Source organism: Nocardia sp. NPDC004711 (genome assembly GCF_053601595.1).
Genome location: NZ_JBSGCB010000010.1, coordinates 1 through 112,912, shown reverse-complemented (window position 1 = coordinate 112,912; position 112,912 = coordinate 1). Strand labels below are relative to the sequence as shown.

The 112,912-nt window shown below is 69.4% G+C and carries 106 protein-coding genes and 2 pseudogenes (1 of these 108 cut by a window edge); 66 read left to right on the top strand and 42 right to left on the bottom strand.

Features of this window, described 5'->3' with window-relative positions:
- The 8 genes from ACWEKS_RS12110 to ACWEKS_RS12075 all read left to right on the top strand — a co-directional run.
- A protein-coding gene (locus ACWEKS_RS12110; protein WP_452340078.1) for a hypothetical protein crosses the window boundary here: on the top strand, positions 1–130 show its 3' portion. Its footprint begins 695 nt before the window's first position; only the last 130 of its 825 coding nucleotides appear in the window; its start codon lies beyond the left edge, outside the window; the stop codon is at positions 128–130.
- Positions 131–173: 43 nt separating this feature from the next.
- Positions 174–1,649, top strand: a complete 1,476-nt coding sequence (locus tag ACWEKS_RS12105; RefSeq protein WP_452340077.1) for a hypothetical protein — start codon at positions 174–176, stop codon at positions 1,647–1,649.
- Entirely contained in the window at positions 1,646–3,136 is a 1,491-nt protein-coding gene (locus ACWEKS_RS12100; protein WP_354837270.1) for an SCO6880 family protein, read from the top strand. Before ACWEKS_RS12105 ends, ACWEKS_RS12100 begins: the two co-directional genes overlap by 4 nt.
- Before the next feature lie 3 nt (positions 3,137–3,139).
- On the top strand, positions 3,140–6,208 hold the full coding sequence (locus ACWEKS_RS12095; RefSeq protein WP_452340076.1) for a hypothetical protein: 3,069 nt from the start codon (positions 3,140–3,142) through the stop codon (positions 6,206–6,208).
- Between the two features lie 23 nt (positions 6,209–6,231).
- Positions 6,232–6,513, top strand: a complete 282-nt coding sequence (locus ACWEKS_RS12090) for a transposase (protein ID WP_354837274.1) — start codon at positions 6,232–6,234, stop codon at positions 6,511–6,513.
- A gap of 155 nt (positions 6,514–6,668) precedes the next feature.
- Positions 6,669–7,229, top strand: coding sequence for a hypothetical protein (locus ACWEKS_RS12085; RefSeq protein WP_452340075.1), 561 nt, complete (start codon positions 6,669–6,671; stop codon positions 7,227–7,229).
- 37 nt (positions 7,230–7,266) lie between these two features.
- Positions 7,267–9,168 carry a type IV secretory system conjugative DNA transfer family protein gene (locus ACWEKS_RS12080; protein WP_452340074.1) on the top strand — a complete coding sequence of 634 codons (1,902 nt, stop codon included), beginning with the start codon at positions 7,267–7,269 and terminating at the stop codon, positions 9,166–9,168.
- The gene (locus ACWEKS_RS12075) at positions 9,165–9,548 is read left to right on the top strand and encodes a DUF4913 domain-containing protein (RefSeq protein WP_354837280.1); all 384 of its coding nucleotides are present in this window, start codon (positions 9,165–9,167) and stop codon (positions 9,546–9,548) included. Before ACWEKS_RS12080 ends, ACWEKS_RS12075 begins: the two co-directional genes overlap by 4 nt.
- Before the next feature lie 90 nt (positions 9,549–9,638).
- Here the strand turns inward: ACWEKS_RS12075 and ACWEKS_RS12070 are convergent, their stop codons facing one another.
- Together ACWEKS_RS12070 and ACWEKS_RS12065 are read right to left on the bottom strand one after the other, a co-directional pair.
- Positions 9,639–10,199 carry a hypothetical protein gene (locus ACWEKS_RS12070; protein WP_452340073.1) on the bottom strand — a complete coding sequence of 187 codons (561 nt, stop codon included), beginning with the start codon at positions 10,197–10,199 and terminating at the stop codon, positions 9,639–9,641.
- A gap of 403 nt (positions 10,200–10,602) precedes the next feature.
- A complete protein-coding gene (locus ACWEKS_RS12065; RefSeq protein WP_364612318.1) occupies positions 10,603–11,460 on the bottom strand; it encodes a peptidylprolyl isomerase in 858 nt (285 codons plus the stop codon).
- A 180-nt stretch (positions 11,461–11,640) separates the two neighbouring features.
- On the opposite strand from ACWEKS_RS12065, the gene hisS reads away from it, so the two are divergent.
- From hisS to ACWEKS_RS12050, 3 genes are all read left to right on the top strand, one after another.
- Positions 11,641–12,921, top strand: a complete 1,281-nt coding sequence (gene hisS, locus ACWEKS_RS12060; RefSeq protein ID WP_452340072.1) for a histidine--tRNA ligase — start codon at positions 11,641–11,643, stop codon at positions 12,919–12,921.
- A 186-nt stretch (positions 12,922–13,107) separates the two neighbouring features.
- Positions 13,108–13,755, top strand: a complete 648-nt coding sequence (locus ACWEKS_RS12055) for a hypothetical protein (RefSeq protein WP_452340071.1) — start codon at positions 13,108–13,110, stop codon at positions 13,753–13,755.
- Between the two features lie 144 nt (positions 13,756–13,899).
- The gene (locus tag ACWEKS_RS12050) at positions 13,900–14,901 is read left to right on the top strand and encodes a malate dehydrogenase (protein ID WP_452340070.1); all 1,002 of its coding nucleotides are present in this window, start codon (positions 13,900–13,902) and stop codon (positions 14,899–14,901) included.
- 23 nt (positions 14,902–14,924) lie between these two features.
- Here the strand turns inward: ACWEKS_RS12050 and ACWEKS_RS12045 are convergent, their stop codons facing one another.
- A complete protein-coding gene (locus tag ACWEKS_RS12045) occupies positions 14,925–15,797 on the bottom strand; it encodes a TIGR03619 family F420-dependent LLM class oxidoreductase (protein WP_452340069.1) in 873 nt (290 codons plus the stop codon).
- A 248-nt stretch (positions 15,798–16,045) separates the two neighbouring features.
- On the opposite strand from ACWEKS_RS12045, the gene ACWEKS_RS12040 reads away from it, so the two are divergent.
- On the top strand, positions 16,046–16,795 hold the full coding sequence (locus tag ACWEKS_RS12040; protein WP_452340068.1) for an SDR family oxidoreductase: 750 nt from the start codon (positions 16,046–16,048) through the stop codon (positions 16,793–16,795).
- A 175-nt stretch (positions 16,796–16,970) separates the two neighbouring features.
- Here ACWEKS_RS12040 and ACWEKS_RS12035 read toward each other — a convergent pair whose 3' ends face one another.
- Positions 16,971–18,500 (bottom strand): hypothetical protein, encoded by a 1,530-nt coding sequence (locus tag ACWEKS_RS12035; protein ID WP_452340067.1) that lies wholly within the window; start codon positions 18,498–18,500, stop codon positions 16,971–16,973.
- Complete coding sequence (locus ACWEKS_RS12030) at positions 18,497–18,826, bottom strand: type VII secretion target (protein ID WP_452340066.1); 330 nt, start codon at positions 18,824–18,826, stop codon at positions 18,497–18,499. Before ACWEKS_RS12030 ends, ACWEKS_RS12035 begins: the two co-directional genes overlap by 4 nt.
- 137 nt (positions 18,827–18,963) lie before the next feature.
- Between ACWEKS_RS12030 and ACWEKS_RS12025 the strand changes: the two genes are divergently transcribed.
- The 4 genes from ACWEKS_RS12025 to ACWEKS_RS12010 all read left to right on the top strand — a co-directional run bounded on the left by ACWEKS_RS12025 (position 18,964) and on the right by ACWEKS_RS12010 (position 24,220).
- Positions 18,964–19,950, top strand: a complete 987-nt coding sequence (locus ACWEKS_RS12025; RefSeq protein ID WP_379395013.1) for an NAD-dependent epimerase/dehydratase family protein — start codon at positions 18,964–18,966, stop codon at positions 19,948–19,950.
- Between the two features lie 31 nt (positions 19,951–19,981).
- A complete protein-coding gene (locus ACWEKS_RS12020; protein WP_357008184.1) occupies positions 19,982–20,995 on the top strand; it encodes an Rv2578c family radical SAM protein in 1,014 nt (337 codons plus the stop codon).
- A gap of 106 nt (positions 20,996–21,101) precedes the next feature.
- Positions 21,102–23,141 carry a 2-oxoacid:acceptor oxidoreductase subunit alpha gene (locus ACWEKS_RS12015; protein WP_452340065.1) on the top strand — a complete coding sequence of 680 codons (2,040 nt, stop codon included), beginning with the start codon at positions 21,102–21,104 and terminating at the stop codon, positions 23,139–23,141.
- Complete coding sequence (locus tag ACWEKS_RS12010; RefSeq protein ID WP_452340064.1) at positions 23,141–24,220, top strand: 2-oxoacid:ferredoxin oxidoreductase subunit beta; 1,080 nt, start codon at positions 23,141–23,143, stop codon at positions 24,218–24,220. Before ACWEKS_RS12015 ends, ACWEKS_RS12010 begins: the two co-directional genes overlap by 1 nt.
- A 10-nt stretch (positions 24,221–24,230) precedes the next feature.
- On the opposite strand, the gene ACWEKS_RS12005 is transcribed toward ACWEKS_RS12010, so the two are convergent.
- Together ACWEKS_RS12005 and ypfJ are read right to left on the bottom strand one after the other, a co-directional pair.
- Positions 24,231–24,776: a hypothetical protein gene (locus ACWEKS_RS12005; protein ID WP_452340063.1), complete on the bottom strand. Its 546-nt coding sequence runs from the start codon at positions 24,774–24,776 to the stop codon at positions 24,231–24,233.
- 208 nt (positions 24,777–24,984) lie between these two features.
- Positions 24,985–25,908 (bottom strand): KPN_02809 family neutral zinc metallopeptidase, encoded by a 924-nt coding sequence (gene ypfJ / locus ACWEKS_RS12000; protein WP_452340062.1) that lies wholly within the window; start codon positions 25,906–25,908, stop codon positions 24,985–24,987.
- A 120-nt stretch (positions 25,909–26,028) separates the two neighbouring features.
- Here ypfJ and aspS point away from each other — a divergent pair, with 120 nt between their 5' ends.
- Complete coding sequence (aspS, locus tag ACWEKS_RS11995) at positions 26,029–27,822, top strand: aspartate--tRNA ligase (protein ID WP_452340061.1); 1,794 nt, start codon at positions 26,029–26,031, stop codon at positions 27,820–27,822.
- 92 nt (positions 27,823–27,914) lie between these two features.
- Here aspS and ACWEKS_RS11990 read toward each other — a convergent pair whose 3' ends face one another.
- Complete coding sequence (locus ACWEKS_RS11990; RefSeq protein ID WP_452340060.1) at positions 27,915–28,970, bottom strand: hypothetical protein; 1,056 nt, start codon at positions 28,968–28,970, stop codon at positions 27,915–27,917.
- 195 nt (positions 28,971–29,165) lie between these two features.
- Between ACWEKS_RS11990 and ACWEKS_RS11985 the strand changes: the two genes are divergently transcribed.
- Together ACWEKS_RS11985 and ACWEKS_RS11980 are read left to right on the top strand one after the other, a co-directional pair.
- Complete coding sequence (locus ACWEKS_RS11985) at positions 29,166–30,335, top strand: phosphotransferase family protein (RefSeq protein WP_379395000.1); 1,170 nt, start codon at positions 29,166–29,168, stop codon at positions 30,333–30,335.
- A 71-nt stretch (positions 30,336–30,406) separates the two neighbouring features.
- Complete coding sequence (locus ACWEKS_RS11980; RefSeq protein ID WP_452340059.1) at positions 30,407–31,765, top strand: replication-associated recombination protein A; 1,359 nt, start codon at positions 30,407–30,409, stop codon at positions 31,763–31,765.
- Between the two features lie 89 nt (positions 31,766–31,854).
- Here ACWEKS_RS11980 and ACWEKS_RS11975 read toward each other — a convergent pair whose 3' ends face one another.
- Entirely contained in the window at positions 31,855–32,508 is a 654-nt protein-coding gene (locus ACWEKS_RS11975) for a CatB-related O-acetyltransferase (RefSeq protein WP_452340177.1), read from the bottom strand.
- A gap of 77 nt (positions 32,509–32,585) precedes the next feature.
- Between ACWEKS_RS11975 and alaS the strand changes: the two genes are divergently transcribed.
- The 4 genes from alaS to ACWEKS_RS11955 all read left to right on the top strand — a co-directional run bounded on the left by alaS (position 32,586) and on the right by ACWEKS_RS11955 (position 38,216).
- A complete protein-coding gene (gene alaS, locus ACWEKS_RS11970) occupies positions 32,586–35,252 on the top strand; it encodes an alanine--tRNA ligase (RefSeq protein ID WP_452340176.1) in 2,667 nt (888 codons plus the stop codon).
- Between the two features lie 204 nt (positions 35,253–35,456).
- The gene (gene ruvX / locus ACWEKS_RS11965; protein WP_357008253.1) at positions 35,457–35,909 is read left to right on the top strand and encodes a Holliday junction resolvase RuvX; all 453 of its coding nucleotides are present in this window, start codon (positions 35,457–35,459) and stop codon (positions 35,907–35,909) included.
- Positions 35,906–37,417: an endolytic transglycosylase MltG gene (gene mltG, locus ACWEKS_RS11960; protein WP_452340058.1), complete on the top strand. Its 1,512-nt coding sequence runs from the start codon at positions 35,906–35,908 to the stop codon at positions 37,415–37,417. Before ruvX ends, mltG begins: the two co-directional genes overlap by 4 nt.
- The gene (locus ACWEKS_RS11955) at positions 37,407–38,216 is read left to right on the top strand and encodes a shikimate dehydrogenase (protein WP_452340057.1); all 810 of its coding nucleotides are present in this window, start codon (positions 37,407–37,409) and stop codon (positions 38,214–38,216) included. Before mltG ends, ACWEKS_RS11955 begins: the two co-directional genes overlap by 11 nt.
- A gap of 16 nt (positions 38,217–38,232) precedes the next feature.
- Here ACWEKS_RS11955 and ACWEKS_RS11950 read toward each other — a convergent pair whose 3' ends face one another.
- Both ACWEKS_RS11950 and ACWEKS_RS11945 read right to left on the bottom strand, forming a co-directional pair.
- Positions 38,233–38,709, bottom strand: coding sequence for a DUF3291 domain-containing protein (locus tag ACWEKS_RS11950; protein WP_452340056.1), 477 nt, complete (start codon positions 38,707–38,709; stop codon positions 38,233–38,235).
- Positions 38,710–38,722: 13 nt separating this feature from the next.
- Positions 38,723–39,340 carry a helix-turn-helix transcriptional regulator gene (locus ACWEKS_RS11945; RefSeq protein WP_452340055.1) on the bottom strand — a complete coding sequence of 206 codons (618 nt, stop codon included), beginning with the start codon at positions 39,338–39,340 and terminating at the stop codon, positions 38,723–38,725.
- 123 nt (positions 39,341–39,463) lie between these two features.
- Here ACWEKS_RS11945 and ACWEKS_RS11940 point away from each other — a divergent pair, with 123 nt between their 5' ends.
- Positions 39,464–39,946 carry a B-4DMT family transporter gene (locus tag ACWEKS_RS11940; RefSeq protein WP_452340054.1) on the top strand — a complete coding sequence of 161 codons (483 nt, stop codon included), beginning with the start codon at positions 39,464–39,466 and terminating at the stop codon, positions 39,944–39,946.
- Positions 39,947–40,075: 129 nt separating this feature from the next.
- Here the strand turns inward: ACWEKS_RS11940 and aroB are convergent, their stop codons facing one another.
- The 4 genes and pseudogenes from aroB to ACWEKS_RS11920 form a co-directional block, all read right to left on the bottom strand.
- On the bottom strand, positions 40,076–41,194 hold the full coding sequence (gene aroB / locus ACWEKS_RS11935; RefSeq protein ID WP_452340053.1) for a 3-dehydroquinate synthase: 1,119 nt from the start codon (positions 41,192–41,194) through the stop codon (positions 40,076–40,078).
- Positions 41,195–42,059: 865 nt separating this feature from the next.
- Positions 42,060–42,551: pseudogene (locus tag ACWEKS_RS11930) on the bottom strand (shikimate kinase); the annotation flags it as partial.
- A 71-nt stretch (positions 42,552–42,622) separates the two neighbouring features.
- Positions 42,623–43,828, bottom strand: a complete 1,206-nt coding sequence (aroC, locus tag ACWEKS_RS11925; protein ID WP_452340175.1) for a chorismate synthase — start codon at positions 43,826–43,828, stop codon at positions 42,623–42,625.
- A gap of 61 nt (positions 43,829–43,889) precedes the next feature.
- Positions 43,890–44,351: a prepilin peptidase gene (locus ACWEKS_RS11920; protein ID WP_452340052.1), complete on the bottom strand. Its 462-nt coding sequence runs from the start codon at positions 44,349–44,351 to the stop codon at positions 43,890–43,892.
- Between the two features lie 150 nt (positions 44,352–44,501).
- Between ACWEKS_RS11920 and ACWEKS_RS11915 the strand changes: the two genes are divergently transcribed.
- Genes ACWEKS_RS11915 through ACWEKS_RS11900 form a run of 4 tightly spaced genes read left to right on the top strand, consistent with a single transcriptional unit; the run spans position 44,502 to position 47,031 of the window.
- Positions 44,502–45,626 carry a M24 family metallopeptidase gene (locus ACWEKS_RS11915; RefSeq protein WP_354837341.1) on the top strand — a complete coding sequence of 375 codons (1,125 nt, stop codon included), beginning with the start codon at positions 44,502–44,504 and terminating at the stop codon, positions 45,624–45,626.
- Positions 45,627–45,663: 37 nt separating this feature from the next.
- Entirely contained in the window at positions 45,664–46,227 is a 564-nt protein-coding gene (efp, locus tag ACWEKS_RS11910) for an elongation factor P (RefSeq protein WP_354837343.1), read from the top strand.
- A gap of 20 nt (positions 46,228–46,247) precedes the next feature.
- On the top strand, positions 46,248–46,754 hold the full coding sequence (gene nusB / locus ACWEKS_RS11905) for a transcription antitermination factor NusB (RefSeq protein WP_452340051.1): 507 nt from the start codon (positions 46,248–46,250) through the stop codon (positions 46,752–46,754).
- A gap of 19 nt (positions 46,755–46,773) precedes the next feature.
- Positions 46,774–47,031: a YciI family protein gene (locus ACWEKS_RS11900; RefSeq protein ID WP_452340050.1), complete on the top strand. Its 258-nt coding sequence runs from the start codon at positions 46,774–46,776 to the stop codon at positions 47,029–47,031.
- A 12-nt stretch (positions 47,032–47,043) separates the two neighbouring features.
- Here ACWEKS_RS11900 and ACWEKS_RS11895 read toward each other — a convergent pair whose 3' ends face one another.
- Complete coding sequence (locus ACWEKS_RS11895; RefSeq protein WP_452340049.1) at positions 47,044–48,021, bottom strand: quinone oxidoreductase family protein; 978 nt, start codon at positions 48,019–48,021, stop codon at positions 47,044–47,046.
- Between the two features lie 86 nt (positions 48,022–48,107).
- Here ACWEKS_RS11895 and ACWEKS_RS11890 point away from each other — a divergent pair, with 86 nt between their 5' ends.
- Entirely contained in the window at positions 48,108–48,680 is a 573-nt protein-coding gene (locus ACWEKS_RS11890; protein ID WP_452340048.1) for a helix-turn-helix domain-containing protein, read from the top strand.
- Positions 48,681–48,882: 202 nt separating this feature from the next.
- Here the strand turns inward: ACWEKS_RS11890 and ACWEKS_RS11885 are convergent, their stop codons facing one another.
- The gene (locus ACWEKS_RS11885) at positions 48,883–49,284 is read right to left on the bottom strand and encodes a winged helix-turn-helix transcriptional regulator (RefSeq protein ID WP_452340047.1); all 402 of its coding nucleotides are present in this window, start codon (positions 49,282–49,284) and stop codon (positions 48,883–48,885) included.
- Positions 49,285–49,395: 111 nt separating this feature from the next.
- Here ACWEKS_RS11885 and ACWEKS_RS11880 point away from each other — a divergent pair, with 111 nt between their 5' ends.
- Entirely contained in the window at positions 49,396–50,331 is a 936-nt protein-coding gene (locus ACWEKS_RS11880; protein ID WP_452340046.1) for an NADP-dependent oxidoreductase, read from the top strand.
- Positions 50,332–50,446: 115 nt separating this feature from the next.
- Here ACWEKS_RS11880 and ACWEKS_RS11875 read toward each other — a convergent pair whose 3' ends face one another.
- The 5 genes from ACWEKS_RS11875 to ACWEKS_RS11855 all read right to left on the bottom strand — a co-directional run bounded on the left by ACWEKS_RS11875 (position 50,447) and on the right by ACWEKS_RS11855 (position 55,613).
- Positions 50,447–51,052, bottom strand: coding sequence for an NUDIX domain-containing protein (locus ACWEKS_RS11875; protein WP_452340045.1), 606 nt, complete (start codon positions 51,050–51,052; stop codon positions 50,447–50,449).
- Positions 51,053–51,080: 28 nt separating this feature from the next.
- Positions 51,081–52,334: an adenylosuccinate synthetase gene (locus tag ACWEKS_RS11870; protein ID WP_452340044.1), complete on the bottom strand. Its 1,254-nt coding sequence runs from the start codon at positions 52,332–52,334 to the stop codon at positions 51,081–51,083.
- 28 nt (positions 52,335–52,362) lie between these two features.
- Complete coding sequence (locus tag ACWEKS_RS11865) at positions 52,363–53,343, bottom strand: hypothetical protein (RefSeq protein WP_452340043.1); 981 nt, start codon at positions 53,341–53,343, stop codon at positions 52,363–52,365.
- Between the two features lie 5 nt (positions 53,344–53,348).
- Positions 53,349–54,368 carry a hypothetical protein gene (locus tag ACWEKS_RS11860; RefSeq protein WP_452340042.1) on the bottom strand — a complete coding sequence of 340 codons (1,020 nt, stop codon included), beginning with the start codon at positions 54,366–54,368 and terminating at the stop codon, positions 53,349–53,351.
- A gap of 93 nt (positions 54,369–54,461) precedes the next feature.
- The gene (locus ACWEKS_RS11855; RefSeq protein ID WP_452340041.1) at positions 54,462–55,613 is read right to left on the bottom strand and encodes a serpin family protein; all 1,152 of its coding nucleotides are present in this window, start codon (positions 55,611–55,613) and stop codon (positions 54,462–54,464) included.
- A 136-nt stretch (positions 55,614–55,749) separates the two neighbouring features.
- On the opposite strand from ACWEKS_RS11855, the gene ACWEKS_RS11850 reads away from it, so the two are divergent.
- The gene (locus tag ACWEKS_RS11850; RefSeq protein WP_452340174.1) at positions 55,750–56,262 is read left to right on the top strand and encodes a DUF4334 domain-containing protein; all 513 of its coding nucleotides are present in this window, start codon (positions 55,750–55,752) and stop codon (positions 56,260–56,262) included.
- An 83-nt stretch (positions 56,263–56,345) separates the two neighbouring features.
- A complete protein-coding gene (locus ACWEKS_RS11845) occupies positions 56,346–57,578 on the top strand; it encodes an FAD-dependent oxidoreductase (protein WP_452340040.1) in 1,233 nt (410 codons plus the stop codon).
- Positions 57,579–57,690: 112 nt separating this feature from the next.
- On the opposite strand, the gene ACWEKS_RS11840 is transcribed toward ACWEKS_RS11845, so the two are convergent.
- From ACWEKS_RS11840 to ACWEKS_RS11830, 3 genes are read right to left on the bottom strand one after another with little or no spacing between them, the layout of a single operon-like run.
- Positions 57,691–58,317: an alpha-ketoglutarate-dependent dioxygenase AlkB gene (locus tag ACWEKS_RS11840; RefSeq protein ID WP_452340039.1), complete on the bottom strand. Its 627-nt coding sequence runs from the start codon at positions 58,315–58,317 to the stop codon at positions 57,691–57,693.
- A 46-nt stretch (positions 58,318–58,363) separates the two neighbouring features.
- Positions 58,364–58,735 (bottom strand): hypothetical protein, encoded by a 372-nt coding sequence (locus tag ACWEKS_RS11835; RefSeq protein ID WP_354837374.1) that lies wholly within the window; start codon positions 58,733–58,735, stop codon positions 58,364–58,366.
- A gap of 49 nt (positions 58,736–58,784) precedes the next feature.
- Complete coding sequence (locus ACWEKS_RS11830; protein WP_452340038.1) at positions 58,785–59,240, bottom strand: roadblock/LC7 domain-containing protein; 456 nt, start codon at positions 59,238–59,240, stop codon at positions 58,785–58,787.
- Positions 59,241–59,697: 457 nt separating this feature from the next.
- Between ACWEKS_RS11830 and ACWEKS_RS11825 the strand changes: the two genes are divergently transcribed.
- Positions 59,698–60,366 carry an SGNH/GDSL hydrolase family protein gene (locus ACWEKS_RS11825; protein WP_452340037.1) on the top strand — a complete coding sequence of 223 codons (669 nt, stop codon included), beginning with the start codon at positions 59,698–59,700 and terminating at the stop codon, positions 60,364–60,366.
- 72 nt (positions 60,367–60,438) lie between these two features.
- Here the strand turns inward: ACWEKS_RS11825 and ACWEKS_RS11820 are convergent, their stop codons facing one another.
- Positions 60,439–61,323: an alpha/beta fold hydrolase gene (locus ACWEKS_RS11820; protein WP_452340036.1), complete on the bottom strand. Its 885-nt coding sequence runs from the start codon at positions 61,321–61,323 to the stop codon at positions 60,439–60,441.
- A 45-nt stretch (positions 61,324–61,368) separates the two neighbouring features.
- On the bottom strand, positions 61,369–61,725 hold the full coding sequence (locus ACWEKS_RS11815; RefSeq protein WP_452340035.1) for a hypothetical protein: 357 nt from the start codon (positions 61,723–61,725) through the stop codon (positions 61,369–61,371).
- 106 nt (positions 61,726–61,831) lie between these two features.
- Between ACWEKS_RS11815 and ACWEKS_RS11810 the strand changes: the two genes are divergently transcribed.
- A complete protein-coding gene (locus tag ACWEKS_RS11810; RefSeq protein ID WP_452340034.1) occupies positions 61,832–62,431 on the top strand; it encodes a TetR/AcrR family transcriptional regulator in 600 nt (199 codons plus the stop codon).
- A gap of 3 nt (positions 62,432–62,434) precedes the next feature.
- On the opposite strand, the gene ACWEKS_RS11805 is transcribed toward ACWEKS_RS11810, so the two are convergent.
- The 4 genes from ACWEKS_RS11805 to ACWEKS_RS11790 all read right to left on the bottom strand — a co-directional run bounded on the left by ACWEKS_RS11805 (position 62,435) and on the right by ACWEKS_RS11790 (position 66,765).
- Positions 62,435–63,325 (bottom strand): alpha/beta fold hydrolase, encoded by an 891-nt coding sequence (locus ACWEKS_RS11805; RefSeq protein WP_452340033.1) that lies wholly within the window; start codon positions 63,323–63,325, stop codon positions 62,435–62,437.
- 99 nt (positions 63,326–63,424) lie between these two features.
- A complete protein-coding gene (locus ACWEKS_RS11800; protein ID WP_452340032.1) occupies positions 63,425–64,792 on the bottom strand; it encodes an MFS transporter in 1,368 nt (455 codons plus the stop codon).
- The gene (locus ACWEKS_RS11795; RefSeq protein WP_452340031.1) at positions 64,789–65,235 is read right to left on the bottom strand and encodes a MarR family winged helix-turn-helix transcriptional regulator; all 447 of its coding nucleotides are present in this window, start codon (positions 65,233–65,235) and stop codon (positions 64,789–64,791) included. The genes ACWEKS_RS11800 and ACWEKS_RS11795 overlap by 4 nt, the downstream gene beginning before the upstream one ends.
- 81 nt (positions 65,236–65,316) lie before the next feature.
- Positions 65,317–66,765: an APC family permease gene (locus ACWEKS_RS11790; protein ID WP_452340030.1), complete on the bottom strand. Its 1,449-nt coding sequence runs from the start codon at positions 66,763–66,765 to the stop codon at positions 65,317–65,319.
- 100 nt (positions 66,766–66,865) lie between these two features.
- Between ACWEKS_RS11790 and ACWEKS_RS11785 the strand changes: the two genes are divergently transcribed.
- The 17 genes from ACWEKS_RS11785 (at position 66,866) to ACWEKS_RS11705 (ending at position 86,470) form a co-directional block, all read left to right on the top strand.
- The gene (locus ACWEKS_RS11785; RefSeq protein WP_452340029.1) at positions 66,866–68,074 is read left to right on the top strand and encodes an ROK family protein; all 1,209 of its coding nucleotides are present in this window, start codon (positions 66,866–66,868) and stop codon (positions 68,072–68,074) included.
- Between the two features lie 246 nt (positions 68,075–68,320).
- Positions 68,321–68,959, top strand: a complete 639-nt coding sequence (gene pyrR, locus ACWEKS_RS11780; RefSeq protein WP_452340028.1) for a bifunctional pyr operon transcriptional regulator/uracil phosphoribosyltransferase PyrR — start codon at positions 68,321–68,323, stop codon at positions 68,957–68,959.
- The gene (locus ACWEKS_RS11775; protein WP_452340027.1) at positions 68,956–69,921 is read left to right on the top strand and encodes an aspartate carbamoyltransferase catalytic subunit; all 966 of its coding nucleotides are present in this window, start codon (positions 68,956–68,958) and stop codon (positions 69,919–69,921) included. The genes pyrR and ACWEKS_RS11775 overlap by 4 nt, the downstream gene beginning before the upstream one ends.
- An 88-nt stretch (positions 69,922–70,009) precedes the next feature.
- Positions 70,010–71,302, top strand: coding sequence for a dihydroorotase (locus ACWEKS_RS11770; RefSeq protein WP_452340026.1), 1,293 nt, complete (start codon positions 70,010–70,012; stop codon positions 71,300–71,302).
- A 104-nt stretch (positions 71,303–71,406) separates the two neighbouring features.
- The gene (locus tag ACWEKS_RS11765; protein ID WP_379468809.1) at positions 71,407–71,907 is read left to right on the top strand and encodes a PH-like domain-containing protein; all 501 of its coding nucleotides are present in this window, start codon (positions 71,407–71,409) and stop codon (positions 71,905–71,907) included.
- Positions 71,904–73,022, top strand: coding sequence for a glutamine-hydrolyzing carbamoyl-phosphate synthase small subunit (carA, locus tag ACWEKS_RS11760; protein ID WP_452340025.1), 1,119 nt, complete (start codon positions 71,904–71,906; stop codon positions 73,020–73,022). The genes ACWEKS_RS11765 and carA overlap by 4 nt, the downstream gene beginning before the upstream one ends.
- The gene (carB, locus tag ACWEKS_RS11755) at positions 73,022–76,327 is read left to right on the top strand and encodes a carbamoyl-phosphate synthase large subunit (protein ID WP_452340024.1); all 3,306 of its coding nucleotides are present in this window, start codon (positions 73,022–73,024) and stop codon (positions 76,325–76,327) included. The genes carA and carB overlap by 1 nt, the downstream gene beginning before the upstream one ends.
- On the top strand, positions 76,324–77,148 hold the full coding sequence (pyrF, locus tag ACWEKS_RS11750; protein WP_452340023.1) for an orotidine-5'-phosphate decarboxylase: 825 nt from the start codon (positions 76,324–76,326) through the stop codon (positions 77,146–77,148). Before carB ends, pyrF begins: the two co-directional genes overlap by 4 nt.
- A 139-nt stretch (positions 77,149–77,287) precedes the next feature.
- The gene (locus tag ACWEKS_RS11745; RefSeq protein WP_452340022.1) at positions 77,288–78,136 is read left to right on the top strand and encodes a patatin-like phospholipase family protein; all 849 of its coding nucleotides are present in this window, start codon (positions 77,288–77,290) and stop codon (positions 78,134–78,136) included.
- A 44-nt stretch (positions 78,137–78,180) separates the two neighbouring features.
- Positions 78,181–78,810: a LysE family translocator gene (locus ACWEKS_RS11740; RefSeq protein ID WP_452340021.1), complete on the top strand. Its 630-nt coding sequence runs from the start codon at positions 78,181–78,183 to the stop codon at positions 78,808–78,810.
- Between the two features lie 85 nt (positions 78,811–78,895).
- Positions 78,896–79,324, top strand: a complete 429-nt coding sequence (locus ACWEKS_RS11735) for a VOC family protein (RefSeq protein WP_452340020.1) — start codon at positions 78,896–78,898, stop codon at positions 79,322–79,324.
- 601 nt (positions 79,325–79,925) lie between these two features.
- Positions 79,926–80,249, top strand: a complete 324-nt coding sequence (gene mihF, locus ACWEKS_RS11730; RefSeq protein WP_033086940.1) for an integration host factor, actinobacterial type — start codon at positions 79,926–79,928, stop codon at positions 80,247–80,249.
- A 7-nt stretch (positions 80,250–80,256) separates the two neighbouring features.
- The gene (gmk, locus tag ACWEKS_RS11725) at positions 80,257–80,841 is read left to right on the top strand and encodes a guanylate kinase (RefSeq protein ID WP_364612498.1); all 585 of its coding nucleotides are present in this window, start codon (positions 80,257–80,259) and stop codon (positions 80,839–80,841) included.
- Between the two features lie 75 nt (positions 80,842–80,916).
- The gene (gene rpoZ / locus ACWEKS_RS11720; protein WP_067713345.1) at positions 80,917–81,195 is read left to right on the top strand and encodes a DNA-directed RNA polymerase subunit omega; all 279 of its coding nucleotides are present in this window, start codon (positions 80,917–80,919) and stop codon (positions 81,193–81,195) included.
- Positions 81,196–81,202: 7 nt separating this feature from the next.
- On the top strand, positions 81,203–82,423 hold the full coding sequence (gene coaBC / locus ACWEKS_RS11715) for a bifunctional phosphopantothenoylcysteine decarboxylase/phosphopantothenate--cysteine ligase CoaBC (protein WP_354837421.1): 1,221 nt from the start codon (positions 81,203–81,205) through the stop codon (positions 82,421–82,423).
- A 216-nt stretch (positions 82,424–82,639) separates the two neighbouring features.
- Positions 82,640–83,854: a methionine adenosyltransferase gene (metK, locus tag ACWEKS_RS11710; protein ID WP_364612503.1), complete on the top strand. Its 1,215-nt coding sequence runs from the start codon at positions 82,640–82,642 to the stop codon at positions 83,852–83,854.
- Positions 83,855–83,938: 84 nt separating this feature from the next.
- Positions 83,939–86,470, top strand: coding sequence for a primosomal protein N' (locus tag ACWEKS_RS11705; protein ID WP_452340019.1), 2,532 nt, complete (start codon positions 83,939–83,941; stop codon positions 86,468–86,470).
- A 6-nt stretch (positions 86,471–86,476) separates the two neighbouring features.
- Here ACWEKS_RS11705 and ACWEKS_RS11700 read toward each other — a convergent pair whose 3' ends face one another.
- The 3 genes from ACWEKS_RS11700 to ACWEKS_RS11690 are packed head-to-tail and all read right to left on the bottom strand — an operon-like array spanning position 86,477 to position 88,241.
- A complete protein-coding gene (locus tag ACWEKS_RS11700) occupies positions 86,477–86,914 on the bottom strand; it encodes a MarR family winged helix-turn-helix transcriptional regulator (protein WP_452340018.1) in 438 nt (145 codons plus the stop codon).
- A gap of 10 nt (positions 86,915–86,924) precedes the next feature.
- Positions 86,925–87,350 (bottom strand): hypothetical protein, encoded by a 426-nt coding sequence (locus tag ACWEKS_RS11695; protein ID WP_452340017.1) that lies wholly within the window; start codon positions 87,348–87,350, stop codon positions 86,925–86,927.
- A gap of 45 nt (positions 87,351–87,395) precedes the next feature.
- The gene (locus ACWEKS_RS11690) at positions 87,396–88,241 is read right to left on the bottom strand and encodes an SDR family oxidoreductase (protein ID WP_452340016.1); all 846 of its coding nucleotides are present in this window, start codon (positions 88,239–88,241) and stop codon (positions 87,396–87,398) included.
- A gap of 77 nt (positions 88,242–88,318) precedes the next feature.
- On the opposite strand from ACWEKS_RS11690, the gene ACWEKS_RS11685 reads away from it, so the two are divergent.
- Positions 88,319–88,912, top strand: a complete 594-nt coding sequence (locus ACWEKS_RS11685) for a TetR/AcrR family transcriptional regulator (RefSeq protein WP_452340015.1) — start codon at positions 88,319–88,321, stop codon at positions 88,910–88,912.
- Between the two features lie 167 nt (positions 88,913–89,079).
- On the opposite strand, the gene ACWEKS_RS11680 is transcribed toward ACWEKS_RS11685, so the two are convergent.
- Complete coding sequence (locus ACWEKS_RS11680; RefSeq protein ID WP_452340014.1) at positions 89,080–89,877, bottom strand: ABC transporter ATP-binding protein; 798 nt, start codon at positions 89,875–89,877, stop codon at positions 89,080–89,082.
- A 238-nt stretch (positions 89,878–90,115) separates the two neighbouring features.
- On the opposite strand from ACWEKS_RS11680, the gene ACWEKS_RS11675 reads away from it, so the two are divergent.
- The 6 genes from ACWEKS_RS11675 to ACWEKS_RS11650 all read left to right on the top strand — a co-directional run bounded on the left by ACWEKS_RS11675 (position 90,116) and on the right by ACWEKS_RS11650 (position 96,304).
- Entirely contained in the window at positions 90,116–90,805 is a 690-nt protein-coding gene (locus tag ACWEKS_RS11675) for an HAD family hydrolase (protein ID WP_452340013.1), read from the top strand.
- A 194-nt stretch (positions 90,806–90,999) separates the two neighbouring features.
- The gene (locus tag ACWEKS_RS11670) at positions 91,000–91,596 is read left to right on the top strand and encodes a PadR family transcriptional regulator (RefSeq protein ID WP_364613099.1); all 597 of its coding nucleotides are present in this window, start codon (positions 91,000–91,002) and stop codon (positions 91,594–91,596) included.
- 93 nt (positions 91,597–91,689) lie between these two features.
- Positions 91,690–92,709: an esterase/lipase family protein gene (locus ACWEKS_RS11665; protein WP_379468822.1), complete on the top strand. Its 1,020-nt coding sequence runs from the start codon at positions 91,690–91,692 to the stop codon at positions 92,707–92,709.
- A gap of 64 nt (positions 92,710–92,773) precedes the next feature.
- On the top strand, positions 92,774–93,346 hold the full coding sequence (gene def / locus ACWEKS_RS11660; RefSeq protein WP_379440082.1) for a peptide deformylase: 573 nt from the start codon (positions 92,774–92,776) through the stop codon (positions 93,344–93,346).
- A 1-nt stretch (position 93,347) separates the two neighbouring features.
- Complete coding sequence (gene fmt, locus ACWEKS_RS11655) at positions 93,348–94,271, top strand: methionyl-tRNA formyltransferase (RefSeq protein ID WP_452340012.1); 924 nt, start codon at positions 93,348–93,350, stop codon at positions 94,269–94,271.
- Positions 94,272–94,984: 713 nt separating this feature from the next.
- Positions 94,985–96,304: an RsmB/NOP family class I SAM-dependent RNA methyltransferase gene (locus ACWEKS_RS11650; RefSeq protein ID WP_452340173.1), complete on the top strand. Its 1,320-nt coding sequence runs from the start codon at positions 94,985–94,987 to the stop codon at positions 96,302–96,304.
- Positions 96,305–96,776: 472 nt separating this feature from the next.
- Here ACWEKS_RS11650 and ACWEKS_RS11645 read toward each other — a convergent pair whose 3' ends face one another.
- From ACWEKS_RS11645 to ACWEKS_RS11635, 3 genes are all read right to left on the bottom strand, one after another.
- Positions 96,777–98,831 (bottom strand): NAD(+) synthase, encoded by a 2,055-nt coding sequence (locus ACWEKS_RS11645; protein WP_452340011.1) that lies wholly within the window; start codon positions 98,829–98,831, stop codon positions 96,777–96,779.
- Between the two features lie 91 nt (positions 98,832–98,922).
- Entirely contained in the window at positions 98,923–99,819 is an 897-nt protein-coding gene (locus ACWEKS_RS11640) for an RNA polymerase sigma factor SigF (protein ID WP_452340010.1), read from the bottom strand.
- Positions 99,820–99,836: 17 nt separating this feature from the next.
- Complete coding sequence (locus tag ACWEKS_RS11635; protein WP_354837446.1) at positions 99,837–100,259, bottom strand: anti-sigma factor; 423 nt, start codon at positions 100,257–100,259, stop codon at positions 99,837–99,839.
- 127 nt (positions 100,260–100,386) lie between these two features.
- On the opposite strand from ACWEKS_RS11635, the gene rpe reads away from it, so the two are divergent.
- A complete protein-coding gene (gene rpe, locus ACWEKS_RS11630) occupies positions 100,387–101,052 on the top strand; it encodes a ribulose-phosphate 3-epimerase (RefSeq protein ID WP_452340172.1) in 666 nt (221 codons plus the stop codon).
- Positions 101,053–101,059: 7 nt separating this feature from the next.
- On the opposite strand, the gene ACWEKS_RS11625 is transcribed toward rpe, so the two are convergent.
- The gene (locus ACWEKS_RS11625; protein ID WP_452340009.1) at positions 101,060–101,404 is read right to left on the bottom strand and encodes a hypothetical protein; all 345 of its coding nucleotides are present in this window, start codon (positions 101,402–101,404) and stop codon (positions 101,060–101,062) included.
- A gap of 626 nt (positions 101,405–102,030) precedes the next feature.
- Here ACWEKS_RS11625 and ACWEKS_RS11620 point away from each other — a divergent pair.
- The 4 genes from ACWEKS_RS11620 to ACWEKS_RS11605 all read left to right on the top strand — a co-directional run bounded on the left by ACWEKS_RS11620 (position 102,031) and on the right by ACWEKS_RS11605 (position 105,145).
- The gene (locus tag ACWEKS_RS11620; RefSeq protein WP_379400446.1) at positions 102,031–102,657 is read left to right on the top strand and encodes a riboflavin synthase; all 627 of its coding nucleotides are present in this window, start codon (positions 102,031–102,033) and stop codon (positions 102,655–102,657) included.
- Between the two features lie 89 nt (positions 102,658–102,746).
- A complete protein-coding gene (locus ACWEKS_RS11615) occupies positions 102,747–103,991 on the top strand; it encodes a bifunctional 3,4-dihydroxy-2-butanone-4-phosphate synthase/GTP cyclohydrolase II (protein ID WP_364612549.1) in 1,245 nt (414 codons plus the stop codon).
- A gap of 36 nt (positions 103,992–104,027) precedes the next feature.
- A complete protein-coding gene (gene ribH, locus ACWEKS_RS11610) occupies positions 104,028–104,507 on the top strand; it encodes a 6,7-dimethyl-8-ribityllumazine synthase (protein WP_452340008.1) in 480 nt (159 codons plus the stop codon).
- Positions 104,508–104,509: 2 nt separating this feature from the next.
- Positions 104,510–105,145 (top strand): PH domain-containing protein, encoded by a 636-nt coding sequence (locus tag ACWEKS_RS11605; RefSeq protein WP_452340007.1) that lies wholly within the window; start codon positions 104,510–104,512, stop codon positions 105,143–105,145.
- Here ACWEKS_RS11605 and ACWEKS_RS11600 read toward each other — a convergent pair.
- Positions 105,142–107,097 (bottom strand): gamma-glutamyltransferase family protein, encoded by a 1,956-nt coding sequence (locus ACWEKS_RS11600; RefSeq protein ID WP_452340006.1) that lies wholly within the window; start codon positions 107,095–107,097, stop codon positions 105,142–105,144. The two genes, ACWEKS_RS11605 and ACWEKS_RS11600, sit on opposite strands and share 4 nt — an antisense overlap.
- Positions 107,098–107,359: 262 nt before the next feature.
- Here ACWEKS_RS11600 and ACWEKS_RS11595 point away from each other — a divergent pair, with 262 nt between their 5' ends.
- Both ACWEKS_RS11595 and ACWEKS_RS11590 read left to right on the top strand, forming a co-directional pair.
- Positions 107,360–108,829, top strand: a complete 1,470-nt coding sequence (locus tag ACWEKS_RS11595; RefSeq protein ID WP_452340005.1) for an amino acid permease — start codon at positions 107,360–107,362, stop codon at positions 108,827–108,829.
- 241 nt (positions 108,830–109,070) lie between these two features.
- Positions 109,071–109,580, top strand: coding sequence for a hypothetical protein (locus ACWEKS_RS11590; protein ID WP_452340004.1), 510 nt, complete (start codon positions 109,071–109,073; stop codon positions 109,578–109,580).
- Between the two features lie 150 nt (positions 109,581–109,730).
- Here ACWEKS_RS11590 and ACWEKS_RS11585 read toward each other — a convergent pair whose 3' ends face one another.
- Positions 109,731–111,392 carry an FAD-binding dehydrogenase gene (locus ACWEKS_RS11585; RefSeq protein ID WP_452340003.1) on the bottom strand — a complete coding sequence of 554 codons (1,662 nt, stop codon included), beginning with the start codon at positions 111,390–111,392 and terminating at the stop codon, positions 109,731–109,733.
- Between the two features lie 125 nt (positions 111,393–111,517).
- Here ACWEKS_RS11585 and ACWEKS_RS11580 point away from each other — a divergent pair, with 125 nt between their 5' ends.
- Positions 111,518–112,753 (top strand): winged helix-turn-helix domain-containing protein, encoded by a 1,236-nt coding sequence (locus ACWEKS_RS11580; RefSeq protein ID WP_452340002.1) that lies wholly within the window; start codon positions 111,518–111,520, stop codon positions 112,751–112,753.
- 41 nt (positions 112,754–112,794) lie between these two features.
- Here the strand turns inward: ACWEKS_RS11580 and ACWEKS_RS11575 are convergent.
- Positions 112,795–112,912 (bottom strand): annotated as a pseudogene (locus ACWEKS_RS11575) (IS5 family transposase); the annotation flags it as partial.

Below are 112,912 nucleotides of genomic sequence, written 5' to 3'. Positions count from 1 at the left end.
CCGGCAGCTGTGGGCGGCGGTGCGCCTGATCATGGTCTGGGACGCCGGCGACTGGCGGCTCAAACCTTCGACTTCCAAGACCGCGCAAACCGAATACGTCGATTCGCTTGCGGGGTGGACCCGATGGTGACAACAACAGAAATGGCATCGCGACCCATCGAGAGGTGGACCACATGCTGAGGCGGCTAGTCACGATCCTTGCGGTCGTCTTCACCGTCATGATCGCAACTCCGACGGTGGCCTACGGCCAGACGTACGGTTTCGATCAGGCCTGCAACGAATTACACGACTCCCTCGACGGGCTGGGCGTACCCGGCATCTCGCTCGGCGACGCGGCCTCGGCCGCGTGCAAGGCGGGCAATGTCGCGACCCACCCGACCGACGCCGCCGCCACCGTGCGCGACAAGGCGTGGGACTCCACCTTCGGCAAGGTGGTGGACTCGCTGATGAACGGTCTGGGCGAGGCGCTGATCCTGGCGTTGACCTTCTGGATGAAGATCCCGAACGAACGCGTCAGTGACGCGGGTGCGCTCTTCACGAAGATCAACGACTACACCTATCAGGTCCAGATCCTGTTACTGATGGCGTCGGTGATCCTCTCCGGCCTGAAACTGGCGCAGGCCAGACGCGGAGCCGCGGTCAGCGAGGCCACGGAATCGTTCTGGATGTTCGCCCGCGTGGTGTTCAGTTCCTGGATGCTGGGCGCGGTGATCGTGGCGGCCACCCAGGCCTCGGACAAGTTCTCCGAGTGGATCATCAACGACTCCACCGGCGGCAATGCCAAGGACCTCGCCGAGCTGATGGTGAAAACCTCGAAGCTGCAGGCGTTCTCGCCGGGTCTGGTGCTGATCATCGCGATCGTCGGCCTGCTCGGGGCGCTGGCCCAGATCGTGCTCGCCATCGTCCGCCAGGGCCTGCTGGTGGTGGCCGCGGGCGTGCTGCCGCTGGCCGCGGCCGCGTCGGGCACCCAGATCGGGCGCACCTCGTACTCGAAGCTGCTGGGCTGGATCATCGCGTTCATGCTCTACAAGCCGGTGGCGGCGATCGTGTACATGATCGCGTTCACCACCGCGGGCAATACCGACGACCTGACCGGCACCGCGAACCTGCCCGACGCCGACGAGGCCCAGCGCATGCTGGTCGCCATCGTGCTGCTGTGCACCGTCGCTTTCGTGCTGCCGGCGCTCATGCGCCTGGTGACCCCGGCGGTCGCCATCGTCGGTTCCGGCGGTTCGGGTCTGGCCGCCACCACCGGCACCCTGGTCGGCATCGCCGCGCTCGGTGCGGTCGGTTCGCGCGCGGTGGCCCCGCGCGGCGCCGCCGGACCCGGCGCCGCCGGATTCGTCGGACCCGGTCGCGGCGGGCGTCCCCGTCCCGGTCCCGGGGGCGGCGGTCCCGGCGGTGCGCCACGCCCGACACCCACGCCACGCCCGGCGGGTGGAGGCGGCGGTGCGCCCGCCGCGAGTCCTGCCGCCCAAGGCGGTGGCGGCGCAGTACCGTCAGGCGCGTCCCGCGTGGCCAACCGGGTCGCGCAGGCGCGCGCGGCGACCGCCTCGCTGAGCAAGGCCGAGTCCACCGCGGGCGACCTGGCCGGTGACCGCTGGGCCAACCGTTCACCCGACCTCGGCAGGAGCACCATCCCGCGATGACGATGACCGAGACCTACGAGCGCCGCTCGTACGGACTGTGGCAGAAGCCCCGCAGCGCGGGCCTTTTCGGCCTGCGCTGGGGTGAGACCGTGGTCGGTTTCGCTGTCGTGATCACCGCGCTGCTGACGGCGCTGGCGGCCGGGCCGAAACCGGCCGCCGTGGTGGCGGGCATCGGCACGGTCGTGATGGTTCCACTGGTGTGGCGGACGGGGGGCCGCTCCGGCTACGAGAACGGATTGATGATGTTCCATTGGTTGCGCGGCCGTTCCAAGGGCGAGCACGTGTACCGGGGCGGGCGGTTCTCCCGGATCCCGGGCGGCGTCACCCGCCTGCCCGGACTGATGGCCCCGTCACGGCTCTACGAGGGCATCGACGCCGGCGGCTACAGCTTCGGCATGATCCACCTACCGCAATTCGCCCAGTACACAGTGGTTCTGCGCGCGTGGCCGCAGGGCCACGAGGCCGTCGACCAGCCGGTCATCGACCGCTGGGTGGGCGCCTGGGGCACGTTCCTGGCCTCGCTGGGGCAGACCTCCGACATCGTGGCCGTGGTCCCGGTCATCGACACCGTGCCCGAGACCGGAAACCGTTTGCTCACCGAGGTTTCCACCATCACCCGGCCCGAGGCCCCCGATCTCGCGCAGCAGGTCATGTACGAGCTGGCCACCGAACTGCCGCAGGAGCGGGTGCAGCTGCTACCCCGGGTCGCCATCACCTTCAAGGCGACCACCGCGGAGCGCCGCAAGAATCCGGCGGAGGAGGCGGTCGAGATCGGCCGCCGCCTGCCCGGCATCTGTGCGGCCCTGGCGGAGGCCGGAGTTCGCGCCCAGCCCATGGCCGCCGACGAGATCATCTCGTTCATCCGCCGCAGCTACGACCCGGCCGCCCAGGCCGATCTCGAGGTGGCCGCGGGCGAACCCGGTGGGCACGGCCTGGATTGGGCCGACGCGGGCCCGGTCTCGCACGAGGAGCGCTGGGACCACTTCATCCACGACGGCGGCCGCTCGGTCACCTGGGAGATGGACACCGCCCCCGAGGGCGCGGTCGACGAGCGGGTGCTGCAGCGGCTGCTCGCGCCGAATCCGGAGGTGCCGCGCAAGCGCATCACCATCGTCTACCGTCCGCACTCGGCCGGCGACGCCGCCCAGATCGTGGACGACGACTACAAGAACGCCCTGGTGGCACAGCAATCCGAGCGCGGCGTCGTGTCCGCCGCCGCCACCCTGCGCGTCGGCGCCACCCAGCAGGCCCGCGAGGAGCAGGCCCGCGGGCACGGCGTCACCCGCTTCGGCGCCCTGGTCACCATTACCGAACCCCTGCGCGGCGACCTGCCGCGCATCGAGGCCATCACCCGCGACCTGTCGACCCAGGCCCGCCTCAAGATCCGCCGCTGCTACCGCTACCAGGCGGCGGCGTTCGCGGCTTCGCTCGGCTGCGGGGTGATCCTCCCCGAACACGCCACCATTCCGAAAGCGCTTGCGGGGTAACCCATGCCACGTGACTTCGACCCCTCGGTCCGCGAACGCGACGCCGCGCCGCCCACCCGGCGCGGCTCCCGCCGCGACCCGGCTCCCGTCGACCCCTACGCCGAGCCGGATCCGTACCCGCCCCCGTCCTCCCGCGTCATGCGCGACGAGCACCGGCCCCGGCGCGGCACCCTCCCGGACCGCCGCATGCTCCGCCGCGACCCCATCGAGCCGCCCGACCAGGATCGGCCGGCCGAGGTTGTGAGCGAGCACGAGGGTGGAGCGGTGCGCGCCGAGCCGGAGATAATCACGGATCCCGCTGCGCCCCAGCATGATCCGGAGGCGATAGCGCTGCCGGAACCGCCGGTCGGTGCGCGGCCGGTGGAGGAGTGCGGCGCCTCGGTTCCGATGCCCGAGGCCGCGCCCGAGCGGGCCGAGACGCACGCGGAGATCACGAGCCGGGAGCCGGTCGAGGTCGGCCCGGCACCGCAGCTCAGCGAGACGGTGGTCGAGCCGATCGGAGTTCCCGAAGCGGACAGCAGCGTGGAGCCGGTCAAGAAGGCGGCCCGGCGACGGCTTCCGGCGGTGCCCGCCCTCGAACCCACCGGTGGCACCGGCGAATCGGGCTCGGCTCAGGGTGTCGCCGCCGAGGTCCTGGCGACCGGGCGAGAGCCGGCGGTACGCGCGGAAGCCGGTTCGGGGGATGCAGTGGGGGCCGCGGCCGATGTGCTGGGGGAGCCCACGGCGGGATCGGCCGGGCGTCCCGGTGGGACCGAGCGGTCGGAACACGTGCTGGACAAGAGATCCGGCCGGAGTGGCGCGGGGGCGCGGTCCGGCGGTGTGCGCGAGGGCGAGGCTCGGTCACGGGCACGCGGGCCGGAACGGACCGAGGGGGATCGCATGGAGCGCAGGCGGAGTCGCGAGACCACACCCGAGGGGGATGCGGTGCGCCGCGGGGAGCCCGGTGAACGGCGCCGCGAACGACCGCGTGCCGAGGGCGAACCCGGACGTGAGCGGCGCAGTGACGGTGAATCCGGGCGCGAACGGCGTGCGGCGGACGGCGGGCGTGAGCGCCGTGCCGACCCGGAGCGGGATGCCCGGCGCGGCAATGGCTCCGAGGGCCGCGGCCGGTCCACGGACCCGGATCGGGTGCATCTGGGCGGACGGGCCGGCGCACCCGGCCGGACCCGTGCGGCGCGTCCGGAGGGTGAGGCGGGGGAGCGGCCGGTGCGCAACCGGCCCGCGCGCGACGGACGGCCCGAGCGATCCGGCACCGAGGAACGTGGCCGCGGCGCCCGTAAGGACAAGCGGGACAAGGTCGCCGACCAGGCCGAGCGCGACGCGGCCGCCAAGCGCGCCGCCGCGCGCAAGGCCGCGGCCAAGAAGAAGCAGTCCGGTCCCAAGCTGCTCGACGACACCATGCGGGCCAAGCTCGAGGTCACCGCGCGCGAGGGCACTGGCATCAGGGCGGCCTGGGCCACCTTCCGCCTGCACACCGACGATCTGCGCCGGCGCAACTTCGCGGCGCGCGCCGAGCGCATGGAGTACGGCAGCTTCGACGAATTCGACCGCACCACAGCACAACTCACCGATCGCGGCTACATCGGCGCGGGCGGCGGGCGGATGAACGTGATCGGCCGCCCGGTCGAGTACCGCGCCACCACCGCGCAGGTCGCGGGCCTGTGGCCGTGGTCGGTCGGCGCGGGTGCGCCGCTCATCGGCACCCCGCTGGGCTCGCACCTGCACACCGGCGCTCCGGTCTGCTTCGACCCGATGAACTGGTTCATGCGCGGCAGCTTCATCACCGCGCCCAGCCTGTTCGTGCTGGGCCTCAATGGTTTCGGCAAGTCCTCGCTGGTGCGCCGCATCGTGCTGGGCGGTGTCGCGCAGGGCATCACCCCGCTGGTGCTGGCCGACGTCAAGCCCGACTACCGCAAGCTGGTGGAGCTGGTCGGCGGCCAGGTCATCGACCTGGGTTACGGCCACGGCAAACTCAACCCGCTGGCCGCCGGTGTGCTGGGCTCGATCGTTCCGATGCTCGGTGAGTTCCCCGAACTGCAGACCCAGGTCATGCAGGAGATGCGCGCCCGCCAGGTCACTTTGGTGGCCGGTCTGGTGGAACTGGTGCGCGGCGCGCGCGTGCGCGACTTCGAGGAGACCCTCATCTCCACCGCGCTGCGCATCCTCTATCGCGAGGGCAGCAGCTTCACCCCGGACCACCCGCCGATCATCGAGGACCTGCTCGATGTGGTCGTGGCGGGCGGCGACGAACTGCAACTCGATGCGGGCGCGGACAATCCGGACGAATACCAGGAGGCCATCAAGGGTCTGCGCCGCTCCCTGCGCGCCCTCACCCAGGGCCCGTTCGGCGCGATCTTCAACGGCCACACCACGACTCCCATCGACACCAACTCCACCGCCGTCTGCATCGACGTCTCCCACATCCCCAACGGCGACAAGAAACTCAAGGCCGCCGTCATGCTGGCCTGCTGGGCCGACGGTTTCGCCTCCGTCGAGGCCGCGCACGTGCTGGCCGACGCGGATCTGGGCCCGCAGCGCTACTTCCAGGTGGTGATGGACGAGCTGTGGCAGGTGCTGGGCCTGGGCGACTTCATGGTCGACCGCGTCGACGAGCTCACCCGTCTGCAGCGCGGCATCGCCACCTCGCTCATCATGATCAGCCACACCATCAAGGACCTACAGGCCCTGGGCTCCGACGCGGCCATCGCCAAGGCCCTCGGCTTCCTGGAACGCGCCCGCGCCAAGATCTTCGGCGCGCTCCCGGCCGAGGAGATCGCGCGCCTGGATTCCACCGTGCCGTTCACCGCCGCCGAGGAGGAGATGGTGACCAGCTGGTCCGCGCCGCAGGCGCTCACCGGTGAGGCCCTCAAACCGGGCCAGCAGCGGCCGCCCGCGCCCGGCACCGGTAAGTTCCTGCTCAAGATCGGCGAGGACCGCCGGCCCGGCATCCCGTTCCACATGGAGTTCACGCTCTCGGAACGAGAGAGCGGAATCCACGACACCAACCAGCGTTTCAGCGAATTCACCGAGACCACCGCGAGCCGCGGCTCGGACGAGGGGAGCGCCGCATGATGCCGCACCGGTCGTATCGAAGAGTGTCGCCGGAGGTCCGGCAGGCCGCCGTCGAACAGGTCATCGCCCTCACCGGCAAACTCCGCTCGGAATCCGAGGCCTGCCGGGTGGTCGCCGAACAGATCGGCGTGCACACCAATTCGGTGCGCAACTGGGTGCGTGCCGCCGAGAGCCCCGGCCTGGAACGCATGGATGCGATCGCGTTGCGCCGCAAGGTGGCTCTGCTGCAGCAGCAGCTCGCGGCCGCCGCCGAGATGAATCGCACGCTGGTGGAAACCCTCCACGACGCCAAGCGCGGCACATGATCCGCTGCCGCGAGAACGAACACGCCGACTCGGGAAACCCGCTGGTATGGCCCGGATATACCGCGCAGCGACTAGCCTGGAAGGGTGGTCCGGTGCTGCGCCGCCGGCGCGGGCCGGTGAGCGCGAGCACGGGTGTGCACGGTGCGAGCGCAGGCATGCGTCCCGCGATTGGGGTGGTGATGCTGGTAGTGAGCGTCGCAGTGCTGGCCACCGCATGCGGCGGCGGCAGCTCGACCGGCGGCGGCTCGAATCCGTCTGCCGGGCAAGCGCCCACGTCCACCACCCGGTTGCTGGAGGATGCCCCGGCCCCCGACCCGACCACGCCCGACGGTGTCGCGGTGACCGCGCTGGAGCAGATCTACACCTGGTACCCGGCGACCGAGTCCGAGGGTGACGCGCTGCGCCGGGCGCGGAAATGGCTGGGACCCAGCCTGATCCGTACACTGGACAACCCGTCCACCGGCGTGGAAACCCCGAGACCGTCACTGCGCTGGGCCGATTGGGCCAAGGCGGGCGCTCACGTCGAGGCATTCGCGTTCGCCTCCGGTGAGAAGGCCCCCGCCGGCGCCGACCCGAACCGGCAGCAGTACAAGATCGGCATCGAGCAGACGGTCGTCTATCCGGACGGCAGGCGGGAATCGCTACCCCCGGCCACGGTCGTCGCCACCGTCGTGCGCGGCCCTGCCGGTGGCTGGTTGCTGGACGAATTCCGTTGAGCGGTAACGACTCACAGGTCATCCCAGGAGGTTAGAGATGGCGAAGAAACCGATTGCGGACCCGGCCGACCCGGGTCCCGATCGTGTCCTGCACCTCGTCTACGCGGGTTTCTACATCTTCGGAACCGTGTGGCTGGCGGTGCAATTGGGCAACCTGCTGAGCTCGCCGCGCCAGCACGTGCCGATCAACCCGATCGCCATCGTGGTCGACCTGCTCGAGGGTAAGCTGCGCTGGCCGGCCGCCGCCACCGCCATCATCGTGCTCGTCTTCGGGGGGACGCTGGGCTGGGTGCTGTACCGGCGCCGCCGCGAGCTGAACGCCAAGAAGGGCCGACTGGCGATCGACGACAAGGCCGATCACATGGGCAGCGGCGGGGCCATCAAGGCGCTCACGCTGGCCGGCGTCCGCGAGAAGGCCGGCCAGATCGGCGTGCCGCTGCACCGGCACCTCACCGGGGACATGCTCATTCCCGGTTCGCTGATGCGGCCCGGGGACATGCTGGTTCCGGGCATCCCGATCGGCATGTCGGTCGCCGACGGCGAAATGATGTACGGCTCCTACGAGGATCTGCAGGTCGACATCTGGGGCCCGCGCCAGGGCAAGACCACCTCCCGGGTGATCCCGGCCGTGCTCGCCGCCATCGGCCCGGTGGTCGTCACCTCCAACAAGCGTGACGTCGTCGACGCCACCCGGGATGTGCGCGCGGGCAAGGGCAGTCGGATCTTCGTCTTCGATCCGCAAGGCGTGGCCCCGGATTCGCACGACCTGCAGGCGCAGCAGGAACCCGGCTGGTACTGGGATCCGCTGGCATGGGTCGACGTGCACCGGCCCGGCTGCGAGGTGCGAGCGGTCAGCCTGGCGGGTCATTTCTCGGACGCGGAGGGCAGTCCCTCGGCCGGCCAGGGCGCGGACTCGTACTTCGACCCCGAGGCCGAGGATCTGCTCGCGGCACTGTTCCTGGCCGCGGGTTTCGAGGGCAGCAACATCCTGCGCGCCTGGGAATGGGTGAACAACCCGATGGACACCACCCCCATCGAGATCCTGCGCGCGCATTCCAAGCACTACATGGCCGAGGGTCTCGCCGGCCAGTACAACCTCGACATCCGCACGCGCGACGGCATCTTCGGTGGCGCGAAGGCGATGATCAGGTGCCTGAAGTTCCCGCACATCCAGCCGTGGGTCATCCCCAACGGCGGCCGGACGCCCTTCGACGAACTGGAATTCCTCGAGCGCAACGGCACCCTCTACTGCCTGTCGCTGGAGGGCCGGGGTTCGGCGGCGCCGCTGGTGAGCGCCCTGACCGCGGCGGTCATCGACGTGGCCTCCCGCGAGGCGTCACGGTCGCCGGGCGGGCGACTGCCGGTGCCGCTGCTGGCCGCCCTCGACGAGGCCGCCAATGTCGTGCGCTGGAAGGATCTGCCGAAGCAGTACAGCCACTTCGGTTCTCGCGGCATCGTGGTGATGACGGTGCTGCAGTCCTGGGCGCAGGGCGCGCGCTGCTGGGGACCCGATGGCATGGAGGCGCTCTGGGGCGCCGCGAACATCAAGGTCATCGGCAGCGGCATCGACGACATGACCTTCCTGCAACAGCGCTCCGAGGCCATCGGCGACTACGACAGCATCTCGCAATCGGTGTCGGAATCGAAGGGCGGCAAGAGTTATTCGCGCTCCCTGAGCTCATCGCGGACCTTCAACGCCCATGCCCTGGCGACCCTGCCGCGCGGCCGCGCCATCCTGTTCGCCTCGGGCACACCGGCCGTGCTGCTGCGCACGGTGCCGTGGTGGGAGGGCCCCGACGCCGCCGCGGTCGAGCGGTCGATCGAAGCCCACGACCCGTCACCGACGCGCAAGACCGAGATTTCCGATCTGATCAGCCCCGCGCTGATCAAAGAGACACTGCCGGATGTTTCGGCGCCCAAGGAGGTTCGACCGCTGTGAGCGAAGAGTCAACACCCATGGTCTACGCGAGCGTGGTTGAGTTCGTGGAGAACTACCTCAGCCTCGTGTACCGCCGGCAGGTGACCGATATCAGCGACACCGTGTGGTGCCCCGAATGGTGGAAGCACGCCGAGGCGGTGGCGCGACTGGATGCCATGTGGCGGGCGTGGGAACACTTCCGCCACGACGGCAAGACCGGGCTGAGCATCTGGTTCCTCGACCACGCCGACCCGCACATGGCGAAACTGTTCGATCCCAAGGGCCCGTTCAAGTACTGCAGTGTGCGCAACGGCCACAAGGACATGCTCACGCCGCTGCCGTTGAAGTCCCCCCAGCAGGGCTTGTTCAGCAATCCCACGATGGGGGAGTTCCCGCTCTGAGATGAACCGTGGGCGCCGGTACGGTGCCGGCGCCGAAACGGAAAGTGGCGGATCGGGTTGCGATCCGCCACGGTTCGAAGTTATTGCTGCTCAGACTCGTTCACGCGAGCGAGCGCGTTCGCGATCCCGCTCGTGCGCTTCCTGCTCCCGCACCCGCCGCTGCGCCGCCTCCTGCTCCCGCAGCCGCACGGCGTCCTGTGCCGACTGGGCCTGTCCGACCTCCATCAGCAGCCGTACCGATTGCAGCTCGGGCGAGATGCCCATACGCGAAAGATGTTGTGCCAGAGCGGTTCGCCGTTCCACCGAGTCGTATCGCACGGAGCCGCGGCTGGCTTGCTGCGCGGCCATCCGAGATGCCTCCGCCTGCGCGGAGAATCGATCCTTTTCGAGAGATACGCCCCGTTCACGCGTCGGGCGCTCCAAGATTCGCGAGAGTTCGCGGTTACGCGGATCACGTGCCTTGGCATCCGCTGCCTCACGCAGCCGACGCTCGCGGCCCTCCTTCTGGCGGGCCTCGGTGACCCTGACGCGTGCTTCCGCTTCCTTCTGGCCACGTTCCCGGGTGCGCAGCGCGACAAGTGTCGCGAGCTGCAACATTTGCCTCATCATCGCCGCTGTTTCGCGGCCGATGTCGTCGAGTTCCTCGGCCATTGCCTGCTCCCCGATGCTGCAGTTAGATCACTATGGATGATTGTGGTGCTTCGTCACGGACATCGCCACCCGAACGGTGGTTGCGCGTAGCCATATCCCGCCTGCAAACGTGGACACCCGGAGTCCATCAGGCGTCGCAGCGGCCCGGTGGGGATTGCCCGGTGGGCTTTACTACGCCTTGGTACTCCGTTCTACGAGGTTACCAGCGAAAACTCCGAAACCACCGTACGCGCGCGTCGCGATCCAGCATATATCGCACAATTCCGGCAGGTCGTGGAAAAGTCAGGATTTTCTTTGGTTAGGGAAGCCTTACGCAAGAGGTTCAACGGGACCTTCCCGAGACCTTCGCCGGAAAAGAATCGGGCCCGGCGCGGGAAGCGCCGGGCCCGAAAAACCATGCTGGTCAGTTGATTTGGACCGATTGGATGTTCACGTCCGCGGCCGGCTTGCCGTCCTGGCCACCGCCCTGGACACCCGCCTTGGCGATCTTGTCGAGGGTGGCGAGACCGGCGTCGTCGACCGTGCCGAAGATGGTGTACTGCGGCGGCAGCTGGGAATCGCCGTAGACCAGGAAGAACTGGCTGCCATTGGTGCCCGGCCCGGCGTTGGCCATGGCGAGCACGCCGCGCTTGTAGGCGACCGGGTACTGGGCGGCTTGATCATTCGGGTCGTACTGGTCGGTCGGGTACTCGTTGTCGAACTCGTAACCGGGACCGCCCATTCCGCTGCCGGTCGGGTCGCCGCACTGCAGCACCTCCAGGCCCTTGCCCGTGGTGATGCGATGGCAGCTGGTGTTGTCGAAGAACTTCTGCTTGGCCAGGCTCTCGAAACTGTTGACCGTGCAGGGGGATTCACTCGGGGTCAGGGTCATGGAGATCGGACCCTGGCTGGTGTCCATGGTGGCCTTGACATCACCGGCGGTGGAGATGTTGGCCGTGCTCGGCGGATTCACCGGCTTGTCGGCCGGCTTCTGCGACGGACGGTAGGTACAGCTGACCGAGGCCGGCTTGGCCTTGGCGGCCGGCGGGGGAGCGGCGGTCAGCGAGGCGTCCGGAGTCTCCGAGGCCTTGGCGCTGGTGCTGTTGTCATCGCCCTTGGTGAGGAAGTAGATGCCGACACCGGCCGCGACCGCGACCACAACACCCAGGGCCGAGGCCGCGATGGTGAGTTGCTTGCGCTTACGCGCCCGCTGGGCCCGATTCTCCAGTTGACGCTCCAGCTTCCGCTTCGCCGCAGCGCGTCGCTGTTCATTGCTCGGCACTAACTGTCCCTCCGTGAACGGTCGGTATCTGATGTCTGTACAGACTGCGGCCGTCAGCCCAGCGGCCGCGGCAGACATTACCTGCATTCGCTGAGAAAAACCTACATATGGCAGGCCCTCGTCACCGTCGGCCGGTAACCGGTTGGACTTGGCGGACGGGCGTGGTGAAAACTGGGCATCGTGACCAAGACCAGCAGCTTCCGTGCCCCGAGGGGGGTCCCCGACTATCTGCCACCCACGTCCGCCGAGTTCGTCGCCGTCCGCGACGCCCTCGTGGGGACGGCGCGATTGGCCGGATACGGGCATGTCGAGCTGCCGATCTTCGAAGAGACCGCCCTGTTCGCGCGGGGTGTGGGCGAATCCACCGACGTCGTCACCAAGGAGATGTGGACCTTCGCCGACCGCAATGGCGAGAGCTTCACCCTGCGCCCCGAAGGCACCGCCGGCGTCATGCGGGCGGTCATCGAGAACGGCCTCGACCGCGGGGCGCTGCCCGTCAAACTCTGCTACGCCGGGCCGTTCTTCCGGTACGAGCGCCCGCAGAAGGGCCGCTACCGGCAGCTGCAGCAGGTCGGCGTGGAGGCCATCGGCGTCGACGATCCGGCGCTGGACGCCGAGGTGATCGCCATCGCCGACGCCGGATTCCGGGGGCTCGGACTGGAGGGTTTCCGGCTCGAGATCACCTCGCTCGGCGACGAGACCTGCCGGCCGCAATATCGAGAACTGTTGCAGGACTTCCTGTTCAAGCTGCCGCTGGACGAGGAGACCAAGCGCCGGGCGCTGATCAACCCGCTGCGGGTGCTCGACGACAAGCGTCCCGAGGTCAAGGAGATGACCGTCGACGCGCCGCTCATGATCGACCACCTGTCGGAGTCGGCCAAGGCGCACTTCGAGCAGGTGCTCGGCCTCCTCGACGCGCTGGGCGTGCCGTACGTGGTCAACCCGCGCATGGTGCGCGGGCTCGACTACTACACGAAGACCACCTTCGAATTCGTGCACGACGGGCTGGGCGCGCAGTCCGGCATCGGCGGCGGCGGCCGTTACGACGGGCTGATGGCCGAGCTCGGCGGGCAGCCGCTGTCGGGCATCGGCTTCGGCATCGGCGTCGACCGGACGGTGCTGGCGCTCGAGGCCGAGGGCAAGTCCGCCGTCGACGGTCCCCGCGTCCAGGTGTTCGGCGTCCCGCTCGGTGAAATGGCCAAGCAGCGCCTGGTGGTGCTCGCGGCCGAGTTGCGCCGGGCTGGTATCCGCGTCGACCTCGCCTACGGCGGCCGCGGGATGAAGGGCGCGATGAAGGCGGCCGACAAGTCCGGCGCGCAGCTGGCCCTGGTGCTCGGTGACCGCGAGGTCGCCGAGGGGCAGATCGGGCTCAAGGATCTGAGCACCGGCGAACAGCGCGAGATCCCCCTGGACGAGGCCGTCGCCCAGGTCGCGGCCGCACTCGCGGGCGAGCGGAACTGATCCGTCGGCCGAGCCGGACAGCGCCGCTGTCCGGCCCGGCCGGCAGCCGCCGCGCCGATGGGGGCTTGGGGTCGGGCAAATCGGGGTATGGGGTTAGGACCTGCTGGTACCGTGCGGTGCGTCCCGCGGGGGCGGTGCGTGCCGCCGGCCGGCCCGACCCATCGAGACTTGGACGAATACGCTGCTGTGACTGATGAATCGAAACCGGGGTCCGACGGCGAAATCGGCCTCGACCTGGTCGCCCCCGAACTGCTGGCCCCGGCCCTGCGCAGGCTCACCCTGGCCGCGCTCGGCATCGGCATCGGGGTCGGACTGCTGATGGCGCTGTTCGTGCACTGGCCGATCGCCCTCGCCACCGGCCTCGTGCTCGGCGCGCCCACCGCCCTCTACGCCGTGGCCGTGCAGCGGCGGCGAATCACGGTGTCCGGCACCGTCATCCGTGCCCGCACCTGGCGCGGCGAGCGCCGCCTCGACCTGGCCGGGGCCACCGCCGCCGAACTCCTGGTCTACCCGGGCAAGATCAGCCGCATCGTGCTGCGCGTCACCGCGGGCGCCGACACCCAGGTCGTGCCGCTGGCCATCTACAGCGACTCCGGCAGCGGCCGCGAACTCCACATTCTGGGCCTGCGCAAACTCGCCGACGCCCTGGCCGGTTGCCCCCTCGCGGCCGCCCTCGCCATCTCCGGACTGCTCGTCCAGCAACTGCGCGCCGAGGCCCGCGACGCTGTTGCCGAGCAACGGCCCCTCTACCGGGCCGTCCGCATGGTCCGCGACCGCGACCAGGTCGCCCCGGTCGTCCTCAGCGACTCCGACATCGCCGACCTCGCCCACTGAGCGGTCAATTCGCCGATCCCCGAGCCGGATTCACCGGCCGGTGCCGGTGTCTGTTTGCTCACGTGCTGCTCACGGGGCGGGACGCGGAGGAGTGAGCCTGGCTAGGGTGAAGACGGACCTACCCGCCATCGCGAGGAGATCGTCGTGAGCACCACCGCGCCAGTGACCATCACCGTGACCGGAGCCGCCGGGCAGATCGCCTACGGATTGCTCTTCCGCATCGCGTCGGGGGCGCTACTGGGGTCCGAGACGCCGGTGCGGTTGCGGCTGCTGGAGATCCCGGCCGCCGTCGGATCGCTCGAGGGCGTGGCGATGGAACTCGAGGACGGGGCGTTCCCGCTGCTGGCGGGCATCGATATCGCCGATGACCCGTGGATAGGGTTCGACGGGGCCAATATCGCGATTCTGGTGGGGGCGCGGCCGCGGACCGCGGGCATGGAACGGTCGGATCTGCTGGCGGCCAACGGGCCGATCTTCACCGATCAGGGCGCGGCCATCAATGCCAATGCGGCCGAGGACATCCGGGTGCTGGTGGTCGGGAATCCGGCCAATACCAATGCCTTCATCGCCATGAGCAATGCGCCCGACGTGCCCGCCGGACGGTTCACCGCGCTCACCCGGCTCGACCACAATCGCGCGATCGCGCAGGTGGCGAAGAAGACCGGGGCGGCGGCCGCCGACATCGCGCGGATCACGGTGTGGGGCAACCACTCCGCGACGCAGTACCCGGACCTCGCCCACGCCACGGTCGGCGGGCGCGGCGCGCTCGAGCTGATCGCCGACGATGCCTGGGTCACCGGCGACTTCATCCCGACCGTGCAGCAGCGCGGCACCGCCATCATCAAGGCGCGCGGCGCGTCCTCGGCGGCGAGCGCGGCCAGCGCCGCCATCGACCACATCCACGACTGGGTGCTGGGCACCGCGCCGGGCGACTGGACCTCGATGGCGGTGCCCTCGGACGGCTCCTACGGCGTGCCCGAGGGACTGATCAGCTCGTTCCCGGTGACCTGCGCCGATGGCGAGTACACCATCGTGCCGGACCTGGAGATCGGCGAGTTCGCCCGCACCCGGATCGACCACAGCGTCGCGGAGCTGGTGAGCGAACGCGACGCCGTGATCGACCTGGGGTACGCCAAGCGGCCCTGATCAGCCCCGGCGGGCGGAGGTGATCAGCTGAGCTTGCTGATCACGTTCTCGCCGTACCACTTGATCTTGACGATCTTCTCCTCCAGCGACTCCGTGTCGGGCTCCATCGCGTACGAGTTGCGGAAGCCGACGATCAGATCGGTGATGCCCTTCTCCTCGAGGCGCTTCACCCCGTCGGTGGTGTAGCCGTCGCGGGAGACCGCGTGGATTTCGAACTCGCCCGGATTGTCGCGCTCACTGCGCAATTCGTTGATCCGCGCCAGGTACTTGTCCAGGTCGTCGCCCTTGCCGCCGGCGTGCATCCAGCCGTCGCACAGCCGCACCGCGCGGCGCAGCGCGGCATCGCTGTGCCCGCCGACCAGGATCGGCAGCGGCTGGGTCGGGGCGGGGGTGAGCTTGATCTTCGGAATGTCGTAGAACTCGCCGTGGTACTCGAAGTACTCCCCGGTGGACAGGCCGCGCACGATCTCGATGCACTCGTCCAGGCGCTTACCGCGCTTCTCGAAGGGGACGCCCATCATCTGGAAGTCCTCCGGCCACGGGCTGATGCCCACGCCCAGGGCGAAGCGGTTGTTGCTCAGGCGGGCCAGCGAACTGGCCTGCTTGGCCACCAGCACCGGCGGGCGGATGGGCAGCTTGAGCACGAACGGGGTCATGCGCAGCGTGGTGGTGGCCGCGGCGAGGGCGGCCGACAGCACGAAGGTCTCGATGAACGGCTTGCCGTCCAGGAACTCGCGATTGCCGTCGGCGGTGTACGGGTACGTGGAATCCGACTCGGCCGGGTAGGCGATGCTGTCGGCCACGGTGATGCTGTGGAACCCGGCGGCCTCGGCGGCCTGCGCGAGGGGGATGTAGTAGTCCGGGTTGGTCATCGCCTCCGCGTAGGTGAAGCGCATCGATCGTCCTCTCGACAGTGAGCCAGTACAAAAAACTAGAACCGATTCTAGTTCTGTGAGTGATGCTAGCGGGAGGCTCGCGGGAAAGGCAGTCGAACGAGCGATCCGCACCCTCGGCACCCGATGCTGCTGGAGGTGCTCACCTGTCGTATCGCAGCGGCAGACCGCCCGGTCGTAGCCGTCCCGGTGGCTGAGATGCCCGTCCCGGTGGGCTTGTCCGGATTCCTGGATCTTGTTCTAATCGCGTCATGACGATCGCCATCACCGGCTCCGGCTCGGGCATCGGCGCGGCCACCGCCGCCGCCCTGCGCGCAGCCGGGCACGACATCATCGGGATCGACCTGCGCAACGCCGACATCACCGTCGACCTCACCGACGCCGCGGCGCGCGCGGCCGCGGTCGAGGAGATCGTGGAGCGATCCGGGGGAGTGCTGGACGGCGTGGTGCTGTGTGCCGGTGTCGGCCCGCAGGTGCCCGACCCGAACCTGGTGGTGGAGATCAACTACCGGGCCACCGTGGCCCTGCTCGACGCTCTGCTGCCCGCGCTGCGCAAGGGCGAAAACCCTGCGGCTGTGGTGGTTTCGTCGGTGGCCTCCACCCAGATCAAGTGGGAGGACAATCCGATCCGCACCGGCACCGAGGCCGAGGCCTTCGCCCGGGCCGGGGATCTCGCGGGCCACTACGCCTACGCGTCCTCCAAGAACGCCGTCACCGTGGCCGTGCGCGAACGCGCCGTCGAGTGGGGCGCCGCCGGCGTGCGACTGAACACCGTCGCCCCCGGCAGTGTCGAAACCCCGCTGCTGCAGGCCGGTCTGGACGATCCGCGCTACGGCGACGCCATTCGCAACTTCGTGGCCCCCATCGGCCGCAACGGCAAGCCCGAGGAGATCGCCTCCCTCATCGCCTACCTGGTCGGCCCGCAGGCCGGCTTCATCCACGGCGCCCAGTTCGTCATCGACGGCGGAATCGACGCGCAGACGCGGCCGACCGCGGTGTAATCCACCGCGGCGCGCCGACCGCGCGCCCTGAACGGTGGCCGAGCCCGCGGGGTGTACAGCCGCATTTCGGCCTCCACCGATGCCGCGGTGACCGGGGTACCCGACCCGATCGCCGCGGCATTCTGCTGTCCGGAGACAACCGTGCCGCCACGAAAGCGGCTGTGCCGCACTCGGATCAGGCGGGATCGGTCTCGGCTGCGTCCGTGCTTGCTGCCGGCTCGCCGATGACACCGGGGGCGAAGGTGCCGAGATTGCCGGTGAGTTCGCTTTCGGCGGTGTGGCTCTGGTGCGGCCGCACGGTGCGGCCGTGCTTGGCATCGGCCACACCGCCCTGGCCCGTGCCCGCCGCGGCAGGGGAGCCCATGAAGCCTGGACCGGCCGGGCCACCGAGGCCGGGAATGTCGGCCGCGCCCGCGCCGAACGGATTGGCGGGGTTGGTGACCTTGCCACCGGGGATCGAGGACCCGGGGGCGCCGGGGGTCGACGGCGGGCCGCCTCCGAGACCGCCAACACGGGCTCCGATCCCGCCGGTCCCTGCGGCAGTGGTGTTCGGGAGACCACTGACCGGATCGGACTTCCGCGGTGCGCCGGGCATGCGAGTGGCGTCCTGCAGGCCGCTTTCGAACAGGCTCTCGGCCTGCTCCAGGATCGGCCGGCCGACATTCTGTGCCAGCGACTGCGCGAACTCGACCGGGTTCGGGCCGCCGCCCTGGCCGAGCAGCTGACCGATGATGCCGTGCACCTGCGCGGTGTAGACCGAGAGTTCGCCGTGCGTGGCGTTCACGACCGCGACGGCCTCGCCGAGATGCCGGGTGGCCGAGGCGATCAGCGTGGTCTGGCCGATCGGGGTCAGGATCAGCGGGGCCAGCGCCGTGGCCTCGGCGGCGAACGCCTCTGCGATGGCGGTGAGCCGGATATTGCCCCGCTGCACCACGGCCGCGGCCTGCGTGGTGATAGACGACAGATCGAACCCGCGCTGGGCAGTCTCCCGGCCGTGGTTCCCGGCCTGCCGGCCCGACTCCTGCGCACGCTGGGCAGCCTGGCCCTGCCACAGGGATTCGACGGTTTCGAGTGCGCCCCCGCCTATCTGGACCGCGGCCTCGATGACCTGCGACCCGGTGTTGAGCAGGGTCGCCGGATTCAGCCGGCCGAGGATGCCGGTGCCGAAGCTCTGCAACAGGTCCAGGAACGGCTCGAAAAGCGTGTCCAGTCCGGGAATCGCGGGGAGCGCGAGGCCCTTCATGAGATCGCCGACCGGATCGGCGGGCAGCGGCGGCAACGCGGCCGCGGGACCGGCGTCGGCCCGGGCCGGCGCGATCTGGGCGGCATTGAGCGCGGCGGGCACCGCGTTCGGGGCGGCGTCCGCGGAACCGGGCACAGCCTCGGCGCTGCAGAGTGCGTCCTGCGCGCCCGAGAGCGCATCGTGGGCACCGTGTAGCGCGGGTGCGACCGTGGCGCCGAACGTGCCGGTCCGTGACTCCGCAGCAGCACCACCCGGTCCGGCGAGTGGCGAGCTGACCTGCTCGAATTCCTTGCGCGCGAGCATGAATTCCGGCGGTTGGAACGGCGGCATGTCGGCGGGCAGGGTGCCCAGCGGCAGATTTGGGATCGCGCCGATGACGCTTACGTTGTCGGCTCCCCTCGCACTGGTGTCCGGATCCGCCGGGCGGAGGGCATCGATGACGCCGGAGTCGATCGGCCTCATGCCCGTTCGCCGATCTGCCCGGCGGCCGTGCCGAGGTCACCGGCGAATTCGGCGTCGGTGGTGTCGTAGGTGGCGGCCGAGCCGAAGGCGGCCCGGCCGAGGGCGCCGAAGCGGGCCGAGAGGGCGGCGATGTCGCGTTCGTGCAGAAGTTCGGCGACCGCGAAGCCGGCCAGGAAGTCCGCGCCGATGAGTCCGAAGACCGGTGTCATGGCCGCGACGTGGGACACCGTGTCGAGGCCGCCCTGGGCGGCGATGTCGGCGGCGACGCCGTCCTGTGCGGCGGCGAATGTGCGCACCGCACCGGTGTCGACCCAGAGATCGGCCATGGCAGTACCCCCTGATCGTCATGGACATGCGGATGGCGAATATATCCCGTCGATCGTCCAGACCGGCGTGGCGTGCGCGGCCACACCGCAACCACACCGTTGTTGCAAATTAGAACAAGTTCTATATTCTCGTCACCATGAAGGTCGCAGTCACCGGCGCCGCCGGGTTCCTTGGCACCAATTTGCTTCGCCTGCTTACCGATCGCGGTCACGAAGTGACTGCCATCGACCGGGTCGCGGGCGCGAGCCAGCCCGGTGTCACCTGGGTCAACGGTGACGTGCTGGACCCGGCGTCCATGCGCGCGGCACTGGACGGGGCCGAGGTGGTCTACCACCTGGTCGCGCTCATCACCCTGGCCCACAAGAACGACGTGGCCTGGCGGGTCAACACCGAGGGCGTGCGCATCGTCGCGGACGCCGCGCGCGAGGTCGGCGTGCGGCGGATGGTGCACACCAGCTCCATTCACGCGTTCAACCAGTACAGCTGTGGCGGCCGGATCAACGAGCGCTCGCCGCGGTCCATCGATCCCGAGCTGCCGGTGTACGACCGCTCCAAGTGGCAGGGCGAGATCGAGCTGCGCAAGATCATCGACAAGGGCCTGGACGCGGTGGTGTGCAACCCGACCGGTGTGTACGGCCCGATCGACAACACCGCCTCGCGCATCAACACCACGCTGTGGGACGCCGCGCGCGGGCGGGTGCCGGTCATGATCAGCGGCGGCTTCGACCTGGTCGACGTGCGCGATGTGGCCCAGGGCCTGGTGCTCGCGAGCGAGCGCGGCCGCACCGGTGAGAACTACCTGCTCGGCGGGCACTTCACCGACATGTTCCAGGCCACCCGCACCGCCGCCGAGGTGAACGGGAAGATGAAGCCCGCCTTCGCGATTCCGGCCAAGGTCATCAACGCGTGCATGCCGGTCATGGAGCCCGTCGCCCGGGCGCTGGGCAGTGACCGCATCTCCAAGGCGGCCATGGGCGCGCTGCTGTCGGCGCCGATCGTCGAGCACACCAAGGCCACCGAGGAACTCGGCTACCGGCCGCGGCCCGCCGAGCAGACCATTCGGGATCTGGTCGCCTTCTACAACGGGCAGCCGATCGAGTCCGACACGCAGAAGATTGCTTGACAGTCGTTAGAACGCATGTTCGACTGGGGTGGTGCGTTGGCAAAGGCAAACCCTCGGCGCCGATGACGGCGCGCTACCCGGGCTCGAACGTGCGGGTTTCGTACGCAGCGTACAGACGCCCGAGTTCGAGGGCATCACGTTTCACGAGGTGCTCTGCAAGAGTGCCCTGAACCGGGTGCCCGACAGCAATCTGCCCTTCAGCTGGACCATCAATCCCATGCGGGGCTGCTCGCATGCGTGCCGCTACTGCTTCGCCCGCGGCACGCACGAGTACCTCGACCTGGATGCGGGGGCCGATTTCGACTCCCAGATCGTGGTCAAGACCAATGTGGTCCCGGTGCTGCGGCGCGAACTGCACAAGCGGTCGTGGCGGCGGGAATCGGTTGCGCTGGGCACGAATACCGACCCCTATCAGCGCGCCGAGGGCCGGTATCGGCTCATGCCCGGCATCATCTCCGCGCTCGCCGACTCCGGCACCGGGTTCTCCATTCTCACCAAGGGCACGCTGCTGCGGCGAGATCTGCCGCTGCTGGTCCAGGCCGCCGGGCAGGTGCCGGTGCACCTCGCCGTCTCCATCGCCATCCTGGATCCGGAGCTGCACCGCGGCCTCGAGCCCGGCACGCCCTCGCCGCGGGCGCGGCTGGAACTTGTGCGCGCCCTGGCCGACGCCGGATTCGCGGTGAATGTCATGGTGGCGCCGGTCATTCCGTACCTCACCGACTCCCAGGCGCATCTCGACGCGCTCTTCGCCGCCATTGCCGAGGCCGGGGCCGCCGGTGTCACAGCCTTCCCCATGCATCTGCGCGGCTCCACGCGCGGCTGGTTCCTCAATTGGCTGGCCGAAGCCCACCCGGCGCTGCTGCGGCGCTACCGGCAACTGTATGGTCGGGGTGCTTCGGTGACACCGGAGTATTCTGCGTGGCTACGCGGCCGAATCGAGCCGTTGCTGGAGAAACACCGTTTGAACCGCGATCGGCCGGCCGAACCCGAGGTCCGCGTCGCCGAATCGCACACGCCCGATCCGCAGCTGGCGTTGTTCGCCTGACGGCGGTTCTTTGATCGAAACCATTGCGCTTCACGGGTGTGTCGCGAATATTGCGGAGTAGTTTGGCGTTGGTACCTCACACCTGACGAGGAAGTGATGCACGCGCATGGTTTCGCAGCATGACGACCCTGCGGCGCTGCCGCACAAAGATACTGTGGCCCCGCTGCCCGACAGCACTGTGAAAGCTCCGTCCGACGGCGGGGTTGTGGCGGCCGGAAACGGCCGCGCCACAGCGAAATTGGCGGTCGAGAAATTGGAAAGAGTCGTCATCCGCTTCGCGGGTGACTCCGGTGACGGTATGCAGCTCACCGGTGACCGTTTCACCCACGAGGCCGCCGCCTTCGGCAATGACCTTGCCACCCAACCGAACTTCCCCGCCGAGATCCGCGCGCCCCAGGGCACGCTGCCGGGCGTGTCGTCGTTCCAGATCCAGATCGCGGACTACGACATCCTCACCGCCGGGGACCAGCCCGACGTATTGGTTGCCATGAATCCTGCTGCGCTGAAGGCGAATCTGGAGGATTTGGCCCGCGGGGCGACGGTGATCGTGAATACTGACGAATTCACCAAACGGAATCTGACCAAGGTCGGCTATACCGGTGATCCGCTCACCGATGACACGCTGACCGATTTCGTGGTGCACCGGGTGCCCATGACATCCCTGACGCTCGGGGCAACCGAACCGACCGGTGTGGGCAAGAAAGATGGGCAGCGCGCGAAGAATATGTTCGCGCTCGGCTTGCTGTCGTGGATGTACGGCCGGCCCATCGGCGGCACCGAACAGTTCATGCGGGAGAAATTCGCGGCCACACCGGATGTCGCCGAAGCGAATATCCTCGCATTCCGGACAGGCTGGAATTACGGCGAAACCACCGAGGCCTTCGCCACCACCTACGAGATAGCCCCCGCGACGCTGCCGCCCGGCACCTACCGGCAGATCACCGGCAACACCGCGCTCGCCTACGGCATCGTCACCGCCGGGCAGCTGTCCGGGCTGCCGGTCTTCCTGGGCACCTACCCGATCACCCCGGCCTCGGACATCCTGCACGAACTGAGCAAGCACAAGAACTTCGGCGTCACCACCTTCCAGGCCGAGGACGAGATCGCCGGCATCGGCGCGGCGCTGGGCGCCGCCCTCGGCGGCGCGCTCGGGGTGACCAGTACGTCCGGGCCGGGGCTGGCGCTCAAGAGCGAGACCATCGGCCTGGCCGTCATGACCGAGCTGCCGCTGGTGATCATCGACGTGCAACGCGGCGGGCCCTCCACCGGCCTGCCCACCAAGACCGAACAGGCCGACCTGCTGCAGGCGCTCTACGGGCGCAACGGCGAGTCGCCGGTGGCCATCGTCGCGCCGCGCTCACCGGCGGATTGCTTCGACGCCGCGGTCGACGCGGCCCGCATCGCGCTGACCTACCGCACGCCGGTGCTGCTACTGTCCGACGGCGCCATCGCCAATGGTTCCGAGCCGTGGGCGATTCCGCAGGTCACCGAGCTGGCCCCGATCGATCCGGGCTTCGAACCCGATGGCGCGGAGGGCGATTCGTTCCAGCCCTACGCGCGCGATCCGGAGACCCTGGCCCGGCCGCTGGCGGTGCCCGGCACCGTGGGCCGCGCCCACCGCATCGGCGGGCTCGAAAAGGCCGACGGCAGCGGCAATATCTCCTACGACCCGGCCAATCACGAGCTGATGGTGCGGATCCGGCAGGCCAAGATCGACGGCATCGCGGTGCCCGACCTCGAGGTGGACGATCCGGGGGACCGCGCCGAACTGCTGCTCATCGGCTGGGGCAGCTCCTACGGGCCGATCGGCGAGGCGTGCCGGCGGGCGCGGCGGCGCGGGGTACCGGTGGCGCAGGCGCATCTGCGGAACCTGAACCCCTTCCCGCCCAACCTCGGTGAGGTGCTGCGCCGCTACCGCACCGTGGTCTGCCCGGAGATGAACGGCGGCCAGCTGGCCATGCTGCTGCGCGCCCGCTACCTGGTCGACGTGCAGCCGTGGACCAAGATCGCCGGCACCGCCTTCCAAGCACAGGAACTGGTCGGCGTCATCGACGCGGCCCTGGACGGTTCCATCGCGGAGATGGAACAGGCCAAGGCCTTCGCCGCACGCGCGCGGGCGACCTACCGCACCCCAGGGGGCAACTGATGACCATTCTCGAAAACCCGCTCGTGGGCACCGATCTCGGCCTCACCGGACTGTCCGGCGTGCCGCGGGCCGACCGGCCGCAGAAGGCGAAGGACTTCACCTCCGATCAGGAGGTGCGCTGGTGCCCCGGGTGCGGCGACTACGTCATTCTGGCCACCGTGCGCGGCTTCCTGGCCGATCTGGGTCTCGAGCGCGAGAACCTCATGTTCGTGTCCGGTATCGGCTGCTCGAGCCGGTTCCCGTACTACCTGGAGGCGTACGGGATCCACTCCATCCACGGTCGCGCGCCGGCCATTGCCACCGGCATGGCGGTGACCCGGCCCGACCTGTCGGTCTGGGTGGTGACCGGGGACGGCGATGCGCTGTCCATCGGCGGCAATCACCTCATCCACGCGCTGCGCCGCAATGTGAACATGACGATCCTGTTGTTCAACAACCGGATCTACGGCCTCACCAAGGGCCAGTACTCACCGACGTCGGAGACCGGCAAGGTCACCAAGTCCACCCCGATGGGCTCGGTCGACCATCCGTTCAACACCCTGTCGGTGGCGCTGGGCGCCGAGGCCACCTTCGCCGCCCGCGCGCTGGACTCGGATCGGGCCGGGCTCACCGAGGTGCTGCGCGCCGCCGCCGAACACCGCGGCACCTCGTTCGTGGAGATCCTGCAGGACTGCCCGATCTTCAATGACGGCTCCTTCGACGCGTTGCGCCGGGATAACGCCGAATCCCATCTGGTCCGGTTGCGGCACGGTGAGCCCATCCGGTTCGGCGCGGACGGTGAATTCGCCGTGTTCCGTGCGGGTTTCGGCCTGCGGGTGGCGCGCGCCGACAGTGTCGCCGAAGCCGAGATCGTGGTCCACGACGCCTATACCGACCACCCCGAATACGCCTACGCTCTGTCCCGCCTGTCCGACCAGGACCTCACCCATGTGGTGACCGGCATCTTCCGCAGCGTCTCCCGCCCCACCTACGACGACGGCGTCCGCGCCCAGCTGAACACCGCCGTCGAACGCAAACCGGTGAGCGAGAACTCGCTGCAGGAGCTGCTCACCGGCCGCGAAACCTGGACGGTCGGCTGATCTTTCGCCGCTAGGCCGGAACGAAGGCGTTCAGCAAGCGCTGGAACAGATCGTCGAAGCGCTTGCGGGACGCCTTCTGATCATCGTTGAGCCCGTCGCCGAGCTCGGGCGCGTACACGATCAGGTGCACGTCCTGATCCGGCGACTGCGGCATGTAGTCGATGATGGAGGTGCCCTTGTCGGCCTGTTCCGGTGTCCCCATGTCCACGGCCGCCAGCGCCTTCACCTCGGTCGCCGCGGCCCCGATGACATCGGCGGGCACGGTCCCGGTCACCGGCTGCGCGCCGCTGTCGGCGCGCCTCACCGCCCGCCCGTCGGGCTGAATCTCCAGCGACGGATGCAGATCCGTCCGCGTCTGCCATCCCGCGGGCATGGCGGTCAGCGTGAACAGTGCCACGCTGGATGCCGGTGCCGGGTCCGCCATCGCGAATACCCCTGTGCCCGTGAGCATCACCACGGCCAGCGTGGCCACCGCCCCCGCCCGCCACCCACGCCGCCGCGCCACCCGGCCGAGTCGCGCCTCGCCGAAAAGTCCTGCCGCCCTGGCTGTCCGCATCGCATTCCTCCGAATTCCCTTGCGGGCACCCACCCGCCGCCGCCGATTCTGCCGCCAACCGCACGCCGCACCCGCGCTGCCACGCCGACCCCACTCGGATACCGCCGTTGCCCTGAGCGAAAACGGGTGGAGGGGCGAAAACGGGTGGAGGGCCGGAAATGGCAAGGTCCCCAGCCTGTTCGAGGCTGGGGACCGTCGGGAGGCCGGGTCAGCGGAGAGCGGGCGGGTTGTTCAGGTCCTGGGCCGAGTAGGTGTCGCAGGCCTTGACCTGGCCGGTCTTGTAGCCGGTCAGGAACCACTTCTGGCGTTCCTCCGACGAGCCGTGGGTCCAGGCTTCCGGGTTGACGCGGCCGGTGGCGGCCTTCTGGATGCGGTCGTCGCCGACGGCGGACGCGGCGGAGAGCGCGTCGCGGATGTCGTTGTCGGTCAACGGCTTCAGGAATGGGGTGTTGGAGCCGGGCGCGGGGAGCTTGTCGGCGTAGTTGGCCCAGACCCCGGCGTAGCAGTCGGCCTGGAGTTCGGTGCGGACCGCGCCGGAGGTGGCGCCCTGGGGGTCGCGCTGGGCGCGGTTGATGTCGCCGAGCAGGTTCTGGATGTGGTGGCCGAACTCGTGGGCGACCACGTACTCCTGGGCGAGCGGGCCGCCGCTGGAGCCGAAGCGGTCGACCAGTTCCTGGAAGAAGCTGGTGTCGAAGTAGGCGGTCTGATCGGCGGGGCAGTAGAACGGGCCGACCGCCGAGGAGGCGCGCCCGCAGCCGGTGCTGACCGCGCCGGAGAAGAGGTTGAGCTTCGGGACCACGTACTTGCGGTTGGTCTGCTTGGGCAGTTCGGTGCCCCAGATCGCGTCGAGGCTCTGGGCGGTGAGGATGACGCGGCAGTCGACGTACTTGTTGGCGTCGGCGCCGGTCTTGCAGTGCGTGGGCAGGGTCGCGGTGCCCGACTTGGCATTGCTGTCCGCGCCCGTGAACTGGCCGAGAATGCTGCCCGGGTCGCCGCCGAAGATCAGTGCCGCGATCACCGCGATGATGCCCAGCGCACCGCCGCCGAGAGCCAATCCGCCGCCCATACCCGGTCCGCCACCGCCACCACTCGCCCGGTTCGGGTCGATTTGCAGGCCCTCGTTGAAGGTCATGGCTATCACTGTGACACGGGCGAGTCGATATCGGTTTCCACTCGCTGAACGTGTCTCTCTACGATGGGTCTGCACCTGGTCACACCTCACCGGTGCTTCGAGCCCGTCGAAAGGAATCCCGTGCTGCGCACCCACTTGGCTGGTTCGCTGCGAAGCGAGCACGCCGGTCAGACCGTCACCCTCACCGGCTGGGTGGCCCGGCGGCGAGACCACGGTGGCGTGATCTTCATCGATCTGCGCGATGCGTCGGGTGTTGCCCAGGCCGTCTTCCGTGAAGGCGAACCCGCGGCGGCCGCCCACAAGCTGCGCAACGAGTTCGTGGTGAAGGTCGTCGGCGTGGTCGAGAACCGCCCGGCCGGTAGCGAGAACCCGAACCTGCCGACCGGCGCCATCGAGGTCAATGTGACCGAGCTCGAGGTGCTGAACGAGGCCGCGCCGCTGCCGTTCCAGCTCGACGACGAGCCGGGCGAAGAAGCCCGCCTCAAGTACCGCTATCTGGACCTGCGCCGCGAAGGCCCGGCGCACACGATCCGCCTGCGGTCCAAGGTGAACGCCGCCGCCCGCGCCGTGCTGGCCAAGCACGCGTTCGTCGAGGTCGAGACCCCGACCATGACCCGCTCCACTCCCGAGGGCGCGCGCGACTTCCTGGTTCCGGCCCGCCTGCAGCCCGGCAAGTTCTACGCCCTGCCGCAGTCGCCGCAGCTGTTCAAGCAGCTGCTCATGGTCGGCGGCATCGAGCGCTACTACCAGATCGCGCGCTGCTACCGCGACGAGGACTTCCGCGCCGACCGCCAGCCCGAGTTCACCCAGCTCGACATCGAGATGAGCTTCGTCGAGCAGGAGGATGTCATCCTGCTGGCCGAGGACGTCCTGGCCGCGCTGTGGCAGCTGGTCGGCTACGAGATCCCGACCCCGATCCCGCACATGACCTACGCCGAGGCCATGCGCCGCTACGGCTCGGACAAGCCGGACCTGCGCTTCGAGGTCGAGATCACCGAGATGATGGAGTACTTCGAGGAGACGCAGTTCCGCGTGTTCCAGGCTCCCTACGTCGGCGCGGTCGTCATGCCGGGCGGCGCGTCGCAGCCCCGCCGCCAGTTCGACGCCTGGCAGGAGTGGGCCAAGCAGCGCGGCGCCAAGGGCCTGGCCTACATCACCTTCAACGAGGACGGCACCCTCGGCGGCCCGGTCGCCAAGAACCTCACCGACGCCGAGCGCGAGGGTCTGGCCAAGCAGGTCGGCGCCGAGCCCGGCGACTGTGTGTTCTTCGCGGCCGGCGACATGAAGTCCAGCCGCGCGCTGCTGGGCGCGGCCCGCGGCGAGATCGCCCGCAAGTGCGGCCTCATCGACGAGAACGCCTGGGCCTTCGTGTGGATCGTGGACGCCCCGATGTTCGAGCCCACCGCCGACGCCACCGCGAGTGGCGATGTGGCCCTGGGCTATTCGGCCTGGACGGCCGTGCACCACGCCTTCACCTCGCCCAAGCCCGAGCACCTGGACACCTTCGACACCGATCCGGGCTCGGCGCTGGCCTACGCCTACGACATTGTCTGCAACGGCAACGAGATCGGCGGCGGCTCCATCCGTATCCACCGCCGGGACGTGCAGGAGCGGGTGTTCCAGGTGATGGGCATCGGCGAGGAGGAGGCCCAGGAGAAGTTCGGCTTCCTGCTCGACGCCTTCTCCTACGGCGCGCCGCCCATGGGCGGCATCGCCTTCGGCTGGGACCGCATCACCGCGCTGCTGGCCGGCGTGGACTCGATCCGCGAGGTCATCGCCTTCCCGAAGTCGGGTGGCGGCGTCGACCCGCTCACCGACGCGCCCACCCCGATCACCCTGCAGCAGCGGCAGGAGGCCGGCCTCAACGCCAAGCTCGACGCGAACGGCAACCCGGTCAAGGACGACGCCAAGTAAGGGCGCGCCCGGATCGTCGAGAGCCCGCCGGTATCAGCGATACCGGCGGGCTCCGTCGTCGACAGCGGCTCGCGCGTGCGGGCGGATCGAGCTCAGACCACCAGCCCGTTGGTGAGCGAGCGGTAGGCGTAGGTGGTGGCGATGGCGGTGACCGGTCCGGCCACCAGCAGGCCCAATCCGCACAGCAGCGTGCCGATCACGGTCATGATCAGCACGCCCAGCGCCAGCAGGGTCACCTGCAGGGCATTGGCGATCACCAGCCGCACGCTGGATTGGATTGCGGCGATCGGGTTCTGGTCCTGGTCGATCACGAAGTGCAGCGCGAACATGCACAGCACGCCCACGATGATCGCCGGGAACACGCACGCGATCGAGGCCACGAGGCACAGCGCGAACACGATGAGCGCGGTGATCAGCACATTCCCGGCATTCACGAAGCCGAAGAAGGCCGGGAAATCCGGTGGCGTCCCGTCGGTTTCGTACAGTGCGCCGCGGATCATGGCGGCCTGCAGCAACCACACCACCAGCGACGCCACCGCGAACAGCAGGACGACGGCCGACAGCGACTGCACGTCAACCATATTCACCAGCAAGGTGACCACCAGCCAGGCGATCATGCCGATCAGCACCATGCCCACCCAGGGAATGGGATTGAGCCGGAACCGATCCCACCCGTAGGTGAGGGCCGCGCCGACGTCGAGGGTCTCGCGCGGGGGTGTATAGCCCTGTTTCGGCGCCGGCTCGGCGGGCGGGGCACCGGCGGGCGGCGGCATCGCACCCGGCGGGAATCCGCCCGGTGGAGGCGGATTCGCGCCGGGCGGCATGCCGGCCGGTGGCAACTGCTGTGGCGTGCCCGGGCCGTAGCCGGCCGGCGGCTGCGGCGCGCCCGGCTGCGGGGTGAAGGCCGGCGGGGGTTCCACGGGCTCGCTGCCGTACTGTGCGGCGCCGGGGCCGTCGAATTGCGGGTACCCGGCGAGGCCGGGCAGCTGGTGGCGGCCGGGCACGTGGCCCGGCTCGGGCGCGCCGGAAACCGGTGCGGGCTCGGGGTTTTGGTGCTGCCCGGCGTGGGACGGATACTGCTCGCCGCCCCCTGCGACGGGACGGTCGCCGGAGGGCTCGTACGGTGCTGAGGGCGGCGTGCCAGTCATGGTCGCAAGCCTTTCACATTTCCCGGTTTACGGTGTGGCGCACAGCAAGTGACCATGAGACAACTAGACGGTCCTGGTTGTGTCAAGCAACCAGCGCCGCGTGGGCAAACCCAGCACAGAGACACGCCGTCCGACGCGCGAAAGGTTGCGCAACCGCTCGCTGAAAGTGACCTGACGGGAGTAACTTGGGTTCCGATGACCGCACTATTGGCCGAACGCGCCGCCGAAGTCGTGTCCGCGGCACAACAGTTGCTCACGAAGCGAATGGGTGCTCCGGTAAAGCTGAGCGATCCGCTGGAACTCAGCGGCAGTGGTAGGACGACGGTACTCCGTGTCCGCGTTGCAGAGAACGCCTTTTCGCTACCTCGCACACTGATTGTGAAGCAGGTAGCGGGCACGGCGACGCAGCGGCGCACCGGCGGCATGGCTCCCGGTGTCGCCAGCATCGACTCCGCATTCCTGCGTGAGGCGGTCTCCTACCAATTCACCACCGCCCTCGGCCGTGACCACCGGCCCGGTGCCTACCTGCTCGGCTACAGCCTGCCGGACCGCCTGCTCATACTCAGCGATCTCGGCGAGAACACCTCCCTGACCGCGGTCCTGCAGTCCGGCGTGGAACCGAGCGGGCGCAATGCGCTCATGGCATTCGCTCAGGCACTGGGCCGCATGCACGCCGCGACCGTGGGCCGCGAGGCGGACTTCGTGGCGCTGCTGCGGCGCGTCGATGTGGTGCACCGCGTGGACGGCATTGCGCAGCAAGCCGAATCCGCGGTCGCCGAGGTGCCGATCATGTTGCAGCGCGAGCTGGGCATCGAGGTGCCGGGCGAGATCGCCGAGCGCATCGTGCGCGGCAACCGGCTCTTCTCCGCCGGGCGCTACCGCGCCTTCAGCCCCTCGGACCTGTGCCCCGACAATGTCATCCTCAATGACGAGGGCGCGCGGTTCCTGGACTACGAGTGGGGCGGCTTCCGTGACGCCACCCTCGACATCGCCTATGCTCTGGTCTCCTTCCCGGGCTGCCTGTGCGATTTCGAGCTGTCGCGCGAACGCGCCCGCCAGATGGTGGAGGCGTGGCGCTCCGAGGTGGTGGCGGTGTGGCCGGCCCTCGCCGACGACGAGGTGCTCGCCGAACGCATCCTCGAGGCGCGGCTCATCTGGGTGTGGCTGTCCACCTACTGGTTCCTGCCCGCCGACCACGCCCGCATTGCCGCCGCCCGCGAGCACGGCCTGTCCATCCCGCGTTCGGCGGCCCTCATCAACCGCTGGGCCGCCCTCGCCGAGGACGCCCGCTGCACCGGCGACGACACCCTCGGCGACTTCGCCGAACACGTCTCGGCCACGCTGGAAGAGCACTGGGAGGAGTGATCCTCCGCGCGCTGTCCGGGGATGGCGTCGCGGTCGGCGAGTGTGTCGGAGCCGGTCGGTAGGGTCGGGGCGTGAGTGATGGGCTGTTCGATGCGCCGGGCACGCAGGCCGTAGTCGACGACTTCGAGGCGGGAGCCGCGCGCATTCCCAGCGGCGACGACCGATTCGCGCCGCTGGCCGTGCGGATGCGACCGCGCACCCTCGGCGAGGTGGTCGGGCAGCAGCATCTGCTCGGGCCCGGGTCGCCGCTGCGGCGGTTGATCGAAGGGTCCGGAGCGGCTTCGGTGCTGCTGTACGGACCGCCCGGGACCGGCAAGACCACCCTCGCCTCGCTGCTGTCGCAGGCCACCGGACGGCGGTTCGAAGCGCTGTCGGCGCTGTCGGCGGGCGTCAAGGAGGTGCGGGCGGTCATCGATCTGGCCCGCCGCCGCCTCACCGTGGGTGAACAGACCGTGCTGTTCATCGATGAGGTGCACCGGTTTTCGAAGACCCAGCAGGACGCGCTGCTGGCGGCGGTGGAGAACCGGATCGTGCTGCTGGTCGCGGCGACCACGGAGAATCCGTCGTTCTCGGTGGTGTCGCCGCTGCTGTCCCGCTCGCTGGTGCTGCAGCTGCAGTCCCTGTCGGAGGCCGACATTCGCACGGTGCTCACCCGGGCCATCGCCGACCCGCGCGGGCTGGCGGGAGAGTACACGGTCACGGACACGGCGCTCGACCACATCGTGCGGATCGCGGGCGGTGACGCGCGGCGTTCGCTGACCGCATTGGAGGCGTCGGCCGAATCCTCCCTGGACGGCACCGTCGATGTGGAGTTGGTCGAGGCCAGCGTCGACAAGGCGGCGGTGCGCTACGACCGCGCCGGTGACCAGCACTACGACGTCATCAGCGCCTTCATCAAATCCCTGCGCGGCTCCGATGTCGATGCCGCGCTGCACTACCTGGCCCGCATGATCAGCGCGGGCGAGGATCCGCGATTCATCGCCCGCCGCTTGATGATCCAGGCCAGCGAGGAGGTCGGCATGGCCGACCCGACCGCCCTGCAGACCGCGGTCGCGGCCGCCCAGGTCGTCCAGCTGGTCGGGATGCCGGAGGCCCAATTGGCGTTGACCCAGGCCACGATTCACATCGCCACGGCCCCGAAATCGGGCGGGGTGGTCAAGAGCCTCGCGGCCGCCATGGCCGATGTGCGCGCGGGCAAGGCGGGCGCGGTGCCCGCCCACCTGCGCGACGGTCACTACGCCGGCGCCGCCGCCCTCGGCAATGCCCAGGGCTACAAATACCCGCACGACCACCCGGACGGCGTTCTCTCCCAGCAATATCCACCGGACGAGCTGGTCGGCGTCGACTACTACCAGCCGACCGATCACGGCTACGAACGTGAAGTCGGTCCTCGCGTCACCAAGCTGCGCCGCATCGTCCGGGGCAGATAGCGCCGAGTGCGCGGATGCGTCACGCGCCGAATTGCAGCGACTGCCGGAAACAGTCGCTCGGCGCGCCGCGAATGCGCTTGCGGCGCTGGTCAGTCCGCCAGCAGTCCCTCGTGGATGGCGATGCGTTCGATGTCGGCGGGGGTGCCGGCCATGATCACGCGCACGTGCTCGGTGACCAGTTCGAGCGGCCAGTTCCACCAGGCGGCGCGCAGCAGGCGCGCCACGTCCTGGTCCGGGAAACGCTGCTTGACCACCTGCGCCGGGTTGCCGCCGACGATCGTGTACGGCGGCACGTCGGAGGTCACGACGGCGCCGGTGGCGATGATCGCGCCGTCGCCGATGTGCACGCCCGGCATGATCAGCGAGTTGTAGCCGATCCACACGTCGTTGCCGACCACGGTGTCGCCCCTGGACGGAATCGCGGTGATGATGTCCATCGTCTCCTCGGCCCAGGTGCCGCCGAAGATGGTGAACGGGAAGGTCGACACGCCCGAGGTGGCATGGTTGGCGCCGGCCATGATGAAGCGGGTGTTGCTCGCGATGGCGCAGTATTTGCCGATGATCAGTTTCTCGGGGCCGAAGGCGTAGAGCACATTGTTGGTCTCGAAGGTGGTCGCCGCGTCCGGATCGTCGAAGTAGCTGAAGTCGCCGACCTCGATGTTCGGCGAGGTGACGTGCGGTTTCAGGAAGACGGTGCGGCGCGCGTGGGGGAGGGGGAAGCGCTGGGATGGGTCCGGGATCACAGTCACCCCGGCGATGGTAGCTATCGCCCGGTGGTGGGTGGAAACTCCCTGGACCCGGACCGGTAGGCTGGATGGTTGTGCAGACCCACGAGATTCGACGGCGCTTCCTGGAGCATTTCGTAAAGGCCGGACATACCGAGGTACCGAGTGCCTCGCTGATCCTGGCCGACCCCAACCTGCTGTTCGTCAACGCAGGCATGGTCCAGTTCGTGCCGTATTTCCTCGGTCAGCAGACCCCGCCCTTCGATACCGCGACCAGCGTGCAGAAGTGTGTCCGTACCGGCGATATCGAGAACGTCGGCGTCACCACCCGCCACAACACCTTCTTCCAGATGGCGGGCAACTTCTCCTTCGGCGACTACTTCAAGCGCGGGGCCATGGAGCTGGCCTGGTCGCTGCTCACCAACCCGGTCGAGGACGGCGGCTACGGCTTCGATCCGGAAAAGCTCTGGGTCACCGTGTATCTCGACGACGACGAGGCCGAGCAGATCTGGCGTGAGCTCGGCGTGCCGGACGAGCGCATCCAGCGACGCGGCATGGCCGACAACTACTGGTCCATGGGCATCCCCGGACCGTGCGGCCCGTGCTCGGAGATCTACTTCGACCGCGGCCCCGCATATGGCATCGAGGGCGGCCCCGAGGCCGACGAGGACCGCTACCTCGAAATCTGGAACCTCGTGTTCATGCAGAACGAGCGCGGCGCCGGGCGCGGCAAGGACGACTTCGAGATCCTGGGCCCGCTGCCCAAGAAGAACATCGACACCGGCATGGGCATCGAGCGTGTCGCGTTCCTGCTGCAGGGTGTCGACAATGTCTACGAGACCGATCTGCTGCGCCCGATCATCAACAAGGCCGAGGAGCTGACCGGCCGCTCCTACGGTGTCGAGCACGCCGACGACGTGCGCTTCCGGGTCATCGCCGACCACGCCCGCACCGCGGCCATGCTGATCGGCGACGGTGTGAACCCCGGCAACGACGGCCGTGGCTACGTGCTGCGCCGCCTGCTGCGCCGCATCGTGCGCTCGGCCCGCCTGCTGGGCGCGGAGCAGCCGGTGATGGGTGCGTTCATCAAGGTCGTCGCCGACCTGATGTCGCCGTCCTATCCGGAACTCACCACCGACTTCAAGCGCATCGAAACGGTCGCCGTCGGTGAGGAGGCCGCGTTCCTGAAGACGCTGAGCACCGGCACCAAGCTGTTCGACGAGACTGTCGACGAGGTGAAGGCCCAGGGCAGCAAGAAGATCAGCGGCACCGACGCGTTCACGCTGCACGACACCTACGGTTTCCCGATCGACCTGACCCTCGAGATGGCTTCCGAGGCCGGCCTGCAGGTCGACGAGGAGGGCTTCCGCGCGCTCATGGCCGAGCAGCGCAAGCGGGCCAAGGAGGACGCGCTCTCGCGCAAGCACGCGCACGCCGACCTCACCGTCTACAAGGAGTTCGTGGACCGCGGCGCGACCGAGTTCACCGGCTTCGACGAACTGTCCACCGAGGCGACGGTGCTGGCCCTGATCAAGGACGGCGTCCGGGTGCCGGTCGCCGAGGCCGGGCAGGACGTCGAGGTGATCCTGGACCGCAGCCCGCTCTATGCCGAGTCCGGTGGCCAGATCGCCGACCGCGGGTCGCTGGTCTCGTCGCACGGCCTCAAGGTGAAGGTCAACGACGTGCAGAAGATCGCCAAGAAGGTGTGGGTGCACAAGTCCACCGTCGAGGCCGGCCAGCTCACCGAGGGCGACACCGTGCTGGCCCAGGTCGATCCGGCCTGGCGGCGGGGCGCCACCCAGGGCCACTCGGGCACCCACATGGTGCATGCCGCGCTGCGACAGGTGTTGGGCCCCAACGCGGTTCAGGCCGGCTCGCTCAACAAGCCGGGCTACCTGCGCTTCGACTTCAACTGGCAGGGCGCGCTGTCCGAGCAGCAGAAGGCCGATATCGAGGCCGTCTCCAATGACGCGGTGGCCGACGACTTCCAGGTCAACACCTTCGTCACCGACCTGACCTCCGCCAAGAAGATGGGCGCCATGGCCCTGTTCGGCGAGAACTACGGCGACGAGGTGCGGGTCGTGGAGATCGGCGGACCGTTCTCCATGGAGCTCTGCGGTGGCACCCACGTGCAGCACTCCTCGCAGATCGGCCCGATCACCGTGCTCGGCGAGTCGTCGGTCGGTTCCGGCATCCGCCGCGTGGAAGCCTTCGTGGGCCTGGACTCCTACAAGTACCTGGCCAAGGAGCGGGCGCTGCTGGCCGGTGTCGCCTCGTCGCTGAAGGTGCCCTCCGAGGATGTGCCGGGGCGCGTCGAGCAGCTGGTCGAGCGGCTCAAGACCGCCGAGAAGGAGCTGGAGCGCACCAAGATGGCGGCCGTGCTGTCGAGCGCGGGCACCTTCGTCGAGCAGGCCCAGCGGGTCGGCAAGGTGTTGCTGGTCGCCGCCGCCGCGCCCGAGGGCGTGGGCGCGGGCGATCTGCGCACCCTGGTGCAGGACATCAAGGGCCGCTTCGGTTCCGAGCCCGCCATCGTGGTGCTGCTCGGCCATGCCGACGGCAAGGTGCCGTTCGTCGCCGCGGTCACCAAGGCCGCGCAGGATCTCGGCGTCAAGGCCGGGGATCTGGTGTCCGCCTTCGGTCCGGCCATTTCCGGCCGGGGTGGCGGCAAGCCCGAGATGGCCCAGGGCGCGGGTTCGGACCCGTCGGGCATCGAGGCGGGTCTGGCCGCCCTACGTGCGCGGGTCGCCGAGCTCGCCGGATAAATGGGCGACGCGGACACATCTGACACGCCGGGTCCCGCAGACGGGACCCGGCCCGTACCCGAAGCAGACCCGGCGCGGCCGGATTCGGGACATTCCTCCGGATTTGCTCGCACGCCGACCGAGGCCTCCGGGGTCTCGGCCGGCGGGCGGGGCTTCGCGTCGGAGCGGCCCTCCCCGGAACGGGACCCGGGCCGCGGCCGGCGCATCGGCATCGACGTGGGGTCGGTGCGCATCGGTGTCGCCTCCAGCGATCCGGACGGGTTGCTGGCCACCCCGGTCGAGACGGTGCCGCGCGCGAAGAAGGTCGCGCCCGGCACCCTCGCCTCCGATCTATCCAGAATTGCCGACATTGTGCGGGAGTACGAGGCCGTCGAGGTGATCGTCGGCCTGCCGCGCACATTGCGCGGGGAGAGCGGCGCGTCGGCTAAGCTGGCGGCCACCTTCGCGGGGCGTTTGCGGACCTTGATCGCGCCGGTGCCGGTGCGACTTTCCGACGAACGTTTGACTACGGTGTCTGCTGCACGTGCGTTGCGAGACAGTGGAGTTCGCGCACGCGGGCAGCGGCAGGTCATCGATCAGGCCGCCGCCGTGTCGATCCTGCAAGGATGGTTGGACGAACGGAGTGCCCTTTTGAAGCCGCGCGGTGATGACGCATGACCGACCGCTGGACGCGGGCCGAGGAACGCTACCGCCAGAACGCCGAACGGCGTTACCGCCGCGACGATCTGGATTGGTCCGAGGCGGACGATTACGAAGACGACACCACCGTCATTCCCCGCTACGAGGATGAGCGTTACGACGACGAGCACTACGCGGGCGAGGACTACGACGAGGAGCTCGCGCACGAGCCGGAACCCCCGCGCCGCAGCGCGCCCCAGCGCACCGAGCGCGGCCGCCGCGGCGACCGGGGTCAGCGCGCCGAGCCGGGCCGCCGGGCCACCCGATCGCAGTCGCGCGCGGGATCGCGGGGCAGCCAGCGCCCCAAGCGATCCCGGATGGCGTCGCGGAAAGCGGCCGAGCGCAAGCGGCGCCGTCGCAACCTGTTCGTCATCGCGGGCGTGTTCGCCGTATTGTTCGTCGGCGCAGTCGGATTCGCGGGCTGGAAGTTCGTCGGCAAGCTGAGCCCGCCCCCCGACTTCTCGGGCCCGCAGGGCCCGCTGGTCGTCATCCAGATCAAGCCGGGTGACACCGCCACACAGATCGCGCAGACCATGGCCGACAAGGGCGTGGTGGCCAGCAGTGGCGCGTTCTACGAAGCGGCCGTGCGCAATACGAACATGAACTCCATCCAGCCCGGCTACTACGCCATTCCGGGCCACAGCAAGGGCTCCGAAGCGGTGACCGCGCTGTTCAGCAAGGACGCCCGGGTCGGCAATGTGGTCATCTCCGAGGGCCGCCAGCTGCACGACTCCAGCGACGTCACCACCGGTGCGCGCAAGGACGGCATCTACCGCAAGATCGCCGAGGCCAGCTGTGTCGGCACCGGCACCGCCGCCAAGTGCGTCACCTACGAGCAGCTCGACCAGGCCGGGACCACCGCCGATCCGGCCACGCTGGGCGTGCCGGCGTGGGCGCTGGACCGGGTGCGGTCGGTGCCGGACCGTTCCCGCCAGCTCGAGGGCCTGATCGCCGGTGGCACCTGGGATTTCGACCCCAGCGCCAACGCGCTGGACATCCTCAAGCAGCTGGTGACGGCGAGCGCGGCGAGCTACGACGCCACCGGGGTGGCGCAGTCCGGCGCGGCCAACGGCCTGAGCCCCTACGACACGCTGATCGCGGCGTCGCTGGTGGAGCGGGAGGCGCTGCCGCAGGACATGTCGAAGGTGGCACGGGTCATCGTGAACCGGCTCGCCGCCCAGCAGCCGCTGCAGTTCGACTCCACCGTCAACTACACCCTCGACAAGACCGAGGTCGCCACCACCGACTCCGACCGTGCGCACAAGACCCCGTGGAACACCTACGCCATGGCCGGTCTGCCCGCCACGCCGATCTCCGCGCCGTCGCTGGATGCCATGCGCGCCATGGAGAATCCGGCGCCCGGCCCGTGGCTGTACTTCGTGACCGTCGACAAGCAGGGCACCACGTTGTTCACCGACGACTACAAGGAGCACCTGCGCAATATCGAAAAGGCCAGGCAGAGTGGAATTCTCGACAGTGGACGCTAGCCGGAGGGCCGCCGTGCTCGGCAGCCCGATCTCGCATTCCCGGTCGCCGCAACTGCATCTGGCGGCCTACCGGGCACTGGGCCTGGACTGGAGCTACGAGCGCATCGAGTGCACCGCCGAGCAGCTGCCCGGCCTGGTGGACGGGCTCGGACCGGAATGGGTCGGGCTGTCGGTGACCATGCCGGGCAAGGTCGCCGCGCTCGGCTACGCCGACGAGCGCACCGAGCGCGCGGTCCTGGTCGGCTCGGCGAACACCCTGGTGCGCACCGATTCCGGCTGGCGTGCGGACTGCACCGACGTGGACGGTGTGCGCGGCGCGCTGGAAGGCGCCGGCGTGCAGGAGATCTCCCGCGCCGTCGTGCTGGGCGCGGGCGGCACCGCCCGCCCGGCCCTGCTGGCGCTGTCCGACCTGGGCGCGCACACCGTCACCATCGTGGCCCGCGATCGCGGCCGCGCCGCCGGGACCCTGGAACTGGCCGAGCAGCTGGGCATGTCGGCCGAGGTGCTCGATTTCGACCCCGAGGGCCTGCTGTTCGTCTGTTCCGACGTGGACGCCGTCGTCAGCACCGTGCCCGCCGCGGCGGCCGCGGCCGTGGCGGATTCGGTGGCGGCGGCCCCGGTGGTGCTCGACGCCATCTACAACCCGTGGCCCACGCCGCTCGCGGAAGCGGTTGCCCGCGCGGGCAATACCGTGGTCAGCGGCCTGGAGATGCTGCTCAACCAGGCCTACGGGCAGGTCGAGCAGTTCACCGGCAAGCCCGCCCCGCGCGCCGAAATGGCTGCGGCACTGCGGGACTGATCACGGATGTGACCGGCTAATCGAGGACGGCCGCGGATATTTCCGCGGCCGTTTCCGGTTCGAAGGCCTGCCGGAAGGTGAAAGCGTAAGGCGTGGGCCCGTTCTCACGCAGGTGGTCCAGTCGCGCCATGGCGTCGGTGAGCGTGGGCAGCATGCCCTCCGGCACCCACCACAGCACCGTGAAGACCTCGCGCAGCGGGGTGAACCATTCCCGGCGACGGCGCACGTAGTCCATGTGGCCGCTGCGATAGACGTAGTCGAACAACGCTTCCCGCGATTCCCACACGCTCATGTTCACCAGCATGTCCGGCTCGCCGTGGTACGGGCGCAGGGAAGTGGCGTTGTTGGATTCGCTGTCCACCATGCGCCAGACGAAGCCGGGGGAGGATTCGGCGACGGCATTGATCTCGTCGAGGGCCGAGAAGAATTCGGCGACCCGGGGATCGCCTTCGGGGGCGACCATGCGCCCGATGTTCAGCTGTGCGAGGTGCATTTCTCGACTATAACTAGTCTCCATTGATTTTAGAAAACCTTACGCAGCATCTGCCCGGCGCCGGATCCATCCGCGCGGTCCAGCCGGCCTCGGCCGCCGGACCCGCCAGCAGCGCCAGATTCATGCCGCAGACCAGCGGCGGGAAGTCCACGGCGAGGCGGTGAAAAGGACAGTTGCGCAGGCGGATCGCGTCGCCGTCGAGATAGGGCTCGTAGCCGCGCTCTTGCAGGGCCGCGAACAGGTCGCGGCCCGCGAGGGCGGGCCCGTGCGCGGCGGCGGCCTTCGCGATGGCGTCCTCGAAGCCCTCGTGCTCGACCACCTCGGCGAGAATCGTTGCGACCGTGCGATAGTCGCGGGCCGGCAGCGTGATCGCGAACTCCGCGTCGGCGCGGCGATAGAACTTGGCGGGCCGGCCCGAACCGGGTCCGGTGCGGCCTTCCGGGCGGCGGAACACCGCGTCCAGCAGTCCCGCCTCGGTGAGCTTGTCGAGATGGAAGGCGGCCAGCGGCCGTTTGATCTCGACGGCCGCGGCCGCTTCGTCCCGGCTCACGTCGTGGTCGGCGGCCGCGACATGGTCGTAGAGCCGCTTGCGGATCGGATCCTGAAGCAGGGCGACGGCTTCGATGCTCACGCTGTCTTTGTAGCAGCGTGCCGGGCCCGGGTGTGTCCCGCGGCCCCGCTCCGGCTATGGTTCTGGAACAAGTTTCAATTCATTCGGTTCGGCCGGGCGGCCGCGCAGGTTAAGGTGATCGTCATGAATGCGTGGGTGTTGCGCGCCGTGGGCTTGGGGGCGCTGACCGTTGTGCTGGAGGCCCTGCTCGGTTTCGGCATGAGGTATTGGCCGACCACGGGCGCCTGGATGCGGATCCTGTGCCTGATCGTGCTGGTCGGCTCGGTGGTCGCGTGGGGCGTACTGGACGGCCGCGCCGATCGGCGCGCCAATGCCGATCCCGAGCGCGGCACCGATCTGACCATGCGCTGGCTCAAGGCCGCGCTCGCCGGTGGCCTGGGCTCCGGCCTGGCCGCCTGGATCCTCGACTTCGTTCCGGGCTTCGACCTGGGTGATCAGGGTCTGGCCTTCAACATCACCTCGGCCGCGTCCTTCATCGTGCTGCTGATCTTCATCCCGGGCGTGCTCGGCGTCGCCCTCGGCCGCTGGCTGGCCGGCCGGAGCGGCAAGAAGCAGTCCGGCACCCCCGCCGGCACCGCACCCAACCCGCAACCCGCCGGCGTCTGAGGCTCCCGTCCGCGCTCGACCCCGCACCATCAATCTCGGTGGCGCGGGGTTTTTCGTGTCCGGGGGCGCCGACGGCAGCGCCCGCCGCCGGAGTCCGGCGACGGGCGCTGAGATGAAAGCCGCTGTGCCCTACAGCAGAATCGCGCCGCCGGTCGGGCCGTCCTCGCGGGCGATGGCCGAGTAGGCCGCGGCCAGCAGGCTCGGATCGGGGCCCTCCAGCCGACCCGGCTTGGCCAGGCCGTCGAGCACCACGAAACGCAGCACGCCCGAACGGGTCTTCTTGTCGGTCTGCATGGCGTCCATCAGCTGCGGCAGCGCATCGGCGTCGTAGGTGGTGGGCAGGCCGATGCTGTTCAGGATGGTGCGGTGCCGCTCGGCGGTGGCGTCGTCGAGACGGCCTGCCAGGCGGCCCAATTCGGCCGCGAAGACCAGGCCCACCGAGACGGCCGCGCCGTGCCGCCAGCGGTACCGCTCCCGGCGCTCGATGGCGTGGCCGAGGGTGTGGCCGTAGTTGAGAATCTCGCGCAGATTCGATTCCTTGAGGTCGGCGGCCACCACATCGGCCTTGACCTGGATGGCGCGGCGGATGAGCTCGGGCAGCACGTCGCCGGTCGGGTCCAGGGCGGCCTGCGGGTCGCGTTCCACCAGCTCCAGGATCACCGGGTCGGCGATGAAACCGGCCTTGATGATCTCGGCCATGCCCGCGACGATCTCGTTGCGCGGCACCGTCTCCAGCGTGGCCAGGTCCACCATGACCGCGGCCGGCTCGTGGAAACTGCCGACCAGGTTCTTGCCCGCCTCGGTATTGATGCCGGTCTTGCCGCCCACCGCGGCGTCCACCATGGCCAGCAGCGTGGTCGGCACGTGCACGATGTCCACGCCGCGCATCCAGGTGGCGGCCACGAAACCGGCCAGGTCGGTGGCCGCGCCGCCGCCCAGGCTCACGATCACGTCCTTGCGGGTCAGCCCGATACGGCCGAGCACCTCCCAGCAGAAGCCCGCGACCTGCAGGTCCTTACCGGCCTCGGCGTCGGGGATCTCCACCCGGTGCGCGTCGATGCCCTTGTCGGCGAGGGCCTTCCGCAACACCTCCGCGGTCTCGGCCAGTGGCGGCTGGTAGAAGATCGCCACGGTCCGCACGCCGGACCGGCCGGTCACCTGGTCGACCAGGTCGCCCAGCAGCCCCCGGCCGATGATCACCGGGTACGGGTCGGCCGTGCGGACCTCGATGCGAGTCGGCTCGCTCATAGGACTCCTCCGTGAATGGTCCCGCCCAGCGGCGGGCAATAGCGTGACCCCGTGGTGCGGGGAAGTTGTCGATCGGATCGGCGGCGCGCGCCCGGGGCGCGCGATGGTGCGCTCAGGATCACGAACCTCCCTCCACCGCAGGGGAAGTGGCACCGGGAACCGGGCCGTCGGCCGGCGTGTGCTCCTGCTCGCGGGCGCGGGCCCGGGCTCGTCGGGCCCGGGCCCGACGCGAGCGTCCGCTGCCGGGCTCGGCGACGGCGCCGGGTACGCGGGCCGCGTCCGACGGTGCGGCGGGTGTGTTCGGGGCGGTCGTGTCGGCCGCTCCGGCCGGCGCGGCGGTGCGGGGCGAATTCTGGCCACCGGCAGCGGAATTCGAGGGCGCACCGGCGATGCGGGAGGCGCGGCGACGGCGTCCGCCGGTACGCGCACCCACGGCTCCGGTTCCACCACCTACAGCGTCGGCCGCCGCGGGCGCGGCGGACCGGTCGGGGGACGCGTTCCCCGGCCCAGCGGCGGGCGGCGCGACCGCCTCGCCGACGGCGGTCTCCGCATTCGGCGGGAGTGGAGCGGCCGCGGTGGTGCGGCCGCCGCGCCGACGCGAACGCCGGTTGCGCCGAGAGCGTTTCGCGCCCCCGGCCGCATCGGCGGGCGAGGCCCCGGAGCCCTGGCCGTTGCGTGCCTCGGTGGCCGGGGCCGAATCGGCTTCGGCGGCAGTCGTATTCGTGCCGTCGCCCGGCCTGTTCTCGCCGCGGCCGCGGCCGCCGCGGCGGCGTTTGCGGCGGGCGCGTGAGCGGGAGCTGACACCGGGTTCGACGGTGGCGGTCTCGGTGCCCGAATCCTCCGGGCGCGCAATCGGTTCCAGCCCGAGCTTGGCCAGGATCATGCGGACGACGCGGCCGGGGCTGCGGCCGTCGGTGCGCACCCGCACGGTCGCCACCTCGCGGTAGAGGGGGCGGCGGATCTTCATCAGCTCGCGGTACTTCTTGGCGGGGTCGTCGCCGTTGAGCAGCGGGCGGTTGGTGCTGGCGCCGGTGCGGCGCAGCCCTTCGCCCACACTGATTTCCAGGTAGACGACGGTACGGTCGTGCAGCAGGGCGCGGGTCGCGGCCGAGAGCACCGAGCCGCCGCCGAGGGAGACCACGCCGTGCCCGGCGAGGACGGCGTCGCGGACGACCTCCTCCTCCATACGGCGGAACTCCGGCTCGCCGTCCTCGGCGAAGATCTCCGGAATCGTGCGCCCGGCGCGCTCCTCGATCCCGGCGTCGGTGTCGTAGAGGTCCACGCCGAGTTCCCGGGCCAGCTTGCGCCCGATGGTGGACTTGCCCGCGCCCGGCGGGCCGACCAGCACCAGACTGATTGCGGGCCGGTCGGTTTCACCGGCCGCCGCGGTGGGTTCGTGCTCGCCGGACACCGCGCTGTCGTCAGCGGTCACTGCCCGGCGTGGCCCGGGATGTGCGGGCGGGCGTTGATCCGCTTCAGGTAGGCGTGGATGTTGTCGACGGTCTCGGGCAGCGAGTCGCCGCCGAACTTGTCCAGCACGGCCTGCGCCACGACCAGCGCCACCATCGCCTCCGCGACCACACCGGCCGCGGGCACCGCGCACACATCCGAGCGCTGGTGGATGGCGACGGCCTCCTCGCCGGAGGACATGTCGACCGTCGACAGCGCCCGCGGCACGGTCGAGATCGGCTTCATGGCCGCGCGCACGCGCAGCGCCTCGCCATTGGTCATGCCGCCCTCCAGGCCGCCCGCGCGGTTGGTGGAGCGCAGCACGCCGTCGGGGCCCGGCCGCATCTCGTCGTGGGCCTGGCTGCCGCGGCGGCGGGCGGTCTCGAAACCGTCGCCCACCTCGACGCCCTTGATGGCCTGGATGCCCATGAGCGCGGCCGCCAGTCGCGAATCCAGGCGCGCCTCGCCGGAGGTGAACGAGCCCAGGCCCACCGGCAGGCCCTCGATCACGACCTCGACCACACCGCCCAGGGTGTCGCCGTCCTTCTTGGCCGCCTCGATCTCGGCGATCATGGCCGCCTCGGCGTCCTTGTCGAACGCGCGCACCGGCGACTCGTCGATGGCGTCCAGATCCGCGGCGGTCGGGACCACGCCGGTGGTGTTCGCGGCGGCGCCGATGGACACCACGTGCGAGATCACCTCGACGCCCAGCGCCTGGCGCAGGAAGTTCTTGGCGACGGTGCCCGCCGCGACCCGCGCCGCGGTCTCGCGGGCGCTGGCCCGCTCCAGGACATTGCGGGCGTCGTCGAAGCCGTACTTGAGCATGCCCGAGTAGTCGGCGTGGCCCGGACGGGGACGGGTGAGGGGGGCGTTGCGGGCGAGGTCCGCGAGCTCGGTCTCGTCCACCGGATCGGCGGACATGACCTGGGTCCACTTCGGCCACTCCGAGTTCGCCACCTCGATGGCGACCGGGCCGCCCATGGTGCGGCCGTGGCGCACGCCGCCGACCATGGTGACCACGTCGGCCTCGAACTTCATCCGCGCGCCGCGCCCGTAACCGAGCCGTCGCCGGGCCAGCTGCGCGCCGATCTCGGCGGAGGTCACCTCGACACCGGCCACCATCCCCTCGAGGATGGTGACGAGAGCAGGACCATGGGATTCTCCGGCAGTTATCCAGCGCAACACGAGTGACATCTTTCCATGACAACAGGGGTGCTCGAACACACGGCCCGTGCATAGCCCGATGTCAGCGCACGGCCACCACCGCCACCATGCTCGCGGCACACATCGCGGGCCCGTGCGCGAGCGTCCCGGCGACGACCGCCCGCCCGCCCGCGCCCGGGATCGGCAGTCGATGCCCGAGCATGCCGCCCAGGCCGGCGGCGGCGGTGAGCATCGGCGCGGCCAATGCCGCCCAGCACCAGGTCTGGGCGCCGCAGAGGGCTGTCGCCGCCCCTAGACCGAAGGCGAGTTTGACGTCGCCCGCGCCGAGGGCGCGCGGGCAGCAGAGGTGGACCAAGAGGTAGGGAACGGCCAGCAGCAGGGCACCGGAGACCGCGAGTGCCGGCCTGCCCGTGGCGAATCCGTAGCCGAGCACGAGCGCGGCGCCGGGCAGGGTGAGGACGTTCGGTAGCCGCCGGCTGCGCAGATCGCAGACGCTCAGGGCGACGCACCACAGGGTCAGCAGCAGGACCGGCAACGGAGACATGGATCGAGGATCGCGCGGCGGCGGCCGGCGCGGGGGGCGTGAGCGCGAAATGTGGAGAACCGCTTGCGATGTGAACAGCCTGGGTTCCATTACCAGGTCGTTCACGTGTTGCGTGTCGGTGTTGCGGCGTGTCGGCGGTAGCTTTGACGCATGTCTGCTGATCACGATCCGGTCCGGCGCCCCGACTACGCGCTGCGCAGGGCCAGCCTGCGCAATCTGCTGGTGGAGAACCGCGTCGATGCCCTGCTGGTCACGGACCTGATCAATATCCGGTACCTGACCGGTTTCACCGGGTCCAACGCCGCGCTGCTGGTGTACGCCTGGGATTCCAGCGAGGACCGCACCATCATCTGCACCGACGGCCGCTACCTCACCCAGGTCGGCGTGCAGGTGCCCGATCTGCGCGCCGAGATCAACCGGGCCAGTGCCCGCCGCGTCATGGAGATCGCGGGGGAGTGGCAGACCGGCCGGGTCGGTTTCGAGAGCCACGTGGTCACCGTCGAACAGCATCGCGGCCTGTCCGCGCTGGGCACCGGTCTGGACCTGGTCGCGGTCTCGGGCCTGGTCGAGCAGCTGCGCATGGTGAAGGACGACTTCGAGGTCGAGCAGCTGCGCGCGGCCTGCGACGCCGCCGACGCGGCCCTGGCCACCCTGCTCGAGCGCGGCGGCCTGCGTCCCGGCCGCACCGAGCGAGAGGTGGCCCGGGAGCTGGAGTGGCTCATGTTCGAGCACGGCGCGGAGGCGGTCGCCTTCGAGACCATCGTGGCCGCAGGCGCGAATTCGGCTGTCCCGCATCATCGCCCGACCGGGTCGGTGCTGGCCACCGGTGATTTCGTGAAGCTCGACTTCGGCGCGGTGGTCGGCGGTTACCACTCCGACATGACCCGCACCTTCGTGCTGGGTGCGCCGACGGACTGGCAGCGCGAGGTCTACGACCTGGTCCAGCGGGCACAGCAGGCCGGCCGCGAGGCCCTGACCCCGGGCGTCTCGACCAAGGCGGTGGACGCGGCGTCGCGCGCGGTGATCGAGGCTGCCGGGCACGGTGAGCTGTTCGTGCACGGCCTCGGGCACGGTGTGGGCCTGCAGATTCACGAAGCGCCCGGAATAGCCAAAACCGGCACGGGTACACTGCTGGATGGCGTGGCGGTGACCGTCGAGCCAGGTGTGTACTTCCCCGGCCGCGGTGGTGTCCGGATCGAGGACACACTCGTGGTTCGCCAGGGGGGCCCGGAGCTGCTCACCCGCACCAGCAAAGACCTGACCGTCGTCGACTGACGCGCGGTTCGACCGACTAGTAGGAGATCCGAGGACAGTGGCGGACACCAGTGACTTCAAGAACGGCCTCGTGCTGAAGATCGACAATCAGCTGCAGCAGATCGTCGAGTTCCAGCATGTGAAGCCGGGTAAGGGTCCCGCCTTCGTGCGTACCAAGCTGAAGAACGTGGTCTCGGGCAAGGTCGTCGACAAGACCTTCAACGCCGGCGTCAAGGTGGAGACCGCGACCGTCGACCGTCGCGACATGACGTACCTGTACCACGATGGTCAGGACTACATCTTCATGGACGGCGACACCTACGACCAGATCCACCTGAGCGAGCAGCTGCTGGGCCGCAACGCGGGCTTCCTGCTGGAGAACATGGCCGTGCAGATCGCCATGCACGAGGGCGAGGCGCTGTTCGTCGAGCTCCCGGTCGCCATCGACGTGATCGTCACCCACACCGAGCCGGGCCTGCAGGGCGACCGCTCCTCGGCCGGCACCAAGCCCGCCACCGTGGAGACCGGCGCCGAGGTGCAGGTGCCGCTGTTCATCAACCAGGGTGACAAGCTGCGCATCGACACCCGGGACGGCAGCTACATCAGCCGCGTCAACAACTGACGCGACGGATAATGTCTTCCGTGGCCGATCAATCGGACAAGAAGTCGTTCAAGAAGCTCGGCGCACGGCACAAGGCGCGCCGGCGCGCGGTGGATCTGCTCTTCGAGGCGGAGGCCCGCGATATCGATCCCGCGGATCTGCTGTCCGAGCGTGTCTCGCTGGCGGTGCATGAGGAGTCGGTGGCGCCGGTGAACCCCTACACCCGGGTCCTGGTCGAAGGCGTCGCCGACGATCTGGACCGGGTGGACGGCACCATCGAGTCGTACCTGCAGGACTGGACGCTGGGACGGCTGCCCGCCGTGGACCGCGCCATCCTGCGGGTGGCGGTGTGGGAGTTGTTCCACGGCAACGACGTTCCGCCGGTGGTGGCGGTCGACGAGGCGGTGGAGCTGGCCAAGGAGCTCTCCACCGACGATTCGCCGTCGTTCATCAATGGTGTGCTCGGGCAGGTGGTCCAGGTGGCCCCGCAGGTGCGGGCGGCCGCCGCCGCGACCCGTGCCACCGTCGTCGCCGACGACGAGAAGTAGTTCGAAGGAGAAGCGCAGGGTGCGCAAGTATCTCGTGATGGCCATGCGCACCCCGCGCTTCGACGACTCCGTCATCGTCCCGCACAAGGACTGGCTGACGGCCGTCCGCGAGCGCGGACAGCTGGTGGAAACCGGCAAATTCACCGACGGCAGCGGCGGCGCGTACGTGATCACCGCCGAAAACCTGGCTGCCGCACAGGAACTGATCCGCACCGACCCGATTCACACCACGGGCGCTTCGGAACTCACCGTCTACGAGTGGGAAATCACCGGCTGATCCGGACTTTCGTCACGCCCCGCTGGGACGCAGCACGATCGTGCCCTTGGCCGCCCGGTCGGCCAGCAGTTGATGGGCGTGGGCGGCCTGGCCGAGCGGTAGCACGCGGTCGACGAGCGGGGTCAGTGATCCCGTCGCGGCGCGATTCAGTGCCGCGGCGCGCGCAGCGGCGACCCCCGCCAGCCAGTCCGGTCCGGAGCAGCCGATCAGGGTGAGGCCGCGCATGATCAGGTCCATGGCGCCGACCTGTGCGGGCGCGCCGGACAGGAAGCCGTAGCTGAGCATGCGGCCGCGCAGCGGCGTCATGAGATCCAGCAGGGCCAGGGCGGATTCGCCGCCGATCGAGTCGAACACCACGTCCAGCGTTGTGCCGCCGAGCATCTCGCGCAGTTGCTCGGTCCAGCCGGGAAGGTGATGGTCGACGACGATGTCCGCGCCGAATTCGCGTGCCTGCGCGGCCTTTTCGGCCCCGCCCGCGGTGGCGATCACCCGCGCGGCGCCGTACTCCTTGGCCAGCTGGGTGAGATAGGCGCCGACACCGGTCGCGGCCGCCTCGATCAGGACGGTCTCGGTGCCGGTGAGCCGCGCGGTCTCCAGCAGCGGGATCGCGACCGACCCGCTCATGGCGACCGCCGCTGCCTCGACGGTGCCCAGGCCGTCCGGAATCGCGGTCGCCGTCTCCACCGGAACGCAGACCTGCTCGGCATAGGTGCCGAAACTGTTGCTGCTCACCACTGCCCGCTGCCCGATCAGCGCCGGGTCCACGCCCGTGCCGACCTCGGCGATGACGCCCGCGGCCTGGGTGCCGAAGACGATCGGGAACTCCACCGGCAGCGGGAACGCGCCCGACCGCAGCATGGTCTCCGGGAACAGCACCGGAATCGCCTCGCTGTGCACCAGGATCTCTCCGTCCTGCGGGCGCGGCGCGGGCACCTCGCTCGCCACCAGGACGTCGGGTGCGCCGGTACCGGTCAATAGGATTGCGTGCATTGAAAACCTCTCATAAGTTGACTGACGGTCAAGATGTGTCTGCGAAGATATTGACCGCCGGTCAAGTTGTCAATGAAAGTGGTGATATGGACCGGCCCAAGGAACGCGCCGACGCAGCGCGCAACCGGCAGGCAATCCTGGCGGCGGCGCGGAAGCTGTTCGCCGAGGAGGGGGCCGAAGCCGCCACGATGGAACGGATCGCGGCAGCGGCCGGGGTGGCCAAGGGCACGCTCTTCCACCGCTTCGGCAGCCGGGCCGGCCTGCTGCACGAACTGATGGCCGAGGGTGCGCTCGACCTGATGGAGGCCGTGCGGTCGGGTCCGCCGCCGCTCGGTCCGGGCGCTCCGGCCGGAGAGCGCCTACTGGCCTACTTCGATGCCATGACCCGTCTGGTCGCCGACGACATCGAGATCTCGGTCGCCTATCGGGCAATACCTCCGCATCCACGTGCCGAGGAACTCCACGCCTTCTGGGCCGCCCACATCAGCACCCTGCTCCGCGAGATCCGCCCCGATCTCGACGCCGACGTGGTCGGCGGGTTGCTGCTCGCGCCGCTGGGTGGTGACCTGGTGCCCTACCTGGTCCGCAACGGCCAGAAAGACCGGCTCCTCGAAGCCGTCCGGCAACTGGTCCAATCGGTCGTCGACGGAGCTGGGTGAGACTACGGACCTGCCTGATTGGGGAGTCGCAACGAATCCGCCAGAGCCGCAGCGAATTCGCCCTAGTCGAAGTGGATGTACCTGAGCCGCAACCGATCTGCCCGAGTTGCGACGGATATGCCCGGGTCGCGACGGATATGCCGGAGCTGTGAGGGATCTGCCTGCCGGGGTGACGGATTTGCCTGAGTGGTGACGGTCCAGGTCAGTTCGGGTTGCTGTCGTAGCGTTCGCGGGCGGCGAGGACGTCCTCGATGCGGGTCTCGGCCCAGCTCTTGATCGCCTGCATGACCGGGAGCAGGCTGCGTCCGAGTTCGGTGAGCTCGTAGTCGACCCGGACCGGCACCGAGGCGGTGACCGCGCGGCTGACCAGCCCGTCGCGTTCCATGGTGCGCAGGGTCTGGGTGAGCATCTTCTGGCTGACGCCCGCGACGATGCGGGACAGGTCGCTGTAGCGGCGGGGTCCGCCGGCGAGCGCGGTGAGCAGCAGGCTCACCCATTTGTCGCTGATGCGATCGAGCAGGTGCCGGGTGGGGCATTCCTGGACGTAGGCGTCGTAGGCGCGGCGGGCTTCGGTGCGCCGCTGGGCCGCGGTCTTGGTCGCCATGGCTCTCCCTCGCGTACGGTACGCACTCCGAGGTGCGTACTTCCCGACGGAGAGTAACACTCCGTACGTTTGCCGCTGGGTGGGAAAACCGTTCAGCAGAGGAGATTTCGCATGCGTGCCGTGGTGATTCGTTCGTTCGGAGGCCCCGAGGTGCTGGAGCAGGCCGACGTGCCGGTGCCGTCGCCGGGCCCCGGGCAGGTGCGGATTCGCGTGACCGCCGCCGGGGCGAATCCGGTGGACCTGCACACCCGCTCGGGCGGTCTGGCACAGGCGGGCCTGATGGTGCCGCGCGACGTGATCGGCCTCGGCTGGGACGTGGCCGGCACGATCGACGAGATCGGTTCCGGCGTCGAGGATTTCGCGCTCGGTGACCAGGTGTACGGGTTGTCGGACCGCCTGGACGTGCCGCTGGGCGCGCAGGCGGATTTCGTCGTCCTGGACGCCGCGGCCGTCGCGCTCGCCCCGCGCCGTGCTTCCGCGATCGAGGCGGCGACGATACCCCTGAATGCCCTGACCGCCGTGCAGTCCCTGGACGCGCTCGCACTCACCGCCGGGCAGACCGTGCTGATCACCGGCGCCGCCGGTGCGGTCGGCGGCTTCGCGGTGGAACTGGCTGTGGCCCAGGGCCTTCGGGTGGTGGCGACCGCCGCCGCGCCGGACGAGGACCTGGTCCGCAAACTCGGCGCGGAATTCTTCGTCCCGCGCGGGGCACGCTTGGGCGAGGCGGTGCGCGCCCTGATCCCGGGCGGCGCCGACGGTGCGGTGGACGCCGCGTCCCTGGGCGCCGAGGCTCTCGACGCGGTCCGCTCCGGGGGTGCGTTCGCGGCCGTGGTGGGTGGCGCGGAACCGGCGGGTCTACGCGGAATCCGGGTCGCCAACACCTGGATTCGCGCCGACGGGCCCCGTCTGGCCGAGCTGGCCGCCCTGGTGGACGCGGGCCGCCTGACCCCGCGCGTCGCCGGCACCCTGCCCCTCGACCGGGTCGCCGACGCCCACCACCGGCTCGCCGCAGGCGGCCTGCGCGGCCGCCTGGTGCTGATTCCCTGACCGGCCGCGGTGCGCTGGGCCGTTGTGCCCGCCGCGAATTTCGGTGGGGTGCGGCCCGGTTCGCGAGCCGAGCGGTGCTGCCGCAGGCCGAGGCGTCCGGGCCGGGTCCGGTCGGCTAGGTGAAGGACCAGACGGCGGCGGGGCGGCCGGTGGCCTTCACACGAACCCGTTCGCCGGTGCGGGAGAGCCCGGGGATGGCGGCCAGGGTCCGGTTGAGGTTGCCAGGGTCGGGTTTCGCGCCGTGCAGGGCGGTGGTGAGGTCGACGGCTCTGGTGGCGGTGAACTGGTCGCCGGTCAGGGCGCGGGTGAATGTCAGGTCTTTCCAGAGCATCTCGGCCAGCCGGGCGCGGGCGGCGGCGACGATCTGGTTGTGGTCGAAGGCCAGATGCGGGACGGCGTCGAACGGGACCCAGGCCGCGCTGTCGGTCCCGTGCGGGCCGACCACGGCCCACATGGCGATGGACAGCGTCGGCCCGCGTGGATCGCGGTGCGGCTCATCGAAGGTGGCGACCTGCCCGACGGCGAGGATGGCGTCGGCCGGTACCCCGAGTTTGGTGTGGACCGCGCGGTGGGCGGCCTCGGCCAGGCGTTCGCCGAGGCCGAGCAGTACACCCGGCAGCGCGAGTTCACCGGCGAAGGGCTCCCACCGCCGGGGCGCGATGCCGAGGGCGGCGGTGGGGTCGTCGGGTCCGTAGCGCAGGGTGATCACATCGATGGACACTGCGGATTGTTGCTCCACAAATGGACAATCATGCCTGAGCCGGGATCCGGAGCGTGCGATCGGCTCGGTCCGGTCCGCATGCGGTGAGCACCACGGGCGCGCCGAGTTCGGCCTCCAGGTAGCCGGGCACGTCGGCGGGCAGGTCGGCCAGGGCCGGGGTGGCGGCGGCGAGGAGATCGGTGAGCCGCCGCTGGTGGCCGAGGTCCTGCCAAGTTCCGCACGCCAGCCGGTCGACGCAGCCGTCGGGGGTGAGATAGCCGGTGGCGGTGCGGATGTCGCCGAGGGCGTCGAGGTGGTTGACGACCACGCCGTCGATCCCGCCGCAGACTTCGACGGCGTAGCGGAGCAGCAGCGGATCGAGGTGCCCGCGCCGGAACGCGCCCTGGTATTCGCCGGTTCCATTGTGCGGCTCCGCAATCGCGAGTGCCGGGTCCTCGGTGGGGAAGGGCCCGGCCCCGTGCCTGGTCATGTACGCGCGGGTCACGCCGAGCACGTAGCCGGGCGCGCCGAGGCGCGCCAGCATGGCGCGCGCGTGCCGGGGTTCGACGGTCGACCAGGTGGTGTACGGGTGGGTGCCGCGCCACTCGTCCAGCAGCACCCCCTGCGCGCCTTCGAACACGAGTCGGCCCTGACGTGCGAACGCGGCGAGCTGCTCGCCCGGCAGAATGGCGACGGCCCGGGCGAACGCGGCGTACGCCGCGACCAGATCATCGATCGGGTCGTAGCGGTGCCGTCCGCCCGCGAGCAGCGGCCCGTAGTGTTCTTCGAGCGCGATCAGTTTGCGCCGCAACACCTCCGGTCGCCGGCAGTCGGCGACCCGGGGCGCGTCGTGGCCGAGCGCGTAGCTCGCCGTCTCGCCGATGCCGATGCCGCACGAACCGTGCCGGGCGGTACCCCTCGTATCCTCCCGGCAACGGTTGGCGGCTCCGTGGATCGGCGTGGTGAGCAGGGCCCGCTCGTCCACGTAGAGCAGGGACAGCGGATCGGCGACGCCGAGCGCGGCGAGTTCGCGCGCCTCGGCGGCCAGGGCCAGCGGTTCCACCAGCATGTGCCGCGACAGCAGGGTCGGCACCCGCGACAGGGTGCCGGACCCGAACTGGTGGAAGGTGTGGTGGCGGGCGTCTGCGATCACATTGTGGGCGGCCTGCGCCCCGCCGTTGAACCGCACCACCGCGGCCACGTCGAGCCCGGCCTGCGGTGAGCACAGCCAGTCCACGGTGGCGCCCTTGCCGGCATCGCCGAAGCCCAGGTCCACCACGATCAGGTGACTGTCGCCGAACATGTTGTGTCCCTTCGTCTATCGGATCCGGTCAGAGATCCACGTCGTCGGTCCCGGTGGCGGCCGGCAGCGCCCCGACGCTGCGTCCGCGCCGGGCGCCGCCCAGCGGTGCGAGGGCCTTGCCCACCGCGTCGGCCTCGCTGGTCGATCCGATATCGCGCAGATCGGCCAGCCCCGCCCCGAGATCGATGCGGTCCTCGGCGATGCCGATGGTCAGGGCGATGAGCTCGCACACCGCGGCCGGATCGTCGAGCCGCAGGAACCGCTCACCCAGCAGCCCCTGCCAGTGCTCGGCGATCTCCGGATCCCGGTAGTAGCTGGACTGATTGGGCAGGATGTAGTGCACGTGCCAGCGGTCGGCCAGCTCGCGGTAGATCGACTCGACCGAGATGTCGTGGTCGACGTCGTCGCCGATGACCGTGCGAAGGTGGCGAGCGGCCAGCCGCTTCTTGTTCAGCTCGTCGCCGACGATGAACAGGTAGCCCTTGCGGCCGCGCTTGTCCCACGCGTCGGTGGCGGTGTGCCGGGCGATGAAATACGCTGCCAGCTCGTAACTTTCGGATTTCTGCCCGCCGCCGCCGCCCTCCAGCAGGATGAGCCGCAGCTGCTCGTCCATCCGGTTGTCGGATTCGAACTGCCCGACCTGCAGCGGCACCCGGTCGCTGTCGGCGTCGCCGATGGCCCCGAACAGGATCTGCGGATCCTCCGCATAACCCTTGCGCTGCAACAGCCCGTGCAGTTTGGCCAGCTTCTCCTGCATGATGCGGGGTACCCGGCCCATGGATCCGGTGACGTCGAACAGCACCGCGATGGGCAGCGAGTTGCCGTGGTCGTCGGAGTCCCGCGACTCCCGCTTGTCCACCCCGAACGGGTCCAGGGTGGGGTGCGCCTTCCACTGATCCCACGGCACCGACCGCATATCCGCGGTGTAGCCGAAGTCGTCGAGCCCCTTCGCCGCGCGGAAGGTCCGCGCCGCGTCGTAGGCACTGTCGTCCCAGCGTCCGTAACCCATTGCTATCACTTACCTTTCGTGAGCTCGAAGGGCCGGAAGCGGCGCTTCCCGTAGAGCCGGTCGAGCAGATCGTCGAATTCCCCGAGCAGGTCCGCGGCGTCGGGCCGCAGCCGCGGATCGGATTGCAGGCACCCCGTGGCGTAGGACCGCAGGGCCGCGGGTGCGCGGTCGCCGAGCATGGTGAGCATCAGGCGATGCGCGAGGTGGACATCGGTGGCGGGGGAGACCGCGTCCCGGATCTCCGGCGGATAGTCGAGCGACTTCAGGGTGGCCGCCGCCGGATTCCCGGGCCGGGTCGCGAAAGACCAGCCCGCCAGCACGATTCCGTGCAGGCGCGGATGCACCAGCACATTGGCCGGGCTGATGGCGGTGTGCACCCACCCCGCCAGCTGTGCGCCGGCCAGGCAGCGCAGCAGCCGGCGATGCATCCAGGCGTAGTCGCGCGGATCCAGGCCATCGGGGTAGGCGGCCCGGACCTCCTCGAGCGTCACGAACTCCGCGGTGAGCGCGCCGAGCACGTTCACCGTGCGCTGCTCGCCGGTCGCGGAGTCCAGGTGGTCGACCGTATCGACCAGCTCCGGGAAGTACGGCGCCGGCCATTCGTGCTCCGCGGCCACGATCGCGATGTCGCGCAGGGCATTTCGCTCCCCGGACAGCAGCCGGTTGGCCGCCGCCCGGCGCGGGATCTTCACGACCCGGTCCGAGCCGCTGCGGTACACGTCCGCGACCGAGCCCGATGCGTGCAGCGCTCCCACCGGGTACGTCCCGTGTGCGCCGGTCACCTCGAAGGCGGGCTCGTCCAGGTCCAGCCACTGCCGGTACAGCTCGGCCAGCCGTGCGAACGCGGCCCCCGCGATGCCGGCGTCGACGGCCTCCACCCGATCGGGATGCACGATCCCCGCCAGCCGGTGGTAGCGCCGCCGGGCGTCCTGCCGGGCCGCGGAATCCGTTGCGGCAGCACCGAACAGATCCTCGGGCCGCCGGGCCGCCCGAATGTTCTCGGCGGTCTCTCGTGCTGTCGTCATGGTTTTAGGCTAGATGACTAAAACGATGGGCACCAGCGATTCGGGGCAACTTTTTGTAGTTTCGACAAAAAGCCTGGCGGGCGGGCCTCGTCGTCAGCGACCGGGGTGTGCGACCCATCCGGCGACCACGGCCAGTCCGGTGGGCCGGTGCACGGCCAGGAATCCGAACGGGCGGTCGAACGTCACGGTGGTGTGCAGCACGGTGTGCGCGGGTCTCGCGAACCGGGCGCTGCCCAGGATCATCGACAGCGCGGTGACCGCGGCGGCATCGAACCCGGTCTCGGTGAAGCGCGCGAACACGTCCTGCGCGGCCTGGTCGACGTAGAGCGGGCGCGCCGACATCGCCGGGAAATGGCCGCGCGCACTGTCGGTCACCGCGGTCAGGCCGAACAGTGCCGGCTGGTCGATCAGGTTGTGCAGGCTGCGAATCTCGAAGGGCGGCAACAGGGTTTCCAGGCTGTCGCCCTGTCCGCGATCGGGCACGGCCTGCACTCTCAGTCCGGGTGCCTCGGTGCCCGCGGGCAGGTCCGTCCGGATCGGGATGGTGCCCTCCAGTGCGTCGAGGCCGGTCGTCAGAACCGTGCCCGGCGTGCCCTCGCTCAGCAGTAGGTGTACGTCGAGATCTTCTGTGCCGTAGACGATTACGCGGGTCACCGCCGTACCGGCGCCGAGTACGCTCGCGTGCTGCGGGCGCGACGAGAACCGGCGCAGAGCGGGACCGCTGTGCCCGCGCCACGGTCCGTCGGTGACCTCCATGGTGGTCCGGTGGAAGGGGTCCTCCCATCGGGCGCGGGCGACCAGCGCGGTGGCGAGCACCAGGACCGTCGCGGCGTCGATCGGGAGCGGGAACTTCTCGATCAGGCCGTCGGTGTGGTCGTTCGCCCAGGTGTCGAGCGCGGCCTGATCGGCGAGGGTCTCCACGGTTCCCGCCGGCAGTCGTTGCGACCACTCCGGGCGCAGCGGCAGGTCCCGCCGGACCCAGAGGCCGAGTGCCGCCGAGACCGAGTCGGCCTCGGCCAATGTGCGCAGCAGGTCCAGTGCCCGATCATGGCCGTCGGCGGCGGAAATGCCGGTGGCCGTGGCGAGTTCGCTGCGTCCGGGCTCGTCGGCGGCGGAGGCCAGCAGGGCGAGCAGCGGCCAGACGCCGCAGCCCGACAGCGCGAAGTCGCCGGTCCCCGCGGCGGCGCACCAGCGGGCGGTGAGACGGTTGGCGGCGGCGACGTGGGCGGGCGGCGGGGTCGGCATGATGCCAGCCTAGGTGTGGTGTGAGCAAGGGCCGCCGGATGCAGTGAGAGAAATTATGTCGATTGCTCTCATCGAGGAGATCATGATGGTTGCCGCCGAGTCGGCCACGGATGGCGCGCTGCGGCTGCGGGCGCTGATGGCAGGGGACGGCACGGCCGCACGGGCCTGGGAGTTGTTCGACAGTCTGCCGGCGGTGCGGGTCGAGGAGATCACCACCGGGCGGTGGCGCGGGGCCGAGGTGGCGACCGGGCATCCCTGGGGCGGGATGTTGGTGGAAAGCGGCTGGTACGGCAAGCAATTCGACAGTGCCGACAGCGTGCAGCCGCTGCTGTTCTCCGATCCGGCCGGGGACATCTTCCCGGTGGATCCGCGGCGGGTGCCCCTGTTCCTGGCGGGAAAGGTGCCGGTCGACACGCTGAAACCGGTGCGCCGGTCACTCGGGGCGCTGCGGCCGATGCTGCGGACCCGGACTCCGCGCGCCCGCCTGCGGAATCTGGAATTCCGCGGAAAGACCAGCGCCGCAATGATCTACGACGATCTGCCGATCATCGACATCTTCCGCAGGGTCGACGAGGACACCCTGCTGGGTGTGATGGACAAGCGCGGATTGACCGAACCCTACTTCTTCGTGCTCTACCGCGACCGCTAGCTCAGGGCGGCGAAGCGACTGTGCCCGAGCCGCACTCGGCCTACCATCGAGGGTGACGGTGGTCAACGGCTCGGGAGGTCCCGATGGAACGTACGACCTGTCTGATCGTCGGCGGGGGACCGGCGGGAATGTTCCTGGGGCTGATGGTGGCCCGCGGTGGTGTCCAGGTCACGGTGCTGGAGAAACACGGTGACTTCCTGCGCGACTTCCGCGGCGACACCGTGCACCCGACCACCCTGGACCTCATCGACGCCCTGGGGCTGGGCGAGGACTTCGCGAAACTGCCGCAGCGGCGGTTGAACGACATACAGATACCCATCGGCGGCCGCATGGTGCCGCTCGCGACGTTCGCGCACATCCCGGGCAGGCACAAATATGTGGCCATGGTGCCGCAGTGGGACCTGCTGGACCTACTGGCCCGCGCGGGCGACGTCGAGCCGACCTTCCGGTTGCGCATGAACACCGAGGCGGTCGATCTGGTGTACGAGGGCGGCGCCGTCGCGGGTGTGCGCTATCGCACGAAAGATGGTGCGACCGGCGAGATTCGCGCCGACCTCACGGTGGCATGCGACGGCCGCTCCTCGGTGCTGCGTGCGGCCGCCGGGCTCGGGGTTCACAACTGGCCCACGCCGTTCGACGCGTGGTGGTTCCGCATCCCGCGCAACGGCACCGACCCGGCCGGTCTGATCCCGGTGGTCAGCGCCCGCCGCGTGGCGGTCATGTTCGACCGCGGCGACTACTGGCAGAGCGCCACGCTCATCGCCAAGGGCAGCGACGCCGACCTGCGCACGAGTCGACCGGTCGGCGTCATCATGCGTGATCTGGGCGCGGTGGCCCCGTGGCTGGCCGACCGCGCCGACGCCCTCGCGACCTGGGACGAGGTGAAACTGCTCGACGTCAAGCTGGATCGCGTCGACCGCTGGTATACCGACGGCCTGTTGTGCATCGGCGACGCCGCCCACGCCATGTCCCCGGTCGGCGGCGTCGGCATCAACCTGGCGGTGCAGGACGCGGTGGCCACCGCGCGCATTCTCGGCCCGAAACTGTTGTCGCACACCGTCACCACCGCCGACCTGGCCCGGGTCCAGCGTCGGCGAATCCTGCCCACGGCCGTCGTCCAGAATATGCAGCGGCTGGCCCACGCCGGCGTCATCCGCCCTGCGGTGGCGGGTCGTCTGGACGTCTCGAACGCCACCGAAACGCCCATGGCTCTCCGCGTTTTCCGGCGCATCCCCGTGGTGCGCAGCGTGCCGACCTTCCTGGTCGGCCGAGGTGTGCTACCCGAGCCGGTACCTGCGTTCGCTCGTCGTGCCTGAGCCGCCACTGTCTGTGCGGGAGCGAAAGCCCCTGTGGCGCGGGATATCCGCGCCACAGGGAACTACCAGGCGGTGAGGCGGCCTGGCCGGCGCGGTGTCCGGACCCCTCGTCCTACCGGACTCCGCGCGGGCGGAATTGAATGCTGATGCGTGGCCCCACCGGCCGTCTGGTCTTGGGTATCGCGTGCTCCCAGGTGCGCTGGCAGGAGCCGCCCATGACGATGAGATCCCCGTGCCCGAGGGGATACCGCACGCTCGCCCCGCCGCCGCGCGGGCGCAGCAGCAGGGCGCGCGCCGCACCCACCGAGATGATGGCCACCATGGTGTCGTCGGTCGCCCCGCGCCCGGAGGTGTCCCCGTGCCAGGCGACGCTGTCGTTTCCGTCGCGGTAGTAGCACAGGCCCGCGGTGGTGAACGGCTCGCCCAGTTCAGCGGAGTAGTGCGTGCTCAACGCCTCCCGCGCCTCGACCAGCACCGGATCCGGTAGTTCCCGCTCCGCCTCGTAGAAGCACAGCAGCCGCGGCACATCCACCATCCGGTCGTACATGGCCCGCCGATCCGCGCGCCAAGGCACCTCCGTCACGAGCCGTTCGAACAGTACGTCCGCGCCGCTCAACCAGCCCGGCAGCACATCCACCCAGGCGCCGTCGCCGAGCTCGGTGCGCTGTATCCCCTGCAGCGCACCGAGCTCCACTTCCCCGAAGCCGTCCAGAAGTGATCCCTGCCAAGGCGTCGACATGTCGAAGAACCTACCATAATTCCGAACGTATGTTCGATAGAGGTGTTCAGATGTCGAGTTCTTCGTCGATCTTGCGGAGCTGGTGACGGGCCAGGGCCAGGTTGCCGCGGATGCGGTCGAGGGCGAGATAGAGGAACAGGCGACTCGCCGGGTGCGCGCTCAGCGGGCGCAGCAGATGGTACTGACCGGTCAGGGTGATCAGGATGTCCTCGATCCCTTCGTCGAGGCCGAGCTGTTCGATGGTGCGCATCTTGGCGCGGACCACCTCGGTATTGCCGGCCGCGCCGAGCTGCAGGTCCAGGGATCGGGATCCGCCGGCGGTACCGAGCGTCATCCCGCTGCTGTAGTCGACGATCGCGGCGCCGAGCGCCCCGTCGATGGTCATCATGTCCTTCAGTGCCACATCCAGATTCGACATGTGTCTCCCTTTCCGTGTGATGTCCTCGATCGGTGGAATTCGGGTGCCGTCAGTCGTGATGGGCCGGCTCCAGGGTCGCGGCGATGGCGCGGACCACCGGGCGGGCTTCCAGATGAACACGGGCCAGCGTGGCGTCGGCGCCGGTGAGCAGGGCCAGGCAGGCGATGGGGCCGGCGCGGTAGATCACCACATGACCGACGCCGCTGTCGAGGACGACCTCGTGCAGGTCGGCGCCATGGGTGGTGGCCGCGAAGGTCAGCGACACCGACAGCAGCGCCGCGGTCAGTGCCGCAATGCCGGTGGCTTCTATGGCATCCGGAAGATCGTCGGCCAGCAGCAGTCCGTCGCTCGAGGCCACTGCGGATCCGATCAGATGCGGAACGCGTCGCCGTAGCGTGCGTAGGTGGGCGTCCAGATCCTTGTCCGCCGGCTCCGTCTGCGGTGATTTGATACGAGCCCCGCTTCCTGGACCGGTGAGGGCGATGGCTTCCGGCGTGATCGTCATGGCTCGTCTCCTGTCTCGGCTGGAACCTCTTCGCTCATACCCGTGTCGATCGAGCTCGGGCCGAACGCGGTGTGTCACTGCGCGAATCTGTGAGAGCTGTGCATCTGCCGCGTGACTGCGCTTCGATTCCGGACCCGCCGCAACTTGGACATACGAACACAATGGCCACGACGTGCGCGCGTCAACGCCTCCGATCCCTTTGGGGCGCTGATGGTTTCACAAGCTCACCTTCGGCTCCATCCAGAATAGCGATCCATCGGCGAATGCGCAGCAACAATGTGCACTCCTGCGCTGGGCCGCTTTTCGGCACGGGTGTTTCGTCATGTCAGAACCGTCGACTCTGCATGGCTTGCGTGCCTGGGCATTTCGAAACCGACCGACCAGTTGCACCGGCGTCCGGTGCGTAGGGGGCTAATCCTCTTGGGTTATACATACGGGCGGACGTATTGTTTTCTGTATGGAACAACACGTCTTCACCGAGGCGACCGATCCGTTCTGTCTGGACCGAGCGGATGCCGTCGCACTACTGGCCGGGGCTCGCTGGGGGAGGTATGCCGTTGTGGGAGACAGCCTTTCGGCGGGAATCGGCGATCCCACACCGGGCTACCGGGACGAGGGCTGGCCGGACCGGGTGGCCGAGATCCTGCGGACGGTCCGGCCGGACCTGGACTACCTCAATGTCTCCGAGGTCGGGGCGACGACCGCGCAGACGCTCGAGAATCAGGCCGCCCGCCTGCTCGAGTTCTGCCCGGACCTGGTTCATCTGCCCTGCGGGGCCAACGACATCGTGCGGCGCACACCGGACTTCGACGAGATCGAGCGGACACTGCGCCAGATGTACGACCTGGCGAAGCAGACCGGCGCCCTGCTCACCACATTCACGCTCGGCCGGGCCTACGTCGTCCCGGTCTTCCCGGACTGGCCGGAGCGGGTCGCCGCGGTCAACGAGATCGTGCGCGGGCTGGCGGCCGAGTACGACGCCCTCGTGGTCGACATGTGGGACCACCCGGTCAACGACCGCGCCAACCTGCTCAGCGCGGACCGCATCCACTTCTCGACCTCCGGTCAGGCCGTGATGGCGGCCGAGGTGGTCAAGAAGCTGGCGAATTCGCTCGGGCGCAACTGAAAGCCCCGGACCCCGAGCAGGTCGAGGTGCTGACGGCCATGCCCCGGGCCTGGCCGTCAGCGCCCGGTACCGCTAGGCCCGGACCTGGTCGTGCTCGTTCACGAAGTCGAGGAACCGCGGAATCACCTGTTCGGGAATGGCCCACAGCATTTCGTGACCCACGCCCGGGTAGATCTCGACCTCGGCCCCCGGAATGCGCTCGCGGACGCGCCGCGCCCCGGCCTCCGGATCGTTGGCGACCGTGGTAGCGCCGAACAGCACCATCAGCGGCGCGGTGACGGCCGCCAGCTGCTCATCGGTGAGCGGCCGCTCCCACGGCATGGCGATGCGGAATTTGATGGCGCTCAACGTCAATGCCCACTGCTCCTCGCTGAGCTGCAGACCCGGCGTGAGCCACTCCGTGAGCTTCGCCAGCCGTTTGCGTGTCGGCACGATCCCGCCGACGAGGAACCTGAACAGCACACTCCAGCGCGGCTTCGTGAAGGTGGCGCCGCCGGGTTCGAGCATGGTCAGGCTCGCCACCCGCTCGGAATGGTGGACGCCGACCAGCAGCGACAACCAGGAGCCGACGGAGTACCCGCCCAGATGCACGCGCTCCGTGCCCAATCCGTCGAACACCTCGATCAACCATCGGACGATGCCGGCTTCATCGCGCAGCGGCGCGGTCTGCTCGCTGCGCCCCGCCCAGCCGAGCGGATCGACGGTGTACACCACCCGATCCCGCGACAGCTCCGTGATCACCGACTCCCAGAACAGCCCATTGCCCGGCATCCCCGGCAACAGCACGATCGGCGTCCCGTCCCCCGATCCGGATTTGCGCACTCGCGTTGTCCCGAACGAGGTTTCGATATCGAGCTCCATCGACGGCACCGGCCACCGCGCGGCCATCGCGTCATAGGCGCGCAGATAGCTCTCCTTGGCCTTCGCGCTGGTGAAACGTCCTATCTTGTTGGCCATCAAGCCTTCCCCTTCCGCTTTCGTGCAGTGGCTGTCGTCGGTCGTCTAGTCGGCCGCGAGCGCGTCCGCCGGCTCGTGCTGCCGGGCGAAGCTCAGAATCCGGTCGAGCACGGCGTCCTTGTCGGGGCCGTGGAACAGCAGCCCGTGCGACGCGCCCGGGTAGATCTCCACTTCGCAGTGCGGCATCTGCTGTCGCGCCCGCGCCGCGGCCCGCTCGGGACTGCCCAGCACCGTCTCGGAGCCGTAGACGAGCAGGGCTGGAGCGGTGATCGATTGCAGCTCTTCGTCTTTCAGCCGCTGCGGCCACGGGGTTCGGGCCCGATAGCCGAGTCCCGCCTTCGCGTAGGCCTTCATGTAGGCGTCCCGTGCCGCCTCGCTCTTCCATTGCCCGATCCCGGACATTGCGCCTCCCCGTTCATCATCGTTGATGATACGAACGTATCATAAAAATGATATGGGCGTACCATCAAAAACTTCGATGCCCGGGAGTAATAGGAGAGCTGGTCATATGCCGCGTTTGGTGGATCACGAGCAGCGGCGGCGGGAGATCACCACGGCCGCGCGGGCGGTCATCGCCGCAGGTGGGCTGGATGCCGCCACGTTCCAGTCCGTGGCGGCGGAGGCCGGGATCTCGGTGCGCCTGATCCAGTACTACTTCGGCACCAAGCGTGATCTCATGCTCGCCACGCATCGTGCGGTGGTGGAGGACTGGGGGAGAGGGTTCGCGGAGGCGCTGGGAGCGCTGGGGCCCGGTGCCGCTCCGCGCGAGGTCATCCGGGCTGTCTCGCTCGGGCTGATTCCCCTGGATGATGTTCGGCACCAGGACAATCTGGTGTTCGCGGCCTTCCATGCGGCGAATCTGACCGGCAATACCGTCACCTCGGCGGAGATGATGGGCGCGCCGCAGTATCTGATCACCAGCTTCACCGAGCAGCTGGGGCGGGAGCGTCCGGGCGAAACCGGCACGCGTGCACTGGAACTCGACGCGGAGCTGATCGTGCTCGCGGTCACCGGGATCAGTCAGGCGGTCCTGGCCGGCGGGACCACCCGGGAGACGGCGGTCGAACTGCTCGACCACCTGCTCGACCGGGTGTTCACCGGTGAATAGCGGCTAGCGGCCCTCATCGCCGATCTGAGCGCGCACGAAATCGACCACCGCGTCGGTGAATTCGTCATTGGCGTCGCTGGCGGCGGTGTGCGCCGCGGTGCCGATCTCGGTGTAGTCGGCGTGCGGGACCAGGGCCCGGAACGCGGCCACGCCCTCCTCGCTGACGACGTCGGACAGCGCGCCGCGCACCAGCAGCACCGGGATGGTCAGCTGCCGCGCCGCGTTCTCCAGTTGCTCGGTGTGCACGTCGATCTCCTCGCCGCGCCCGTCGCGCGGGCCGCCCATCATGGCGGGATCCCAGTGCCAGTACCAGCGGCCGTCGGCGCGCTGGCGCAGATTACGTTGCAGCCCTTCGGGATTGCGCGGGCGGCGGCGGTGGGGGAGGTAGGCGGCGACGGCGTCGGCGGCCTCATCGAGGCTGGCGAAGCCCTCCGGGTTGCTGCTCAGGAAGTTGATGACGCGCTCGACGCCCTTGCGCTCGGGACGCGGCACCACATCGACGAGGACGAGACCGGTGATGCGCTCACGCTCCGGGTGGGTGGTGGCCATGAGCCCGGTCAGGCCGCCCATGCTGGCGCCGACGATGAAGGCGGGCTGGTCCAGTTCGCGCAGCACCGCCATGAGGTCCTCGACCATGGCCTCGCGCGTGTAGTTGCCGTCCGGGTCCCAGTCGCTGTCGCCGTGCCCGCGCGCGTCGAGCAGGACCGCGTGCATCCCGGCCTTGGCCAGGGCGAGTCCGGAATCCTTCCACGAGCCGCGGGTCTGCCCGCCGCCGTGCAGGAACACCACCAGCGGGCCGTCCTGGGGTCCCCAGCTGTCCCCGGCGATGGTGATACCGCCGTGCCCGCGGAAGCTCACCCGGGCGGGTTCGGTGAATTCAGCGTCGTTGCTCACCCTCCGAGCATTGCACACGCGTGTTTACGGTGTATGAAGACTGGCCGGTAGCTAGGACCACCGGCGGTGAAGGCCGGCCGTCGCGCTGGTCGACGCTGGTCACAGCGAGCGGTCGATCACCGCGAGGACCAGGCACAATGCCGCCGCAGCCAGCATGAACCCGGCCAGATTGTGCAGTCCCGCGATGCCGGAACCCGGAGTGAGGAATGCGCCACTGACCGCCGCCGACCCGATCGCGCCGAAATAGGAGAAGGTCCGCATCAGGCCCGCCGAGGAACCGATGCGCTCCGGCTCGGCCTGGTGGTAGAGGGCGTTCTGGTTGGCCAGATTGTTGAGCCCCTGCGGGATGCCGTTGATGACGGCCGCGCCGACCAGCAACCACAGGGCGGTGCCGGAGTGCAGGGTCAGCAGCAGCACCGTCATGACCACCTGGCAGGTGCAGCCGACCAGCAGCTTGCCGCGAATCTCGGGACGCCGCCCGGTGAGCGCGGACACGCCGATCGCGGTGGCCGACATGGGTAGCAGGATCAGTCCCGCCCCGGCGGCGGAGAGGCCACGGCCCTCCTCCAGCCACTGGGTGAAGCCGTACAGGAAGCAGTAGCCGACCAGGGCGGTCAACAGAGTGCGGGTGTAGGTGGCCAGCAGCGGGACATTGCCCGCGAGCAGCCGCACATCGAGGAAGGGCCGCTCGGCCCGCCGCTCCCGCCACACCAGCCCGGCCCCGGCGGCGATCGCCGGCACCGGCAGATACCAGTGCGCCGCTTGCGGTTTCATCAGGAAGAACAGGAAGCTGATCAGCATCGCCGCGAACAGCCCGATACCGGGCAGATCGAGATCCGACCACCGGCCGCCGTGCGGCGCATCGGTTCTCGCTATCCGCCGCCATCCGATGACCAGGCACACCAGTGCCAGCGGCAGATTGACCGCGAACGTCGCCCGCCACCCGCCGAGATGGATCAGGAGACCGCCCAGGGTCGGGCCGATGACGGCAATGGTCTGAGTGGCCACGGCCAGGGCGGTGAGCACCCCCTGGGGACTGTCCTTCCCGGTGCGTTCGGACTCGCTGCGGATCAGGTACATGGATGCGGGATAGCCCGCGCACGTGCCGAATCCGAGAATCACCCGGGCCAGCACCAGTACCCAGAGACTCGGCGCGACCATGCCCAGCAGGCCGGCGAATCCGGTGAGCGCGGCGCCGCCGAGATACAGCCGCCGCGGCCCGTGGAGGTCGATGAGCCGCCCCACCACCGGCTGCCCGATGGCGGTGGCCAGGTACAGCGCCGACACCAGCCACGCGGTCTCCGACGCCGGCGCCCCGAACGCGACACCGATCGGCACCAGCGAGACCGCGATGATGGACGAATTGATCGGGTTCAGGATCGAGCTGGTGATCATGGGCACCAGTAGCCGCCGGTCGAACCCGTCGGGCGGTCGCTCCCGGGTCCGCCGGTGCAGCGTCGAGATCATTGCGGCCCGAGTCTTTCCAGCAGCTCCAGCGCCGCCAGCAGCGTCTGCCGCTCGGCCTCGGTGTACTTCTCCTCGAGCGCGGTGGTGAGCCATTCCTGCTTCGCCCGGCTGCGGCCCGCCATCAGCTCCCGCCCGGCCGGGCTCAGCGAAACCAGTTGCCGCCGGCCGTCTTTGGGATCGGGCCGCCGCAGCACGAAGCCGCGGTCGCTGAGAATGGCGAGGTGGGTGGCGATGGCCTGCGGCCGCACCCGCTCCGCCGCGGCGATCTCGCTGGCGGTGGCATCACCGTTCTTCAACCGGCTCAGTACCGACAGCTGTGAGGGCGTCAGCTCCACATTGTCCGACGCCTCGAGGAACCGCCGTCGCAGGCGGCTCACCAGCACGCGCAGTTCCCGGGCCGCCTGGGCCGAGGACGCGGACAGGATCGCGGGGGCATCGGTCATGCCTCGACCCTAGATAGACAATCCAGGTTGTGCAATTGAAATTGAACAACCTGAGTTGTCTATCTCGCCACGGCCGGCCGGTCAGGCGGCTGCGGGCTCCGCGTCGAGGTACTCCTCACGGATCTGCTTCGGCCCGAACGGCCAGGTCTTCTCCCTCCGTGACCAGAGCAGGAAGGCCGCGATACCCAGGGCGGTCCAGGCCAGTGACCACTCGATCGGGTGCACGCCCGGATTCGCCTTGTCGGCGTACCCGTAGATGACCGCCCAGCCGATGGCCGCCACGACCGCCGGCAGCGGATACAGCAGCATCCGGTAGGGCCTCGCGAGCCCGGGCTGCCGTCGCCGCAGGACGACTACGGCCGCGATCTGCGCGAAGGCCTGCACGATCACCATGACCGTGGTCAGCAGTGAGATCAGCACCGCCAGTGGGGGATGGGTGGCCGAGGCGCCCACATGCCGGGCGAAGACGAACCCGGCCGCGGTGATCGCACCCATCACGATCAGCCCGAGCACCGGGAACTCGTGTTCGGGGTGCAGCCGTCCGAAGGATCGGAAGAACACCCCGTCGCGGGCGGCGTCGAACGGTACCCGCGAGCCGCCGAGCAATCCGGCGAAGACCGAGGCGAAGGCGGTGACGAGAATCAGTACGGTCACCATATCGGCGGCACCCTTTCCGAAGGTCTTCTCCAGCACCGCCGACGCAACCGATTGTGAGGCAACGTTGTTCGGGTCGAGCATGTCGTGCCAGTCGATGACCCCGAGCACACCGATCTGCATGCCGAGATAGATGACCATGACCGCGAGCACCGCGAAGATGATCGAGCGGGGGAGGACCCGCCCCGGACTCTTCAGCTCCGCACCGATATATGCGCTGGTGTTGTAGCCCAGGTAGTCGTAGATGCCGATGGTGAGCCCGGAAGCGAAGCCCAGCCAGAAGCCGCCGCGACCGAAGTCGATGGCATGGTCGGGCCAGGTGAACGCCATACCCGGATGAAAGTGGGTGAACGCCGCCAGGATCACCGCGGCCACCGACACGATCATGACCGCCCACATCACCACGGTGATGCGGCCGATGGAATCCACCCGCCGCCACAGCAGCACCACGACCAGCGCCACCACCGCGAGCCCGGCGATGTCACCCTGCCCGGTGGTCATGGACGGCCACAGATAGGTCAGGTACTGCACCAGTCCCTGCACGCCGGTCGACATGATCAGCGGAATGAAAAGGATTGCGGTCCAGACGAACAGGAACGGCATGAGCCTCCCCGTGCGGTACTGGAACGCCTCGCGCAGATACACATAGGTGCCGCCCGCGCCCGGCATGGCCGCGCCGAGTTCGGCCCAGATCAGGCCGTCGGCCAGCGCCAGCACCGCGCCGGCGACGAATCCGATGACGGCGTGCGGCCCGCCGAAGGCCGCGACCATGAGGGGGATGGTGACGAAGGGTCCGATGCCGACCATCTGGCTCATATTGATGGTCGTGGCCTGGAACAGGCCGATTCTTCGGGGGAGGGTGCGGGGGCCGGTCATGGCTGCCTCCGGGTCGCGCAGGGGGCGTATGGGTTTTGTAAAGTTAAATTCCTTTACTATCGGAGTCAAGGGCTGCGGCCGATTGTTTACAGTCGGCTCGATGACGCATCAGGATCGGACGGTCATGGACGAACTCCCTTGGAACAGGCAGCGTTTGCGCAGCAACAACGAGTGGTTGCTGCTCGAGCAGCTGCGCACCGCCGGACCCGGCTCGCGCGCTCAGCTCGCCCGTGACACCGGCCTGTCCAAGCCCACCGTGTCCAGCGCCCTTGCCGCGCTGCAGCAGCACGGACTCGTGCGGGAGGTCGGGACGGTCGTCCCCGAGCGCGGACGGACGGCGGTGCTGTACGAACCGGATCCGACCGCGGGCTACGTGCTCGGCATCGATGTCGGCCGCGCGTTCCTGCGGACCGCCGTGGCCGATCTGTCGGGAAAAGTACTGTCCCGCACCGACATTCCGAACCGTGCGCGCACCGCCACCGCCCTCGCCCAGACGACGGCCGGGGCCGTGCGCGAAATCCTGAGCGACGCCGCGATTCCCGTGGACCGCATCGTCCACACCGTCCTCGGCAGCCCGGGCGTCTTCGATCCCCAGGACGGCCGGATGCACTACGCCGTCAACCTGCCCGGCTGGGGCCGCGCGGGCCTGCTCGACGAATTACGGGACGCTCTCGGCGTTTCCGAGCTGTCGGTCCACAATGACGCCAACCTCGCCGCGCTCGGCGAGTACGCCCACGGCGGCGGCCGCGGCAGCCGCCTGTTCGTCTACGTCCTCATCGGCACCGGCCTCGGCGTCGGAATTGTCTCCCAGGGTGAGCTTTTCACCGGCGCCCACGGTGCGGCCGGCGAAGTCGGCTTCCTTCCGGCCGCTTTCGGCGACACCGCCGCCGCCGTCTCCCGGCGTGGCGCCCTCGAGGAAGCCGTCACCGCCGACGCCGTGGTCCGCGCCGCCCGCGCCCGCGGCATGACCGGCCGCCTCACCGCCAAACGCGTCTTCGATGCCGCCCGCGCCGGCGACGCCATCGCCACCGAGGTGGTCCGCCAGGAAGGCGAACGCATCGCCCTGGTGGTGGCCGCCGTCACCGCGGTCCTCGACCCCGATGTCATCGTGGTCGGCGGCGGCCTCGGCCGCAGCGCCGACCTGCTGCTCGACCAGGTCCGCGCGGCGCTGCAACGGACGACCCCGCTGCGCCCCACCGTCCGTCCGAGCGAACTGGGCGACGACGCCGTGCTGCTCGGCGCCATCGCCACCGCCCTGCGCACCGCCCGCCCCTTGGTCTTCGACCGCAGAACCCCGAGCGGCCACTGACGCCGGACTGCTCCGGCGGCTGGATCGTGAACCTGGCCACAGGGCGCCCGGGCGCGCATAGCTGCGGGCTTGCCGGTTGGTCTGGACGTTTCGGGTTCGGGCTGGTCGCGGCGTGTCGCGAAGGGCACGCTGACGCCGGTCGCGGAGGGGGGTGCCCGGTCAACGGCGGGTAAGCGCGCTGGTAGGGTGACCGCTCGAAAGACATCCTTTAACGGACCGTCCCGTGAGGCGGGGAAGGAGGTCGGCATGGCTGTGCCCGAAGACCGGGCTGCCAAGTCGAGCGCTGCCGAGTTCTCGCAGCGGCACGACCCGGACCGGGTCGAGACCGGACGCGAGTTGCTCTCGGATTCGGATGTGGGCCGGACCATCGCGCGCATGGCGCACCAGATCATCGAGAAGACGGCTCTGGACTCCGGCGACCCCGAGGTTGCTCGTGTGGTGCTGATCGGAATCCCCACCCGCGGAACCACTCTCGCCCATCGCCTGGCCGGCCGGATCGAGGAATTCTCCGGCGTCCGCCCCGCGATCGGCTCCCTGGACATCACGCTGTACCGCGACGACCTGCGCTCCAAGCCGCACCGTCCGCTCGAGCGCACCTCGGTGCCCGAGGGCGGGATCGAGGACGCGCTGGTGGTGCTGGTCGACGATGTGCTGTTCTCCGGCCGCACCGTGCGCTCCGCGCTGGACGGCCTGCGCGATCTGGGCCGCCCCCGCGCGGTGCAGCTGGCGGTGCTCATCGATCGCGGCCACCGCGAACTCCCCATCCGCGCCGACTACGTCGGCAAGAACGTTCCCACCGCCCGCACCGAGGACATCTCGGTGCTGCTGCGCGAGCACGACGGACGTGACGGTGTCTACCTGCGTCAGGAAGGTGACAACCAGTGAAGCACCTGCTGTCGGTCACCGACCTGGACCGGGACGCCGCCACCGGCCTGCTCGACGAGGCCGAGCGGTTCGAGCAGGCGCTGCTGGGCCGGGAGGTCAAGAAGCTGCCGACGCTGCGCGGGCGCACGGTCATGACCGTGTTCTTCGAGAACTCCACCCGCACCCGCGTGTCCTTCGAGGTCGCGGGCAAGTGGATGAGCGCCGACGTCATCAATGTCAGCGCGTCGAGTTCCTCGGTGTCCAAGGGCGAGTCACTCCGCGACACCGCGCTGACCCTGCACGCGGCGGGCGCGGACGCGCTCATCGTGCGGCACCCGGCGTCGGGCGCGGCCCATCAGATCGCGCGCTGGTTCGCCGAGATGAACGAGGCCGCAAGCGGTTACGCCGGTCCCGGCCCCGCGATCATCAATGCCGGTGACGGCACGCACGAGCACCCGACCCAGGCGCTGCTCGACGCGCTGACCCTGCGCCAGCGCCTCGGTGACCTGGAGGGCAAGCGGGTCGTGCTGGTCGGCGACATCCTGCACAGCCGGGTCGCGCGCTCGAATGCGTTCCTGCTCGACACGCTCGGTGCGGAGGTCGTGCTGGTCGCGCCGCGCACGCTGCTGCCGGTGGGCGTGGAAGCCTGGCCGGTGCGGGTCTCGGATTCCCTCGACGCCGAGCTGCCGGGCGCGGACGCGGTCATGATGCTGCGCGTGCAGGCCGAGCGCATGAACGGCGGCTTCTTCCCGTCGGCGCGCGAGTACTCGATCCGGTACGGCCTCAACGAGCGCCGCATGAAGATGCTCGACGAGCACGCGGTGGTGCTGCACCCCGGACCCATGCTGCGCGGCATGGAGATCGGCTTCTCCGTGGCCGATTCCCCGAAAGCGGCTGTGCTGCAACAGGTCAACAACGGAGTCCATATGCGGATGGCGGTGCTGTTCCGCCTGCTGGTCGGAACCGACGAGGTGGTCGCGTGATCGGGTCAGGCCCGGAGGCGTCGCTCCTCCTCCCCGTGCTTGCCTGCGTAACCACGGAGGGCCCCCGATCGCGCGGAAAGGAGACAGCATGAGCGTCCTGATCAAGAATGTCCGTCTGTACGGCGAGGGTGACGCGGTCGACGTGCTGCTGGCCGACGGTGAGATCCGCGAGATCGGCGCGGGCCTGAACGCACCCGACGCGGAGATCGTCGAGGGCAAGGGTCAGTTCCTGCTGCCCGGCTTCATCGACCTGCACACGCACCTGCGCGAGCCGGGCCGCGAGGACACCGAGACCATCGAATCCGGTTCCGCCGCAGCGGCTCTGGGCGGTTACACCGCCGTGTTCGCCATGGCCAACACCAGCCCGGTCGCCGACACCGCGGTCATCACCGACCACGTGTGGAAGCGCGGCCAGGAGGTCGGCCTGGTCGACGTGCACCCGGTGGGCGCGGTCACCGTCGGGCTCGAAGGCAAGCAGCTCGCCGAAATGGGCACCATGGCCGCCGGAGTCGGCGGGGTGCGCATGTTCTCCGACGACGGTCACTGCGTCTACGACCCGCTGATCATGCGCCGCGCCCTCGAATACGCGAACTCGCTGGGCGTGCTCATCGCCCAGCACGCCGAGGAGCCGCGTCTGACCAAGGGCGCGGTCGCGCACGAGGGTCCGACCGCCTCCCGCCTGGGCCTGGCCGGCTGGCCGCGCGCCGCCGAGGAGTCCATCGTGGCCCGCGACGCGCTGCTGGCCCGCGATGCCGGCGCCCGCGTGCACATCTGCCACGCTTCCACCGCCGGCACCGTCGAACTGCTGAAATGGGCCAAGGCCCAGGGCATTTCGATCACCGCCGAGGTGACCCCGCACCACCTGCTGCTCGACGACTCGCGCCTGGAGACCTACGACGCGGTGAACCGGGTGAACCCGCCGCTGCGCGAGACCTCCGATGTGGCCGCGCTGCGACAGGCCCTCGCCGAGGGCGTCATCGACTGCGTCGCCACCGACCACGCCCCGCACGCCGACCAGGACAAGTGCTGCGAGTTCGCGGCCGCCCGTCCCGGCATGCTGGGCCTGGAGACGGCGCTGTCGATCATCGTGGAGACCATGGTCGAGCCCGGACTGCTCGACTGGCGCGGTGTCGCGCAGGTGATGAGCGAGAACCCGGCGCGGATCGTGGGCCTGGACGATCAGGGCCGGCCGCTCGCGGTCGGCGAACCCGCCAACCTGGTGCTGATCGACCCGGCCGCCGAATGGACGGTGGAGGCGGACGAACTCGCCTCGATCGCCCGCAACACGCCCTTCCAGGCGATGACCCTGCCCGCGAAGGTGACCGCCACCTTCCTGCGCGGCCGGCTCACCGCCCGGGACGGCAAGATCGTCGCCGGTTAGCGGCGGGTGGGGAACCACGGGATGAGCGCTCAGGGGCCGGAGGCGGCAGCTTGCGTAACCACGCAGGTCCCCTCGCTCATCCCAACAGGACACGGAGGACCGTAATGGAGCGCACACTGCAGGTACTGGTTTTGCTGGTGCTGTTCGCGCTGTGCCTGTGGCTGATGTACCGGGCGTGGACCCGGCGGGCCGAGAAGCAGGCTTCGGCGATCGGCGACCTGCCGCCGGTGCCCGCCGACTGCGGCGCGCAGCTGCTGGAGCCGACCACGGGGCTCTACCTCGGCAGCACCCTCGCCCCCAGCTGGATTCAGCGAATCACGGTGGGCGACCTGGGTTTCCGCGCCACGGCGGAACTGACCCGGTTCGAGCGCGGCATCCTGCTGGAGCGGGACGGCGCGGCGGCGATCTGGATTCCCCAGGAATCCATTACCGCGGTGCGCGCCGAGCGCGGGCACGCGGGCAAGGTAATGACGGAAGACGGTGTGCTGGTGATTCGCTGGACATTGCCGACCGGAACCGAGGTGGATACCGGTTTCCGCGGTGATGACAAAGCGGTGTACCCGGCATGGACCGCAGCAGCTACGAAGACGGGAGACGAGGCATGAGCAGCGGAAACACCGCCGTGATGGTGCTCGAGGACGGCCGCGTGTTCCGCGGGACGACCTTCGGCGCCGTCGGGCAGACATTGGGTGAGGCGGTGTTCTGTACCGCCATGACGGGCTACCAGGAGACCCTCACCGACCCCAGCTACGACCGCCAGATCGTGGTGGCCACCGCGCCGCAGATCGGCAACACCGGCTGGAACGACGAGGACGACGAGTCCTCGAGGATCTGGGTCGCAGGGTACGCCGTGCGCGACCCCGCGCGCCGCGCCTCCAACTGGCGCGCCACCCGCACCCTGCAGGACGAACTGGAGAACCAGAACGTCGTCGGCATCGCGGGCATCGACACCCGGGCCCTGGTGCGGCACCTGCGCACCCGCGGTTCCATGAAGGCGGGCATCTTCTCCGGTGAGTCGCTCACCGAATACGAGGACATGCTCGACAAGGTCAACGGCCAGCAGTCCATGCTGGGCGCCGACCTGGCCGGTGAGGTCTCCACCGACGAGATGTACACCGTCGACCCGATCGGCGAGCACCGCTTCACGGTGGTCGCGGTGGACCTGGGCATCAAGTCCAACACCCCGCGCATGTTCGCCCAGCGCGGCATGCGGGTGCACGTGGTGCCGTCCGACGTCACCTTCGACCAGATCAAGGAACTGAACCCGAACGGTGTGTTCCTGTCCAACGGCCCGGGCGACCCGGCCACCCAGGACGCCATGGTGGCGCTCACCCAGCAGGTGCTGGGCGAGGACATCCCGCTGTTCGGCATCTGCTTCGGCAACCAGATCCTGGGCCGCGCCTTCGGGCGCAAGACCTACAAGATGAAGTTCGGCCACCGCGGCATCAATGTGCCGGTCGTCGAGCATCATTCGGGCCGCATCTCGATCACCGCGCAGAACCACGGCTTCGCCCTGGAGGGCGAGCGCGGCGAGGTCTTCGACACCCCATTCGGCAAGGCCGAGGTCAGCCACGTCTGCGCCAACGACGGTGTCGTCGAGGGCGTGCAGCTGGTGAGCGGCCGCGCCTTCTCCGTCCAGTACCACCCCGAGGCCGCGGCCGGACCCCACGACGCCGCCTACCTGTTCGACCGTTTCGCCATGCTGATGGAAGGAGCCTGATGCCACGCCGCACCGATCTCAACCACATCCTGGTGATCGGCTCGGGCCCGATCGTCATCGGCCAGGCTTGCGAGTTCGACTACTCGGGAACCCAGGCGTGTCGCGTCCTCAAGTCCGAGGGCCTGCGCGTGTCGCTGGTGAACTCCAACCCGGCGACCATCATGACCGACCCGGAGTTCGCCGACTCGACCTATGTCGAGCCGATCACCTGGGAATTCGTCGAGAAGGTCATCGCCAAGGAGCGCCCGGACGCGATCCTGGCGACCCTGGGCGGCCAGACCGCGCTCAATTGCGCTGTCGCCCTGCACGAGAACGGCATTCTGGAGAAGTACAACGTCGAGCTGATCGGCGCCGACTTCGAGGCCATCCAGCGTGGTGAGGACCGCCAGAAGTTCAAGGACATCGTCGCCAAGGTGGGCGGCGAGTCGGCGCGCTCCAAGGTCTGCTTCACCATGGACGAGGTCCGCGAAACCGTTGCGGAACTGGGCTTCCCGGTGGTCGTACGCCCGTCGTTCACCATGGGCGGCCTGGGCTCGGGCATGGCCTACAACCACGACGACCTCGATCGCATCGCCGGCGGCGGCCTGGCCGCCTCGCCCACCGCGAACGTGCTCATCGAGGAATCGATCCTGGGCTGGAAGGAATTCGAGCTCGAGCTCATGCGCGACGGCAAGGACAATGTCGTCATCGTCTGCTCGATCGAGAACGTGGACCCGATGGGCGTGCACACCGGTGACTCGGTCACCGTCGCCCCGGCCATGACCCTCACCGACCGCGAATACCAGAAGATGCGCGATCTGGGCATCGCCATCCTGCGCGAGGTCGGCGTCGACACCGGCGGCTGCAACATCCAGTTCGCGGTGGACCCGAGCGACGGCCGCCTGATCGTCATCGAGATGAACCCGCGTGTGTCGCGCTCGTCCGCGCTGGCCTCCAAGGCGACGGGTTTCCCGATCGCCAAGATCGCCGCCAAGCTGGCCATCGGCTACACCCTCGACGAGATCCTCAACGACATCACCGGCGAGACCCCGGCCTGCTTCGAGCCGACCCTCGACTATGTCGTGGTCAAGGCCCCGCGCTTCGCCTTCGAGAAGTTCCCGGGCGCCGACCCGACGCTGACCACCACCATGAAGTCGGTCGGCGAGGCGATGTCCATGGGCCGCAACTTCTCCGAGGCCCTGGGCAAGGTGCTGCGCTCGCTCGAGACCAAGGCCGCGGGCTTCTGGACCCAGCCCGACGGCGAGTGGACCGACGTGCAGGCCATCCTGGACGACCTGAAGGTTCCGACCGAGGGCCGCATCTACCAGGTGGAGCGGGCGCTGCGCCTGGGCGCGAGCATCGAGGACGTGGCCGCCGCCTCCGGCATCGACCCATGGTTCGTGGCCGAGGTCGCGGGCCTGGTGGAGCTGCGCCAGGAGATCATCGACGCCCCCGTGCTGGACGAGCCGCTGCTGCGCACGGCCAAGCACTACGGCCTCTCCGATCGCCAGATCGCTTCGCTGCGACCGGAACTCGCCGGTGAGGGCGGCGTGCGCGAGCTGCGTCACCGCCTCGGCATCCGCCCGGTGTTCAAGACCGTCGACACCTGCGCGGCCGAGTTCGAGGCCAAGACCCCGTACCACTACTCGGCCTACGAGCTGGATCCCGCCGCGGAATCCGAAGTGGCGGCGCAGAAGGAACGCGAGAAGGTCATCATTCTCGGCTCGGGTCCGAACCGCATCGGTCAGGGCATCGAGTTCGACTACTCGTGTGTGCACGCCGCGCAGACGCTGTCGGCCGCCGGGTTCGAGACCATCATGGTCAACTGCAACCCGGAGACCGTGTCGACCGACTACGACACCGCCGACCGCCTCTACTTCGAGCCGCTCACCTTCGAGGACGTGCTCGAGGTGTACCACGCCGAGACCGAGTCCGGCACCGTCGCGGGCGTCATCTGCCAGCTCGGCGGCCAGACCCCGCTGAGCCTGGCCCAGCGCCTCACCGACGCGGGCGTGCCCGTGGTCGGCACCTCCGCCGCCGCCATCGACCTGGCCGAGGACCGCGGCGAGTTCGGCGATGTCCTGGTGGCAGCCGGTCTTCCGGCTCCCAAGTACGGCACCGCCACCACCTTCCCGCAGGCCAAGAAGATCGCCAACGAGATCGGCTACCCGGTGCTGGTGCGCCCGTCCTACGTGCTGGGCGGCCGCGGCATGGAGATCGTCTACGACGAGACGTCCCTCGAGGACTACATCTCCCGCGCCACCGAGATCACCCCGGACCACCCGGTGCTGGTCGACCGGTTCCTGGAGGACGCCATCGAGATCGACGTCGACGCCCTGTGCGACGGCGAGGAGGTCTACCTGGGCGGCGTCATGGAGCACATCGAGGAGGCCGGTATCCACTCCGGTGACTCGGCGTGCGCCCTGCCCCCGATCACCCTGGGCCGCAGCGATATCGAGGCCGTGCGCCGCTCCACCGCCGCGCTCGCCAAGGGCATCGGCGTGAAGGGCCTGCTGAACGTGCAGTACGCGCTCAAGGACGACGTGCTCTACGTCCTCGAGGCCAACCCGCGCGCCAGCCGCACCGTGCCGTTCGTCTCCAAGGCCACCGCGGTGCCGCTGGCCAAGGCCGCGGCGCGAATCGCGCTGGGCGCCAGCATCGCCGAGCTGCGCAAGGAGGGCCTGCTCCCGGCCGAGGGCGACGGCGGCTACGCGCCGATCGACGCCCCGGTCGCGGTCAAGGAGGCCGTGCTGCCGTTCCACCGCTTCCGCCGCCCCGACGGCACCGGCGTGGATTCGCTGCTCTCCCCGGAGATGAAGTCCACCGGCGAGGTCATGGGCATCGACGCCGACTTCGGCACCGCGTTCGCCAAGTCGCAGTCGGCCGCCTACGGTTCGCTGCCGACCGAGGGCACCGCGTTCGTGTCCATCGCCAACCGCGACAAGCGCGCCATGGTGTTCCCGATCAAGCGCCTGCACGACCTGGGCTTCCGCATCCTCGCCACCGAGGGCACCGCGGAAATGCTGCGCCGCAACGGCATTCCCTGCGATCAGGTGCGCAAGCACTCCGACGAGGTGGCCGACCAGCCCAGCATCGTGGACATGATCAAGGACGGCGACGTCGACATCGTGTTCAACACCCCGTACGGCAACAACGGCCCGCGCGTGGACGGCTACGAGATCCGCACCGCGGCGGTGGGCGCGAACATCCCGTGCATCACCACCGTGCAGGGCGCGGCCGCGGCCGTGCAGGGCATCGAGGCCACCATTCGCGGCGGCATCGGCGTGCGGTCCCTGCAGGAACTCCACGCGGTGCTGCGCGGATGACGACCTTCGGTGCGCGGCTGCGGGAGTCGATGCGCGAGCACGGCCCGCTGTGCGTCGGCATCGACCCGCACCCGCCGCTGCTGCGGGCCTGGGGCCTGAGCGAGGACGCCGCGGGCGTGGCGAAGTTCGCCGACGCCTGCGTGCGGGCCTTCGCGGGCCGGGTGGCACTGGTCAAACCGCAGGTGGCGTTCTTCGAGACCTACGGTTCGGCCGGAATCCTGGTGCTGGAGGAGACGATTGCCGCACTGCGGGCGGCGGGCACCCTGGTGCTGGCCGACGCCAAGCGCGGCGATATCGGCTCCACCATGGACGCCTACGCCCACGCCTGGCTCGGCGACGGCCCGCTCGGCACGGACGCGGTCACCGTCTCCCCGTACCTCGGATTCGGTTCCCTCGCACCGGCTCTGGACCTCGCCGCGGCCAATGACCGCGGGGTGTTCGTGCTGGCCGCCACCTCCAACCCGGAGGCGGTGGAACTGCAGAACATCACTGGCTCCGACGGCCGCAGCATCGCCCAGCGCATGGTCGACGACGCCGCGGCCGTCAATGCCGGAGCCGAATTCGGTTCCGTCGGTGTGGTGGTCGGTGCGACCCTGGACGCGGCTCCGGACCTGAGCGCGCTCAACGGCCCCATCCTCATGCCCGGCGTCGGCGCGCAGGGCGGGGGAGCGGACTCGATCCGCAAGCTGGTCCCCGCGAGCGGCCTCGGCGCCGTCCTGCCGAACGTCTCCCGCGAGGTCCTCAAGTCGGGGCCGTCGGTCACCGCGCTGAAGCAGCGGGTCGCCGAGCTCGCAGCGGAATTCGCGTTCCTGCAGGACTGAATACGGTAGCGCCGCGACGCCCCACCCGGCGCGGAATCGCCCCGACCGCCCCAGCGTGACCGGGGCGATTCCCGTTCAGGCCCGAGCCGGATTTCGGAGGACGACCCTCCGTTTCCTTCCGCTCGGATACAGTGGCAGCATGTCTGCCGCGGTGCCGCCCAACGAGATTCGTCATGCGCTCGTGCTCGGAGGGGGTGGCGCGGTCGGCCTGAGCTGGATGGCGGGCGTGGTCATCGCGCTGCGCGAGGCCGGTATCGACCCGGCCCTGGCCGAGCGGATCGTCGGCACCTCCGCCGGTGCGGTCGTCGGTGCGGCGCTCGCCGCCGAGGTCGACCTGAGCCTGCTGCTGCGGCGGCCCGCCCCGGACTCCGACCTGCCGCCGATCCGGTTCGACCCGAACAGTTTCGGTGAGATCCTGGGCATCCTCGCCACCCCCGGACTGGACCCCGATGAGGCGCGCCGACGCGCCGGCGTCCGCGCGCTGGAGATGGCGGTCGGCGATCCGGCCGACCATATCGCCCGCATCGGCGGGTTCGTCGGCAACGCATCCTGGCCGCAGCGCGATCTGCGGATCACCGCCATCAGCGTCACCACCGGCGCACTCCAGGTGTGGACTCCCGATGGCAAGGCCACCCTGCCCGAGGCGCTGGCCTCGAGCACGTCGGTGCCCGGCGTCTTCCCGCCCATCCCGATCGACGGCGCCTACTACTTCGACGGCGGCATGCGCTCGCCGATCAATGCCGACCTGGCCGCCGGCGCCGAACGCATGCTGATCATCGAACCGCTGGCCCACCTGTTCCCGCACAGCCCCACCGATCGCGAGCTGGGCGGTGCGGCAACGGCATTCATCGTCCCCGACGCCGGCGCCATCGCCGCATACGGCCCCGACCTGTTCAACGCCGCCGCCCTGAAGCCCGCCTACGAAGCGGGCCTGCGCCAGGGCGCGGAGGCGGCTCCCGGCCTGAAGGACTTCTGGCCCGGCGCCTGAATCGGGGCCGGAACCGGCACCGGGCCGCAGCGTAGGCTGGCCGAGTGCTGTCGCTCACCGAGATTCTCACGCTGGCCGGGGTGATCGTGCTCGGCTCCATGTCGCCCGGGCCGGATTTCCTGATCGTGCTGCGGAATTCGGTGGTCTCCGGCCGTCGCGCCGGGGTCGCCAGCGCGGGCGGCATCGCGGTCGGCGTGTTCGTGTGGGCATTGGTCACCGCGATCGGCGTGGCCGGGCTGCTGGCCGCCTCGGCCGAGGCGTACACGGTGGTGAAGCTGGTCGGCGCGATCTACCTGGCCTACATCGGCATTCGCGCGCTGCTGGCCGCGCGGCGCGGCGACTACCGGCCCGATCCCGATGCGGCCGCGAACCGTCGCGGCACGCTGGTCGCCTTCCGGCAGGGCCTGCTCACCAACCTGCTGAATCCCAAGTGCGCCGTGTTCTTCATCGCACTGGTGCCGCAGTTCCTGCCCGCCGATCCCTCCGCGCTGGGCACCCTCGAACTGGCCATCGTGTGCACGATCGCCAACCTGTTCTGGTTCGTGATCCTGGCCGTAGGTGTGGGCGCGCTGCGGTACGTGTTCACCCGCCGCCGGGTGCGCCGCGCCCTCGACGCCGCCATGGGCACCTTCATGGTCGGGCTGGGCCTGCGAATCGCCATGGAGAGCAACTGATTCCGTCTCGGAGGGCCTGATCGGCAGCTTTCCCTGGAGCACTTAGGCTGAAACCCGACTGCTCGGTAGAAAGGTGGGATTTCTCATGTCCGACGCCGGCCTCGGCCTCGTCTCCTACGGCCAAACCCGCGTCCTGGTGGACGATTTCGCGTCCAGCTATCGCTTCTATCGCGACGTCCTGGGCCTGCCCCTGAAGCGGGAGGTGCCCGGCGACGTCCCCGAATCCGACGATGGCCCCTACGCCTGCTTCACGCTCGGCGGCCAGGATCTCGCGCTGTTCACCCGCGCCTACATGGACGCCGCGATCGGCACCGCGCACCGCCCGCGCGGCGAGATCGACACGGTCGTCGTGGTTTTGCGCGTCGCCGATGTCGACCGGGCCGTCGAGAGCCTGCGCGAGCGCGGCGCCCGGATCGCCGCCGAGCCCGCCGAACAGCCCGCGTGGGGCATGCGCGTGGCGCATGTGCGGGCTCCGGAGGGCACGCTCGTGGAGCTGTGCCAGTACGACGACTGACGCGATCTTGTTCGCTGTTGGCGAACCCGTCCGGCGAGCCGATCGAACGCTTGTCCGTATCGCCTCTCTCGCGCCCGCCGCACCGCGGCGGGCGTAGTTCTCGGTGCCGGGAGGTTTGAGCCGTCAGTGGCCGCGTGAGGGGTGGAAAACGGGCCGTTCCGACGGTGGCGGGGCCGCCCCGAACCGGCCCGACCTGCAAGGGAAGGTGTCGGAATTGCGTGATTCGGCACCGTTCGCGGCGCCTCGGGTGATACGCGACACGCGGTGTTGAATCGAACGACACGCCGAGAAATCCAAGAAAAATCCAGGTCGCGTGATTACAGGTCGGTCACGGTTTCGCGCGGGGCCCGTCCGACCTCTCCCGGGCCCTGTCAAGTCCGTGAAAAAGCCCTGGCTGCAAGGCTATTCGCGACCGTATCGAGCCGACCGCGGGGGCCGGTCCGGCACTGCCCGCGCCGCTGCCCATCCGGCCCGGTCGCGGCCCGAATCACGCGCTGACCTGGGGGGTGGGTTCGCAATCGGCAAGCGTCGTGGGTACGGTCGCTGAGACCACCGGGTTACCGGAGGTAGATCAAGCAATGAACGATGAGACGGAGGAACCGTGGCCCTTCCCCAGCTGACTGACGAGCAGCGCGCCGCTGCTTTGGAGAAGGCGGCTGCCGCTCGCCGCGCTCGGGCGGAGCTCAAGGAGCGCTTGAAGCGTGGTGGCACCGATCTGAAGACGGTCCTTGCGGACGCCGAGAAGGACGAAGTCCTCGGCAAGATGAAGGTTTCGGCGCTGCTCGAGGCCCTGCCGAAGGTCGGCAAGGTCAAGGCGGCCGAGATCATGAGCGAGCTCGAGATCGCTCCCACCCGCCGCCTGCGCGGACTGGGCGACCGGCAGCGTAAGGCGCTGCTGGCCCGGTTCGACTTCAGCGCCGAATAATCCGAGGGTGGTCGAACACACTCGGAAGGGTCGACTGGTTGTCCTGGTCGGCCCCTCGGCCGTCGGTAAGTCCACCGTCGTGCGCTGCGTGCGCGAACGACTGCCCGAATTGGTATTCAGTGTGTCGGCCACCACCCGGGCTCCGCGGCCCGGGGAGGTCGACGGCCGGGACTACCGATTCGTCACCCGTGAGAAGTTCGACGCCATGATCGCGGCGGGCGAACTGCTCGAATGGGCCGACATCCATGGTGGACTGCAGCGGTCGGGCACCCCGGCCGCACCCGTGCGGGAAGCGCTCACGTCCGGACATCACGTCCTGATCGAGGTGGACCTCGAGGGCGCGCGCTCGATCCGCAAGACCATGCCGGAAGCCAAACTGGTCTTCCTGGCCCCACCCAGCTGGGACGAGCTGGTGTCCCGCCTGACCTCGCGCGGGACGGAATCGCCCGAGGTGATCGAGCGTCGTCTGCAGACCGCTCGCACCGAATTGGCTGCATGTGACGAGTTCGACATCGTCATCGTGAACGACCACGTGACCAGCGCCTGTGAGCAGTTGGTATCGTTGTTCGTTAGCACAAATTCGGGGTCATAGGCCCCGAACTACCGGCTCATCTTCGAAGTGAGCCGGACTTCCACCCTTCCGAACAACCCCGCAGGAGTCCTCCTAGTGAGTACGGACATCAAGACCGCGCCCGCCTACGACACTCCGGTCGGCCTCACCAACCCGCCGATCGACGAACTGCTGGAGCGGACTTCGTCCAAGTACGCGCTGGTCATCTACGCGGCCAAGCGGGCGCGGCAGATCAACGATTACTACAACCAGCTCGGCGACGGCATTCTCGAATACGTCGGTCCGCTGGTCGAGCCGGGTCTGCAGGAGAAGCCGCTGTCGGTGGCGATGCGCGAGATCCACGCCGACCTGCTCGAGCACTCCGAAGGGGAGTAGTCCCGCGGTGACCCGGATCGTCGTCGGAGTCGGCGGCGGTATCGCCGCCTACAAGAGCTGCAACCTCGTGCGCCGGTTCACCGAAACCGGGCACGAGGTTCGTGTCATTCCCACCGAGTCGGCGCTGCAATTCGTCGGCAAGGCCACCTTCGAGGCGCTGTCCGGCCACCCCGTGCACACCGGTGTCTTCGCCGATGTGCCCGAGGTGCCGCACGTGCGCCTCGGCCAGGAGGCCGACCTGGTCGTCATCGCCCCCGCCACCGCGGACCTCATGGCCCGCGCCGCGCAGGGCCGCGCCGACGATCTGCTGACCGCGACGCTGCTGACCGCGCGCTGTCCGATCCTGTTCGCCCCGGCCATGCACACCGAGATGTGGGAGCACCCGGCCACCCGGGCGAACGTGGCGACGCTGCGCGCGCACGGCGCCGTGGTCATGGAACCGGCCTCGGGCCGGCTGACCGGCACCGACACCGGCCCGGGCCGGCTGCCCGAGCCGGAGGAGATCTTCGGTCTGGCCCGGCTGCTGCTCGAACGTGCCGACGCCCTGCCGCGCGACCTCGAGGGCCGCCGCGTCGTGGTGTCCGCGGGCGGCACCCGGGAACCGCTGGATCCGGTGCGTTTCCTGGGCAATCGGAGTTCCGGCAAGCAGGGCTACGCGATCGCCCGCCTGGCCGCCCAGCGCGGTGCGCAGGTGACGCTGATCGCGGGCAATACCATCGGGCTCGAGCCGCCGGCCGCGGTCGAGGTCGTGCACGTGACCACCGCCGAACAGCTGAAGGTGGCCGTCGACAAGCACTCGCTGGGTGCGGACGCGGTCGTCATGGCCGCGGCGGTGGCCGACTTCCGTCCGGTGAACGTGGCGGCGGCTAAGATCAAAAAGGGTGCGGGAGAACCGGATTCGATCGCGCTCGCCAAGACACCGGATATCCTGGCCGGGTTGGTGCAGTCCCGTCGCGACGGGCACCTACCGGGCACCGCGATCGTCGGCTTCGCCGCCGAGACCGGGGACGAGCACGCGGATGTGCTCACCCACGCCCGGGCCAAACTGGCCCGTAAAGGCTGCGACCTGCTGGTCGTGAATGCCGTCGGGGAGGGGAAGGCCTTCGAGGTCGACACCAACGACGGCTGGTTGCTCGGTGCCGACGGCACCGAGATCGCCCTGGACCACGGGTCCAAGGCACTGCTGGCCAGCCGGGTGCTGGATGCACTCGGCCCCTTGCTCCGCTGAAGCCTCGGCACCGCAGGGTTCGGGCACTTGCCGCTGCCCCCCGCTGGGGCGGCAGATTAACGGCGACTGTCTGAGTCACGATGTGTTCTTAACGAGGGCGGCTCGCCCCTGTGACGAACATATTGGAATAACCTGAGACAAAGGGTTGTGCGATGCAGCGGAGACGCTACTGTCGCCACCCGATACGAGAAACCCGTTGAGGGAGAGGGAACAACTGTGCGCACGTCTGGCAGCCGCCTATTCACCAGTGAGTCGGTGACCGAGGGTCACCCCGACAAGATCTGTGATGCCATCAGCGATTCCATCCTCGACGCGTTGCTCGCGGCCGATCCGCGCAGCCGGGTCGCGGTGGAGACCCTGGTGACCACCGGTCAGGTACACGTAGCCGGTGAGGTCACCACCACGGCCTACGCCGATATTCCGACCATCGTCCGCGAGAAGGTCCTGGAGATCGGGTACGACTCCTCGGCAAAGGGGTTCGACGGCGCCTCCTGCGGTGTGAACGTCGCCATCGGCGCCCAGTCGCCGGACATCGCCATGGGCGTGGACACCTCGCACGAGGCCCGCGTGGGCGGCGAGGACGACGAGATCGCCCGTCAGGGGGCGGGCGACCAGGGCCTGATGTTCGGCTACGCCACCATCGAGACCCCCGAGCTGATGCCGCTGCCGATCTCGCTGGCGCACAAGCTGTCTCGCCGCCTGACCGAGGTCCGCAAGTCCGGCGTGCTGCCGTACCTGCGTCCCGACGGCAAGACCCAGGTCACCATCGAGTACGACGGCGCCATCCCCAAGCGCCTCGACACCGTGGTCATCTCGACCCAGCACGCGGCCGACATCGACCTGGACAACCTGCTCACCCCGGACATCCGCGAGAAGGTCGTCGACGCGGTGCTCGGCGAGCTCCAGCTGCCCAACCCGCTGGACACCTCCGATGTCCGCCTGCTGGTCAACCCGACCGGCAAGTTCGTGCTCGGTGGACCCATGGGTGACGCGGGCCTGACCGGCCGCAAGATCATCGTCGACACCTACGGCGGCATGGCCCGCCACGGCGGCGGCGCCTTCTCGGGCAAGGACCCGTCGAAGGTCGACCGCTCGGCCGCCTACGCCATGCGCTGGGTCGCCAAGAATGTCGTCGCCGCCGGCCTGGCCGAGCGGGTCGAGGTCCAGGTCGCCTACGCCATCGGCAAGGCCGCCCCGGTCGGTCTGTTCGTCGAGACCTTCGGCACCGAGCTGATCGACCCGATCAAGATCTCCGACGCCATCGGTCAGGTCTTCGACCTGCGTCCCGGCGCGATCATCCGCGACCTGGACCTGCTGCGCCCGATCTACGCGCCGACCGCCGCCTACGGCCACTTCGGCCGCACCGACGTCGATCTGCCGTGGGAGCGCACCGACCGCGCGGAGAAGCTGCGTGCGGCCGCCGGGCTGTAATTGAGCGGCACCCCACCACTCTCGACGGGAGCGTCGGGCACGGAGAACCCCTCCGAGTCCGACGCTCCCGCCAAGCGCAGGGGGGTGGAGCGCGTTGGCGAGTTCCGCCCGATCGCGCGGGTCCTGCCCCTGCTCGAACCCGCCCACCTGGACCGGGATTTCGACTACCTGGTCCCGCCCGAGATGGACGAACTCGCCCAGCCCGGCGTCCGGGTCCGCGTCCGCTTCTCCGGCCGCCTCGTCGACGGCTACCTCCTCGAACGCCGCGAAAAGTCCGATCACACCGGCAAACTTGTCCGCCTCGAACGCGTTGTGTCCGGCGAGCGCGTCCTCACCCCGGAGATCCTCGCACTCGTCACGGCCGTGGCCGCCCGATACGCGGGCACCCGCGCCGACGTCCTCCGCCTCGCCATCCCGCCCCGCCACGCCAAGGTCGAATCGGAGGGCGTGGAAAAGCCCGAAAAGCCCGAAAAGTCCAAACGCACTGCGAAGAAGAGCCCACCGTCCACTGATCCTGTTGTGGCGGCCGATGACTCGGCCCAGCCGGAAGTCATGCAGATTCACACCAACGCAGCGCACCCGAGTGACGCGACGATCTCCGTCGTGTCCGGAATCGCTGAAGACGTTGCCGCACACCCCGTCCCGCAAGGTGCCGAGTCGACGGGTGAGTCGGCGCTCGCGGAAGGCGGAAGCGACATCGGGGACGCCGCGCACGGCGAGGGTACGGACACTGCCCGGGTTCAGGGCAGCGATGTATCCGCCACCGATGAGGTGACTCTTGTCGCCGACAGGGATTCGGTGGCGATGCCTGTGGCCGTCGATGCGGGCGCGGTCGTCGCCGAAAGCTCGACGGGAACCGTTGCTGCGCAGCCTGATCTGGTTGTGCACGGAGCCGGCGACCACTCGACGGCTTCAGCGGCCGCGGTGCCGGCGGGCGAGTCGGGGCAACAGCCGGTGACTGCTGCTTCGCCGACGTCGGCCGCTGAGTTCCCCGCGTGGGGGCGGTATGTCCACGGGCATTCGTTCCTGGGCGCGCTGGCGGCAGGGCGCGGGCCGCGGGCGGGGTGGCAGGCATTGCCGGGGGAGGACTGGGCGCGGCGGCTGGCGGAGCTGGCGGCGGTGACCGTGCGTGGCGGGCGCAGTGCGGTGATCATGGTGCCGGATCAGCGGGATCTGGATCGGGTGCTGGGGGAATGTGTTGCGCTGGTGGGGGAGTCGGCGGTGGGGTTGGCGGCGGGGTTGGGGCCCTCGGCGCGGTATCGGCGGTGGCTGTGGGTGTTGCGGGGAAAGGCGCGGGTTGTCGTGGGGACGCGGAGTGCCGTGTTCTCGCCGGTGAAAGACCTTGGGCTGATCGCCATCTGGGATGACGGGGACGACACCTTCGCCGAACCGCGGTCGCCGTATCCGCATGCGCGGGAAGTGGCCATGTTGCGGGCGCACGAGACCGGGGCGGCGTTCGTGGCGGGCGGGTTCTCGCGGACGGCCGAGGTGCAGGCGATCGTCGAATCCGGCTGGGCGCACGATCTGCTCGCGGATCGGGCCGTGGTGCGGCAGGCCATGCCGCGCATCACCGCGCCCGGCGACACCGACGCGGCATTGGAGCGGGACCCGATCGCGCAGGCCATCCGCATTCCGGCCGTGGCGTTCACCGAGGCGCGCAAGGCGATCAAAGCCGGTGGGCCGGTGCTGGTTCAGGTGCCGCGGCGCGGATACATCCCGGCGCTCGCCTGCGCCAAGTGCCGGACCCCGGCACGCTGCCGCCATTGCAACGGTCCACTGGCGCTGCCGGACAGCGCGCCCGCGTCACGTGGCGCGCTGCGCAGCGGGCGGGAAGGGGTGGCCGAGGCACAGAGCCCGGCCTGCCGCTGGTGCGGGATCACCGAGGCGGCCTTCCGCTGCGGAGCCTGCGGATCGCGGGCGCTGCGGGCCGTCGTCATCGGTGCGTCGCGCACGGCCGAAGAACTGGGACGCGCGTTTCCCGGTGTGCCCGTACGAGGTTCGGGCGGGTCGTCGATCCTGAACACCGTGCCGGAAGGCCCGCAGGTCGTGGTGTCCACCATCGGCGCGGAACCCCGGGTGACCGGCGGTTACGCCGTCGCCATGCTGCTCGACGGCTGGGCCCTGCTCGGCCGCGCCGATCTCCGCGCCGCCGAAGATGCCCTGCGCCGCTGGATGTCGGCCGCGGCGCTGGTGCGCCCCGGCGGCCGGGTCATCGTCATGGCGGACGCCGGGATCCCGACCGTGCAGGCGCTGGTGCGCTGGGACCCGGTGTGGCACGCCGGTTTCGAGCTCGAGCAGCGCACCGAGGTGCGCTTCCCGCCCGCGGTCCGCTTCGCCGCCATCGACGGCACACCGGACTCCATCGCCGAATTGCTCGGCGAGGCACAGCTCCCCGACGGTGTGGAGATCCTGGGCCCGGTGCCGCTGCCGCCGGGTGCGCGAAAGCCGTTCTCCTCCGGAGACTCTCCCGCCGAGGTCGAACGCATGATCCTGCGCGCCGACCGCGCCACCGGCGCCGCTCTCTCCCGGGCCCTCACCGCCGCTCAGGCCGTCCGCAGCACCCATCGCTCCGACGCGCCCCTGCGCGTCCAGATCGACCCCATCGACATCGGCTGAACCTGGTCAGGGGCCACTGATTTCGTCGCGGGGGAGGGCGGCGAGGGTGATGAGGGCATTGAGGAAGCCGCGGCGATCGGCGGCGGGGAGCTTGCCCAGCAGGTGATCCTCGTGGGCCTGGATCCCGGCCTGCGCCGCATCACGCAGGCGACGGCCCTCGGGCGTGAGGGCGAGCAGCCGGGCGCGGCGGTCGGCCGGATCGGGGTGGCGTTCGATGAGGCCGCGCTCCTGCAGGTCGTCGAGCACCGCGATGATGCGCGTCTTGTCCGCCCCGATCTCCTGCGCCAGCACGCCCTGACCCCGCGCCGGCCCCTCGTCCAGATGCAGCAGCACGACGTACGCCCACATGGTGAGTCCGTGTGCGGCGAGCACCGGTTGCTCCGCCGCCATGAGGGCGCGGCCCAGGGGGACGATCATCGCTGCCAGGTCCGGACGGTCTGTCATGCGGACAAGATTAGGCGGCGCGCCGGTGCGGCCTTTCGATCGTGTCGCCGGCGCGGGTCAGAATCGCGTCGGCGTCGAACTTTTCGGCCTGCCAGGAGTCGACGCCGATGCCGACCCGGCCGCGCCAGGCTCGCACGATCGCGGTGTGCACCGGCCACCGCACGAACCGGCGCATATCCCGCTCCGACTCCCACACCGAGATCGAGCCGCCGCGGAACTCGGTCGGCCTGCCCCACAGCCACAGGCCGATCGCACCCTGCATGACCGGCCACGTTTTCCCCAATTCCAGCCCGGTCGTATAGATCTCGCGCGACTCCGTCTCCGAACTCGCGAGGAAATCGGTGACGCTGACGAAGACCGGGCCCGAGAGCTGGTGATTCGGGCCGGGATTCCACGGCATCAGCACGGTCCCGTCCGAGAACGATTTAGTATGCATACGCTTACGATAAGCGATGGCGTACTAAATGTTCAATGGCGAGATTCACCGGAAGGCCGGAGCCACGCGGGCCGCCCATTCGGCGTATCCGGTTGCCCGCCGGCCCAGCACCCGCTCGACATCGCCGCTGACCAGCTGCTCCTCGGGCGTCGGCTCGCCGAGGATGGTGAGCGTGTGGTCCGCGACCGATTCCGGCATGAACCGCAGCATGTTCACCCGGGCCTGCTCGTGGGTGAGCTCCGCGAACCGCAGCGGCTCGCCCAGTGCGGCCGCCAGCGCCCGTGCCTGCTGGCGCGGGGTGACGAGCTCGGGGCCGGTCACCGTGTAGACCTGCCGGTCATGGCCGTCCTCCCGCAGCGCCGCCGCGGCCATGGCCGCGATATCGGCCGGATCCACCTGCGGCAGGCCGACATCCCCGAACGGCGCGGGAATCATCCGCTCGGCCCGCACCGGCTCGATCCAGGCGAAGGTATTGCTGAAGAACCCGCCCGGCCGCAGCACCGTCCACTCCAGATCCGAAGCGGCCAGCGCCTGCTCGAATTCCAGCGTGCGGGCGTAGCCGTCGCTGCCCGGCCGCGTCACCGCGCCCTGCGAGGACAGGAACACCACTCGCCGGACACCCGACGCCGCAACGGTTTCCAGCACCTCGGCGGCCGCCGGTCCCGTCACCAGCTGCGGGCCCGTGATGAGCAGGAACAACGCCCGCGCACCCGCCACCGCCTCGGCGAGGCTGTCCAGCTCCCCGATATCGGCGCGGCGGTGCTCGGCGCCCTCGGGCAGATCCACCGGCTTCTCGCCGCGTGACACCGCGACCACCTTCTCGCCGGCCTCCGCGAGCTCCCGCACGAGAGCGCTGCCGACATTTCCGGTCGCACCGGTTACCACGATCATCTGTCCACTCCTGAGTTAGTTGGCTGACTAACTCGAACCTTAGGGCATGTGACCGGGCATTGTCTATAGTTAGTTGTATGACTAACTCAGCGCCGCGAGCGGCGACCCCGAAGGCCGGGAAGCGGGAGCGGCTCGCGGACGCGGCGGCCAAGGTCTTCCACGAACAGGGCGTCGAGAAGACGACCATCGCCGATATCGCGCGCGCCGCCGAGGTGCCGGTGGGCAATGTCTACTATTACTTCAAGACAAAAGACCAGCTGGTCCAGGCCGCGATCGGCGCCCACGCCCGTACCGCCCAGGAGATCATCGCGGCCCTGGAGCTCTTCGATGCCCCCGCCGAACGACTGAAGGCCCTGGTCCGCGGCTGGGTCGACCAGCGCGACCTCGCCGCCCAATTCGGTTGCCCCTCCGGCTCTCTCGCCACCGAACTCGACAAACGCGCCGACGGCCTGGACCGTGAACTGGCCGCCGTCATGCGCGGCCTCTTGGACTGGATCGACACCCAGTTCGCCGCCATGGGCCGCACCGACTCCCATGAACTGGCCGTCGCCCTCCTGGCCGCCTACCAGGGAATCTCCCTGCTCACCAACACCTTCCGCGACCCCGCGATGATGGAAGCCGAAGGCGCACGCCTGGAACGCTGGATCGACTCCCTCGTCCCCGCAACCTGAGTGCCCCCATCTCGCCGCGAGGCGGATAGGCCCATTCGGGCAGGTGAGCGGCTCGGGTCAGCTGGTCGAGTGCAATCTCGTGAAGCCCGGCGCGCACGCCGGATGTGGATGCGTGAGTGTGGTGCCGGTCGTGCGGTTCGGGGCCCGGGCGGTGCGGTGAGTTCGGGTCAGTTCAGTTGGGGCTGAGCGGGTCTCACGGACCAGCGGCCCTCGTCGCGGAGGATGCGGACCGGGTGGTCGAAGCAGGCGCTGATGTGGGCGGTGGTGATCACCTCGCTGACCGGGCCCGCGGCGACCGTGCGGCCGTTGCGCAGGAGCATGGCGTGGGTGGTGCCCGGCGGGAGTTCTTCCAGATGGTGGGTGACCAGGACCGAGGCGAGGCCGGGGTGGGCGCGCTGGAGCAGGTCGAGGCGTTCCAGGAGTTGTTCGCGCCCGGCCAGATCCAGGCCGGTGGCGGGTTCGTCGAGCAGGAGCAGGCGCGGGTTGGGCATGAGGGCGCGGGCGATCAGGGCGCGGCCGCGCTGGCCCTGGGACAGGATCTGCCAGTCGGCGTCACGGCGGTGGGACAGGCCGAGCAGGTCGATCAGGCGGTCGGCCTCGGCGAGCTGGGCGGGCGTGGCGTGCCAGCGGGGGATGAGCCCGGCGGTGTTGGTCGCGCCGGTGATCACCACGTCGCGGACCGTGAGCGGGCCGCTCGGAGTGTGGCGCGGATCGACATGGCCGATACCGGCCCGCAGCGCGCGCATGTCCACCCGGCCCAGCCGCTCCCCGAGCACCTCCACGCTGCCCCGGGTCGGATGCTCGAACGCGCCGAGCATGCGCAGCAAGGTGGTCTTGCCCGCGCCGTTGGGACCCAGTAGCGCCCAGTGCTCACCGGCGCGCACCGTGAGCGAAACCCCTTGCAGGATGGGGTTTCCGCCGCGCACCACCGTCACGTCGCTCACGTTCAGCACCGGATCCGTCATGGGTCCACCGTAGCAAATTCCTCAGACAAGTTGAGGAGTGGTGGTTCGGCTCACGGGCTGGCGGGGCAATCCGCGAGCGGGCTGACCGGTCGCCGCGGTGTCGCGGGTGACCCGGTGTGGTTGCGCGGTGACCACATGAACATCTGCTGTGGCGCGCGGGCTGGATACGATGAGTCTGCTTCTGTAAGTACGGGATTCGGCGACCTTCTCGGCGGGGTCACCTGTGTAGGGTGGCGGGATGGCGATCGACGCGGTGCTGTTCGACTTCTCCGGTACGGTTTTCCGGTTCGAGGAGTCCGCGTTCCACGACGCACAGCTCACCGACGCCGCCGGTCGCCTGCTCGATACCCACGAGATCGCCGAGATCATGCGTCGGCTCACCGCGCCCGTGGGGCAGATCGTGCGGTTCGACGCCGAGGGTCAATACGCCTGGGAGAACCGGGATCTCGATCCGGCGCTGCATCGCCGCGCCTATCTGGAGGTGCTCGAGCAGACCGGTGTTCCGCTCGCGCAGGCTCTGCAGGTCTACGAGCTGCTGCTCGATCCGGACGGCTGGACGCCTTATCCGGATACCGGCGAGGTGCTGCGCGCGCTGCACGAGAGCGGCGTGCGGGTGGGCATCGTCAGCAATATCGCGTTCGACATCCGCCCGGCCTTCGCCGATCGCGGCTGGGATCGATATATCGGCGATTACGCGCTGTCCTTCGAAGTCGGTGCGATCAAACCCGACGCGCGCATCTTCAAATCGGCCCTCGACAACCTCGGCGCGACCCCTGCGAACACCCTCATGGTCGGTGACAGCGCCGAGGCCGACGGTGGCGCGGCCGCTATCGGCTGCGCATTCGCCCTGGTCGACCCGCTACCGACGGTGGATCGTCCGTCCGGGCTGTGGGAGGCCGTACGCGCCCATGGTCTCTTGACCGCCTAAGTCCAAACCGGACGGTTTGTGTCTCGGCTCACCCTTGTTGTGGATAGATTGTCGATATATCGTCGATAGCAACAAACACAACGACGAGCCTTGAAGGAGGCACGACCATGGAACACATGGACAACATCGAACGGGGCCGCGGCCCCTGGCGGCGACTGCGCGCCGAAGAGCAGCAGGGCCCCGAACACCCGCGGATGCGTCGCGGCGGCCCGCGTGGCCCGCGCGGCGACTTCGGCCCGCACCGCCACGGCCACGGTCGTGGTTTCGGCCCGGACTTCGGTCCCGGCTTCGGACCCGGTCCGCACTTCGGCCGCGGTCGCGGCCGGGGCGGGCGCGGCCGGCGCGGCGATGTCCGCGCGGCCATCCTCCTGCTGCTGCAGGAGCGGCCCATGCACGGCTACGAGCTGATCCAGCAGATTCGCGAACGCAGCCAGGATGTCTGGCGTCCCAGCCCGGGCTCCATCTACCCCGCGCTCGCGCAGCTCGAGGACGAGGGACTGGTGCTGATCGAGAAGGTGTCGGGTCGAAAGACGGCCAAGCTCACCGAATCCGGTGTCGAGTACGTCGAGGCCAACCGCGCCGAGCTGGGCGATCCCTGGCAGGACGTCAAGGACGGCGTCGGCGATCAGGCCCTGGACCTGCGCGGACTGGTCGGCCAGCTGATGGGCGCGGTCGCCCAGGTGGCCGCGGTCGGCACGCAGGAGCAGGCGGCCAAGGCGGCGGAGGTGCTCACCGAGGCGCGCCGCTCGCTCTACCGGATCCTCGCCGAGGACGACACACCCGAAAAGTAATGGCCTCGAAACCCCGCTTCTCGCTGGAACATTCGGGCTGATTCCGACGAAGATCGTGACATGGGACAAAAGCGCCCCATGCGATCTTGTGACATGGGACAACAGAGGAGCCGGACCCGCGCACTGCGCCGCGTGGCACCGGTGGGGGTGATGGCGCTGGCGGCCGCCGTGATCGGTACGGCCGCCACACCGACGGGGACGTACGCACAGGCCGAACCGGCCGTGACTCCGGTACTTCAGGTACCGGCGCAACAGGGGCCGCCGCAGACCGAACATCTGGCGGCGGCCCGCTATCTCAAGGAGCATCCGGACGCGGCGCCCCAGGGCGCCAACGACTTCGGCTGCAAACCGACCGCGGAGCATCCGCGCCCGGTGGTGCTCGCACACGGCACCGATTCCTCGGCCTACTCCGACTGGTCGGGCATCAGCCCATTGCTGGCCCAGGCCGGGATCTGCGTATTCGCCCTCAACTACGGCGGCAAACCCGGCAAGGACACCTACGGCACCGAGGACGTGTGGGCCAGCTCCGCGCAGATCGGCACCTTCGTCGATCAGGTGCTCGCCGCGACCGGGGCCACCCAGGTGGATCTGGTCGGATTCTCGCAGGGCGCCAGCGTGACCCGGTACTGGATCAACAAGCTCGGCGGCGCGCCGAAGGTCGGCCAGTGGATCGGCCTGGCCTCGCCGAGCTACGGCGGGATCATGTACGGGCTGGTGCCGATCGCCGACGCGGTGCCGGGCATCTACAAGCTCGTGGAGATGGGGTCGTCCACCGCCGCCATTCAACAGGCGGCCGGATCGCCGTTCATCAAGGACCTGAACGCGGGCGGCGACACGGTGCCCGGTGTGAAATACACGACGATCGGCAGCCGCGTCGATGAAATGATCCAGCCCAACACCAACATCGCGCTGCATGGCGCGGGCGCCACCAATATCGTGCTGCAGGAGCAGTGCGCGGAGGACCTGACCGGGCATTTCCACCTGGTGTACGACCCGTTCGTGCAGCGGCTGGTGGTCAATCTGCTCGATCCCGCGCACCCCGTGACACCGGCCTGCGTGCCGGTCGCACTGGGCACCGGCATCAGCGATGTCGTGTTGGCGGCGCATTCCTGATCAGGGTGGTCACGGGCGTCCGTAAAATGAGACGACCGTATTCGTTCGCTATCGGGAGCTGCCCGTGACCATCCAGCCTGTCCGCCTGTTCGGCGATCCGATCCTGCGCGCCCGCGCGGCGGAGGTCGAGACGTTCGACCGGGAGGTGCGCCAGCTGGTGACCGACCTCATCGACACCATGTACGAGAGCGGGGGCGTCGGCATGGCGGCCCCGCAGATCGGGGTCGGGCTACGGGTATTCGTCTACGACACCGGCGACGCGCAGGGGCATCTGATCAACCCGGTCTTCGAGGTGATCGGCGACGAGACCCAGACCGGACCGGAGGGCTGCCTGTCGATTCCGGGCGTGCGCTTCGACGTGACGCGCCCGCTGACCGTGCTGGCCCGCGGTGTCGACATGGACGGCAAGCCCGTCGAATTCCGGGCCGAGGGGCTGCTGGCGCGCTGCGTGCAGCACGAGACCGACCACCTCGACGGGGTGCTGTTCCTGCAGCGCCTGGAGTCGGCCTCGCGCAAGGAGGCCATGCGTACCATCCGGGAATCCGGTTGGTTCACACAGGGAGTCACGGTGCTGCCGGCGTCCGAGATCGGTGGCGGGCGTCGCGCGGCGGCCGGTGACCGGGAACGGAGTCGCTGATATGCGTCTGGTCTTCGCAGGAACCCCCGAACCGGCGGTGCCGTCGCTGCGGCGGCTCATCGAATCTTCCAGGCACGAGGTGGTCGGGGTGGTGACCCGGCCGGACGCGGTGGCCGGACGCGGCCGCAAGATCACCCGCTCGCCCATCGGGCGGCTGGCCGACGAGCACGGGATTCCCGTGTTCACGCCCAAGCGGCCGTCGGAGCCCGAATTCATCGAGCAGCTCACGGCTTTGGCGCCCGACTGCTGCCCGGTGGTGGCCTACGGCGCGCTGCTGCCCGAGCCGGTGCTCGACATCCCCCGGCACGGCTGGATCAACCTGCACTTCTCGCTGCTGCCCGCCTGGCGCGGCGCGGCACCGGTGCAGGCCGCCATCCTCGCCGGTGACGAGTACACCGGCGCGTCGACCTTCCGCATCGAGAAGGGCCTCGACACCGGTCCGGTCTTCGGCACCATGACCGAGCGCATCGCCGTCGCCGACACCGCGGGCTCGCTGCTGGAGCGGCTCGCCGACAGCGGTTCGGTCCTGCTGGAATCCACCCTCGACGCCGTGGAAGACGGCACCGTGCACGCGATTCCGCAGCCTCTGGACGGTATCTCCTACGCCCCCAAGGTGGATCCCGAGGCCGGCCGCATCCGCTGGAGCCAGCCCGCCCTCGCCATCGACCGCCGGATTCGCGCGGTCACCCCCGCCCCCGGCGCCTGGACCGAAATCGACAGCAAACGCCTCAAACTCGGTCCCGTCGAAATGGTGGAGGAGACGCTCCCGGTCGGCACCATCGACATCCGCAAGACCGGCGTCTACCTCGGCACCGCCAGCACCGCGGTCCGCCTCACCCAGGTCCAGCCCCAGGGCAAACGCATGATGCCCGCCCTGGACTGGGCCCGCGGCGCCCGCCTCGAGCCCGGCACGGTGGTCGAGTGACCCGCCCGGACGGAGAAGGCCGCGACCGCGATTCGCGCACCGGCGGTCGCCCGCAGTCCGGCGACGGCGACCAGCGCCGCGGCTTCCGCCGCTCCGCATCCACCGGGGATTCGGGCACCTCGCGGGCGAGTGACCGATCCCAGGGTGATCAGCGCCGCACGCCGGGATACCGAACCGACGACACCCGCGGCGCGAACTCGCGGGGCGGCCCGCAGTCCGGCGCGGGTGACCAGCGTCGCGGCTTCCGCCGCTCCGCCGAGGCGGCAGGCGATTCGGGTGCGGCACGATCCTCCGGATCGCGCGGGACCGACGGCGGGGACCAGCGGCGCGCAGGCTTCGGCAAGGGCGAACGCTCTGCGGGAGACCGCAATTCGGGCTCGAACCGGTCGGATCGTGGGCCTCGCGACGGCGATGGGCGGAGTCCCGGACGTGACCGCACCGGGTCCGCGGGCGGACGCTCCGTCAGCGGCAATCGTGGCGGGGACGCCGCCGGCGGTCGCGAGGGCCGCGGTCCCAAGCAGGGTGATCAGGCTGACCGCGGTGAGTCGCTCGGCGGCGACCGCGCGGGCGGCCGGAGTGGCTCGTTCGATCGCGAAAGGACTGCGGGGCGCGGGGGCCGGGGGCCGAAGCGGACCGCGGCGGACGCGAAGGCCGGCATGAGCAGTGCCGCGGCCCGCCGGGCCGAGCGGGCCGGGGCCGATCCGGTGCGGGTGGTGGCGCGGGATGTGCTGCGGGCCGTGCGGGAGCGGGACGCCTACGCGAATCTGGTGCTGCCCGGACTGTTGCGGGAGCGGCATATCAGCGGGCGTGATGCGGCGCTGGCCACCGAGTTGACCTATGGGGCCTCACGCTCGCAGGGGCTGCTGGACGCGGTGATCGCGGACTGCGCGGGGCGAGATGTCGAGGAGATCGACGGACCGCTCCTGGATGCGTTGCGGCTGGGGACCTATCAGCTGCTGCGCACCCGGATCGGCGCGCACGCGGCGGTCGACACCTCCGTCGCGCTGGTGCGAGCTGAGTACGGGCAGGGGCGGGCCGGGTTCGTGAACGCGGTGCTGCGGCGGGTGGCCGAACGCACTCCCGAGGAGTGGGTGGAACGGCTCGCGCCGCGGGACTCGCTGGGGCACTTGGCATTCGAGTACGCGCATCCGGTCTGGATCGCGCAGGCCTTCGCGGACGCCCTGGGTGCGCGGGCCGGCGAGCTGGCCGACGTGCTGGCCGCCGACGACGCACGGCCCGCCGTGCACCTGGTGGCCCGCCCCGGCGATATCACCGCCGAGGAACTGGCCCTGGTCACCGGCGGCGAGGAAGGCCGCTGGTCGCCGTACGCGGTGTACCTCGAGGGCGGTGATCCGGCCAAGCTGGAGCCGGTCCGCGAGGGCATGGCCGCCGTCCAGGACGAGGGCAGCCAGCTGGTCGCCCTGGCTGTCACCCGCGCGCCCCTCGAGGGCCCCGACACCGGCCGCTGGCTCGACCTGTGTGCCGGGCCCGGCGGGAAAACCGCGCTGCTGGCCGCGATCGCGGATATCGACGGCTTCCGCGTCGATGCCGTCGAACCCGCCGAGCACCGCGCCGACCTGGTCCGCAAGGCGACCCGCGGCATGCCCGTGGACGTCCATGTCGCCGACGGCCGCGACAGCGGCCTGACACCGGGCTTCGACCGCATCCTCGTCGACGCCCCCTGCACCGGCCTGGGCGCCCTGCGCCGCCGCCCGGAGGCCCGCTGGCGCCGCCAGCCCTCCGACGTCCGCGACCTGGTCACCCTGCAGCGCGAACTCCTCACCGCCGCATGGGATCTCGTTCGCCCCGGCGGTGTCGTGATCTACTCGACCTGCTCCCCGCACCTCCCGGAAACGGTCTCCGTGGTGGCCGATATGGTCCGCCGCACCGGCGCGGAACAGCTCGACACCCGCGAGCTGCTCCCGGGCGTCCCGGAACTCGGCGACGGCCCCGGCGCCCAGCTGTGGCCCCACCGCCACGGCACCGACGCCATGTTCCTGGCCGCCCTGCGCAAACCGCTTCAGCCGCAATAGGGTCCGACCCGCCCCAGCGTCCGGCCCGGCCCGCCCGTGCACCGAGGCCGAACGCTGGGTGAGCCGATCCGTGCGCCGCAGATCCATCGGCGGTCGCGTGAGTCTGTGACCCGCAGATCCACCGGCGGTCGTGTGGGTGCGTGCCGTGGACCTACCGACAGTCGTGCAGTTCTGTGCGCCGCAGATCCATCGGCGGTCGCGTGAGTCTGTGCCCGCAGAACCACCGGCGGTCGTGTGGGTGTGTGCCGCGGACCTACCGACAGTCGCGTAGTTCTGTGTGCCGGAGATCCATGGGCGGTCGTGTGAGTCTGTGACTCGCAGATCCATCGGCGGTCGTGTGGGTGCGTGCCGTGGACCTACTGACGGTCGCGTAGTTCTGTGTGCCGCAGACTCACCGGCGGTTGCGCGAACGTGGAGGTCGCCGCAATCGTGGTTCGGTGCGCGTTGGGTCGTCGCGGATTCGCGGCGGTTGTCAGTCGGGGACGTTGCGATGGAGTTCGTCGAGCCAGGCGGCGGCCGAGGCATCACTCGGCGCGCGCCAATCACCGCGTGGGGACAGCGATCCGCCCGAGCCGACCTTGGGGGCATTCGGGAGGGTGGAGCGTTTGAACTGGCTGGTCTGGATGAAACGGCGCAGGAATTCGGCCAGCCAGTGTTTGACGGCGGGCAGGTCGTATTCGTGGCGCTGGTCGGCGGGGACGAGGTCGGGCCAGCCGCCGCGGGTGCGGTCGGACCAGACATGGTGGGACAGGTAGGCGATGCGGCTCGGCAGGTCGCCGAAGCGGAGCAGGTGGTAGAGGTGGAAGTCCTGGAGTTCGTAGGGGCCGACGGTGGCCTCGGAGCTCTGCGGCGGAGCGTCGCCGTCGGCAGGAATGAGTTCGGGGGAGATCTCGGTGGCGAGAATGGAGGCCAGGACCTCACCCGCCTCGGGCCCCAGCTCGCCGGTGTCGATCGTCCAGGCCACCAGGTATTTGATCAATGTCTTGGGGACCGAGGCGTTCACGCTGTAGTGGGCCATGTGGTCGCCGACACCGAAGGTGCACCAGCCCAGCGCGAGTTCGCTGAGGTCGCCGGTGCCGACGACCAGGGCGTTGTGCAGATTGGCGAGCCGGAACAGGTGTGAGGTGCGCTCGCCCGCCTGGACGTTCTCGTAGGTGACGTCGTACTGCGGAACCCCTTCGGCGGCAGGGTGCTTCAGGTCTCGCAGCATCTGCGTGGCCGATGGCCGGATGTCGATCTCGTGTGCCGTCGCTCCGACCGCCCGCATCAGCCGCCGCGCGTCCTCGAGGGTGCGGGTGCTGGTGGCGAAGCCGGGCATGGTGTACGCCAGGACATTCGAGCGCGGCAGTCCCAGCCGGTCCATGGTCTGGGCGGCCACGATGAGCGCCACCGTGGAGTCCAGGCCGCCGGACACCCCGATCACCACGCGCTGTGATCCGGTGGCGGTCAGCCGGGTGCTCAGTCCCTCCACCTGGATGCGATGCACCTCGGCGCAGCGCTCGTTGCGGCGGGCCGGATCGGCGGGAACGTAGGGGAAGCGCGGGATCTCGCGCCGCAGCGCGACGGTCCCGGCGGGCACGGGCAGCTCGACGTCGATCCGCCGGAACCGTTGCAATCGCTCCCGATGATCGTGCACGGTGTCGGCGAAGCTGGTGGTGCGCAGCCGGTCCGCGGCCAGCCGCCGCAGATCGATATCGGCGGTGACCACCTGCGGGTGTCCGGCGAACCGTTCGCCCTCCGCCAGCACATTGCCGTTCTCGCACACCAGTGCCTGTCCGTCCCAGGCCATGTCGGTGGTCGACTCGCCGTGCCCGGCAGCCGAATACAGGTACGCGGCGAGATACCGCGCCGAATGTGAGGCGCACAGTTCGCGCCGGTAGTCGGCCTTGCCGATGACGATATTGCTGGCCGACAGATTCACCAGCACACTGGCCCCCGCCAGCGCGGCGAAACCGCTGGGCGGCAACGGTACCCAGCCGTCCTCGCAGATCTCGAGATGGAACACGAAATCCGGCAGGTTGCTCGCGGCGAACAGCAGATCGGCCCCGAACGGCACCCGCTGCCCGGCGATCACCACCTGGTCGTCGAGGGCCTCCCGCGCGGCCGCGAACTGACGCTTCTCGTAGAACTCCCGATAGTTGGGCAGGTAGCTCTTGGGTGCGGCGCCCAGCACCCGGCCCCGGTGAATCACGATGCCGCAGTTGAACAGCCGGCCCTGCGCCCGCACCGGCGCGCCCACCACCAGCACCGTCTCGATGGCGGTGCTCTCCTCGACCACGCGCTCGAGCGCCAGGCCGGCCGCGGCGTCCAGCGCGTCCTGATGGAACAGGTCGTCGGCGGTGTAGCTGGACAGCCCGAGCTCGGGGAAGATCGTCAGCGCCGCGTGCTCGGCCGCGGCGCGCCGGGCCAGCAGCAGGGTCTGTTCGGCGTTGAAGCCCGGATCGGCGACCCGCACCGGTGGCACGGCCACCGCGACCCGCGCGAACCCGTGCCGATACAGCGAATCGAACGGCAGTTGCTGTGACAACACCGACCCCTTTGCATCCGGCCGAGGCGATCATGACTCGACCGCAATCTACCCATGCCGGGCGCGCGCCGGGGCCCCGGCCACGCCGGAGTCACTCGCGGGCGGATTGTTCCCGCAGGCGGGCAAGGGTTTTCGAGAGGATCCGGGAGACGTGCATCTGCGAGATGCCCATCTGCTGGGCGATCTGGGTCTGGGTCATGGATTCGAAGAAACGCATGGTGAGGATGCGCCGTTCGCGTTCCGGGAGCCCCGCCAGCAGGGGCCGGATGGCCACGTATTCCTCGACGCGGTCGAACTGGGATTCTTCCTCGCCGAGGGTGTCGAGGAGCGAGGCCTCGGTGTCGCGGCCGACGGAGACGGCGTCGATGCTGCTGGGCTGGTAGGCGTTTCCGGCGATGACCGCCTGGGTGACCTCGTCGGCGTCGATCTCGAGGGCGGCCGCGATCTCCTTGGCGGTGGGGGAGCGGCCCAGCTGCTGGGAGAGGGCGTCGATGGCGGAGCCGATGCGCAGGTGGGTTTCCTTGACGCGGCGCGGCACTCGCATGGCCCAGGTGTTGTCGCGGAAGTAGCGGCGGACCTCGCCCATGATGGTGGGCACCGCGAAGGACAGGAAGTTGGAGCCGCGCGAGATGTCGAAGCGGTCCACCGCGTGCACCAGCCCCACCCGCGCGACCTGGGTGAGGTCGTCGAAAGGCTCACCGCGGCCGCTGAATTTGCGGGCGATGTGGTCGGCGAGCGGAATGCAGCGGTTGATCAGTTCGGTGCGCAGTGCGGCGCGCCGCCCGGATTCCGGTGCGGCGGCGGCCAGTTCCTCGAACAGCGTGGTGACGTCGTCGTAGCCGGAGACGCTGCGCGCGACCTCCTCGACCTCCTCGACCTCCTCGGCGTCGACCGTCTCCTCGGCGGTGTCCTCGGTCTCGGTCTCGTCCGGTTCCCGGTCGTCGCGCGGTTCCTCGGGTCCCGGCGCGTCGGCGGATGCTGTGAACACGTGGTCTCCGTCGGTCACTACGCCTTCCCCCGGACCCGCCGGAACTCCACCGCCGTCGGGTATCCGGAGATCGCCGGATCGAAGGGTTCCTGGGTGGCGGTGACCTCGTCGGAGAGCGTCCGCAGCACGTGCCAGCCGAAGCTGCGCTGGTCCGGTAGCCCCTCGGCCCCGGCGATGCCGCTCACCCGCACGATCAGATCCGAGTCGCCGACGGTGAACACGCACTGCAGCGTGGTGCCCGGCGCGGCGACGGCGATCAGCGTGGAGGCCGCCTCGTCGACGGCGAGCCGGATATCGGCCACTTCGTCCAGGGTGAAATCGCTGAGCAGCACCAGTGTTTCGGCGAGTCCGCGCACGATGGGCAACTGGGAGACGGACGCGGCGACACCGATCTCGACCGGTGTACCCCGCAACCCTTGTTCCGCCGAAATGTTGATCACTCTGTAGAGGCTACCCATTCCGGTGCGCGGCAATCAGCCATTCCCGTTGACGTGGGGGCTTTGGGGGGCTGCCGATAGACTGCGGCCCGTGTGCACCTCTTCCTCCCCCTTCCAGCGGCCCGCTCCGATGATCGCCCCGTCCATCCTGTCCGCCGACTTCGCGAATCTCGCGGCCGAACTGCAAGCGATCGAGGGCGCCGACTGGGTGCACGTCGATGTGATGGACAACCACTTCGTCCCGAATCTGACGCTGGGGCTGCCGGTGGTGGAAAGCCTGTTGAAGGTGACCGACATTCCGATGGACTGCCACCTCATGATCGAGAACCCGGAGCGCTGGGCCCCGGGCTACGCCGAGGCCGGTGCCTACAACGTCACTTTTCACGCCGAGGCCACCGACAACCCGATCGCGGTGGCGCGTGACATCCGCGCGGCGGGCGCCAAGGCCGGGCTCTCGGTCAAGCCGAACACCCCGATCGAGCCCTACCTCGAGGTCCTGCGCGAATTCGACACCCTGCTGGTCATGAGCGTCGAACCCGGTTTCGGCGGACAGTCTTTCATCGCGCACGTGCTCGACAAGGCCCGGCAGGTGCGCCGCCTGGTCGACGCCGGTGAGCTGCGCCTGGTCGTGGAGATCGACGGCGGCATCAATATGGACACCATCGAGCAGGCCGCCGAGGCCGGCATCGACTGCTTCGTGGCGGGCTCCGCGGTGTACGGCACCCCGGACCCGGCCGCGACCGTGGAAATCTTGCGGCAGAAGGTGATCGCGGTCGAGGCGGCGTCCGCGCAGTAGCGCGGGCTCAGTGCTGTAGCACCGCTTCGATCACCGATTCCAGCGGCGGAACGCTGTCACTGGCATCGGGGGAGCGTACCCAGGTGCGGTATCCCGTCCGCTCGTCGTCGGCGGACGGGAGCACGACCTGCGCTCCCGGGCACGCGACGGTGGCGTAGAGCCGGAACAAGGCGGCGGCCACCGATTTGGTGAGGGACTCCGGCCGGGCGGGGCCGGTGATGAAGGTCCATCGCCGTGCCCGGGGATGGTGCACGACCGGCCCGGCCAGATCGGCCTGCGCCAGCTGTTGCTGGACGCGTTCGCCGAGGTCGGCGGGCATGGTGATGGCCCCGTACCGAGTGCCTATCTCCAACAGGATGTGCCGTGACGTCGGGTCGATCGATGCCGGCAGGTGAAATTCGCGTCGGTACTGTACGCAGCGAACTTCGAGTGTCGAATCGAGAAGCATGGTCACGCCGCACCCCCAACTGTGCCGATTGTGTTGTCTGCCACCTGAATCCGACCCGCGCGGGGTCCAACCTTCCTTCGGTTCTGCTTGCGATGATCGTCACGGCCCGGATCGGCCGTGGACACGGTGACCGTTCTGCACTGAACTGCTCGCGGAGAAGTTGAACTGTGGGAATCAGCTGCATAACAATCTTGCGACCATATTCGCTGCCGCGCAAGATTCTGGATTGAGCGAGTCGTGAATCGGGTACCTCTCCGCGTTGGGCCAGGTCAGGCCATTCAAAGTATCGGTAAATCCCGGCGTTTCAATTGGCGATCGCAACCAATGAACACAATTATCCGATCGCACATTGGCTTACGCCCGATTTCGTCCATCCACCGGTATCCAACGCTCCAGTGAACGAGGCCGCATGTCGCCTACGACCCCGCGTCGTTAGTCTGAAGGGGACGGCCGTCCACGCGGGAATACCGCGTACCGCACCGGCTGTTGGCTCGAGCGGAGCACGCACACGCGATCAGGGAGAGGTACGCATGTTCACAGGCATCGTCGAGGAGCTGGGCGAGATTCTCGCCACCGAGCAGCTGGACGATTCGGCGCGGCTGACCATTCGCGGCCCGCTGGTGACCTCCGATGCGGGACACGGTGATTCGATCGCCGTCAACGGCGTCTGCCTCACCGTGGTGGATCGGAAGGTCGAGGGCGACACCTTCACCGTCGACGTCATGGCCGAGACCCTGGACCGCTCCAGCATCGGCGGCCTGACCGTGGGCTCCCGCGTCAACCTCGAGCGCGCCGCGGCCGTGAACAGCCGCCTGGGCGGGCACATCGTGCAGGGTCACGTCGACGGCACCGGCACCATCGTCTCCCGCACCCCGTACGAGAACTGGGAGGTCGTGCGAATCTCCCTGCCCGACAGCATCGCTCGCTACGTGGTGGAGAAGGGCTCGATCACCGTGGACGGCATCTCGCTGACCGTCTCGGGTATCGGCCTGGCCGAGGACGCCTTCGCCGACGGCGCCAAGGACTGGTTCGAGGTGTCGCTCATCCCCACCACCCGCGAGCTCACCACCCTCGGCACGGCCCCGGTCGGCACCACCGTGAATCTCGAAGTCGACATCATCGCCAAGTACGTCGAACGGCTCGTACAGCGCGGCTGAAGGCCGCGAGGCCGGGAGTCGGCGCAAATCGGGCGCTGGGGCTGGCCTACTGTAGTGAGGCACCTAATTCGAGATGGAGCACAACAGACGTGACCAGGTTCGACACCATCGAGCGCGCAGTCGCCGATATCGCCGCCGGTAAGGCGGTTGTCGTCGTCGACGACGAGGGCCGGGAGAACGAGGGCGACCTCATCTTCGCGGCGGAGAAGGCGACACCCGAGCTGGTGGCTTTCATGATCCGCTACACCTCCGGTTACATCTGTGTGCCGCTCACCGGGGACGACTGCGATCGCCTGGGTCTGCCGCCGATGTACGCGGTCAACCAGGACAAGCACGGCACCGCCTACACCGTCTCCGTCGACGCCCGCGAGGGCATCACCACCGGCATCTCGGCCGCCGACCGCGCCACCACCATGCGCGTGCTGGCCGACCGCAACGCCAAGTCCGACGATCTGACCCGCCCGGGTCACGTGGTTCCGTTGCGCGCCAAGGACGGTGGCGTGCTACGCCGGCCCGGCCACACCGAGGCCGCCGTGGATCTGGCCCGGATGGCCGGGCTCAGCCCCGCCGGCGTCATCTGCGAGATCGTCAGCCAGAAGAACGAGGGCGATATGGCGCGCACCGAGGAGCTGCGCATCTTCGCCGACGAGCACGATCTGGCGCTCATCTCCATCGCCGACATGATCGCCTGGCGCCGCCGCAACGAGAAGCACGTCAAGCAGGTGGCCGAGGCCAAGCTGCCCACCGAGTTCGGCGACTTCCTGGCGATCGGCTACGAGAGCGAATACGACGACGCCGAGCATGTGGCCCTGGTCATGGGCGATATCGGCGACGGCACGGACGTGCTGGTCCGCGTGCACTCCGAGTGCCTCACCGGCGACGCCTTCGGCTCGCTGCGCTGCGACTGCGGCCCGCAGCTGGACGCCGCCATGGAGATGATCGCCCAGCAGGGCCGCGGCGTGCTGCTCTACATGCGCGGCCACGAGGGCCGCGGCATCGGGCTGCTGCACAAGCTGCAGGCCTACCAGCTGCAGGACGGCGGCGCCGACACCGTGGACGCCAACCTGGACCTGGGCCTGCCCGCCGACGCGCGCGACTACGGCATCGGCGCCCAGATCCTCGCCGACCTGGGCATCACCTCGATGCGGCTGCTCACCAACAATCCCGACAAGCGTGCCGGGATCGAGGGCTATGGCCTGAGCATCAGCGAGCGGGTGGCGATGCCGGTGCGCGCCAACAAGCACAATCTGCGGTATCTGCGCACCAAGCGGGATCGGATGGGCCACGACCTGGTCGGCCTGGAAGACCTGGACCTCGGCGAAACCGCGAACTGACGCGCCGGAACCGACTATCGAGAGGGCGGAACGAGAATGAGCGGTACGGGCGTACCGGCCTTCGAGCTGGCCGATGCCAAGGACCTCAAGCTGGGGATCGTGGCGTCGCGCTGGCACACCACCATCTGCGACGCGCTGGTCGCGAACGCGGAGCAGACCGCCCGGGCCGCGGGCGTCGCCGACATCACCGTGGTCCGGGTCGCCGGCGCGATGGAGCTGCCGGTGGTGGCGCAGGCACTGGCCCGCAGCCATGACGCGGTGGTCGCCCTGGGCGTCGTGATCCGTGGTGAGACACCGCATTTCGAGTACGTGTGCGATTCGGTGACCGCCGGTCTGACCCGGGTGTCCCTCGATGAGAGCACCCCGGTCACCAATGGCGTGCTCACCGTGAACACCGAGCAGCAGGCGCTGGATCGCGCGGGCCTGCCCGGCTCGATCGAGAACAAGGGCGAGCAGGCCGCGGCCGCCGCCCTCGACGCCGCGCTCACCCTGCGCGAGCTGACCCAGACCGTCTAGCCATGCCGGTCGTGCGGATCTGGAAGCGGGACGGCGGCTCCGAGGAGCCGCCCCGCAAGCCTGCCGCCACGCCGGAAACGCCTGCGGCGCACTCCGATCCGCGGGCCGAGCAGAGAACGGAGTCCGAGGACGCCATGGCCGAGCCGACCGAAACCGAGACGCCGGTGCAGCCCGGCACCGCCGCGGGTGATTGGGATCTCGAGGTGCGACCGCACCATGCCATCGTCACCGTGCGGATCGTGGCGGCGGTGCTGGCGGCCATCTTCATCTTCGGCGGCATCGTGCTGCGGCACGGATCCACCGGCGTGAACTTCCGGGTCTCCGACCAGATCGGCCTGATGGTGTTCGGTCTGCTGCTGGCCGGCGGCGTGCTGACGCTCACGCGGCCCCGGGTGCGAGTCGGCCGGCGCGGGGTGACGGTGCGCAATATCGTGGGCGACAGCGAGTTCCAGTGGAAGGACATCCGCGGGATCTCCTTCCCGGACAAGAAGTCCTGGGCCCGGCTGGAATTGGCGCACGACGAGTACGTGCCCATGATGGCCATCCGCTCCAACGACAAGATGCGCGCTGCCGAGGCCATGGACCGGTTCCGGGAACTCGGCGCCAAGTACAGCGCCGAGCACCAGGACCGACGCTAGCGCGGGGCGCCGAGCACCGCGCCCTCGCGGCGCGGGTCCGCGCCGCCGATCCAGCCATTACCGTCGCGGACCAGGGCCGACAGACCGCTGGACTGCGGGGCGACCGAGACCTGGTCGCCGTACTGGCGCAGTTTCTGCACCAGCGGATCGTGGTCGCCGTTGTCGGAGGCGTCGACGGCCGGATGCTCACCACCCACATAGGTGGTGGGGGAGTTGGCCGCGCCGAAGTCGATCATCGACACCGCCTGCTGCGGGTTCATGCCCCAATCCAGCATGCCCACCAGGGTTTTCACCACGAACTGGATGATCACCGCCCCGCCGGGCGAACCGGTGACATAGCTGAGCGCGCCGCGCGAGCCGTCGGGATTGCGGTCGAAGACCAGGGTCGGGGCCATGGAGCTGCGCGGCCGTTTGCCCGGGTCGAGGCGGTTGGCGATCGGGGTGCCGTCCTTGTCGGCCGGTTCGGCCGAGAAGTCGGTGAGCTGGTTGTTGAGGATGAACCCGTCCACGAAATGGAATGACCCGAACGCGGATTCGACCGTGGTGGTCATGGAGGCCGCGTTGCCGTACTCGTCGACGATGGAGATGTGGCTGGTGCCGTGCTCGGGCTGCTGCGGGCCGTTGCCGACCGGCACCGGGCCGAAGTCACCCGGCTTGGCGGTGCCCAGGCTCTTGGCCGGGTCGATGAGCGCCGCACGCTGCTTCAGATAGCCGGGATCCAGCAGGGTCTGCGGCGAATTGCCCGGCAGCGGAACGAAATCCGAGTCGGCGATGTACTTGTCGCGGTCGGCGTAGGCCAGGCGTTCGGCCTCGGCGATCAGGTGCACGGCCTCCGGGGTGGGCTTGCCGCCGTTGCGGGCGGTAGTGCTGTCGCCGCCGAGGTCCGCCGGTTTCATCGACGCCAGATCGAAGTTGGACAGGATGCCCAGGGTCGCCTCCACCGTGATGCCGCCCGAGGACGGGTTGGGCATGCCGCACACCTCGTGGGTGCGGTAGGGCGAGCACACCGCGGTCCGCTTCTTCGCCTGGTAGGACTGCAGATCCGTCAGGGACATCAGGCCCGGGGTGCGTCCGCCCGCGGTGGTCGCGGTGGTGTCCACGATGTCCGCGGCGATCGCGCCGGTGTAGAAGGCGTTCGCCCCGTCGGTCGCGATGGCCGAGAGGGTCTTGCCGAAGGCCGGATTGGTGAGCGTGGTGCCGGACGGCTTCGGGCTGCCGTCGGGCTGCAGGAAATACGCCTTGGCATTGTCGTCGCGCGCGAGGTCGGCCTTGGAGTCGGAGATCTGGCTCGCCATCCGCGGTGAGATCTTGAAGCCCTGATCCGCCAAATTGATCGCCGGGGCGAACAGGTCCTGCCACGGCTGCTTGCCGTGCTCGTTGTGGGCCAGCTCCAGCATCCGCAGCACTCCCGGCGTGCCGATGGAGCGCCCGCTGGCCCGCGCATTCGGTTGCGGCACAGTGTGATCGCCGGCGCTGATGTAGCGCAGGTAGTCCTCGGTGGCGGCCGCCGGGGCGGTCTCGCGGCCGTCGTAGGCGTCGACGGTCCTGGCATTGGCGTCGTAGTACATCAGGAACGCGCCGCCGCCGATGCCGGTGGCCTGGGGCTCCACCAGATTCAGCACGGTCTGTGCCACGATGAGTGCGTCCGCGGCGGTGCCGCCGTCCCGCAGTACCCGGCAAGCCGCCTCGGTGGCAACGGGATTGGCGGTGGAGACCGCGAAATCGCCGGTGCGCACGGGTGTCATGCCGGTGCGGTAGCCGGTGGCGACCTCGGGGTGCAGGGCCAGATTCGTGCTGCTCGGCCCGGCGGGCGCCCCGGAGGTGACCGGAGTTCCGTTGGGGGACACCGTGCACGACGCACTCTGATTCGTCGAGGACGAACAGGCGGTGACCAATCCGACCAGCAGCAGCAGAGCGGCAGCGCCGCTCCCGATTCGTCGCGAGCGCCTCATGATCGGACTCTAGCGCCGTGGGCCCGCGCGGGCAGGACTTTGACGGGCCGGATCGGAGGGCTACCGGGGAAACTCCGGGCCGCCGGTAGCCCGAGGAATTCAGCGCCTTCACGGCAATCTCCGAAAAAGCATGCCAACTGGTCGCTTGACCGGCCTTCTTTTTCGAAGGTCTCCCCGCTCAGGGCGCCAATGTGGAACTCAGCAAACGGCAAGGTACCCTCAGGCTGCCTCACTTCACGATTGCGGAGGGTTAACCCGGCGAATGACCGAGATCCGGACTACTGCCACCAGCCTCAATGCCGAGGACAGCGGCTATCACAAAGCCCTGAAACCCCGGCAATTGCAGATGATCGCCATCGGCGGTGCCATCGGTACCGGCCTGTTCCTGGGCGCGGGTGGCCGGCTGCACAATGCCGGCCCATCGCTGTTCCTGGTGTACCTGATCTGCGGCATCTTCGTCTTCTTCATCCTGCGCGCGCTCGGCGAACTGGTATTGCACCGCCCGTCCTCGGGCTCGTTCGTCTCCTATGCGCGCGAATTCTTCGGTGAGAAGGCCGCATTCGTGGCCGGCTGGATGTACTTCCTGAACTGGTCCATGACCGGCATCGTCGACACCACCGCGATCGCCACCTATCTGCACTACTGGGGACCCTTCCAGCCGATCGCGCAATGGCTGCTGGCGCTGGGCGCGCTGATCATCGTGCTCGGCATCAACCTGGTCTCGGTCAAATGGTTCGGCGAGATGGAGTTCTGGGCGGCCATGATCAAGGTGGTGGCCCTGGTGACCTTCCTGGTCGTCGGCACCATCTTCCTCGCCGGGCGCTTCGAGGTCGAGGGTCAGGGCACCGGTCTGCGCATGGTCTCCGACGCCGGCGGCTGGTTCCCGACCGGCGTGCTGCCGCTGGTCACCGTCACCTCCGGCGTCGTGTTTGCCTACGCCGCCGTGGAAATGGTGGGCATCGCGGCCGGCGAGACCGAGAATCCGGCCAAGATCATGCCGCGCGCCATCAACTCGGTGATCATGCGTATCGCCGTATTCTATTGCGGCTCGGTGATTCTGCTGGCGCTGCTGCTGCCCTACACCGAGTACAAGGGCGGCGAGAGCCCGTTCGTCACCTTCTTCGGCAAACTCGGTGTCGCGCACATGGGTTCGATCATGAATTTCGTGGTGCTCACTGCGGCGCTGTCGAGTTTGAATGCCGGACTGTATTCGACCGGCCGCATCCTCCGCTCGATGGCGATGAACGGCAGTGCGCCGAAATTCACGGCACGGATGTCGAGTGCCGGTGTGCCGTACGGCGGCATTCTGCTCACCGCCACCATCGCGCTGTTCGGTATCTGGCTGAATTACATTGTGCCGTCGCAGGCTTTCGAAATCGTGCTGAACGTCGCGTCGCTCGGCATTCTGGCGTCCTGGGCGACCATTGTGCTGTGTCAGTTGAAGCTGTTCTACCTGTGGAAGAAGGGGCAGGCGGAGCGTCCGGCGTTCCGGATGTTCGGTGCGCCCTACACCGGCATCGCGACGCTGGTGTTCCTCTTCGCGGTAGTGGTGCTGATGGCTTTCGACCATCCGGTCGGTACGTGGACGGTGGCCAGCCTGGTGATCATCGTGCCCGCGCTGGCCATCGGGTGGAAGGTCGCCAGCCCGCGGGTGCTGGCCATCGCCAGGCTACGCGAGGGCTACACCGGTGAGTTCCCGGTGATTCCGCCGATCCCCATGGACGACAAGTAGTTTTCCGCTTCCGGGGGTACACTGAGAAACTCTGCCCGGACCTGCGCTTTTCAGCGGCCGCACGCGAATACGCGTGCGGCCGTTATGTGTTCGAGATCACTGTTTCGAATGCTAGCTATCGGCTGTGGCCATGGTCATAACTTCGTCAACCAGATTGTCCGGAATCCGAACATTTGGTTAGCGTCAGGTTCAGCGCGTTCGCAGGGGGCGCGCGACCAGGGGTTACTCGATGAGGAGTGCTGTGAGTTCGCAAATGGCCGTTGCCGACGAGGTGGATATGACACCCGTCGCCACGGGAAACGGCATTCCAGCCAGATTTTTCGAGCGGGTGCTCGACGGGGTGCGGGGGTTGCGCCGTGATGGTTCCGAGATCGACATGCCCGCCCAGGTCCGGGAAACGCAATACGCCGCGCTCGGCGCGATGGGACTGGCGGTGCTGCACAGCCTGCTGTCCATCACCGGCGGCGTCTCGTGCGTGGTCGGCAGTATCGGCCACTTCTTCGCCGCCTGGGTGACCGGCGGTGTCGCACTGCTGTTCGGGCTGCGCTCGCGCTGGATCTGGGTGACCGCGCTCGGATTGGCCAGCCTGCAGTCCTTCCTGGGCATCTTCACGCTGATGTCGGCCGAAATGCCCACGGGCGTAGGACCGTTCACCGTGCTCTTCGGCGTGATGGTGTCCGGCGTGGTGCTGGCGCTGCTACTGCGCCGAGACCTCTACCGCTGGTTCAGTCCCGCCTCCCCGGAACTTTAGCGGACGGCCGAGTGCCGCGGACCGCCGTGCACCCGTGCCGGCGGTCGGGTGCCGAACCGATTCAGGGCGTACCCGGCGAGTTACCCTGACAAACGCGAAATCAGTTGTCGCCCATCGCCCGGACGTTGTCCGGGCGGCAGGATCGAACTTCTACTTCAGGGTGCGGCCCAGCGCGGCGCCAGCGGCGCGACCGGAGAAGATGCAGCCGCCGAGGAACGTGCCCTCCAGCGCGTTGTAACCGTGCACACCGCCACCGCCGAACCCGGCGACCTCACCCGCGGCGTAGAGGCCCGGGAACGGGGTGCCGTCGGCGCGGATGACCTGCGAGTCCAGATTGGTCTGCAGGCCGCCCAGCGTCTTGCGGGTCAGGATGTTCAGGCGCACGCCGATCAGTGGGCCGTGCGCGGGATCCAGGATCTTGTGCGGGCTCGCCACCCGGACCTTGTCGCCCAGGAAGCGGCGCGCGTTGTTGACGGCCATCAGCTGGGCGTCCTTGCTGTACTTGTTCTCGACATCGCGGTCGCGGGCCACGATCTGGCGCTCGATGTCGGCGAGGTCGAGGTGCGGGCCGCGTGAGATCTTGTTCATGCCCGCGATCAGCTCGGCGAGGGTGTCGGCGACCACGAAGTCCACGCCGTGCTGCTTGAACGCCTCGACCGGGCCCGGCGCGCCCTTCGCCACCCGGCTCTTGAGGGCCAGCTTCAGATCCTTGCCGGTGATATCGGGATTCTGCTCCGAGCCCGAGAGCGCGAACTCCTTCTCGATGATCGACTGATCGAGAATGAACCACGAGTAGTCGTAGCCGGTCGCCAGGATCTGCTTCATGGTGGCATTGGTGTCGAAACCCGGGAAAGCCGGTGCGGTCATGCGCTTTCCATTGGCGTCGAACCACAGCGAGGACGGGCCGGGAATGATGCGGATGGCGTGATCGGGCCAGATCGGATCCCAGTTGTGGATGCCCTCGGTGTAGTGCCACATGCGATCCCGGTTCACGATGCGCCCGCCCGCGGCCTCGGTGATGCCCAGCATGCGGCCGTCCACGTGCGCGGGTACGCCGGAGATCATGTGCTCCGGGCAGGGGCCGAGCCGGTCGGTCGGCCAGTTGCGGCGGATGAGTTCGTGATTGTGGCCGATGCCGCCGGAGGACACGATGACCGCCCGCGCACGGAACTCGAACTCGCTCACGATATTCCGTGAGGACGCGACCCCGCGGGCCTCGGTGGCGGGCTCCAGCACGCTGCCGTGCACGCCGGTCACCGCATCGTCCTCCACGATCAGTTCGTCGACCCGGTGCCGGAAGGCGAAGCCGACCTGTCCCCGCTGCTCGGCCTCGAGCACCGGCTCGAGGAACACCCGTACCACCTCGGGGCCGGTGCCCCAGGTGAGATGGAAGCGCGGCACCGAGTTGCCGTGCCCGTCGGCGGTCACGCCGCCGCGCTCGGCCCAGCCGACCACGGGCGTCACCCGCAACCCGAGATCGTAGAGGTACTGCCGCTTCTCGGTGGCCGCGAACTCCACGTACGCGCGCGCCCACTGCCGCGCCCAGTGGTCCTCGTCCTCACGGTCGAAGCCGGCCGAGCCGAACCAGTCCTGCATGGCGAGCGCGAGGCTGTCCTTGACGCCGAGCCGCCGCTGTTCGGGACTGTCCACGAAGAACAGCCCGCCCAGTGACCAGAACGCCTGGCCGCCCAGGTTGGCGCGGTTCTCCTGATCCAGCACGAGTACGCGGCGGCCCGCCTTGACCAGCTCGTGCGTGGCGACGAGACCGGCCAGCCCGGCCCCGACCACGATGACATCCGGATTCTCGATCATGCCCATGATTTCCTTGGTGTCGAAGTTCGATACATGAATGTATCGAACGAGGTCGCTGCTGTACAGGCGCTCGATACAGCGCTGTATCGAACGAGGTTGTCGGTGGGACATGGCATGGTTCGAGTGTGCCGACTTCTTCGTCCGGATCCCTGTCACTCGCGGCGGCGCGCCGCACCGCACTCGCGGCACAGGGCTTCGCCTCGGCGCCGCCGAGCGGGACGCCCACCCGGCGGACGGTCCTGAAGGTGCTCGACAGCACCCGGCTGCTGCAGCTGGACTCGGTGTCGGCGGTGGTGCGCGCGCACTACGCCCCGGTGTTCAGCCGGATCGGGGCCTACGACCGGGCGCTGCTGGACGAGGCAGCGTGGGGGCACACCGCCCGGCGGCCCCGGCAGCTCATCGAGTACTGGGCGCACGAGGCGGCGCTGATCCCGGTCGAGGACTGGCCGCTCCTGCGCTGGCGCATGGTGCAGTACCGGCACGGACGCTGGAACGGGATGCGGCAGGTGCTCGAGCGCAATCCGGCCCTGGCCGACGATGTGCTCGGCGTGGTCAAGGAGTTCGGGTCCAGCACGGCGGGCGAGATCGAGCGACATCTGGAACTGGATCGGCCACGGGCCAAGGACAATTGGGGCTGGAACTACAGCGACACCAAGGTGGTCTGCGAGGCGCTGTTCGCGGCGGGCGAGCTGACGGTGCCGAAACGGGTGGGCTTCCAGCGGCATTACGATCTGGCCGCGAATGTCCTTCCGCCCGAGGTCCTCTCGCGCGAAGCGGACGAAGCCGACGCGGTGCGGGAACTGGTGCGGCGTGCGGCGCGGGCGCACGGCATCGGCACCGAAACCGATCTGCGGGACTACTACCGGCTCAACCGCCGCCAAACCGAGCCCGCGATCGCCGACCTCCTCGACGCCGGAGAGCTGGAGCGGGTCACCGTCGCGGGCTGGGACAAGCCCGCCTACCGGCATGCCGAGGCCCGCACTCCGCGCCGGGTCACAGGCGCGGCCCTGCTGTGTCCCTTCGATCCGCTCATCTTCTTCCGCGACCGCACCGAGCGGCTCTTCGACTTCCACTACCGCATCGAGATCTACACGCCGGAACCCAAACGCGTGCACGGGTATTACGTCTTCCCGTTCCTGCTCGACGGCGAACTGGTGGCGCGGGTGGACCTGCGCGCCGAGCGCGGGACCGGGCGGCTGCTGGTGCCGGGCGCGTTCGCCGAGCCGGGCCGGGATCACTCGCGGGTGGCGGCCGCACTGGCCGCGGCGCTGCGGGACATGGCCGGCTGGCTCGAACTCGACACCGTCGAGGTGGGCGAAAAGGGCGATCTCGCACCGGCTTTGCGGCGCGAGATCGTCTAGGTTCTGTCTCGAAGTTTTGAGGGCGGGCCTGTGGCTCGCCCTCAACTGTGTCGCAGCCACTGGCTGATGACAGCGATATGGATCGTGGCCTGGTATCGGACGGCGAGTTTGTCGAAGCGAGTGGCCACGGCCCGATGCTGTTTGAGCTGGTTGATGCCC

What these genes read in the sequence shown, in the direction of transcription:
- ACWEKS_RS12105 (WP_452340077.1), top strand. Translation starts at nt 174, where the DNA reads ATGCTGAGGCGGCTAGTCACGATCCTTGCGGTCGTCTTCACCGTCATG.
- ACWEKS_RS12100 (WP_354837270.1), top strand. Translation starts at nt 1,646, where the DNA reads ATGACGATGACCGAGACCTACGAGCGCCGCTCGTACGGACTGTGGCAG.
- ACWEKS_RS12095 (WP_452340076.1), top strand. Translation starts at nt 3,140, where the DNA reads ATGCCACGTGACTTCGACCCCTCGGTCCGCGAACGCGACGCCGCGCCG.
- ACWEKS_RS12085 (WP_452340075.1), top strand. Translation starts at nt 6,669, where the DNA reads ATGCGTCCCGCGATTGGGGTGGTGATGCTGGTAGTGAGCGTCGCAGTG.
- ACWEKS_RS12080 (WP_452340074.1), top strand. Translation starts at nt 7,267, where the DNA reads ATGGCGAAGAAACCGATTGCGGACCCGGCCGACCCGGGTCCCGATCGT.
- ACWEKS_RS12070 (WP_452340073.1), bottom strand. Translation starts at nt 10,199, where the DNA reads ATGGCCGAGGAACTCGACGACATCGGCCGCGAAACAGCGGCGATGATG.
- ACWEKS_RS12045 (WP_452340069.1), bottom strand. Translation starts at nt 15,797, where the DNA reads ATGCGCTTCACCTACGCGGAGGCGATGACCAACCCGGACTACTACATC.
- ACWEKS_RS12040 (WP_452340068.1), top strand. Translation starts at nt 16,046, where the DNA reads ATGACGATCGCCATCACCGGCTCCGGCTCGGGCATCGGCGCGGCCACC.
- ACWEKS_RS12035 (WP_452340067.1), bottom strand. Translation starts at nt 18,500, where the DNA reads ATGAGGCCGATCGACTCCGGCGTCATCGATGCCCTCCGCCCGGCGGAT.
- ACWEKS_RS12030 (WP_452340066.1), bottom strand. Translation starts at nt 18,826, where the DNA reads ATGGCCGATCTCTGGGTCGACACCGGTGCGGTGCGCACATTCGCCGCC.
- ACWEKS_RS12025 (WP_379395013.1), top strand. Translation starts at nt 18,964, where the DNA reads ATGAAGGTCGCAGTCACCGGCGCCGCCGGGTTCCTTGGCACCAATTTG.
- ACWEKS_RS12015 (WP_452340065.1), top strand. Translation starts at nt 21,102, where the DNA reads ATGGTTTCGCAGCATGACGACCCTGCGGCGCTGCCGCACAAAGATACT.
- ACWEKS_RS12010 (WP_452340064.1), top strand. Translation starts at nt 23,141, where the DNA reads ATGACCATTCTCGAAAACCCGCTCGTGGGCACCGATCTCGGCCTCACC.
- ACWEKS_RS12005 (WP_452340063.1), bottom strand. Translation starts at nt 24,776, where the DNA reads ATGCGGACAGCCAGGGCGGCAGGACTTTTCGGCGAGGCGCGACTCGGC.
- ypfJ (WP_452340062.1), bottom strand. Translation starts at nt 25,908, where the DNA reads ATGACCTTCAACGAGGGCCTGCAAATCGACCCGAACCGGGCGAGTGGT.
- ACWEKS_RS11990 (WP_452340060.1), bottom strand. Translation starts at nt 28,970, where the DNA reads ATGACTGGCACGCCGCCCTCAGCACCGTACGAGCCCTCCGGCGACCGT.
- ACWEKS_RS11985 (WP_379395000.1), top strand. Translation starts at nt 29,166, where the DNA reads ATGACCGCACTATTGGCCGAACGCGCCGCCGAAGTCGTGTCCGCGGCA.
- mltG (WP_452340058.1), top strand. Translation starts at nt 35,906, where the DNA reads ATGACCGACCGCTGGACGCGGGCCGAGGAACGCTACCGCCAGAACGCC.
- ACWEKS_RS11950 (WP_452340056.1), bottom strand. Translation starts at nt 38,709, where the DNA reads ATGCACCTCGCACAGCTGAACATCGGGCGCATGGTCGCCCCCGAAGGC.
- ACWEKS_RS11940 (WP_452340054.1), top strand. Translation starts at nt 39,464, where the DNA reads ATGAATGCGTGGGTGTTGCGCGCCGTGGGCTTGGGGGCGCTGACCGTT.
- aroB (WP_452340053.1), bottom strand. Translation starts at nt 41,194, where the DNA reads ATGAGCGAGCCGACTCGCATCGAGGTCCGCACGGCCGACCCGTACCCG.
- ACWEKS_RS11920 (WP_452340052.1), bottom strand. Translation starts at nt 44,351, where the DNA reads ATGTCTCCGTTGCCGGTCCTGCTGCTGACCCTGTGGTGCGTCGCCCTG.
- ACWEKS_RS11915 (WP_354837341.1), top strand. Translation starts at nt 44,502, where the DNA reads ATGTCTGCTGATCACGATCCGGTCCGGCGCCCCGACTACGCGCTGCGC.
- ACWEKS_RS11895 (WP_452340049.1), bottom strand. Translation starts at nt 48,021, where the DNA reads ATGCACGCAATCCTATTGACCGGTACCGGCGCACCCGACGTCCTGGTG.
- ACWEKS_RS11890 (WP_452340048.1), top strand. Translation starts at nt 48,108, where the DNA reads ATGGACCGGCCCAAGGAACGCGCCGACGCAGCGCGCAACCGGCAGGCA.
- ACWEKS_RS11885 (WP_452340047.1), bottom strand. Translation starts at nt 49,284, where the DNA reads ATGGCGACCAAGACCGCGGCCCAGCGGCGCACCGAAGCCCGCCGCGCC.
- ACWEKS_RS11880 (WP_452340046.1), top strand. Translation starts at nt 49,396, where the DNA reads ATGCGTGCCGTGGTGATTCGTTCGTTCGGAGGCCCCGAGGTGCTGGAG.
- ACWEKS_RS11870 (WP_452340044.1), bottom strand. Translation starts at nt 52,334, where the DNA reads ATGTTCGGCGACAGTCACCTGATCGTGGTGGACCTGGGCTTCGGCGAT.
- ACWEKS_RS11865 (WP_452340043.1), bottom strand. Translation starts at nt 53,343, where the DNA reads ATGGGTTACGGACGCTGGGACGACAGTGCCTACGACGCGGCGCGGACC.
- ACWEKS_RS11860 (WP_452340042.1), bottom strand. Translation starts at nt 54,368, where the DNA reads ATGACGACAGCACGAGAGACCGCCGAGAACATTCGGGCGGCCCGGCGG.
- ACWEKS_RS11855 (WP_452340041.1), bottom strand. Translation starts at nt 55,613, where the DNA reads ATGCCGACCCCGCCGCCCGCCCACGTCGCCGCCGCCAACCGTCTCACC.
- ACWEKS_RS11850 (WP_452340174.1), top strand. Translation starts at nt 55,750, where the DNA reads ATGGCAGGGGACGGCACGGCCGCACGGGCCTGGGAGTTGTTCGACAGT.
- ACWEKS_RS11845 (WP_452340040.1), top strand. Translation starts at nt 56,346, where the DNA reads ATGGAACGTACGACCTGTCTGATCGTCGGCGGGGGACCGGCGGGAATG.
- ACWEKS_RS11840 (WP_452340039.1), bottom strand. Translation starts at nt 58,317, where the DNA reads ATGTCGACGCCTTGGCAGGGATCACTTCTGGACGGCTTCGGGGAAGTG.
- ACWEKS_RS11835 (WP_354837374.1), bottom strand. Translation starts at nt 58,735, where the DNA reads ATGTCGAATCTGGATGTGGCACTGAAGGACATGATGACCATCGACGGG.
- ACWEKS_RS11830 (WP_452340038.1), bottom strand. Translation starts at nt 59,240, where the DNA reads ATGACGATCACGCCGGAAGCCATCGCCCTCACCGGTCCAGGAAGCGGG.
- ACWEKS_RS11825 (WP_452340037.1), top strand. Translation starts at nt 59,698, where the DNA reads ATGGAACAACACGTCTTCACCGAGGCGACCGATCCGTTCTGTCTGGAC.
- ACWEKS_RS11820 (WP_452340036.1), bottom strand. Translation starts at nt 61,323, where the DNA reads ATGGCCAACAAGATAGGACGTTTCACCAGCGCGAAGGCCAAGGAGAGC.
- ACWEKS_RS11815 (WP_452340035.1), bottom strand. Translation starts at nt 61,725, where the DNA reads ATGTCCGGGATCGGGCAATGGAAGAGCGAGGCGGCACGGGACGCCTAC.
- ACWEKS_RS11810 (WP_452340034.1), top strand. Translation starts at nt 61,832, where the DNA reads ATGCCGCGTTTGGTGGATCACGAGCAGCGGCGGCGGGAGATCACCACG.
- ACWEKS_RS11800 (WP_452340032.1), bottom strand. Translation starts at nt 64,792, where the DNA reads ATGATCTCGACGCTGCACCGGCGGACCCGGGAGCGACCGCCCGACGGG.
- ACWEKS_RS11795 (WP_452340031.1), bottom strand. Translation starts at nt 65,235, where the DNA reads ATGACCGATGCCCCCGCGATCCTGTCCGCGTCCTCGGCCCAGGCGGCC.
- ACWEKS_RS11790 (WP_452340030.1), bottom strand. Translation starts at nt 66,765, where the DNA reads ATGACCGGCCCCCGCACCCTCCCCCGAAGAATCGGCCTGTTCCAGGCC.
- ACWEKS_RS11785 (WP_452340029.1), top strand. Translation starts at nt 66,866, where the DNA reads ATGACGCATCAGGATCGGACGGTCATGGACGAACTCCCTTGGAACAGG.
- pyrR (WP_452340028.1), top strand. Translation starts at nt 68,321, where the DNA reads ATGGCTGTGCCCGAAGACCGGGCTGCCAAGTCGAGCGCTGCCGAGTTC.
- ACWEKS_RS11770 (WP_452340026.1), top strand. Translation starts at nt 70,010, where the DNA reads ATGAGCGTCCTGATCAAGAATGTCCGTCTGTACGGCGAGGGTGACGCG.
- ACWEKS_RS11765 (WP_379468809.1), top strand. Translation starts at nt 71,407, where the DNA reads ATGGAGCGCACACTGCAGGTACTGGTTTTGCTGGTGCTGTTCGCGCTG.
- carA (WP_452340025.1), top strand. Translation starts at nt 71,904, where the DNA reads ATGAGCAGCGGAAACACCGCCGTGATGGTGCTCGAGGACGGCCGCGTG.
- carB (WP_452340024.1), top strand. Translation starts at nt 73,022, where the DNA reads ATGCCACGCCGCACCGATCTCAACCACATCCTGGTGATCGGCTCGGGC.
- pyrF (WP_452340023.1), top strand. Translation starts at nt 76,324, where the DNA reads ATGACGACCTTCGGTGCGCGGCTGCGGGAGTCGATGCGCGAGCACGGC.
- ACWEKS_RS11745 (WP_452340022.1), top strand. Translation starts at nt 77,288, where the DNA reads ATGTCTGCCGCGGTGCCGCCCAACGAGATTCGTCATGCGCTCGTGCTC.
- ACWEKS_RS11735 (WP_452340020.1), top strand. Translation starts at nt 78,896, where the DNA reads ATGTCCGACGCCGGCCTCGGCCTCGTCTCCTACGGCCAAACCCGCGTC.
- ACWEKS_RS11700 (WP_452340018.1), bottom strand. Translation starts at nt 86,914, where the DNA reads ATGACAGACCGTCCGGACCTGGCAGCGATGATCGTCCCCCTGGGCCGC.
- ACWEKS_RS11695 (WP_452340017.1), bottom strand. Translation starts at nt 87,350, where the DNA reads ATGCATACTAAATCGTTCTCGGACGGGACCGTGCTGATGCCGTGGAAT.
- ACWEKS_RS11690 (WP_452340016.1), bottom strand. Translation starts at nt 88,241, where the DNA reads ATGATCGTGGTAACCGGTGCGACCGGAAATGTCGGCAGCGCTCTCGTG.
- ACWEKS_RS11685 (WP_452340015.1), top strand. Translation starts at nt 88,319, where the DNA reads ATGACTAACTCAGCGCCGCGAGCGGCGACCCCGAAGGCCGGGAAGCGG.
- ACWEKS_RS11680 (WP_452340014.1), bottom strand. Translation starts at nt 89,877, where the DNA reads ATGACGGATCCGGTGCTGAACGTGAGCGACGTGACGGTGGTGCGCGGC.
- ACWEKS_RS11675 (WP_452340013.1), top strand. Translation starts at nt 90,116, where the DNA reads ATGGCGATCGACGCGGTGCTGTTCGACTTCTCCGGTACGGTTTTCCGG.
- ACWEKS_RS11670 (WP_364613099.1), top strand. Translation starts at nt 91,000, where the DNA reads ATGCGTCGCGGCGGCCCGCGTGGCCCGCGCGGCGACTTCGGCCCGCAC.
- ACWEKS_RS11665 (WP_379468822.1), top strand. Translation starts at nt 91,690, where the DNA reads ATGGGACAACAGAGGAGCCGGACCCGCGCACTGCGCCGCGTGGCACCG.
- fmt (WP_452340012.1), top strand. Translation starts at nt 93,348, where the DNA reads ATGCGTCTGGTCTTCGCAGGAACCCCCGAACCGGCGGTGCCGTCGCTG.
- rpe (WP_452340172.1), top strand. Translation starts at nt 100,387, where the DNA reads ATGATCGCCCCGTCCATCCTGTCCGCCGACTTCGCGAATCTCGCGGCC.
- ACWEKS_RS11620 (WP_379400446.1), top strand. Translation starts at nt 102,031, where the DNA reads ATGTTCACAGGCATCGTCGAGGAGCTGGGCGAGATTCTCGCCACCGAG.
- ribH (WP_452340008.1), top strand. Translation starts at nt 104,028, where the DNA reads ATGAGCGGTACGGGCGTACCGGCCTTCGAGCTGGCCGATGCCAAGGAC.
- ACWEKS_RS11605 (WP_452340007.1), top strand. Translation starts at nt 104,510, where the DNA reads ATGCCGGTCGTGCGGATCTGGAAGCGGGACGGCGGCTCCGAGGAGCCG.
- ACWEKS_RS11600 (WP_452340006.1), bottom strand. Translation starts at nt 107,097, where the DNA reads ATGAGGCGCTCGCGACGAATCGGGAGCGGCGCTGCCGCTCTGCTGCTG.
- ACWEKS_RS11595 (WP_452340005.1), top strand. Translation starts at nt 107,360, where the DNA reads ATGACCGAGATCCGGACTACTGCCACCAGCCTCAATGCCGAGGACAGC.
- ACWEKS_RS11585 (WP_452340003.1), bottom strand. Translation starts at nt 111,392, where the DNA reads ATGATCGAGAATCCGGATGTCATCGTGGTCGGGGCCGGGCTGGCCGGT.